The sequence below is a fragment of the Deefgea chitinilytica genome, assembly GCF_016881405.1.
GTDB lineage: Bacteria > Pseudomonadota > Gammaproteobacteria > Burkholderiales > Chitinibacteraceae > Deefgea > Deefgea chitinilytica.
In genome coordinates this window covers 1,153,432-1,250,856 of record NZ_WOFE01000001.1, presented here as the reverse complement: position 1 = coordinate 1,250,856, position 97,425 = coordinate 1,153,432, and the positions used below count along the sequence as shown (strand labels likewise).

The following is a 97,425-nucleotide window of genomic DNA, read 5'->3' as shown; positions in this document are numbered from 1 at the left end:
GTGGAAATGGGAACGTGGGTATTGCTTGCTAAGTATTGATTGAAAAAGGCTTTGTGGAAATACTTTGTAGGATTCGAATAGAGCTAGCGGCGCAATTCCGCTTTAAGGCGTAGCAAATCTTGCCATGTTTTAGCTTTGTCGTGCAGATTGCGCTGTAAATAGCTGGGGTGATAGCTCACGACGGTTGGAATGGATTGGTGCGTTTGTACTGCGCTACGCAATTCACGAATCGGTGCCGTGGTGTTGAGTGTGGCTTCCGCTGCGAATTGACCAGCAGCCAAAATTGCTTTCGGTTGGATTAATGCAATTTGGCGTTGCAGGAACGGTCTGCAAGCGTTCAGTTCTTGTGTTGTTGGGTTACGTGACCCGCTACATTTGACTGCGTTGCTGATAAAAATTGCGGTTTGTGCACCAAGACTGATTAGCATTTGATTCAACATGCGCTGTGCGGGGCCGACAATGGCGAGATTGGCTTGTTCTTCAGCCTTGCTGGGAGCGTCACTGACGATGACCAGTTGCGCATCCTGCTGCCCCGTGCCGAATAGCGCCTGTTCACGTTGCTGGTGTCGTGGGCAAGCGGTGCAGCTGGCGATTTCTACGCGGAGTTCTTCCCAGTTCATTTGCAAAATTCGCTGACTGCGAACGTCACTGAGTTTGATTTCTTCTGAGGTGAGTGTTTTTTCTACGCCCGCGCTGGTTTTGTTCAGTAGTTGATGAGCTGCTGCGGCTTTGCTCGAGGTGGATTTTTGCTCAGAACGATGAATCTGTTCTTCGATCCGGTGATGTGCCGCATTGGCAATAGCGCTGAGTGGTGAGGCATGGCTTTCGACTGGCTGCGTGATGCTATGCTCGATCGACGCTGCGCTGTTAGTTTCTTCTAATTCAATGGCGGCTAATACTTCATGTCGCACCCACTGCGGATTTAAACCTAGCTCTTGAAGAATTAATGCGCGACGATTCATGCTACATCCATTGTGGCGTGGGTATAGAGTAGAGCATCTTCTCTGCTAGTGGTTGTCGGGTAATACCCCTTACGTCGACCGCTTTGGGTGAACAGGTGGCGGCGATAAAATTCGCAGGCTGCGGTGTTTGATTCACGTACTTCTAAAAATAATTGCTGCACGCCTTGGACGCGGAGTTCCTGCAGCACGGCTTGTAATAATTGGCTGCCTAGTCTTTTGCGCTGTAATGAAGGGCTGATGGCAATCAGTAAGAGCTCGGCTTCGTCTAAAGTAATCATGCAAACGGCAAACCCTACCAAAGATCCGCCTTGCCACCATCCATAGCAGGTGTGATTTTCTAATGAGTCCACCCATTGTTTACCAGTCCATGGGTGGGGATTGGTTGCTTCATCCAGTTCAATTAGATCGCTGAGGTGATGGGTGGTGAGCGGTTTGAGCATTACTTTTGCATCCGTTCGTGTGTTTTGAGGGCGACCTTGTCGCGCAAATAAACTAATTCAGCGGCGTGAGCAGGCTGACCTAGCCCAGCAGCAAATTGTGGCAACGCCAAACTTAATAATTGTGCCGCATGCGGATAAAGTGTTGAATCTATTTCGCTAATTTGTGGCCCAATTCGCGCTTCTAATGCGGTTGCGTAGCTGCTAAAACCGTTACCTGCAGCAAACCAGCCTGTTCCTAGCGGTGGTGGTACATCTTCTGGATTGCACACTTGTGCTGGGATAGTGGTTTGCCATTCGCCAGCGATTTTTTCAAAACAGGCGTAATACACTTGATTCATTCGTGCATCAATACAGCTGACTACCCGTATAGCTTTGGATGCCTCTGCAATCGCTGCCAGCGTAGAGATACCCAGTAGTGGAATATTTTTAGCAAATGCTAATCCTTGCGCGATGCCACAGCCGATTCGCAAACCTGTAAATGAGCCGGGGCCGCTTGGGTAAGCGATGCCTTGAATGTCGTTCATGGTTAAACCGTGCTCATCTAAAAACGTCTGTAAATAAGGCAATGTCACCTCGCTCTGTTTTTGTCCGACTAGCCAGTCGCGGGCGACGATGCCGCTTGGTGTATCGATGGCAAAAGACAGATATTCAGATGAGGTTTCAATGGCTAAAAAAGGCATGGTAATCAACTCGACTTGGCATGAATCCGATTGGCAGCAGATGCGTCGATTTCAAAATTAATTTGAAACAACATGAGGTGTGATTCTAACACGCCACCAAGGCGACGTTTGCAGCCGTTTTGGTCTGAATGCCTTATCATGAGCAGATGAAACTTATTCTCTCGATTTTATGCTACTTGCTGATGTCGCCAGCGATGGCGGCACACGCGATTGCCCTAGGCGCAGCGCCTAAATATCCCGCGAACTTCACCTCTTTTGCTTATGCAAATCCACAGGCGAAAAAAGGCGGCGAGATTGTGCTGCCCAATCCTGACCGGCGTACCAGCTTTGATTCATTTAATCCTTTTATCATTAAAGGCACATCCGCTGTAGGTTTGGGCTCGCTGATGTTTGAATCGCTCGGAACGATGAGCATGGATGAAACCGCGACGATGTATGGTTTACTGGCCAAAGACATTGCCATCGCAGCGGATGGGCTCTCTGTTACTTTTAGTTTAAATCCCGCTGCCAGATTTAATAATGGTGACCCCGTCACAGCGAGCGATGTAAAACATAGTTTTACACTACTCAATAGCAAATTAGCTTCACCGCAATATGCCTCGCAATTGATTGATGTACTCGGCGTAGATGTCATTGATCCGCAAACAGTCCGATTTCGTTTTCGCACCCCCAATCGTGAATTGCCGCAAATCGTAGGCACATTGCCGATTTTCTCTAAAAAATGGGGGGGCGGTTTGGCGCTGGATAAAATTGCCCTGCAAAAGCCAATTACCTCCGGCCCTTACCAAATTAGTGATTACAAGCTGGGTAAACACATCACCTATCAGCGCCGCGATGATTATTGGGCCAAAAATCATCCCACCCGGATTGGACTGTATAACTTTGATCGCATTACCTATCGGTATTACCAAGACGATACTGCCAAGCTAGAAGCGTTCAAAGCTGGCGATTTTGATTTTATTACCGAATACAGCGCGCGTAACTGGGCACGCCAATACCAAGGCCCCAAATTTCGGAGCGGGGAAATCATTAAGCGTGAATTACGGCATCACAATAGCAGCGGCATGCAAGGCTTTGTGATGAATCTGCGGCGACCTTTGTTTGCTGATATTCGCGTTCGGCAGGCTTTGGGCTTGGCGCTTGATTTTGAATGGATGAATCGGCAGCTGTTTTATGGTCAATATCAGCGCCTGAATAGCTTTTATGCCAATAGTGAATTAGCGGCACAAGGCGCGCCATCAGACGCCGAATTGGCTTTGCTTAATCCTTTGAAAAAACAATTACCTACCGCTGTTTTTGGTGAGCTAGCTAAGCAGCCGAGCACCAATCCACCTCATTCTTTACGTGATAACTTGCGGCAAGCTCGTGAGTTACTCAAGCAAGCGGGTTGGGAATATCGCGATGGTGCATTACGAAATCAAAAAGGTGAGCCCTTTGAATTTGAGATGCTCGATGACGGTGGCGCAATGGGGCGTATTTTCCCGTCAAAAACGCGGAATTTGGCCAAGTTGGGCATCACCATGCATGTGAGGAATATTGACTTTGCCTTGTATCAACGGCGCTTGGAAGCCTTTGACTTTGATGTGATTGTGTTGCGTTTCCCCGATGTGCAAAGCCCGGGTCAAGAACTGCTGGATTATTACGGCAGCAAGGCGGCGGACGTGAAGGGCAGTAGTAATGTGATTGGCCTGAAAGCCCCGGCGATTGATGCCTTGATTGAGCATGTGCTCAAGGCCAAAAATCGCCAAGAGCAAATCACCGCCGTTCACGCGTTGGATCGCGCCTTACTCGCTGGCCACTACATTATTCCGCATTGGTATAGCGCCAATCACCGAATTGCATGGCGGGATCGATTTGGCATGCCAACAACGTTACCACTGTATTATCAGGCGGGCGATTGGATGTTGGCGACGTGGTGGGTGAGATAGTTTTTGGGCAATTGCCTAGAGGTGTCTCTATGTCATTAGGATGTGGTGCTTATTCAAAAGCTGACTATAAACCACCGAAGTGGATTTGGATCTTGTTGGTTTTGTTTCTTATCGCAGTATTTGTTTTACTAATGGTTAAATAAAAAATTAGCCTCAATACGATGTTAATCCGAGGAGTATTTGAAACTCATGATTGAGGTAACGTTTTCATATCTTGAATCCATATTCGTGCTCACTAAGGCTGGTGATATTCAAGGCATTGCTTTTTGGGCGGTGGCTTATAGCTGGTTAATTGCTTGGGGGACGTTGCATATTTACTGGCGAGTGCGCCATTGGCCGTCAGTAATTGGGAGAATTGAGCAGCTTGAGGTAAGGGCATTTGGCGCGGCGGAGTGGGTGCAGAGTGAACAGGACTATATTGCTGATTCTTGTTATCTATATGAGGTGAAAGGTGTTGAGTATTCTGGTTCACGAATTGCGCCGTGGCAGCTCAGTGCATCGCATAATTTGCGTGGAATTGTGCAAGGGCAGGTGAGCGCAGTGCCAGTGCAACCAGATGGAAAAGTGCGAGTTTACTACTCGCCAAAGCGACCGAATAAAAGCTATTTAGTGCGCCCCGGCTGGCTTAGCTTACTGATCGCGCATCTAATTTATATTGTACCCACGTATTGGTATCTGCAGCGGTTTGTCTTTTGAAATCATGATTGTCTTAAACGGCTAGCCTGTAATGGGATTCATCTTCGTGTTAAACACGAATAATTTGAATCAAATTTAAAATGATCAATGATTCAGTATTTAAGGCCAGTTTTATATGTCGAAAATCAGTCGAAATGACCCCTGTCCTTGTGGTAGCGGCAAAAAATATAAGCAATGTTGTTTAGCCATACAGCAAAATCAATCGGCGACGCATCAGTTGGAGCAAGACCGTCAGCAAACAAGTCTGCCGAGTTTGATTGCAGAGGGGATTCGCTGTTATCAAACTGGTGATGTCGCACAGTCAAAGCAAATTTTTCAGCAGGTATTACAAATTAACCCTGAAGATCCCGATGCTTTGCATTTATTGGGAGTTATGGCTCGTGATGAGGGGCATTATCAGCAAGGTATCGATTTAATTACACGGGCAATCAAGGTCTTACCCAGAGAAGCTAATTTTTATAACAATATTGGTATTTGCTTTCGTAAAGCGGGTAATTTACTGAAGGCGTGCGAGAGTTATGAAAAAGCAATTGCACTCAAACCCGATCATGTGCAAGCGCTAAATAATTTGGGGAATGTGTATTCTGAGCGAGGCTTGCTTGCAAAAGCCAAGCAGAGTCTTAAGCGGGCGATTGCGCTGAGTCCGACGTTTGCCGAGGCGCATTTTAATTTAGGCTCAGTATGGCAAACCGAGAAGGCACTGGATGAGGCGCTGCAGTGTTATCAAAAGGCTTTGGCGATTCGCGCAGACTATGTAGAAGCACTGAGCAATTGCGGAATGGTGTTGCATCAATTGGATCGCGAAGACGACGCATTGGGCTGCTTTGAATTGGCTATCCAGCATCAAGCCGATTTTGCGCCGGCCTATGCGAATTTGGGTGCATTAGCTATTAAGAAACAGTTGAGTGCGGAAGCCTTGCCGTTTTTATTGCACGCGAATGGTCTCGAACCCGATAACGCCAATACGCTGAATAATCTGGCGCAGGCTGAAAAAAATCTGGGCATGCTTGCTGAAGCGATACGGCATTCTCAGCAAGCGTTCAGTGTGTCGCCTAAATCTATTTCTGGATTAGAGTCAGCGATTCGTTTGGCTATTCTCGGTTTTTTACAGTACGACTTCGCCGCGGCGCGCCAGTGGTTAACGCAATCGTCGGCGATTACGCAGTCAGGTGAGCGTTCGTCGCGTGCTTACTGGACGGTGCTGGGCTTATTGCTGTCGTGGCAGGAGCGCCACCCTGAGTTGTTCGCACTGCAAGATCAAAACACAGTTGAACCGCCGCTGTATGTGATCGGCGAAAGTCATGCTCTGTCATTGCACGGCTTGCGACTGGCATACCGCGGTCAAATTCATCGTGGTCAGGCTTTGTGGATTGAAGGTTGCAAACAATGGCATCTGGGGCAGCAGGAGACCAATCATTTTCAGCAACAGTTTGAGGCATTGATCAGCACGATTGCGCCGCATCAGGCGGTGCTGGTGTGTGTCGGGGAAATCGATTGTCGATTTGATGAAGGCATTTTTAAAGTCTGGCAAGCTGATCCTAGCCGTCCGTTGTCGGATTTGATCGCTGACACGATTGCCGCGTTTGTGGCTTATGTGGCGCGTCTGCAAGCTCAGTATCAGCTTGAAGTGACGTTGTGCGGTGTGCCTGCTGTGAATCATCCACAGCTTGATGAACTTGAACCCGATACAGTGGCGAGTTTCTTGAGCATGCTAGATCAATTTAATCGGCAATTATGCGCGGCAGCGCAGAATGTTGGCTTGGGATTTCTAGATGTGTTCGCGCTAACGAATAGCACCAATATTGGTAAAGCGGATGGTGGCTGGCATCTGGATCGGATTCATTTGCGTCCAGATGCCTACGTGGCGGCATTTGCGCGGCATCATGTGATTGGAGCTGTGATTTAAATGCTGCAATATATTTTAAAACGCTTGTTATTAATGATCCCCACCTTGCTCGGTGTGTTGCTTGTGAGTTTTGTGGTGATTCAGTTTGTACCGGGTGGGCCGGTCGAGCAGATGGTGTATCAGCTCAAAGGCCTTGGGGCAGGCGAATCTGCTGGCAATACCTCAGCTGGAGCTTATCAGGCCGCGCGCGGTTTGAGTGAGGAACAACTCAGCCAAATTAAAGCGCAATATGGCTTCGATCAGCCAGCGCCAGTGCGTTTTTGGCAAATGCTGAAAAACTATGCGACGTTTAATCTCGGTGAGAGTTGGTTTCGTCATGCGAGTGTGACGCAATTGATTTGGGAAAAATTGCCGGTGTCGATGAGCTTGGGGATTAGCAGTTTATTGCTGACTTATTTAATTGCCGTACCGCTCGGGGTTGCCAAAGCGGTGCGGCATGGCACGCGCTTTGATGCCGCGACGACGCTGGTTTTGCTGGTCGCCTATTCAATTCCGTCCTTTGTGCTGGGCGTGGTGCTGTTGGTGCTGTTTGGCGGTGGCTCATTTTGGCAATGGTTTCCACTGCGTGGACTGACTTCTGATGATTGGGAGTCGCTCTCGTTGATGGGTAAGGTGATGGATTATCTGTGGCATTTGGTGTTGCCAGTCACCGCGATGGTCGCTGGCGGTTTTGCGGCGCTCACCATGCTGACCAAAAATAGTTTTCTGGAAGAAATCAACAAGCAATATGTGACGACAGCCAGAGCGAAAGGGCTGAGTGAACGGCGGATTTTTTGGAAACATATCTTCCGCAATGCGGCCTTGCCGCTGGTGGTGGGTTTACCCGAGGCGATTATTGCGGCATTTTTTACGGGTAGTTTATTGATTGAAACGCTGTTTTCGCTGGATGGTTTAGGTTTGCTCTCGTACGAGTCGGTGATGCGGCGTGATTATCCGGTCGTGCTTGGCACGCTGTATTTCTTTACGCTATTGGGTTTAGTGGGGCGTTTAATTTCTGATCTTGGTTATGTCTTACTTGATCCACGGGTGCAGTTTGGTGCGGTGGGTGAGGGTGCGCAATGAGTACTATCGCGCAAGGATATTGGCCGCGTGCATGGGCGCGCTTTAAGGCCCAGCGCCGTGCTTGGATTAGTCTGTGGCTGTTTTTGTTTTGCTTTGTTTTAAGTCTCGGTGCCGAGCTAATTTCCAACGATAAACCTTATGTTGTGAGCTACCACGGCAAGCTATATTTCCCCTTACTCAAAGATTATCCCGAAACCATTTTTGGTGGCGATTTTCCGACGCCAACCGATTTTCTCGATCCATTTATTGAGCAGCAGTTCAAACAGGATGGCAATTGGGCGATTTTTCCGCCGAATCGCTATGGTGCGAAAACCTTAAATTATTTTGCTGCGCAACCGAACCCTGCTGCACCGTCGCGTGACAATTGGCTGGGTACAGATGATAAAGGCCGTGATTTGCTGGCACGCTTAATTTATGGCTTTCGGACTTCGGCGCTGTTTGCCTTGGCGCTGACCTTGACCGGTTCGCTATTGGGCGTATTCATCGGCGGCCTACAAGGCTATTTTGGCGGCCGTGTTGACTTATTTGGCCAGCGGATTTCGGAAATCTGGGCGTCTTTACCTGAGCTTTATTTACTGATTATTTTTACCGCGATTTTTGAGCCTAGCTTGGCTTTGTTATTGATCTTGATGACGCTGTTTGGCTGGATGGGTTTGGCTGATTACACTCGTGCTGAATTCTTACGTAATCGCAGCCAAGAATATGTGTTAGCGGCGCGCAGTATGGGTTTGAGCGATTGGCAGATTATTCGTCGCCATGTGCTGCCCAATAGCTTAACGCCGGTCTTGGCCTTTTTGCCATTCCGGATGGGCGCGGCGATTTTGGCGCTAACCAGTTTGGATTTTCTCGGGCTTGGTGTGGGGCAGCAAACGGCGTCGCTCGGTGAATTGCTGGCGCAAGGCAAAGCCAATCTGGATGCGTGGTGGATTTCTTTATCAACGTTTGTCGTTTTGCTGGGGTTGATGTTGATGCTGGTATTGATTGGCGAAGGCTTGCGCGCGGCGCTGGATCCTCGATCCAAGTAATGGGTATTGCTCTGTAGCTATTTTTTATTAATGCTTTTATTGAAATACCTATTGATTAAATGCTGAATGCCGCTGTATTGTATTGAAAGATTACCAATCTCGCCTGAGCGAGAGCTATAACGGTATAAACCGTTTGGCGAGATGGTGTCATGGCTGATATTTGGTTCATTTTGTTTGCAAGTTCTTGGCACGATAGCGGTGGCCTGATTGGCTTATCGCTATTGCTGACGCTGATTTTATATCTACGCCATCCTTCGTTGCGGCGCACAGTTTTGGTTTGGTTGTTTTGGCTGGGATTCGCCGCGATTGTTGCGATATTGCCATTTGCTCCAGGCTCGGCGCTAGCCAATATCCGCAATGCCGCGCTCCCTTTTGTGGCTGGCCTTGTCGTGATTCGGCTGCTGGGTTTGGTGTTTTTTCGGCTGTTTTTACCCCCATTTCATTTGCGTCCACCGCGGATTCTGCAAGATATTCTGGTGACCGTTGTCTTTGTGATTTGGGGTATGTATCAACTGCGGCAAGCGGGGCTCGATTTGTCGCAAATTGTCGTGACATCGACAGTGCTGACTGCAATGGTGGCATTTGCCATGCAAGACACCATTGGTAATGTGCTGGCGGGGCTGACTTTGCAATGGGATGCCAGTATCGAGACGGGCGACTGGATTAAAGTCGATGATGTGGTCGGCAAAGTGGTTGATGTGACGTGGCGCGCTACTTATCTCGAAACCCGGAATGGCGAAACGGTGGTCTTGCCCAATAGTTTGCTAACGCGCAATCGATTTGCGATTTTAGGCAAGCGCCAAGGCAAACCGCTAATGTGGCGGCGCTGGGTGTATTTTGATGTTTCGTTAGAAACGCTGCCGACGCAAATTATCAGTATGGTTGAAGTGGCTTTGCTGCAGGGTATGCTCAGCAACGTCTCGGTTAATCCTGCTCCGCAGTGCATACTAATGGAGGCAGATAAAGGAGTTGGGCGTTTTGCCGTTCGTTATTGGTTAACCGATTTAATGCACGATGACGCGACTGATTCCTTAGTGCGTACTGCCATTGATGCCGCTTTGCGCCGCAATGGGCGGCGTTTTTCTCCGCCACAATACAATCTATTGCTTTCATTAGATAATAAAAAATACTCGGAAGTTCGGCATAAACGCCATACCGAAGAACGATTGGCGGTGTTGCGTGGTTTGGAATTACTTGCGCCATTAAATGAAGATGAGTTGCTGGCTTTGTCGGATCGGCTCAAATTTACGCCGTTTGTGCGCGGCGATACCGTATTGGCGCAAGGGGCGGATGTCGATTGGCTGTATATTTTAATTAAGGGCGAGATGGAGCAAACGCTGAAAACACCGGATGGTGAGACGCATTCATTGGGTGTGTTGAGTGCAGGTAGTTTTTTTGGTGAAATTGCCTTAATGACGGGCGAGCGATTTCCGATTCAGATTACGGCGCTGGGTAATGCAGAGTGTTACCGTTTGGATCGAGCGACTTTCCAAGCCTTACTGTTGATGCGACATGAACTCGCCGAAGCCTTTTCATTGGTCTTGGCACGGCGGCAGGCTCAATATCAGCAACTCTTCTCAGCGCACGCCAATAATGGAATAGCCAGCCCGCAGCCACGCGAAATGTTGGCACGGCTGCGGGATTTGTTTGGCTTACCGTCATAATGCTTAAAATAAATCGAACACCAATACTTCGGCCTGTTTGCCATGCTGGATCGTCAGTTGGCTTTCATGCGTTAACATTACGGCGTCACCTGCTTGCAGTGCAAGGCCGTTGATTTCGGCTTCGCCCCGCGCCAGATGTACATATAGCTTACGACCCGTTTGAATTGGCATAACTGCGCTTTCTGCACCGTCAAACAGTCCGGCATAGAGTTTCACGTCTTGGTTAATGGTCACTGATGCTTGTGCGCCATCTGGGCTGGCAACCAGGCGCAACTGACCACGTTTTTCGGCATCGCTAAATTCTTTCTCTTCGTACGAAGGCGCATCACCTTTACGGGCAGGCAAAATCCAAATCTGCAGCAAATGAGTTTGCTCGGTGCTGCTTGGGTTAAACTCGCTGTGGCGTACGCCCGTACCGGCGCTCATTCTTTGCACATTGCCAGGGCGAATCACCGAGCCGTTACCCATGCTGTCTTTGTGCTCAATCGCGCCGGCCAAAACGTAGGTAATGATTTCCATATCTTGGTGTGGATGCATGCCAAAGCCCATCCCCGCGGCGATGCGGTCGTCATTAATGACGCGCAGCGCGCCAAAGTGCATATGCGCTGGATCGTAATATTCTGCAAATGAAAAACTAAAATTCGAATCGAGCCAACCATGATTGGCGTGGCCGCGTTCATTGGATTTTCTGATCGTGATCATAATGGCTTCCTTCAATGTTTTTGAATGATGTGATCGCAAATCAACTGAGGTCTTTTTAACATAGCTGACTTACTGAAACTACTTAATGCTTAATGGTTTGCCGTCTTAATATAATCTGTCAGGCCGTGTTTTCAAAAGTAGTTGTGCCATAATAAACCGTTCTTTGCTGCGTTGATAGCGAAGAAAAACCAATGTCTTGTTCAAAAAATTGGAATGATCATGTTGCGACTCTCCTTGGAAGCCTTAGAGATTCTGGATGCAATTGCACGGCGCGGTAGTTTTGCCGCCGCGGCGGCTGAAGTGCACCGCGTGCCATCCGCAGTAACGTATATGGTGCGCAAGTTAGAAGATGATCTTGGCGTTGAAATTTTTGATCGCAGCGGGCATCGCGCGCAATTGACTTCGGCTGGGGTGGCGTTGCTCAACGAAGGACGGCATTTATTGCTGGCTGCCAATGAGTTGGAATGCCGAATTAAACGGGTTGCGACTGGCTGGGAAACTGAGCTGGTGATTGCGGTGGATACGGTGTTGCCGATGGAATTGCTCTTTCCGATGATCGCTGAGTTTGATGCGCTGCAATCGGGAACGCGTTTGCGCTTTATTCAGGAGTCGCTCGGTGGCTCTTGGGAAGCATTGCAAGAGCGGCGTGCTGATTTGATTATTGGTGCGATTAGTCATTTGGGGGGCAATGCATCGACGCAATCGAGCCAGATATTGGGTGAATTACACAGTGTATTTGCCGTAGCGCCAACTCATCCTTTAGCCCAAGCCCCTGAGCCATTAGCCGCACCATTAATTCAGCAACATCGCGCGATTGTGGTGCCCGATTCTTCACGCAATTTATTACCGTATACGATTGGTTTATTGTCGGGGCAAGAAACGCTGCGGGTACCGGATATGCAGCACAAAGTCGCAGCGCAGATTGCGGGTTTAGGCTGTGGTTATTTGCCATTGGCACTGGCTGCAGAGGCGTTGGCTGATGGTCGCTTGCTTGCCAAGGCCGTTGCTGAAGTGAATGCGCCAATTCGGATGTGTTTTGCGTGGCGAAATAACGGCGTTGGTCATGCATTGAAATGGTGGCTAGATTTCTTGGCGCAAGAACAGAGCATCAAACAATGGCTGGCGGTTGGGACGGCTGGCGCTGATAACTCATAATTCAATTCGATTGCGGCCGAGGTGTTTGGCGCGATAGAGCGCTTGGTCGGCGCGCTCGATTAGACTGATTAAATTGTCGCCCGCCTGCGCTTGCGCCACGCCGATGCTAATGGTGATGTTGCGGCCTTGGATGCTGTTTGGCCATTCGTGTTCGGCCACTTGGCTGCGAATCCGTTCCGCGACTTTGGCCGCAGAAAATAAGTTTAAGCCTTTCAGTACTAATAAAAATTCTTCGCCGCCATAACGAACTGGCGTGTCATTATCGCGGCAGGCTTGTTGCAAAATTTGCCCAAGATCGCGCAACACTTCATCGCCTGCTAAGTGCGAAAAATCGTCGTTAATTTGTTTAAAGTGATCCAAGTCGAGTAATAAAATCGAGAGTTGTTCTTCTGCATGCAATTTGGCGATTTGTGGTGCTAAATGCGTGTCTAGCCAACGGCGGTTGGCCAGTTTGGTCAGCGCATCTTGTTCTACTTCGGTGAGTAGCTGATTTAATTTTTGGATTTGCTGCGCTTGCTGCTCTAAGAGCTGCCGATTTTCTTGGCGGCTGATTTCTAAGCTAAAGCGGGTTTCGAGTGCGGCTAAGCGCTGCAAAATGCGCGGTTCAATTTCTAAAATCGGTGCACTTTTCGCGAGCTGGTGTTCAAAACTATGGGCAGACTGTAGAGCAAAATAAGCTTGTTGTGCTTGCCCCATTGCTTCATAAAGCGCAGATAAGGCAAGCCAGCAATCACGTAACAGTTGCATGAACTCGTTATCACTGGCAATAGCCAGCGCTTCGAGTAGGGCTTGCTCGGCTTCTGCGTGGCGATGTTGTTGGGTCAAAATGAGACCGAGATGATAGGCGCATTTTATTTGCCCCCAGTAGTGATGGTGTTGGATGGCACAGGCTAAACCTTGTTGCAGGTGCGTGATCGCTTCGGAAAAACGCCCAAGTTGAAACAGCGCGAGTGCGCGCCATAAATGGGATTCGGCTTGCCCTTCAAAAAATTGATGCTGTTTGATGACGTGGTCGGCTTCGTCAAGGACTCTTAGGGTATCTTCTGGAAGGTGAAGCCACATATAGTCTGCAGCTAGATACAGTCTGAGTGTGTAATATATGTGCGGATTGTCGAGGTTGCGACTGTAGTGAAATGCTTGTTGGTGTAATTTAAATGCGCGTTCGTGTTGTTCGGCGGCGTTGAAAATGCCGCCAATTGAAATAAATGCCAAAATCGCGCTGCTAATGTCGCCCAGTTCTAGCCCTAACTCGATGGAATTCATCCAGAGTTGAATCGATTTTCGATAGTCGCCCATCGTGTAAATTTGGTCGGCCAGTTGATTTAAAATCTGCAAGCGTTCACTGGCAAATTCAGCGCTTTGCGATAAGCTGAGTGCTTCGTTGAGCGTGGTAACTAAAGCGTGCCCTTGGCCTAATGTCATTTCTGCCTGCGCTTTGTGCATCAGCAAGGCAATTCGTTGTTTTGGGGTGGTAAATTGATAGGTGCTATTACTAATTTCATCAATCAAAGCCAATGCTTGCAGCGGAGCTTGCCGCTCTAACTGGCTAGAGATTTCAGCTAACTGCTTGGTAAATACGCTAAGCGAATTAGGCATTTTTCACTGACCTTCGGGGTAAAGCAGAGCGGCAATGCGGCTGAGTATTTGTGCTAGCTGGTCATCGGCTTGCCGTAAGGTGGCTGCAATTGCTGTTGTACCAGTCTCTAAAGGTAGTAATTGTAAAATATCGCCAATATTACGTTGCGAGCGATTGAATTCATCTTCGGCCACATTAGCTAGGTAAATGGCGAATATTCCTTTGGCGTACTGACAAAATCGACCATTTTCGACACAAATGGTCGCCATCAGATAGAGTATTCGTTGTAATGGAAACCGCGCGTTATCGCTAGGCAGGCGGATAAATACCAAGCCAAAATGTGCGGATTCGATGAGTTGCTGGGTCAGTTGTTGTAGCCATAGATAGCGTGGCAAGTAGTTGTGAGGCAAGCGAATGGCTTTGCCGGAGTCGGAAGTCGGCGGATGGACTGTTTGGCGAGAGAGGTCAATTTGCTGCACTAAGCGTAAAAATTCAACCGAACTAAAATCGCGGGCGCCTTGTTGCTGGTGCTGAGCAATTTCGCCAAGATCAAGTTGGCGATAGCGTTTAAAGCTGGCGAGTGCTTCTTCCCATTGTGCTTGTTGCTCGGCGTACTGTGAGCGGATTAATGCGATTTGGCTTTGAAATGAATGTAGTTGATAGCGGTCAGCCAATTGATTGGCTCGATTGAGGTTGGGTAATGGGTCGTGTTGACGAGCTAAATCAACCTGCGCCAGTGTGATCAAGGTGAGGCACTGCGCCCAGACTAAATGGGGCTCAGCGGCAATCGTTTGCAAGGCGATTTGGCATTCTGTATGCGCGCGGTCTGCTTGACCGAGCGCCAGCCAAGTACGTGCACGATAATTACAGATTTCGGCAAACCAAGTTGGGTTATTTAGTGATTTTAAATGGCGCTCACCTTGTTCAAGGCTTGCGAGAGCTTCTTCGAAATGCCCTAGTCGTAGTCGTTCGCGGCTGAGGCAAATGGCGGCCTTGGCTGCGTGTGAAGGACTTTGGATGGCTTGTGCTTGTGCAAACGCTTGGCTTAACTCTTCTAATGCTTTGTTGTTTTGTTGATCAATCGCCCACAGATTGCCTAGGCCAATTCGGATATCAATTGCAAGAGTGGGGTGCTGTACTGTTTGCATGAGTTTGAGGCATTTGAGCCATTGCGCTAATGCTAGGGTATATCGACCTTTGGCAACGTAGATAAGGGCTGAAAGATGATACGCTTCGGCTAGTAAGTTTTTGGCTCCGTCTGCTTTGGCAAACTGGATCGCATCCTTGATGATGCTACTGGCATCGATAAACGACATGTCTGCCCATAATAATTGGGCCAGAAAAAGTTTAGCCTCGGCGATGCCGTGTTGATAATTGATTTGTTCCGCATGACTTAGTATCGATTCAACGTGTATTCGCATTTCCGCTGACGAGCGACCCTGCTGGCTTTTTAATTCCAGCAGTTGCAGGTCGATAGACAAAATATTTTGGGTCATAGCGGCGCTTGGGAAACGATGCAAAAGCTGCTGTTGTTCGCTTGGGGTGGACTTGATTGGTGTTTGTAGTGTAACTGATTTTGACTACTTTGCCGCTGTGCATGGCTGAATTTTCAGCGATGCGTGCGCGGCAAAACAAAAAGCCAATCCGCGTTGAATTGGCTTTTTGTGCTTTGAAGCAATGTTAGTGGTGCTGTTGATTATTTGCTGGCTTCAATTTGAATACGCAAGGTCACTTCGTCGCTAACCGCTGGAACATAGGCCGCCATGCCAAAATCACTGCGTTTGATGGTGGTCGTTGCGTCCGCGCCGCACGCTGGTTTTTTGCTCATTGGGTGTGGGCTGCATTTAAAGTTGCTGACTTGCAGCGTGACGGGTTTGCTTACTCCCAGCAAAGTCAGATCGCCAGCAACACTGACTAATTTGTCGCCGTTGAATTTAAAGTCTTTGCCTTTGAACGTCATGCTTGGGAATTTAGCAGTATTAAAGAAATCTTCGCCTTTCAAATGCACGTCACGTTTTTCCCAACCTGTGCGCAAACTATTGGTATCGATCGTGATATCCGCTGCGCCAGTTTTCTTTTCCATATCTAGCGTTACTGTACCGCTTGTTTTTTCAAATGAGCCACGTTGGGTTGAGTAACCTAAGTGATTGACTTCAAATGTTGGGTAAGTGTGTGATGGATCGATGGTGTACACCTCAGGTGCGGCAAATGCACCTGCTGCGAACGCATAGAATAGGGCGGCAGTGATGATTTTTTTCATAATGTGAACTCCAGTGTGGTTTTGTTTAAATTAATCTGCTTTGCCAGTCAGTAGCAGTTTGTATTTCACAGTGACTTCGTCGGCCACGGTGCCTGTGTCGGCCCAAGCGCCGTCACCAATCTTAAATTGCAAGCGCAGTAGTGGTACTGAGCCTTCCAGCAATAAATCATTGCCTACCGGTTTGGCCGTCATGGTGCCGACGACTTCCCGAGTCAGGCCCTTCATCGTGAGTTTGCCTTTGGTCTCAAATTTACCCGCGCCCAATGCTTTGACGCTGGTCGCGACAAAAGTTGCTTTTGGCGTATTGGCAATATCAAACCAAGCTTTTTTCTTCGCTTCGCTATTACCGTCAGGACCGCCGACATCAATGCTGGCTAAATCAACAATGATTTCTGCTTTCGCTGTGGCAGGCTTGGCAGGGTCAAAGTTCACTTTGCCAGTGAAATTTTTGAAACTACCTTCAACCGGTGTATTCATTTGACTGAATGCAAAATTGAGCTGACTTTTTTGTGGCACGATGCTTTGTGCAGCGATGGCATGACTGCCAATCAGAATAAGACTAGACGCAAGTAAAGTTCGTAACATGGGTTCTCCAAAGAAAGAGTGAATTATTTTTTGGCTAAAAAGGGCAGCATGCGTGCCAAAGTACCGTCTTTATCGATGATGTGGTGTTTTAATGCTCCGGCGATGTGCAAACCAATTAGAAGCAGTAGCCCATATGCGAGTAATTCATGCATTTCGCCTAATAATTTACCGAGTTCTGCGTTTTTACTAATCAAATCCGGCAAGGGCAGTACCCCCCAAAACACCACCGGAAAACCTTTGGCTGAGCTCATCAGCCAACCAACGAGCGGCAATAAAAACATCAACACATACAGCAGATGATGAACGCTGATGGCAAGTTTTCTTTGCAGTGAAGGCAAATTAGGGTCAACTACAGGAGTACCCCGTAGGAGTTTATAAGCGAAGCGCAGTATAAATAAGGCCATAACGGTGATACCCGTCCATTTATGCCAGTTGATCATTTTGAATTTATCGGGCGATAAAGGCATGTCATCAAAAATCCAGGCAAAAACAAATGCACAGCAGATCAACACGGCAACGAGCCAATGCAAAGCAATTTGTAGTGCATCGTAATGAGTGGGTGCTATTTTTTTCATCGAATGAATTCCTTATTCAGTTAATCCGAATCATTATCAGCATCATAAATGTAGAACATGTTTACTGATAGCGTAAATACTTGTGTATATCATTCAAAAAAATTGATTAAGTACCGAATTAGCTCGACTTTGGCCTTGGTTTTAGCTGCTGATTTAGCAGTCTATTGGCTCTGGTGTGCACTCAGTAGGGCAAAGTGCGCAGAAAACTAGTAGAATTGCGCAAAAAAATGAAAGAACAAACAGGGGTATTCCAGTGGAAGAGATTGAAAAGTTTATCGGTGGGTTTCGCCGCTTCCAGCATAAATATTTTGGCGAGCATCGCGATTTATTCGCCGAGTTGCAATCAGGACAAAATCCTAAAACTTTGCTGATTGGCTGCTCTGATTCGCGCGTTGATCCTGCAATTCTGACCGATTGCAATCCAGGCGATTTGTTTGTGGTACGTAATGTTGCTAATTTGGTGCCACCTTATGAAATTGACGGCGCATTTCACGGTGTGTCCTCCGCGATTGAATACGCCGTTGTGCATCTTGAAGTCAGTAAAATTATTGTGTTGGGGCATTCTGGTTGCGGTGGTATTCGCGCCTTGATGGACAATAGTTCACCGAAGACGGATGCTAATTTCATTGGGCGTTGGGTCAGAATTGCCGATGCTGCGCGTGAACAAGTGAAGCGTGAGTTATCGCATAAAACGCCAGAAGGTCAAATCCGTGCCTGTGAAATGGCGGCGATTATTGTGTCTTTGGATAACTTGATGAGTTTTCCGTTTATCGCAGAACGCGTGCAAAACGGCACTCTAAGTTTGATCGGTTGGTATTTTGATATTTTGCGCGGCGCTTTGTACGATTTTGACCAAGACAAAAATGCCTTTCATGCCTTGGTCACTTCATTAAAAGAGTAATAGTCTTTACGAAGTAGCGGCTTGAGCCGCTACTCGGTTTACTTCTTTGCTAACCAAGTATCAATCTGCCCTGCAATGGCTGGATCATTAGGTTCGGTGATTGAACTAAATGCGGTCACTGTTTTGCCATCGGGCGCAATCAAGTATTTATAAAAATTCCACTTTGGCATCGTTCCCGATGCTGTCCTGAGTTGTTGGTAAAACGGGTTGGCATTTTTGCCGACAACGCTACTTTTGCTCATCATTGGAAATTCGACAAAATAAGTGAGTTTGCAAAAATCACCGATGGCTTTGTCGTCTTCTAGTTCTTGCCGGAAGTCATTCGATGGGAAACCAATCACGACTAAGCCGCGTGATTTATATTTGGCGTATAGCTGCTCAAGCTGCGTAAATTGCGGCGTAAAACCACATTTACTTGCCGTATTGACAACTAAAATGGGTTTGCCTGCGTGTTGGCATAAATCGAACGTTTCGCCTTGCAAGGTTTTGAATTGATGCTGCAGCAACGGAGGGCAAGTTTGGGCAAACAGCGCCGAACTCATACTCAGTAACGTAGCAGCAAGAAAAAAACGCATGATAACCACCTAGTGTTAAATATAACTGATGGCTTTATCATGCGTTATTTTGCTGTTGAAGGCTAGATTGAAAATATTTTCCTGAGTTGTTCAGCGACGCCATGCTCATTATTGCTGCCAATGACCGGAGCGTTTGGATGGGCGGCTTTTAGTTTTGGGCTGGCATTGCTCATAACAAACGGATTTCCTGCGACCGATAACATTTGAATATCGTTTTGTCCGTCACCGAAAGCGTAGCAGTGTTCGGCATCAATGCGTAAGCGCCCCAGCACTTCGGTGAGGGCGTGACCTTTCGAAACGGTGGGCGCCATGACTTCAAGGCAATCATCTGCCGAGAACGTGATGTACACTTCATCGCCATACTGCTCAATAATTTTTGCTTCGACTGTGGTGAGTGTCGCGTGGTCTGCAATGTATAAAATCTTGGCAATCCCTTCACCAGAATGCGCTTTCAGGTCGACGACTTGATAGTTAAACCCCGAGTCTTTGTAATACACGCCAACCAACTCTGGGCAGTCTCGTTCGACCAACCAGCCTTCATCCACATAGACATTCAGTAAAGTGCCTGCAGAAATCGTTGGTTGCAGCAAAGCTTGCGCTAATTGTGGTTCAATATTCTCGGCAAAAATCTCATTATTATCAGGGTCGTGCACACGCGCCCCGTTAGAGGTAATCAGATGCGCCGATACGCCGAGACTTTCACGAATGCCTTTGACATCTAAAAAATGTCGTCCGGTAGCAATCGTGATTTGCACCCCTTGTGCTGCCAAAGCTTGAAATGTTGCTGCGGTAAAAGCATCTACTTTATGTTCAGCATCGAGAAGAGTGCCGTCTAAATCAGAAACAATCATTTTTTGCATTGGTGCAATCCTTGCGGGTGAATAAATTGTTGTAACCATTTTACGCCGCAATCGAAATTAAATCGTCAGTATTAATGCCATTGGGGTTGAGCTTTAGCTAAATATAGAGCAACAAAAAGGTACAATATGGCCTCGTAGAGGAATGATTTGAATGCTAAAGACGGATGTGGTGATTATTGGTGCTGGGGCCGCTGGTTTAATGTGCGCAGCGACGGCAGGGCAACGTGGTCGTAGCGTGGTGTTGATTGACCACAGTAAAAAACTCGCAGAGAAAATTCGGATTTCGGGTGGTGGTCGCTGTAACTTTACTAATCTGAATGTGCGGCCTGAGTGTTATATCTCGAACAATCCGCATTTTGTGAAGTCGGCGCTCAAGCAGTATACGCAGCACGACTTTATCGCTCTTGTTGAAAGGCATGGCCTTACTTATCACGAGAAAACCTTAGGGCAATTATTCTGTGATCAAAATTCGCAGGGCATCATTGATATGCTCAAAGCGGAGGTGGATTTAGGCGAAGTAACTTGGCGTATGGGTACCTCAGTGCTACAGATTAAGCAAATTGAGGGCGGCTTTGTAGTCACTACGCCAACTGAAGTGTGGCAGTGTGAATCGTTGGTGATTGCCAGCGGAGGTTTGTCGATACCGCAAATTGGTGCCACGGCATTGGGTTATGAAATTGCTAAGCAGTTTGGTTTGAAAATTGTGCCTCTGGCGGCTGCTTTAGTGCCATTGACGTTTCAAGCAGAAGATTTATGGACGGAATTAGCGGGTGTTGCGCTCGAAAACGTGGTCGTCAGTTGTGAAAATACTGCATTTCGCGAAGATATTTTGTTAACGCATAAAGGTGTTTCTGGTCCTGCTATTTTGCAAATCTCCAGTTTCTGGGACGCAGGGAAAGTCATTGAGATTGATTTGTTGCCCGACGTCGATTTAGAAGACTTTTTCCGTGCAGCGAATCGCGATAGTTTGTTGAGTAATGTACTGGCGGAGATTTTACCTAAGCGCTTCTTGCAGGTATGGCTTGCTAAATATGGTGAAATAAGACCTTTGAAGCAATACTCTTTGAAAGAGTTGCAACTCGTCGCTGCGGACTTGCATCATTGGCAAATCAAACCATCGGGTACAGTAGGTTATAAAAAAGCCGAAGTCACTCGCGGTGGAGTCGATACAGATCAACTGCTTTCGAAGACGATGATGGTGCGCAGTGTACCTGGGCTTTATTTCATCGGCGAGGTTGTTGATGTCACTGGTTGGTTGGGCGGTTACAATTTTCAATGGGCTTGGTCGTCGGGATATGTTGCAGGATTGAATATTTAGGACTAGAGTAACGCTATGGCAACACAAAGCTGCTAGCAACTCAGGCGATGTGGGCTGATCTCAACTGAAGCAGAACAGAAGGAGCAATATTTGATTGATTCTGATGTGATGTATTTAGTGTCTGGCATTCTTGCTACTTAAGATCAATCATTTGATCTCGATCCGAAAGTGTTCGGAATATGATGACCCGAGTGGTGATCATCGCGGTAAATGCAATAATCGAAATAAATTTTTATTTCGCCGCTCTTTATTAGGAAGTACTGGGTTTTATTTTGTTAAACCGTAGCAAAGGAGGTCATATTGATTGATTCCAATGTCTTGTGTTTACTCGTAGCCGGCAGTACTTGCCAATAATGATCATTTTAATGATCAATTTTCTGGATTAGCAATTGCGTATTAAATGAACGCTCAAGTTAATGAGCTAATTCAGCCAAGCGGGGTGTCGATCTGGCGCCCCGTTGCCAAGAAACTGGTTTCAAAGTCGGTTTTTACTTTGTTTTGTTAATATGAGGGTTTTTAAAAGTAGCTTTGCTTAATTTTATTGCTTTTATTTGTAATCCTTATGAAGTGTGTTTTCAAATAATTTGGCTGTTGAGTAAATTTAAATTTAACTCTTTTTAGCAGTAGCAGTGTTTCAGTAGTTACGATGTAGCAAGTACAGTTTGTCGTAGTTGGATGTTACTTCGCTGTTTTTTAGTGCTTTTCCGTATTACTGTTTCAGTAGTTGTAAAAAAAACGAGGCTGAATTAGCCTCGTTTTTTTTTAACTAGAGATGGGATTTATTTTAGACCTAGTACTTCTTGCATGTCGTAGTGACCCGTTTCATGTTTTGCCAAAAAGCGTGCGGCACGTAAACTGCCTTGCGCGTAAATGGTACGGTTACTTGCTTTGTGTGTGACTTCAATTCGCTCACCTGCACCCGCGAATACGACCGTGTGATCGCCAATCACATCGCCACCGCGCAGTGTTGCAAATCCAATCGTGCCATTTTCACGAGGACCTGTGATGCCTTCTCGTGACCAAGTAGCAATATCTTTTAATGACTTATCCCACGCTTTAGCGACAGCTTCGCCCATTGCGATCGCAGTGCCTGAAGGCGCATCGACTTTGTGTTTATGGTGCATTTCTACAATTTCTGCGTCGTAGCCTTGATTAAGTACGCCGGCGGCAATTTCGAGTAATTTAAAAACTAAATTGACGCCAACACTCATATTGTAGGCCGAGACAATCGCAATTTTTTCACTGGCTGCGCTTATCTGAGCACGGCCTGCTTCATCGAAACCGGTGGTGCCAATAATCATTTTGACGCCGAGCTCTTGGCAGGCCTGCAAATGAATGAGGGTTCCTTCTGGGCGCGTAAAATCAATCAAAACGTCGGCATTTTGAAGCGCAGATAGTTGATCGGTGATTAAAACCCCGCTGTCTTTACCCATAAATGCACATGCATCACGACCAATCGCGTCACTACCAGTGCGATCAAGTGCAACTGTTAATTGTGTATCAGGTGCGTTGGTGACGGCCTCAATCAGCATCTGCCCCATTCGACCACTGCTACCCGCAATAGCAATTTTAAGTGTCATGATTAAGAGCCTTCTTTCAATAATGGTTTAACTTCAACATCTTTCGAGTTTGGATCGCCCGGATTGATTGGCATTGACATCAAATTACTCTCAGGCGGGAGCGGTTTGGTTTTCTCGACTTGATTGGTCTTGGGGGCAGGGAAGTAACTGCCTTCCCAGCGAACTAGACTGTTGTCATTAAAAAAAACTTTAAAGTCATGTGACTCTCTAACGACACCCGCACGGCTGTCGCGGAAGATGTAATCCCAGCGGTCTTTATGGAATGGATCTGTCAATAGCGGAGTACCCAAGACAAATCGAACTTGGGCTCGAGTCATGCCCACCCGCAGCAATTCAACTTGATTTGCCGTAATTTCATTGCCCTGTGGAATATCTAATTTATGAGGTGTTAAGAAATTAACAACACTGCAGCCGGTTAATAATAGGCTGCTGGTCATAAAAACAGTAAGTAGTCTGGCCTTCATCTTGGTTCGATTCGCTCGTGGATGTCGGTGCGCGTCACCGGGAAACGCTATATCATAACCGTATTGTGCAAGCACTGCACCTTGGGAAATAAAGAAGAGAACAACAATGAGCAAAGCTGCAGAATTAAAAGGCATGGGATTGAAGGCGACTGGGCCTCGTTTGAAGATTTTGAATCTATTTGAAACCAGTGAAGAACGACATCTGACCGCTGAGGATGTGTACCGGATGCTGTTGGTTGAGGAGATTGATGTCGGTTTAGCGACGGTGTATCGCGTCCTTACTCAATTTGAGCAAGCTGGGATTTTGGAGCGTCATCATTTCGAAACGGGCAAAGCGGTGTTCGAGTTGAAACAAGATGAACATCATGATCATTTGGTATGCGTAAAATGTGGCGCAGTGGAAGAGTTTTTCGATCCAGAAATTGAAGCGCGGCAAGATGCGATTGCAGCTAAGCACGGCTTCGATATTCAAGATCATGAGATGTATATCTACGGTATTTGTAAAGTGTGCCAAGCAAAAGCCAAGAAATAAATCGAGTAACGATTGATGATTCCTTGGTTAGATCATCGGCATGTATTTCCGCCGCTAACGCAAGCGCTTAAAGAGCCGAATGGTCTCTTGGTGGCAGGGGGAGATTTGTCGCCCCAGCGCATTCTGGCGGCTTATCGGCAAGGTATTTTCCCTTGGTTTATGCCTGGAGAGCCGATTCTGTGGTGGAGCCCAAGTCCACGGATGGTGCTGTATGTCGATGAATTTAAAGTTCCCAAATCATTAGTCAAAGTTGTGCGCCATCGCCGATACCAAATTACGTTTGATACTGCGTTTGAGCAAGTGATGCAGGGCTGTGCTGCCCCGCGCGGCACTGAAGCAGGAACGTGGATTAGTGATGAGATGTTAGCCGCGTATACCGCTTTGCATGAAGCTGGTTTTGCGCATAGTTTTGAATGTTGGATGGATGGGGAATTAGTCGGTGGACTGTATGGAATGGCGCTAGGCAAAATGTTTTATGGCGAGTCCATGTTTGCCCGCCGTTCTGATGCTTCCAAAATTGCTTTTGTCCATGCCGTACAATGGTTGCGAGCAAACGGTTTTGCGATGATTGATTGCCAAATGTACACCGATCATTTAGCACGCTTTGGCGCGCGCGAGATTGATCGAGATGAATTTGTTGCTAAGCTGAAAGTTCTTCTGGATGAGCCTGAGCAGTTAGGCCCTTGGCAATATTGCCATATCAATGAGTGAATTTGAGTAGGTGTCGCATGAACGATACATTTCGCAAGCACACAGTTCAGTTGCAATTTTATGCCACCGCGCCATACCCCTGCAGTTATTTAGAAGCGCAAGAGGCGCGCTCGCAAGTGGCCGTGCCATCAGAGTTAATTTCATCAGGTGCCTATAGTCAATTGGTGCTCCAAGGCTTTCGTCGCAGCGGCGCTTTTGTGTATCGCCCGTGGTGTGATCATTGTCAGGCCTGTGTTGCGGTCCGTTTACCGGTGGCTGTGTTTGAACCAAATCGCACACAGCGGCGAACTTTAAAACGCAATGAATCGCTCAAAATTCGGATTATGGAATTGGAATATCGTGATGAGCACTTTGAGCTGTATCAGCGCTATCAGCAGTCTCGGCATAGCGGCGGTGGTATGGATCAAGATGGTCGTGAGCAATATGAAGGTTTTATTCTAAAAAGTCAGGTTGCCAGTTTTTTGGCCGAATTCAGTGAAAATGGCATCGTGCGGATGGTGAGTTTAATCGATCAACTCGACGATGGAATTTCCTCGGTATACACCTTTTTTGATCCTGATTTTGCGGCGCGCAGTTTTGGTGTTTTTAACGTGCTGTGGCAAGTTGGGCTCGCCAAGCAATTGGGCTTGCAGTATGTCTATTTAGGCTACTGGATTAAGAATTGCCGCAAGATGGAATACAAAACGCAATATCAGCCCATTGAAGGTTTATTGAATGGTAAATGGCAAATGCTTAAAGGTATGTAGTTGAAGTCATTATTTTGCAATGCTTTTTGAGATATACCTCGATTAAATTGAACTAAATTCTGGAAAGCAAATCCATTTAAATTCCATTCTTCAAGCAAAGAGTTTTTCATGCGCACGATGACCTTGGCCGAAATTGAACAAATCCGTACTGAATGCCGTGAGCTGGTCGCCAAGCGAGCGATGGCATCGGGCGCATTGGCGGTGGTGCCAATTCCTGGCTTGGATGTTGCTGCCGATGTGGCCATCATGAAGCAAATGATTGAAATGATTAATGAGAAGTTTGCTTTGACACCCAGCAGCATTCAGCAACTCGACCCGAAAATTAAACAGCGTATCTTTGTAATTGCGACTTCATTGGGTAGTACGCTGGTTGGCAAGTACATGACTAAAGAGTTGTTGGTGCTGGCATTCAAGCGCGTTGGCGTGCGGATGGCGAGTAAGCAAGCAGCCAAATTTGTGCCCTTGTTGGGTTCTGCGATTGCTGCTGGTATTAGCTATGGCGCGATGCGGATGTTGGGCAATGCGCATATCGAAGATTGTTATCAAGTCTTGAAAGCGATGCAGACTGATGGTCGTACCTTTGAGCATGAAACTGCGGCCACTGATACGCAGTAAGTGCATTCAATGGGATAATGCCGTATCTGTTTTTAAGGTCGCGGCATGTCAAACACTCCTAATACCATTCAAAATCTGATTATTCATCAACTGCACAAAGAGCCCAACGGCCCCGCGCGTGTAGCGCTGAGCACCGCTGAAATGCCGATCAATAGCGCAGCGCAGCGCTTAGTCGATCATCTGTGCCAGCTCTATGGCACGCGCAATGGCAAAGGTTTTGGCAAATTTGAAGAAAATGAGCAAGAATATCCAATGCCGGCCTTGGTGCGCCGTTATCTCGATGACGCTAATTTTCTGAGTTTTTCCCAACAATTAATGGCGCAATTACAAGTGCGCGCCGAGCAAGAGCCCGAAGCCAATGGCGGCTATGTGTTGATCGCGCGCGTGCAAAATGCGGCGATGGATTTTGTGTTTGTTGCTTTGGTCAGCGAAATCATTGGCACTACGGTCAATGGCGACCTGCACGTCGAAGATAGTATTCATCTGGATATGGATCATTTGCGCGTCGCTGGGCGGATTGATTTGGGCGTGTGGCAAGCGGGCGGTGAGCGCTATGTGAGCTTTTTGCGTGGGCGCGGTGATGTAGCGGCTTACTTTAAATTATTTCTCGGCTGCAACGATATGGTCACGCCGCTCAAAGAAACACAAAAGCTGGTTAAAGGTTTGGAGCAATTTGTTGAGCAACAAGCATTGAGCGCACCAGAGCGCGATGAAGTGTTTCAGCGTGCGCACAGTTTGCTCGATGAAATGGGCAACGAGCAAGGCGAGGTCAATCTCGCTGAAGTTGCTGGCCAAATCTTCCCCGACGCACCGCAAGTTTTGCAAGACGTGTTGCAGCACGAAGATTTAGGCTTGGTCGATGGCTTTGTCCCTGATCGCCGTGCGATCAAACCCTTGATGCGCTTTAAAGCCGCGGCACCAGAATGGAAACTCGAATTTGATCGCGCCAGCCTGCGTTCCGGTGCCGTGATTTACGACAAACACACCGATACGCTGGTGTTGTCGAATATTCCTGATAAGCTCAAAAAAGCATTGTTAGAGCAATAGTATTGATTTTAATGGGTATATTGTTATTGCCATTTTTAATACTGGCTTTTGTGTATATACCCAAGCAAAGCGCTGGCAGCAACACAGGCGACTAGGTCGCCTTTGTTGTTTTTGCAGAACAAACGTTCTAAATGGGCTTGCGAAGCCGGTGCGGCTCTTGTATTGTGAACGCACGTTCTATAAAGAGATGCCGCCATGACTATTCGCTTTCGTTTATCAGATCAAGCCTTTTTACAGCAACAAACGCTCAAAGTGCCAATGAGCTTAATCGAACAATTGGTACAGCCAACTTGGCGGGGCGCTGGCGTATTGTTATCCGCACGTCGCCTTCAGCAACTACCCGCTCAATTGCAAGCTATAGCACGTCCTTTCATCGGTTTATCTATCGTCGCAAACGGTGCAGGCCTGATTACGCAAATCACAGTCATGCAGCATCGCTTAAGTGTTGCTGAGCAGGATATCCAGTTTGGGCTTGGGCACGGCGAGAAGCGCGTAGCCTACGTCACAGAAACGGCCCCAGCATACTCATTAACTGTCGCTTCTTAATGCAATTGCGCTAACATCATTGCTTCAGATAGAGCCAAGCCTTTGAGCTGAGCCGATGGAGGAGCGTTCAATGTTAACAAAATTAAGTAAGCTGGTGCTGGCATTTAGTGGTTTAGTAGTATCGACTTGTGTTTGGAGTTCAGGCTCGCACCATGCCCATGATCCGATGGGGGAGCCAGCTAAAACCACGACGCGTACGATTTCGATCCGTATGAGTGACACAATGCGATACACGCCAAATGTAATTCAGATTAAGCGGGGAGAAGCGGTTACTTTAGCGTTTAAAAATGAGGGTCAGCTTAAGCATGAAGCGGTACTGGGCCAGCTGGATGAATTAAAAAAACATGCTGAGCTGATGAAAATGCATCCAGACATGGAGCATGATGACCCTAAATCGATTAGCGCCAAAGCTGGTGAAACGGCATTGATGAAGTGGAAATTTACCAAAGCTGGGACGTTCTATATCGCTTGCTTAAAACCCGGGCATTTTGAAGCCGGCATGCGGGCGCAGATCGTTGTAAAATAAAATCTCAATCATTCTTCTGGGTATAAGCCTCAATGCCATTAATTATAATTGATTGATGGTGATACCTAGAAGATTGTCTTCGTTTACTCAACGGCTTCCATTTAGGGAAAGATGGCGCGTTGACGGTGTCGCCTGTTACACTCTTGCCTATCTATTTCCACTGTTTCTAAGGGTTTTCAATGGCACAGTATGTGATGTCTATGCTCCGCGTGAGCAAAATTGTTCCGCCAAAACGTCAGATTATTAAAGACATTTCTTTGTCTTTCTTCCCTGGCGCAAAAATTGGCTTACTGGGTTTAAACGGCTCAGGTAAATCCACCGTACTGAAAATCATGGCGGGCGTGGAAAAAGAATTTGAAGGTGAAGTTCAACACCTGCCCAACATTAAAATCGGTTATTTGCCACAAGAGCCAGAGTTGACTGCAACAAACACGGTACGCCAAGAAGTGGAAAGCGGCTTGGGTGAGGTATTTGAAGCGCAAGCCAAGCTTGAAGCTGTCTATGCCGCTTATGCGGAAGAGGGCGCAGATTTTGATGCTTTGGCCGAAGAGCAAGCTCGCCTAGAGGCGATTATTTCTGCTGGTTCTGGCGACAACCTTGAACTGCAATTAGAAATCGCTGCCGATGCGCTGCGTTTACCTGAATGGGATGCCATCATTGGCAACTTATCTGGCGGTGAAAAACGCCGTGTTGCTTTGTGCAAATTATTGTTATCCAAGCCAGATATGCTGTTGCTCGACGAGCCAACCAACCACTTGGATGCTGAATCAGTGGAGTGGTTGGAGCAGTTCTTGGTGCGCTTCCCTGGCACCGTAGTTGCGGTAACGCACGATCGATATTTCCTTGATAACGCTGCCGAATGGATTTTAGAGCTGGATCGTGGTCATGGCATTCCTTGGGAAGGCAATTATTCAACTTGGTTGCAAAAGAAAGAAGAGCGCTTAAAAGTGGAAGAGGCGCAAGAGTCGGCTCGCCAAAAAGCACTGAATAAAGAGTTGGAGTGGGTGCGTCAAAATCCAAAAGGCCGTCAGGCGAAATCGAAGGCACGTATCGCGCGTTTTGAAGAGCTAAGCAGCTTTGAGCATCAAAAACGTAATGAAACTCAAGAGATCTTTATTCCGGTTGCTGAGCGTTTGGGCGATAAAGTGATTGAGTTTAAAAACGTGACGAAAGCATTTGGCGATCGCTTATTGATTGATGATTTGAGCTTTAATGTGCCTGCTGGGGCGATTGTTGGGATTATTGGTCCGAACGGTGCCGGTAAATCGACCTTATTTAAAATGATTGCCGGTAAAGAGGCACCCGATAGTGGTACTGTTGAAATTGGTCAAACGGTGCAAATGGCCTTTGTAGAGCAAAGCCGCGAAGGTTTGGAAAACGATAAAACCGTCTTCCAAGACGTTTCGAATGGCCATGATGTGATTAATGTGGGTAAATTTGAAATGAGCAGCCGCGCCTATCTGGGGCGCTTCAATTTTAAAGGTGCTGATCAAGCGAAAATCGTTGGCAACTTATCAGGCGGTGAGCGTGGGCGTTTGCATTTGGCAAAAACCCTGCTGAAAGGTGGCAACGTATTGCTGCTCGACGAGCCATCGAATGACTTAGACGTAGAAACCTTGCGCGCCTTAGAAGACGCATTGCTCGAGTTTGCGGGTACTGTGTTTGTTATTTCCCACGATCGCTGGTTCCTTGACCGTATTGCTACACATATTCTGGCTGCTGAAGGCAATTCACAATGGACATTCTTTGACGGCAATTATCAAGAGTATGAAGCAGATAAGAAAAAACGCTTGGGTGAAGAGGGAGCGAAGCCAAAACGGATTCGTTACAAACCGATTTCTCGTTAAGTTTGTTCTCGTTCAGGATAACGCCCGCTTTTGCGGGCGTTTTTTGTGAGTAGCTGGTGCGCAAACCGAAGTCGAAAGTTAGTTGCCAGTAAAACGCACTCAAGCAAGGATCGATAAGTGCAGGCGCGATATTGAGTGCCAGTAATTTACTCAAGCTCTGCGTGATAGTTGGGTGTTTCCAATCAGCTTAAAAAAGCTAGGTCGAGAGCTTGTCGAATTAAATATCAGAAGCGAGAGCTGGAAAAGTTGTAGAAATAACGAGACCGTCAATAGTGGCGGTTTTTTGATGTATGTCTTGTAGCTACTACTAGCAGGCAACATATTTGTGTAAATGCAATTCTGAATGCAAAACCATTTTTAGAGGCGGAAAACAAAAAGGGCTACAAGCTTGGAACTTGCAACCCCTTGATTTTATTGGCGCACCCGACAGGAATCGAACCTGTGACCCTCAGTTTCGGAAACTGATACTCTATCCAACTGAGCTACGGGTGCATTTGACTAGGTGTGCGATGATAGCCGCTTATGACTCACTCGTCTAGTCAGTCTGTGAATTGTGTTTTGTTGTTGCGTTGTTGTCGGTATAATTGCCAAGGATAAGGGCTGTTTGTGGCTCATTTTAATAATACGCATAATTTCAAAAGGGATGACAGCATGGGCGGTTCCAGCGCATCGGCGTTTAAAAGCGCAATCGGCATTATTCTGACAGCATTGATTGGTGTGCCTTTATTTGCATATCTGGCGATTAAGTTGGCGACTTCAGGTATGTCGACAGATTTAACGAGTTCGACAATGACGAAAGAAGCTGTGGCAGCTCGTCTACAGCCGGTTGGTGTGGTTAAAATAGTCGAAGGTGGCCCTCCTGGTTCTAAATCTGGGAAAGTGGTTTACGAGTCGGTTTGTATTTCCTGTCATGGCGCAGGGCTTGCTGGCGCACCGAAGTTTGCAGATGCTGGTGCTTGGGCTGGTCGTATTGGACAAGGTTTTGATACTTTGGTGAAACATGCCTTGGGTGGCTTTAATGCGATGCCAGCAAAAGGTGGCGCTGCTGATTTAACGGATGATGAAGTAAAACGCGCGGTTGCTTATATGGGTAACGCTGCGGGTGCGAAATTTGAAGAGCCTAAAGTGGCTGGTGCAGCAGGTGGTGCAATTGATCCAGCGGTGAAGGGTAAAGAAATTTATGCAAGTGTCTGCATGGCCTGTCACGATTCAGGTGCTGCTGGCGCGCCTAAATTTGGTGATAAAGCGGCTTGGGCTCCACGCTTGAAAGATGGTGTTGATAATGCGATTGCAATTGCGATTAAAGGCATCAACGCAATGCCACCTAAAGGCGGCTACAGCGGTTCGGATGAAGAATTCAAAGCTGCCGCACTTTATATGATTAACGCTTCAAAATAGAAAGCGATTATTTAGAAAAAGCCACATCATCGGATGTGGCTTTTTCTATGCGGGCGTTAAGTTGAGTGTCTTATTCGGTTGTTACGGTTTTGCTGATATTTCTCGGGGTATCAATCGTGTTGCCACGATGGATTGCAGTGTAATACGCCAGCAGCTGCAATGCGACGACGTACAATATTGGATTCAGATGCGGTAGTTTGGCTGGCATTCGAATGGCGTTAAAACCTGCTATTTGCGGTAGTGCGATATCGCTGAGTACGAAAATTTCTCCGTGTTTATTCCGAACATCATGCAAATTGGCTAGCAGTTGATCTGCCAACAAATCCCAGGGCAAACATGCAATCACAGGTAAATTATTACCAACTAGCGCTAGTGTGCCGTGTTTTAGTTCGCCGCTAGGGCAGGCTTCTGCGTGTAAATAGGCAACTTCTTTTAGTTTGAGCGCGCCTTCTTGTGCGATTGGGTAATAACTTTGTCTGGCCGTGACTAATAAGTTCGGTTTTTTGCTTAGATAAAGTCCCCATTCTTTGAGTTTAGGTGTTAGCGCCAGAGTAGCCGCAATCGCAGATGGTAGTTTGCACAGTTCGGCTTCTAGCGGTGAGGGTAAGTCGATCTGTCTTGCTCTGGCGAGGGTATGGGCTAGTAAAAATAAGCACACTAATTGTGCTGTAAATGTTTTTGTCGAAGTGGCACCAAACTCTTCGCCGGCACGCAGTTGAAATTGCAAATCAGCTTGACGCATCAAGGCACTATTGGCTTGATTGCTGATCGCGAGCGTGACTTGTGCGCCTCTTTGTTTGGCGTGCTGCAGTGAGGCTACGGTGTCGACCGTCTCACCAGATTGGGAGATCACCACCACAAGTGTATTGGGGGTAATCGTTCGATCTTGGTAACGAAATTCACTGGCTAATTCGACTTGGCTAGGTAATCGAGCAATTGATTCTAGCCAAAAGCGAGCTGTTTGCGCGGCGTGATGACTAGAGCCACTTGCAATCAGTAAAGTGTTGTCAATATGGCTGAATAGCTCGGGGGTGTTGAGCCAATTTTCTAGCCGATTTTCTTGTGCATGATGAATAAAGTCAGCGGCATTGCTGGCTTGGGCATGAATTTCTCGCGCCATAAAATGCGGTAACTGACCAGCATGATGCGCTGGAGTTGGGTCGCGATGAGCGATTGTGCCGTTGGTATCAAACAGGTAAATTTTATTCTCGGTGAGTTCTGCAACATCGCCATTGTGTAGCTGAGTAATCAGCGCTGCGCGTTCTTGGAGCAGATTGGGGTCTGACGAGAAAACGCTTGTTCCCGCGCCGTGAGCAACAAACAATGCGCGCCCGACTGTTGTGCAATAAATTGCATCGGGTTTTTCAGTGCTAAACACGCTGAGTGAATAATAACCAACGAGTGTTTTGCAAACCAGTTGAATCGCGCGCAATAAATCGTGGTGCTGCTGCCAGTGCCAATCAATTAAGCAGGCGATTTGGTGCTCAAGTTGTTTCTCATATTTACTGTATTCGGGCTGGGTGATTCGCTCGGATATTTGCTCAATATTTTCAATAACGCCTGAAAGGATAATGCACAGGTGATCTTTATATAGATAAGGGGCTGCTGCGGTAGCGCCAAATTCACTACTGCGTAGCATGGCGAGATTACATTCCGGCGTGTCAGTCGCATCAGGAATGATTTTCCCTTGCCATCGTTTGCAATTTTGCTCGCTGCTAAACGCCATTGCCAGATCATGCTGTTGCAGTGGGTTGCGCTGCAGTGCCCGCATCAGTTGCGGGCCAAGATTGTGATTTGAAATCCCGCCGAGCAAAGTGTCCATGAGTATTTTATCGATAGCGTGATTGATAAGTCATCCTAGACCGCTCTAGGGTGCGCTTAAAGGTCGCTGCTGTTTTTTTGTTGTTGATGCAACACCTTAAGTGCGATTTGTGTGGCCGCATCAACGTCAAATTTACGTGCAAATAATTCGGGTCGCTTACCCAGCGCAGCGATTTCATCGGGAGCAAAGGTTTTTGGTGACCACGCGCCTGCGCTCCATTCCAAATAGCGCATCGCTGTGGGTTTGAGTTGTGGCGCTAAATCGGTATGCATCAATACGGTCTGAAAAAACATTTCGTCAGGAACTAGGGTGCGCTTAAAAAAATCAATCACATGGGGATGACGCTCTAGCCAGTCGATGAGCGTGGTGCAGGCTTGTTCGCTGAGCATCCACCATTGTGAACCAGCATAAATCGCCGTTAAAGGGGTAGGTAGCGAGCGCTTGATGCCAATCGCATTGCCCCAGCGTTGAATTTTCTGTAGCGCTTTACCACTGGCCTTACCATTTAGAGACTCGAAATGCCAGGCTCGGTAGCGATAGGCGACATCAAATTCGGCCGCGGATTTGATGTCAATTAAGCCTAGTGATTGTTCTGTGCTTAAAAAATGGCCGATGTATTCATTACTGTGAATTGGATAATCTTGCCCTGATAGCAATACCCCCCAATCAAATCCATCGCGCAGTGCGGTTTGTATCAGCCTTAAGCTGGCCGCCACCAAAGAAAAACCGCCCCAGCGACACGGTTGCCGAGTAATAAAAGTGCTTTTACTGTTGGTATTGTGGATTGCATTCTGTATCGCGGCAAATGTTTCGTCTGACGTATTGGCATCGATATGAATATAAAAATGCGCGTTGGGCGTACTGAGTTGGGTGACAAGCCGCGCTAACTGCTCAGCTTGAGCGTGCGCAAGAATAAAATAAGCGATGCGTAGCATGATGGGCCAAAAGAAGGCGTTTAAAGGTAGCGCTATTCTAACAGTCAGCCCAATTGCCACGTAGTTTAGATAGTCAAGACAACAGAATTGCTGCTCTCGAGGGTGTGGCAAGGTACAATAGCTTCCTTTTTATCCCCTACTGCTGGCTTGACGGCTTGGCAGTGGGTCGTTATCGTTCCACGACTTTATATTTTAGGCTCAGGATAATGGCGAAAGCAGCAAAATCAGTGGCGTTGCCAGAGAATTTCGAACAAGGCTTGGCCGAGTTAGAGGGCTTGATTGCACAAATGGAAAGCGGCAATCAGCCACTGGAAGCGAGTTTGCTCGCTTTTCAGCGCGGTACTGAGTTGCTACGCTTCTGTGAAGGTAAATTGTCGGCTGCCGAGCAGCAAGTTCGTGTATTGGAAGCGGGTGAATTGCAAGCTTTACCGAGCGCTGGAGCCGCGTAATGTCAATTGAAAACAGTAATTTCAAAGCTTGGATGAGTGAAGTCCAAGCGCAAATGGAAACCACGCTGTCTAGCGTACTGCCTTCGAGCACGCATTTGCCAGAGCGTTTACACGACGCCATGCGATATAGCGTGTTGGACGGTGGTAAGCGAGTGCGGCCTTTGCTCGCTTTTGCTGCTGGCGCTGTGGTTGATGCGCCGATTGAGCGATTGCAATATGCAGGCTGTGCGGTGGAATTAATTCATGCGTATTCGCTGGTGCACGATGATATGCCAGCGATGGATAATGATGTATTGCGTCGTGGCAAACCCACGGTGCATGTCGCCTACGGTGAAGCCACTGCCTTGCTCGCAGGGGACGCTTTGCAAACCGCCGCTTTTGAAGTGTTGTCGAATCGCATTTTGGCGGATCACGCACAAGATCAATTGCAAATGATTCGGATTTTGGCGAATGCCTCGGGTAGCTTGGGTATGTGCGGCGGTCAGGGTATTGATTTGTATAGTGTTGGACAAGAACTAACGCTGCCGCAGTTGGAAATGATGCATATCTTAAAAACGGGTGCGCTGATTCGCGCCTCGGTTTTATTGGGCTCGTACTGTGGTACGCAGCTGGCCGCAGAGCAGCGCGAAGCGCTCGATCATTACGCCAAATGCATTGGCCTCGCGTTTCAAGTGGTGGATGATATCCTCGATTGCGAAGCCGATTCGGCAACACTCGGTAAAACTGCGGGCAAAGATGCGGCCAATAATAAGCCGACCTATGTGGCGTTGCTGGGCATGAAAGGCGCCAAAGAAAAAGCCGCTGAACTTAAAGCATCAGCGTTGGCTTCGCTCGCACCGTTTGGTGAAAAAGCAAATATGCTTAATGCCCTTGCTGGGTATATTGTTGATAGAAAATATTAATAAGGCTTGTAGGGATATACCCATGCAAGGCAAGGTAGACATGAAATACCCATTGCTTGATACCATCCAATTTCCTGCTGATTTACGCCAAATTGAGCGTAAAGATTTGCCTGCGGTTGCGCAGCAATTACGCAGTTATTTACTCGATTCTGTTAGCCAAACCGGTGGCCACTTCGCGTCGAACTTAGGCGCGGTCGAGCTGACTGTTGCGCTGCATTATGTGTTTGATACGCCGCATGATCGCTTGGTATGGGATGTGGGGCATCAAAGCTATCCGCACAAAATTCTGACTGGTCGTAAAGATCGGATGGGCACGATGCGGCAAAAAGGCGGCTTGGCGGGGTTTCCTAAGCGGGAAGAATCAGAATACGACACCTTTGGCGTCGGCCACTCTTCGACGTCGATTGGCGCTGCGCTGGGCATGGCCGAAGCGGCGCTGATCAAGGGCGAGGCGCGCAAGGCAATTGCAGTGATTGGTGATGGCTCGATGACGGCAGGGCAGGCGATTGAAGCCTTGTTTAATGCGGGGCATCGCGATGACATCGATTTATTGGTGATTTTGAACGACAACGAAATGTCGATTTCGCCGAATGTTGGCGCGTTTAATAATTACCTCGCCAAACTCTTGTCGGGTAAGTTTTACAACGGCATCCGCAATGCATCGGGCAAAGTGCTCGATGCGGTGCCGCCACTGAAAGAGTTGGCGAAAAAAGGCGAAGAAAGCGTCAAAGGCTTTTTAACGCCGGGTACGCTGTTTGAAGAAATTGGCTTTAACTATATCGGCCCCATCGATGGGCACGATATGGAAACCTTGGTGGCGACTTTATCGAATATTAAAGAGCTCAAAGGCCCGCAGTTTTTGCATGTGGTCACCAAAAAAGGCAATGGGTATAAGCTCGCAGTCGCCGATCCTGTTAAGTATCATGCAGTTACCCCCTTTAATCAAGAGGCGGGAGTCTGCGGTACTAAAGGTGGTAAACCGAGTTTTACGCAAGTTTTTGGTGAGTGGCTCTGTGATATGGCTGCGCGTGACGAAAAACTCGTCGGCATTACACCGGCGATGCGCGAAGGCTCAGGCATGGTACGGTTTCATGCCGAATATCCAAACCGCTATTTTGACGTGGGCATCGCCGAGCAGCATGCGGTGACGTTTGCTGGTGGCCTGGCCTGCGAGGGTTTAAAACCCGTCGTTGCGATTTATTCGACCTTCTTGCAGCGCGCGTATGACCAATTGGTGCACGATGTGGCGTTGCAAAATCTGGATGTGACCTTTGCGATTGATCGCGCCGGTTTGGTCGGTGCCGATGGTCCAACACATGCCGGCAGCTTTGATCTCTCGTTTATGCGCTGCATTCCCAATTTGGCGATTTTGGCGCCGGGCGACGAAAACGAATGTCGTCAAATGCTCTACACCGCCTACCAATACAATGGCCCCGCCGCCGTGCGTTATCCACGCGGCTGTGGTTTGGGTGCGGTGGTACAAAGTGAAATGAGCTTGTTACCTTGGGGTAAAGGTGAAATTCGTCGCCAAGGTGACTCATATAATGGTAAGAAAGTTGCCATCTTAGCCTTCGGCACCGTGCTAGAGCCTGCTTTAGCTGCGGCTGAAAACTGTCATGCGACGGTGGCGAATATGCGCTTCATTAAGCCGCTGGATACTGAGCTAGTGCGGCAATTGGCTGCGACGCACGATTTGCTGGTGACGGTGGAGGACAACGCGATCATGGGCGGCGCAGGTAGCGCAGTGCTGGAAGCGTTGATGCTGGCGGATGTGATGAAACCGGTCTTGCAATTGGGCTTGCCTGATAGCTACGTTGAGCATGGCGAACAAAAGCAAATCTTGGCCGACTGTGGACTGGATGCAGCGGGGATTATGGCGAGTATTCAGGCCAAGCTTGCGTTGTTATAGTGCGCATTTCTGTTTTAAGGAATAAGCCCTGCGATGCAGGGCTTTTTTATTGTTTAAGCAAAGTGGTAATGCTTGCGCAGATTCTGCGTGATGTGCCATGTGCAACTCATGCCTGCTGGAAATATCGCTAAATCACCTGCAGTAATCGTTACCGGTTCGCCGCCGTCGGGCGTTACAGTGACTTCGCCTGCGATCAGAAAACACGTTTCGCTTGAATCATAGGTCCAGGCAAAGGTGGAAGTGTTTTTTTCCCAGATTGGCCAGTAGGTAATTTTGAGTTCGGCTTGGCGGGCGGTGGAAATTTGGCGTTCGACATGAATTTGCTGCATGGTACTTTCCCAATCAATTGAAGATCTACATTTTACGCCCGCCGTTTATCGCGGCTGTGAAAAATCCACTTGGCAAAACTGATTAATTTTATGATAATGAGAATAGTTGCTAATAAGGTTCTCATTATGATTGTTTGTGTTTGTAATAATGTCAGCGATAAAGCCATCCGCAAAGCCGTCGAGCAGTCCGGCGTACGCACCTATATTCAATTGCAGCGTGTAACGAGTGCGGGTACTTGCTGCGGTAAGTGCGGTAGTTGCGCTAAACAAGTACTAAATGAATCTGTAGAGCAATACGAGGCCGCCATGCTGGCTGATTTGCAGGATGTGGCCTTCGCTTAAATACTGAATCGCTACCTTAAGAATTAAACAAAACCGAGCCTTTGCGCTCGGTTTTTTCTTATCCACTGCGTGCTTTGTCGTTTTCCCCATTCGCTTTGCTTAAGTCTGTGAGCGAGCTGTGAGTAAGTAAGCTAGCACTTTGTTTCAATTCAATAAAATGTCCATGATTAAGTTTTAGGCAAGCGCAAGCACTAATTCACACGCAAAATGGATAGCCGTGTGAGTAGGCTGTGGATAGCTCATTTAAACTGCTGTTTTGATATGCTTTTTGTGGCTTGATTAAAATATAGGCGATGAACGGTCGATTTTGTCTTGAAATCTGCAATTGAATGCTCTAGGGCTGTGCTTGGGATAACAACTTCCTTTATCCCAGAAAAAATCAGTTTTGATGTGAGTTGCTTGTGGGTAAACGAATCAAGCTGCTGATTTATATCATTATTTATTAATTGACTGTTTTTTGGGCAGGCTTGTGCGGTATAATCGTCGCCTTTCCTGTTTTCAGTATGCGATACACCATGACCTTAAAAGCCCCTGAACTCTTATTGCCTGCGGGTACACTCGAAAAAATGAGCGCCGCTTATGATTTTGGCGCCGATGCCGTTTACGCCGGTCAACCGCGTTACAGCCTGCGCGCGCGCAATAATGAGTTCAAGCTAGAGCAAATTGGTCAAGGGATCGAAGAAGCCCATGCGCGTGGCAAGAAGTTCTTTGTCGCCAGCAATATCTTGCCGCACAACGCCAAAGTGAAAACCTATCTGGCCGATATGGAGCCAGTGATTGCGATGAAGCCGGACGCGCTGATTATGGCTGACCCTGGCCTGATTATGATGGTGCGTGAAAAATGGCCAGAGCAAGTGATTCACTTGTCGGTGCAGGCTAATACGGTGAATTACGCCGGCGTTAAATTCTGGAAATCATTGGGATTAGAGCGGGTGATTTTGTCGCGCGAATTGTCGCTCGATGAAATCGAAGAAATTCGTCAATTGTGTCCAGATATGGAGCTCGAAGTCTTCGTGCACGGCGCGCTGTGTATTGCGTACTCTGGGCGTTGCCTATTGTCGGGGTATTTCAATCACCGCGACCCAAATCAAGGTACCTGCACCAATGCCTGCCGTTGGGATTACAAAACACACGATACCGTCGAAGATGACGCGGGCGATGTGCAGCAAAAAGCGCAAGTGATTCAATTTGACTTTAATAAAGCGATGAATGAAGCCAATCAAGCTTTTTCAGCTTGCGGAGGTCAAGAGCGCCATCCATTAGCCGACAAAACCTATTTGATCGAAGAAGCCAATCGCCCGGGCGAGTTAATGCCGATTATCGAAGACGAGCACGGCACTTATATCATGAACAGTAAAGACCTGCGCGCGGTACAGCACATCGAGCGTTTGGTCAAAATGGGCGTGGATTCGCTGAAAATCGAAGGCCGTACTAAATCGTTGTACTACGTGGCGCGTACCGCACAAGTCTATCGCCAAGCGATTGACGATGCCGTTGCCGGCCGTCCTTTCAATCCAGCCTTGCTTGCTGATTTGGATGGCTTGGCTAATCGCGGTTATACCGACGGTTTCTACCAACGCCACACCACGCACGAAGCGCAAAACTACCTCGATGGTCATTCGAAAGCCAAACGCAGTCAATACGTCGGCGAAGTGCTCAATATTCAAGACGGCTGGGCTGAAATTGACGTGAAAAACAAATTTTCAGTCGGCGATTCGTTGGAAATCATCCATCCAAGTGGCAATATCATTGTGAAGTTGGAGCAAATTCGCGGAAAAAATGGTGCGCCAGTTGATGCCGCATTGGGCAGCGGCGCAAAAGCCGCCATCCCGCTCGATGCGAAATACGAAAATGCTTTGCTAGCGCGTTTGTTTTAATTTGTTGTGATTTTGATTGCTAAAAAGCCGCTGAGAAGCGGCTTTTTTATCAGGCTTGTTTTAAGTTCAGCTCTCGACCCACTACAGACACTCTGTCGTAGGCGCAATGAGTGGCAGGTAACATGGTTAAGCTGTCGTTCGCAATCAGAAGCGGACTATTGCTTATTGCAAAAACCATCGTTTGTGTAGATATATAGCAGCCAACAAGGTTAGTTTAGGTGGTGCGATAGCACATCGGAATACGCATAAATTCTTTTAGGCTGACCAGTGACTTTTGCAACCACTTATGGATTATTTTATTTCCGTTGAATCGCGATTGCTTGCCTTTCGATGCCAAAACTCTGCTCGCTCTTTATCTATGGGTACGCCCAGCCCAATTACATAGAGCATGCTGAGCATAACTTGAGCTTCAACGTCACCTTGCTCTGCTGATTTGATAAACCAATTAGCAGCGTTGGTATCATTTGGTGATGCGCCACGCCCTTTCATATACATAGTACCAAGTTTAAATTGCGCTTTTGCATGCCCTTGTTCAGCTGCTTTTCGATACCATATCATTGCCTGAGTATCATTCTGAGCAAGCACTTCGCCTGTATCATATAAAGTAGCTAGATTGAATTGTGCAACTGGATTGCCTTGCTCAGCCTCTTTGATGTATGGCAGCTCTTGCTTGGAAGATGTGCTAGCCAAGGAGCTAGCTATTTCTTTGAGTTTGAGCGAAGCCTCATTACCTCCTTGAGTAACCGCTTTGCTATGCAAGCTCTTAGCTTGAGTAAAATTCTGCGGCACCCCGTGCCCTTCTTTATACAAATCGCTAAGTTTAGATTGAGCTTCAAGACAACTAGCAGCAACGCAACTTGTGCCAGCGGCTTTTCGGTACCAAGCAATAGCTTGCTCGAGGTTTTTTTCTACTCCCCGCCCATTCATATACATATCAGCCAAAATTAACTGAACCCTGCTCGAATCCATCCGAGTAGCAACTTGCTGATACCAGTATGCCGCTTGAACTTCGTCTTTAGTTACGCCTTTACCCTTCATATACTTGTCGGCCAGCATAAGTTGTGCGGAGCTATTATTTTGGGTCGCCGATTTTTTTAGCCAATATATGGCCAAAGTATCATCTTTCGGCACTCCGCGACCAAGCATATACATGGCTCCAATCTTTGCTTGAGCTTCATCATCACCTTGTTCTGCGGCTTTACGAAACCAATATTCTGCTTGAGCATTCTCATCAGGCAAATCGCCCCTTGTATATATAATGCCTAGCTGATTTTGCGCTTCAATATAATTTTGCATGGCCGCTTTTTTATACCAATGAACGGCTTGCACTAAATCGTCTGGCTCCTTCAATTTTTCTGGGGATAACATGGCGTTTGCCCACTTAGAGTGGTAGCTACTACCTAGTTTAAATTGCCCCTCTGCATCCCCTTGTTCAGCGGCCTTTCGATACCAAAACATGGCTTTAACTTGATTACTAGGTACCTCTGAGTCATTCTCATAAATCAGACCTAGCTTCACTTGTGCTGCGGCATTACCTTGCTCAGCAGCTTTCTGATACCAAGCTAGAGCTTGCCCGTCGTCACTTCGGATGCCTTCTGCGCGGCGAGGCCCATCACCCAGCGTGTATAAGTCTCCCATCTCTATTTGCGCGGTAATGCTGCCTTGCTCGGCAATTTGACGATACCAAGTCACAACTTGTTTTTTGTCTTGTGCATTACCTACAAATGCATAAGGTATTTTTTTTAGTTGAATGAGTGCGGGCACATGGCCTTTATCGGCGGCCTTACGGTACCAAATCGCTGCATAGCGTTCATCTTGTGGCACGCCGTGGCCGAGTCTGTAAAGTTCAGCAAGCCTAAATTGAGCTTCAATATCTTCGTTGTCAGCTGCTTTGCGATACCAACTGGCTGCAAGCGCTGCATTCTCGATTACCCCTTTGCCATCTTCATGCATCAAACCAAGATAACGTTGCGCTACTGGGTTGCCAGTTCTCGCGAACTTCTTAAACTCAACAAGTGCCTGTTCATAGTTTTTGTTGTTGTATGCAGTGATAACATCAGCCATCTGAGCGGCATTTGCCGAAAATATGGATAAGGACAAAGTAGAAATAAAAATGAATTTATTTATTTTCACAATTGAACACCAAAGCTGATTTGGTCGGATTTTGACGAGGAGCTGGCGCTCGCGACAAAATTTGAGTGCCTGCAATTGGAGTCATTGCAGATGCTCATTTACCTCAAAATTATTGAGTGTCAGAGTCTGTTGTTGGCCGAACTCAGTCACTGTAAGATCTATAACAAAGTACACAAGCTTACTGGATAAGTTTAGTCGCGCAAATAGAGCTTGCGCCTGTTGGCTGAATTTACAACTCACAAAAATGAGTTAGCGTTACCATTTGACTTGCCCGTTTTCAAAAAATCTTTATCCCTCAGTCGCTTATCCTGCTCTAGCTCAGGTAAAATCCGCTCCCACAATAAAAAATCCGGTCCGCCCTTTACGCGGGCGACCACTTGGAGAATTCATGTCAAATCAAACCGAAGGCGCGATTGTTGTTGCTGCGCTGTACCAATTTGTTACGCTCGATGATTACGTTGCATTGCGCGAACCATTGCTGCAAACCATGCTCGATTTAGAAGTGCGCGGCACCTTGTTGCTGGCAAACGAAGGGATTAATGGCACGGTGGCGGGAACGCGGGCAGGGATTGATGGCTTGCTGGCGTGGTTGCGCTCTGATCCGCGCTTGGTGAATGTGGATCACAAAGAATCCTATTGCGACGAGCAGCCGTTTTTGCGCACCAAAGTCAAACTGAAAAAAGAAATCGTCACTTTGGGCGTGCCCGGCGTTGATCCGAATAAAAAAGTTGGCACCTACATCGAGCCCAAAGACTGGAATGCGATTATTTCCGATCCCGAAGTATTAGTCATCGACACACGGAATGATTATGAAGTGGCGATTGGTACGTTTGAGCGCGCGATTGATCCGCAGACCGAAACGTTCCGCGAGTTTCCTGACTACGTAAAAGCGCATTTCGACCCCGCAGTTCACAAAAAAGTGGCGATGTTTTGCACTGGCGGCATTCGCTGCGAGAAAGCATCGAGCTATATGCTCGGTGAAGGGTTTGAAGAGGTCTACCACTTGAAAGGTGGGATTTTGAAATACCTGGAAGAAGTGCCGCAGGAAGAGACGCTATGGAAGGGTGATTGCTTTGTGTTCGATAATCGCGTCACGGTGCGTCACGATTTAAGCGAAGGTGATTATGAGTTATGTCATGCTTGCCGCCAGCCTGTTTCCGCCGAGGAGCGCCAATCGCCGCAGTATGTGGCCGGTATTAGCTGCCCGCATTGCTATGACAATTTAAGCGAAAAAACGCGTCAAGGCGCGATAGAGCGCCAAAAACAAATCGAGTTGGCAAAAAAGCGCAAACAGCCTAGCCCTTTGGGGCGCAAGTTGGGTAAGTCAGAAAAGTAAACTCGTCACAAAATCCAAAAAAAGCCCAAAGTTACTTTGGGCTTTTTTGTGGTGGGTATATGACTATAGTCCATTTCAATTAATGCTTGGGATAGTATACCTAGATGGTTGTGTTGAAAGTGTCACATTGTCCAGCATCGCCGCTGTCCATGCCGCGTTTAAACCATTTCATCCTTTGTTCTGATGTGCCGTGCGTGAACGAGTCGGGCATCACGCTGTGGCCTGCGTTTCTTTGCAGGGTGTCGTCGCCAATCGCGTTGGCGGCGGTGAGTGCCTCTTCTAGGTCGCCCGCCTCTAGTAGCCCTTTTTTCGCGGCGTAATGCCCCCACACGCCGGCATAACAATCGGCTTGTAGCTCCAAACGCACCGACAAAGCATTGCCTTTGGCTTTGGAGAGTTGCTGTTGTTTTTGATGAACTTGGCTGGAAATGCCAGTGAGGTTTTGGATGTGGTGGCCGACTTCATGGGCAATCACATAAGCTTGCGCAAAGTCACCGGGCGCGCCGAGTTTTTTGTGCATTTCATCAAAAAACCCTAAATCGAGATAGACTTTGCTGTCGGCTGGGCAATAAAAAGGACCAACGGCCGAGGTGGCATTGCCGCAGGCGGTGTCGACGCGATTGCGAAACAGCACCATTTTTGGCTCTTGATAGCTTTGACCCGATTGCTGAAAAATAGCATGCCAGGTGTCTTGGGTGTCGGTCAGTGTTTTAACCGCTTGCGATTTGACTTGATCATTGTCGGTGGCGGTATTGACTGGCCCTGCTTGCTGAGTCGGTGCGCCATTATTTGATGATTGCATCACCATGCCGAGTATTTCGACTGGGTTTTTACCCATTAATAGGCCAATAACGACGACGATGGCGATGCCTGCCAGACTGAGTTTGCCGCCACGTCCGCCTGAACCGCCACTAGCGCGGCGGTCTTCGACGTTACTGTTGTCCTCCGACATTTTGTCCCAACGCATGTTTAGCTCCTGAATTTATTTTGGCGAGAGTGCGTGTAGTAGCTCATTTTCTAATTGATTGATGACTTTGTCATCATTGAGCACCCGCCCAGAAATTAAGAAATTATCCTCAGCACGCTCGCCCAAGGTCATGATTTTGGCTGATTGAATTTCAATACGATTGGCCGCTAAGATGCGGGCAATCGTTGATAACAAGCCGGGGCGATCGCCAGCGACAACCGATAAGACATGGTATTTGCCTTTTTCATCGGCGCGAATTTGCACATGCGTTTTGACAGGGAAGTGCTTTTGCTGCCGAGAAAGCCGCCCGCTTGGCGCGGCTTGAATCGGTATTTTTTTATTGATGCGCTCGCCCAACTCAAACTCAACGTAATTAATCAGATCACGGTAGGACGTATGCAGACTATCAGGGATATAGACGTAAAAGGTATCCAGTGCATAACCGTGGTTGGTGGTATGAATTTGTGCATCAAAAATGGAGTAACCCGCGCGCTCAAAAAAACTGCAGATTTGTACGAATAAATCAGTTTGGTCTGGGCCGTACACCAATACTTGCAGCCCTTCGCCGGATTCGGAAATTTTAGCGCGAACGAGGGTTTCTTCGGCGTGAGTGCGACCGAACAGCATCCGAGTATGCCAAGCAATATCGCGAGCGTCATGCCTGAGGAAATACACACCGTCTAATAGTTTCCAAAAGGCTTCGTGTGCGTCACTGCGTAGGCCATATAGGCGCAGCAAGCGTAGCGCCTCAGTTTGGCGTTCGCTCAGCCATGAATGATTCGCTTCTCGATTTAAAAAGCGTTGGGTTGCTTTAAACAGATCTTCGAGCAACTTGGCTTTCCATGCATTCCATACTTTGGGGCTAGTGCCACGAATATCGGCTACGGTGAGTAAGTACAAGGCATTGAGGCGGCGCTGCGTGCCGACTAACGCTGCAAATTCGGTGATGACCTCAGGGTCATACACGTCTTGCTTTTGGGCGATGGATGACATCGTTAAATGGTGGCGCACCAGCCAGACAATGAGGTCGGCGTCTTCACTCGGTAAGGGGTGTTGAGCGCACCAAGTGCGGGTGATGTCTTCGCCAATTTGCGAATGATCGCCGCCGCGTCCCTTGCCGATGTCGTGAAACAGCGCCGCTAAATACAGCACTTCAGGATGCTCAAATTCTTCGATCAGCTTTGAGCAGAGTGGATATTCATGCGTAAATGCGGGTACGGCAAAGCGGCGCATATTACGCAGTACCATCAGGATGTGTTCATCGACGGTGTAAACATGGAATAAATCATGCTGCATGCGGCCGACAATATCGCCAAATTCTGGAATATAGCGGCCGAGTACGCCGTATTGATTCATGCGGCGCAAAATGCGCGTCAGGCCACGTGGCTCGCGAAAGAGTGCGATAAAAAGCTGCCGATTGTGTGGATTTTCTAGGAATGTGTCATCAATCAATTCGCGAGCGTGCCACAGCGCGCGCAAGGTCTCTGGCGCAATATCGCTGGCTTCAAGGCGTTGCTCAAGGTGCAAAAACAGCGCCAAAATCGCCGATGGATTTTTATGAAATAGCTGCGGATCATTGATGGCTAAATGACCATCACGAATATAAAAATCCGCGTTAATTGGCGTGGTATTGCTTAAATATGAGTAAATCCGCTGGCGCAGTGCATGCAGCAAGATGGGTACGAGCTGCGTAATGATGCGCGCAGCGAGATAATATTCCGCCATCAGCGCTTCACTGGCGCGCTGTGAAATCCGACCCGCAGTCGAGATGTCGTCAAAGCCAAAATCTTTGGCGAGTACATGTTGGTAATCAAATAAAATTCGGTCTTCGCGACGTTTGGCGCGCCAATGCAGTGCGATGCGATAAGTACGCAGTACGCGTTCCGCTTCGCGAAGTTTACGATTTTCTTCAAATGTCAGCATGCCCAGTGCCGCGAGCGAATGCCAATCACGACCGAGTCTTTGGCTGGCAGCAATCCAGCCGATTAGATGTAAATCCCGCAGGCCTCCCGGCGCTTCTTTGATATTCGGTTCCAGTTTGTAGGTTGCGTTTTTAAAACGACCATAGCGCGCTTGTTGTTCAATCAGCTTGGCTTCAAAAAACGCTTTCGGATCGATGTGGCGATGCACGGTGTCCATAAAGACCGTAAAGCGCTCTTTGTCACCAGTGAGTACGCGGGTTTCGAGTAGGGCGGTTTGGACGGTAATGTCCTTTTCGGCTTCAGCCAAGCAGTCGGTGGTCGTGCGGACTGAGTGGCCAACTTCAATGCCAATATCCCAGAGCTCGCCGACTAAGACTTCGAGCTTTTCCAGTAGTGCAGGGCTAGGTTGATCGGGTAATAAAATCAGTAAGTCAATGTCGGAGTAAGGGTATAGCTCACCACGCCCGTAACCGCCTACAGCACAGAGTAATACATCATTGCTAAATTCATGGCGGCTCCAGAGTTCGACCAATGTTTTATCGGTTAAATGAGCCAAGGCATTCAATAATGGCGCTGCCTTTGCTGGCACAGAAAAGCGTTCTTGGATCGCCTTTTTCGCCGTGGCGTAGGATTCACGAATAGCACTAACCGAGCGCATGACAAACTCCGGAGGCAAGGGCAAGAAAACGCCCTCAAATGAGGGCGTAGGGTAAAGATTAAGCGAGTAGGTATTTCTCTGGGCGCGGCGGAGTGCCTGCCGAAACGGTCAATACCTCGTAACCTGTTTCGGTGACAAGAATCGTGTGTTCCCATTGCGCTGACAGGCTGCGGTCTTTGGTGACGATGGTCCAGCCGTCGTTCATTTGTTTGATTTCACGTTTGCCGGCATTAATCATCGGCTCGATGGTGAAAATCATGCCCGGTTTGAGCTCAACGCCAGTGCCCGCCTTGCCGTAATGCAGTACTTGTGGCTCTTCGTGAAACACTGCGCCGATGCCGTGGCCGCAAAATTCACGAACTACAGAGTAGCCCGCTTTTTCAGCGTATTTTTGGATCGCGGCGCCGATATCACCCAAACGTGCGCCCGGCTTCACTTGATCGATGCCAATCCACATGCAATCAAAGGTGACTTGTGAGAGGCGTTTGGCGTGGGTGGCCACATTGTCGCCGACCAAAAACATCCGGCTGTTGTCGCCGTGGTAGCCGTCTTTGATGACAGTGATGTCCAAATTCACCACGTCGCCATTTTTAAGTGGTTTGTCATTCGGAATCCCGTGACAAATCACATTGTTGACTGAGGTGCAAATTGATTTTGGGTAGGGTATATAGCCAGGAGGGCAGTAATTTAATGGTGCTGGAATAGTACCCTGCACGTTTACCATGTAGTCATGACATAGGCGGTCGATTTCTTCGGTGGTCACACCGGGTTTGATAAATGGCGTGATGTAGTCGAGCACTTCGCTGCCGAGGCGGCCAGCCACGCGCATTTTTTCAATTTCTTCGGCCGTTTTAATTTTGATCGTCATACAAACCTTAAATGCAATAGAGGGGCAAACGCCCGCTCAATGATGTTGATTTTTCTCAAGTATATCATTGCATGGGCTGACTAGTCCGTTCTTGCGGCGGTGGTGTATTTGCGAATAAAAAAAGCTCAGCACTTGGCTGAGCTTTCTGATTGTGTTTTTTGCTGCAATTAACGTTTGTGATGCTCGGGCAAAACGATGTTCAGTTCTAATACTTCGAAATCATCTTTGCGTTCTAATTGAACTTTGATGTCATCAGGATTGATGGCGACGTACTTTGAAATCACTTCGAGCAGTTCACGTTGCAGTTGGGGTAAGTAGTCCGGTGCCGTGTTTTGGCCTGCGCGCTCGTGCGCCAAAATGATTTGCAAGCGTTCACGCGCGACATTGGCGGTTTTTTTCTTTTCGCCAAAAAAATAACTCAAAATCGACATGCTTAACCTCCAAACAACCGTTTCCAGAACGGTGTCTTAGGTACTTCAATAAAACGCATTGGTTTTTCTTCGCCTAAGAAACGCGCAACGACGTCTTTATACGCCTCGGAAACATCGGAGCCCGTGTTATGAATAGCGGGCGTACCTGCATTAGAGGCCTGCAAGACGGCTTCTGATTCAGGAATAATCCCAATCAATGAAATACGCAGCAAGTGCTGTACGTCATCGAGCGAGAGCATTTCACCTGATTCAACACGCGCAGGGCTGTAGCGGGTAATTAGCAAATGCGTTTTGACTGAGCCACCGTCTTCGGCGCGTTTAGATTTGGCGTCTAAAATGCCGATGATGCGGTCAGAATCGCGCACGGATGAGACTTCGGGATTGGTGACGACAATCGCTTCGTCAGCAAAGTAAAGTGCCAAGAATGCACCCGTTTCAATGCCGGCTGGGCTGTCGCAGATGATGTAATCAAAGCCATCGTGCTCAAGTTCTTTGAGGACTTTCTCGACACCTTCTTTTGAAAGGGCATCTTTGTCGCGCGTTTGTGATGCGGGCAAGACAAATAGATTGTCGCAGTTTTTGTCTTTGATCAGCGCTTGGCGCAATGTGGCTTCGCCTTGGATGACATTCACAAAGTCATATACCACGCGGCGCTCGCAACCCATGATTAAGTCAAGATTGCGTAGGCCCACGTCAAAGTCGATCACTGCGGTTTTGAATCCGCGTAAGGCCAAGCCCGAAGCAAAGCTGGCGCTGGTGGTCGTTTTGCCAACGCCGCCTTTACCTGATGTTACTACTACGATTTTTGCCACAGAGTTCCCCTGGGATAAGATGAATTAGTTTGGGTTTAATTGATTTGGTTCAGTGCTTCGATCACGAGTTTTTCTTGATCGAGATAAATCTGGCTTGGCTTACCGGCAATCGATGCAGGTAAGTCTTCATCAAGCGAGCGATACACGCCGGCAATAGAGACCAATTCCGCTTCCATGCAGGTGGTGAAAATACGCGCTTTGGTGTCGCCTCGCGCACCCGCGAGCGCACGACCACGGAGCGGCGCGTAAACATGGATATTGCCGTCAGCAATCACTTCTGCACCGTGCGATACCAAAGCGAGGACGATTAAATCGCTGCCTTTGGCATACACTTGCTGCCCAGTACGTACAGGGCGGTCGATAATCATCGCGCTTGGCGCGGCGATTGTTTCAACTATGGGGGCTGTTGCTGGTGTAATACCGCTATCGAGTAATACGACTAAGCCAGCTTCTTTGGCTGCGACTTGCTGATCAGTATTGCCGCCTTGTGCAACAACGGGGTAAAGCTGAAATTGGCGGAGCAGATTGACGAGCGCAACGATTTCAATCGCCGATGGAATGCTGTTGAGCTGGCTAAAATCAATCGCGATTTGCTCATCAGACAGAAAATGTTCGCCATCACCTAGCTGTTGCTGTAGCGCTAGGATGAGTTTTTCGGGCTCGAGCGTATTAGGAACAAAAGCCGTGAGTTTGGTTGTCGTGCTTTTGAACTCAAAGGCAGTTGTCGATTCATCAGGATAGGCAAAGCTGGTCATAGATTACAGGTGTCACAACAGCGAAAGAACGCAGTTTACCGTTTCACAGCTAGGCTAGGAAGCTGTGTTTATCTGTAAGCGGGTTTTTTGCCGCAAAAACATCGTAAAACACGGCAAGAACGATGCTTTTGCGTATTTTTAGAAGGTGCGGCGCTTGATGCCGGTGCGGTGCATGATGGTAGTAGATAATTCTTCAATCGACATTTTGGTCGTATTCAAATAAGGCACACCCACATGGCGTAGCAAGGCTTCGGCTTCGGCAACTTCAAATTGGCAGGTTTCCAATGAGCAATAGCGGCTGTCTGGTTTGCGTTCTTCGCGAATTTGTTGCAAACGAACAGGGTCAATTGTTAAGCCAAATAATTTGTTGCGATACGGTAGTAATAAACGAGGTAGCGTGTGTTGACCAAAATCTTCCGGGGTCAGTGGATAGTTGGCGGCCTTGATGCCGAACTGTAAGGCTAGATAAAGGCAAGTGGGGGTTTTGCCTGAGCGCGATACACCAACCAAAATCAAGTCCGCTTCGGCCAAATCCCGCGGCATGATGCCGTCGTCGTGATTGATCGAAAAATTCACTGCGTCGATGCGATTTTTGTACTCTTCAAAATTACCAATTGAATGTGAACGTCCTACGGTGTGGGTCGATTCGACGCCTAGTTCTTCTTCGAGTGGGCCAATAAATTTTTCTAAAAAATCAATCGTTAATGCGTCTTCGACGAGGATTTTTTTGCGTAAAACCGGATCGACTATGGTGCTAAAAACCAGCGGGCGACAGCCATCAATGACCGCATGACGGCGAATATCGAGCGCGACTTCCTCGGCTTTTTGTACGGTATCGACAAACGGTAAAGTAATGCGGTTGAAGTTAACATCTTCAAATTGTGAGAGTAAGGAATGCCCAAGAATTTCGGCGGTAATCCCGGTTCGGTCAGATACAAAAAAGGCAGTGCGTCGCATAGTTCCCCCTGTCTAATCAGAATACCGTGCAATCCTCAGGAAAACCAGTAAAGGTAATTCCTGACTTGGCAATTAATGTTTAAAAGCTAAACTGAATCAGTTATTTTTGCAATGCAGCATTCTAAGGGCCTTCGCACATGACCGAAAAATATGTACTCGATTTTGCTCAGCTACGCATGCACGACGTAGAGAAAGTGGGTGGGAAAAATGCCTCTTTAGGCGAGATGATTTCGCAGCTCACCGAAAAAGGAGTGCGAGTGCCGGGTGGTTTTGCAACGACTGCAGAAGCCTATCGTGTTTTTCTGGCGCATGAAGGCTTGGCCGATCGAATCGATGGCGTTTTGGCGACGTTGGACGTGGACGATGTCAAACAATTAGCCGTCGTCGGCAAACAAATCCGTGACTGGATTATGGCAACGCCATTGCCCGCGCAGCTGGAAGCTGAAATGGCTGAGCATTACGCCAAATTAGGCGATAACGTCACCGTCGCAGTGCGCTCCTCGGCCACAGCTGAAGATTTGCCCGATGCTTCATTTGCAGGCCAGCAAGAAACTTTCCTTAATATCGTCGGTTACCAAAACGTTGTTGATGCGATGAAGCATGTGTTTGCATCGCTGTATAACGATCGAGCGATTGCTTATCGCGTACATAAAGGCTTTGATCATAAAGTAGTTGCGCTATCGGCAGGTATACAGCGGATGGTCAGGTCTGACAAGGGCGCTGCGGGGGTACTCTTTACTATTGATACTGAATCTGGTTTTGATCAAGTGGTGTTTGTGACCGCTTCGTATGGTCTTGGTGAAACGGTTGTGCAGGGTGCGGTCAATCCCGATGAGTTTTTTGTGCACAAACCGACATTGGCAGCAGGTCGCCCTGCGATTGTGCGCCGTCACTTAGGCGGCAAAGCATTAAAAATGGAATTTGATACCGAATCAGTAGCCGGTAAGTCGGTACGTACTGTGGCAGTGAGTAAAGCAGAGCGCCATCAGTTTTCAATTTCGGATGCTGAAGTTGAAGAGTTGGCACGCTACGCAGTCATTATTGAGCAACACTACCAACGGGCTATGGATGTCGAATGGGGTCGGGATGGGATTGATGGCAAGCTGTATATCTTGCAAGCGCGCCCTGAAACGGTGAAGTCGCAAGAGTCAGGCTCTGACAAACTCACTAAATTTAGAATGTTGGAAACCAGTCGCGTCATTACTGAGGGCCGCGCGATTGGTCAAAAAATCGGTCAAGGCAAGGTGCGAATTATTCGCCATGTGTCGGAAATGGAACGGGTGCAAGAGGGTGATATTTTGGTGTCGGATATGACTGATCCCGATTGGGAGCCAGTGATGAAGCGCGCTGCGGCAATTGTGACCAATCGCGGTGGCCGTACTTGCCATGCGGCGATTATCGCACGCGAACTTGGTATTCCGGCTGTGGTTGGCTGTGGGGATGCGACTGACATGCTGTGTGAGGGCGATGAGGTGACAGTGTCCTGCGCGGAGGGCGATGCAGGCTTTATTTATGAAGGCTTGCTCAAATTCGAGCGGATGGATGTCGCCTTACAAACGCTGCCAACGCCGCCTGTGAAAATTATGATGAATGTGGGCAACCCTGAGCTGGCGTTTGATTTTTGCCAGATTCCGAATGAAGGTGTCGGTTTAGCACGACTAGAATTTATCATTAATCGTATGATTGGTATTCACCCGAAAGCTTTGCTAGCGTATCCAAATCTAGCGGAACCACTCAAAACGCAAGTGGAAGAGCGTATTGCCGGTTATCGCTCAGCGATTGATTTTTATATCGATAAGATTGCCGAAGGAATTGCGACCTTGGGCGCAGCGTTTTATCCGAAAAAGGTCATCGTGCGATTGTCCGATTTCAAATCGAATGAATACGCTAACTTGCTGGGCGGTACTGAGTACGAGCCGCATGAAGAAAACCCAATGATTGGTTTCCGCGGCGCGGCACGCTATGTTGATAAATCATTCCGTGATTGTTTCGAGCTCGAATGTCGCGCGGTGAAGAAAGTGCGCGATGTAATGGGCTTGACCAATATTGAAGTGATGATTCCTTTTGTACGCACTTTGAAAGAAGCTGAGTGCGTGATTGAATTGCTAGAACGGAATGGTTTAAAACGCGGTGAAAATGGTTTGCGCGTCATTATGATGTGTGAAATTCCTGCGAATGCGGTGCTCGCCGAGCAGTTCTTGCAATATTTCGATGGTTTCTCGATTGGTTCGAATGATATGACCCAACTCACGCTGGGGATTGACCGCGATTCGGGGGGGCCGGTTTCGACTAGTTTTGATGAGCGTGATGCAGCGGTAAAAGCCATGCTGGCGATGTCGATCAAGGCCTGCCGTAAACTCGGCAAATACGTCGGTATCTGTGGCCAAGGCCCGTCGGATCATCCTGATTTTGCGCAGTGGTTGGTGGAAGAGGGGATCGAAACGATTTCATTGAACCCAGATACGGTCATCGAAACTTGGCTATTTTTAGCACGCGGCGGTAAGAGTGAGTAACTAGCCCAGTTTCAAAACTACAATTTCGACGATAAAAGCCCAATTTGCATTGGGCTTTTATTATTGGTGCTATCCCTGCTTGCGCGTATTGTTCATCACAAAGAACATTGTTTTTGAGAAAAGGCGCTCTTTCGCTGTGTTAGCGGCGATGTACTTGGTTTATCATCAAGCCATTGCATTTATTACTAGTTATAGGAACTCGTTATGCCATTAAGCCGTGCTGCTTTTGACCAATATATGGTACCTAATTATGCTCCCGCTGCTTTCGTTCCGGTGCGGGGCGAAGGTAGCCGAGTTTGGGATCAAGAAGGTAAAGAATACATTGATTTTGCGGGCGGAATCGCGGTGAACTCGCTAGGGCATTGCCATCCCGCTTTGGTGGGAGCTTTGATGGCACAGGCGAATAAACTGTGGCATGTGTCCAATGTGTTTACCAATGAGCCAGCGCTGGAATTGGCGCAAAAATTAGTTGCAGCAACGTTTGCCGACAAAGTGTTTTTTTGTAACTCAGGCGCTGAAGCGAATGAAGCTGCGCTGAAATTAGCGCGCCGCGCTGCGATTGAGCGCTTTGGCGAACAAAAACACAAAGTGCTGTCGACTCTCAATAGTTTCCATGGTCGCACCTTTTTTACGGTGACCGTCGGTGGTCAGCCGAAGTATTCCGACGGTTTTGGCCCGAAACCAACGGGGATTGAATACTTTGAATATAACAATCTGGATGCGCTCAAGGCGCTGATTGATGATGACACTGCGTGCGTGATTATCGAGCCGATTCAAGGTGAGGGCGGTGTGCTGCCAGCAGACGCGGCTTTCTTGCAAGGCGTACGTGATTTATGCACTCAGCACAATGCGTTTTTGATTTTCGATGAAGTGCAAACCGGTATGGGGCGTTCGGGTAGTCTGTTTGCTTACCAAGAATACGGCGTTGTTCCGGATATTTTGACTAGCGCGAAGAGTTTAGGTGGGGGCTTTCCGATTGGGGCAATGTTGACGACCGCCGATATCGCCAAGCATCTGGTCGCAGGTACACATGGCACAACCTACGGTGGCAATGCCTTGGCGTGTGCAGTCGCTTCTGCTGTTTTGGATGTGATTAATACGCCGGAGACGCTGGCTGGAGTAAAAGCAAAGCACGCCCTTTTTATTGAGGGTATTGCTGCAATCAACGCGAAGTACAAGGTATTCAGTCAGGTACGGGGTATGGGCTTGTTGATGGGGGCAGTGTTGGCTGAGCAGTATAAAGATCGGGCGAAAGATATTTTGGGCTTGGCCGCGCAAAATGGCTTGATGGTGCTGATGGCCGGGCCTAATGTGGTGCGTTTTGCACCTTCATTGGTGATTGCAGAAGAAGAAATCAGTATCGGTTTAGCGCGCTTTGAGGCGGCGATTGCCCAATTTGTCGCATAAATTTCTTTGTGTTTGTTTATCAAACCCGCCCTTGTTGGCGGGTTTTTTTATGTCTTGCTGAGGCAGATGAATCAGGCTCTATTAATTTGCTTGTGTGTATCTTCTTATAGGCTTTGAATAATATTGATTATATGGAAATACCTAATATTTTTTTATATGAACTAGCTCTGTTGTGGCGTTTGATACTGGATTAATTGAATCGTAATAGCTTGTAAGAAAAGTGCGTTAGGGAAAGGCACAGTATTCCACGCCACAGCAAACAGGTAATTTTCACCTTATCCAAACTGTTACGGTAATATTGGGTACAAACTGCTATGCAGTGACGCTATCTGGTTTGGATCAATAAAACGGCGCTCCTTTTGGTGCGTTGTACGAATAGTCTTACAAGGACGGAGTCTCAAGTGGATATTTTTCTGCAACAAATTATTAATGGTCTGGTGATTGGTAGCATTTATGCGCTGATCGCGCTGGGCTATACGATGGTGTACGGCATTATGCAGCTGATCAACTTTGCGCATGGCGAAGTGGTAATGATTGGCGCGATGGTGACGATTACGTGTATCAATCTTTTGCTAGGGCACAACGTACATTTATCAGGACCAGCATTGTTGTTGGTGGGGCTGATGATGGCAATTCCTGTATCGATGCTCTTGGGGTATACGATTGAGAAAGTCGCTTATCGTCCATTGCGTCGTGCGCCACGTTTGGCACCGTTGATTACCGCAATTGGTGTATCTATTGTGCTGCAACAATTGGCGATGTTGATCTGGGGCCGGAACTACCGACCATTTCCAGCGATTTTGCCATCTGAAGTGCATAGCATTGGTGGTGCGTCGATTACCGATGTGCAAATCGCGATTGTTGCGTTGACCTTTTTGCTGATGGCTGGGATGTATTTCTTGATTGAGAAAACCAAGATGGGGCGCGCAATGCGTGCCACGGCACAGAATCAAGATGTGGCTAAGTTGATGGGTGTGAACGTAAATCACATTATTTCAATGACCTTTGTGATTGGCTCAGCGCTGGGCGCGGTGGCGGGGGTGATGGTGGCCGCCAATTACGATCAAGCCCACGCGTATATGGGCTTTATGATCGGCTTGAAAGCCTTTACTGCAGCGGTATTAGGTGGGATTGGTAATCTGGGCGGCGCAGTATTGGGCGGTTTATTGCTGGGGGTTATTGAGAGTTTGGGGGCTGGTTATCTGGGTGATTTGACTGGCGGCGTGCTGGGTAGTCATTACAAAGATATCTTGGCTTTTGTGGTACTGATTTTAGTGCTGGTATTCCGTCCATCTGGCTTGATGGGTGAACGCGTTGCTGAACGCGCTTAAACCAAGGTGACATGATGACGAATACGATCAATCGCGCTGAGTTTCGCGCCAATAATTTAAAAACCACGCTGGTGCTGGCAGGCATTGCCGTTGTGTTAGCTGCTTTGCCTTGGGTTTTGGGGCATTTTTTCGAAAGTGGTAATTCGTGGCTACGAGCCGTTGATTTTGCTTTGCTCTACATTATGTTGGCCTTGGGGCTCAATATTGTGGTGGGTTATGCCGGTCTATTGGATTTGGGTTATATCGCCTTTTATGCGGTAGGGGCTTATACCTTTGCTTTGCTCAATTCTCCGCATTTACAGGAATTGATTCCCGTCTGGTTATTTAGGCCGAATTTTTTTGTGATGATGCTGATTGCCGCATTTGTGGCAGGGATTTTTGGGGTGCTGCTAGGCTCGCCAACCTTGAAGCTACGCGGCGATTATTTGGCGATTGTCACTTTGGGTTTTGGTGAAATTGTTCGTATTTTTATGAACAATATGGATCGTCCAATTAATATCACCAATGGCCCACAAGGGATTAACCATATTCCTGCGGTGCAAATTGCTGGTTTTGATTTGGGGCGTCCGATTGAGTTTTTTGGTATTAGCTTCGAAAAAATTCATTTGTATTACTACCTCATCTTGGCAATGTGCTTTTTCATTATTTTTGTGTCGAAACGTTTGCAAAGTTCACGAATTGGTCGTGCTTGGGTGGCGATTCGTGAGGATGAAATTGCCGCGAATGCAATGGGTATCGATACCCGTAATATGAAGTTATTGGCGTTTGCAATGGGCGCTAGTTTTGGTGGTATTTCGGGTGCATTGTTTGCCAGCTTCCAAGGCTTTGTTTCTCCTGAGTCGTTTACCTTGATGGAGTCGATTATGGTGTTGGCCATGGTCGTGCTTGGCGGTATGGGTAATATTCCGGGTGTTATTTTGGGAGCGGTGTTGGTGTCGATTACGCCGGAAATTTTGCGTGATGTGATTAATCCGGTGCAAATGGCGATTGCGGGTCGTAAAGTCGTTGACCCAGAAAACTTGCGGATGCTGATTTTTGGTTTGGCAATGATTATTGTGATGTTGGTGCGGCCTGCGGGTATTTGGCCATCGAAACAGCGTCGAGCCGAGTTGAAACCGAAAACGAAGACGATTTCGCTACAAGAAAAAGATAGTTTGCAAGATGCGGAGCGTAATCATGACTGAGGCATTGCTAAGTATTGAAGGGATTAACAAGCGATTTGGTGGCTTGCATGCCTTATCGGGTGTCGCTTTGTCGATCAATAAAGGCGAGATTTACGGTTTAATTGGCCCCAATGGTGCGGGTAAAACCACCTTGTTTAATGTATTGACGGGTCTGTATCAGCCAGATGAAGGTAAGTTTACCTTTAATGGCAAAGATCTGTTCCGTAAAAAACCCAATGTCGTGGTTGAGGCGGGGATTGCACGGACATTCCAGAATATTCGCTTATTTGCCAATATGACTTCTCTGGAAAATGTGATGGTTGGTCAGCATGTGAGAACTAAAACCGGCGTGATTGGTGCCGTGTTTCGCCCACCCAAGGCGCAGGCTGAAGAAGCGGCAATTAAGCTGAAAGCAGAAACTTTACTCGAGTATGTTGGTATCGCAGATCGTGCCGATGAATTGGCGCGTAATTTGTCTTATGGTGATCAACGTCGATTAGAGATTGCGCGTGCTTTGGCGACTAATCCGCAATTGTTGGCGCTTGATGAGCCTGCAGCGGGGATGAATCCAAAAGAAACCGATGATTTGAAGCGCCTAATGGAAAAAATCCGCAATGATGGCGTGACGATTTTGTTGATTGAGCATGATGTGAAGTTGATGATGGGCTTGTGTGATCGAATTGCGGTGCTCGATTACGGTAAGAAAATTGCAGAGGGCATTCCTGAGCAAGTGAAAAACGATCCAAAAGTGATTGAAGCGTATTTGGGAGTGGCACCAGAATGACAAGTACATCAACAAGTAAAGCGCTATTGCAGGTGAAAGATTTGAAAGTCGCCTATGGCGGCATTCATGCGGTCAAAGGCATCGATCTGGAAGTGAAAGAAGGTGAGTTGGTTGCACTGATTGGAGCCAATGGCGCAGGTAAAACTACGACACTGAAAACCTTGATGGGGATGGTGAAACCCGCAGGCGGTGAAATTCTATTTAAAGATCAAGCCACCGCCAAGCTTGAGCCGCATGATTATGTGCGCCAAGGCTTAGTTATGGTGCCTGAAGGTCGTGGGATTTTTGGCCGATTGACGGTGGAAGAAAACCTACTGATGGGTGCCTATTGGCGCAATGATAAGGCTGAAATTGCTAATGATTTGGCGCGTGTTTATCAGTTGTTTCCTCGTGTGAAAGAGCGCTATAAGCAATTGGCTGGCACCTTATCGGGTGGCGAGCAGCAGATGGTAGCGATGGGGCGGGCTTTGATGAGCCGGCCTCAGTTGTTGCTGCTAGATGAGCCATCGATGGGCTTAGCACCGATTATTGTGCAAAAGATCTTTGAAATTATCCGGATGGTAGCCGCCGAAGGCGTGACAATGCTGTTGGTCGAGCAAAATGCAAAGTTAGCTTTGCAAACTGCTCATCGTGGCTATGTGATGGAGTCAGGCAAAGTCACATTTAGTGATGATGCCGCGGTGTTGCTTGCGAATGAAAAAGTACAGCAGGCTTATTTAGGTGAATAATTGGCTTCGCTGAAAAGAAAACCCAAGCCTAGGCTTGGGTTTTTTATTGGGTATTGCTTTAAAACCATTGCTAAATAAGCGTTTTGTGTTTATACGTCAGGTTTGCAAAGCAGTTCTAGATCGCCGCCTGTAGCTGCCGTATTGATCGTGATTGTGTATTCGCTGACTAAACGAAATAAAGGCCACATACCATTTGCAATTGGCGTAATAACGGGGCACAGTGGATTTTTGATGTTCAAAGTGCTGTTTTTTTGTTTGCACAGCACTCCATCGACCAGATTGAAATCGATCTCTTCAGAGACTTCAATTGTCTCGTTTGCGAGTGCTTTACGCCACGAGCCTGGTAAATAGCGAATCACTGGAATATTGCCGGTGAGTAAAGCAAGTGCAATTAATTCGAAAAGTGGCGCTGCTTCATCATCAATGCAGGCTATGCGGCCTAATCCGCGGTAATGTAACGTATTGCTTTCGCCTGTAATATTCGGTAGTTGGCGTTGCATTCCGATTGGCGTTCGACTGGCAATGCCATTGATGAGCATCGATAGATGAAGCGCTTCACTTGGCTCTTTCCATTCATGAATGATTTGCTGTAAAGCTTTTAAAGTACCGGTTTCTTGAATTGCATGCGGTTCACATGGGTCGGCATTTTTGCAGCAGGCCCAAATTGACCATGGCCCGCCAACTTTGGGGCCCGAGCCGGCTTTCCCTGTTCCGCCAAATGGCTGGCAACCTACGATGGCGCCAATTTGATTTCGATTGATATAAAAATTGCCGACGCGCGCATGCTGCACAATGTAATCTTGTGTGGCGCGTAGTCGTGAGTGAATGCTTAAAGTGAGCCCTGATTGCTGCTGGTTAATCTGCTGCACGACTTGTTTGAGTTGTTGAATTTTAAATCGTTTGATGAATAAAACGGGGCCAAAAATTTCATCAGGAAATGCCGCCTCATCGTCTAGTTCAATTAATGTGGGGGCGATATAGCTACCGTGATGGGTTTCGGGGGGTAAATGAGTTTGATAAATCGGGCAATGATGATATTGCTCGATTGCTGTTTTAATCTTGCGCTGTGCGGCTGAGCTGATAACAGGCCCGATGTCATTTGCTAACTGAACTGGATTGCCAATATTTAATTCAGCCATCGCCTGCTTAATTCTGGCTACAGTGTTCGTTGCAATCTCTTCTTGTAAATATAAAACGCGTAAGGCGGAGCAGCGTTGCCCCGCGCTATCAAATGCGGAGCTTATAACATCTTTGCAGGCATGATCGATATGAGCCGTGCTATCTACAACCATGCAATTGACACTGCTGGTTTCGCTGATCAGGGGTTTGGTTTGACCCGATTGATTGATCTCGGTGGCAATTTTTACAGCACTTGCGTGGGAGCCCGTAAATAAAACGCCATCACAGCGTCGATCTAGCACTAGAGCTGCCCCTGCTGCAGAGCCTCCCGGAATGAATTGTAAAATTTGACGTGAAATGCCAGCCTCATAAAAACAGCGCGTTGCTAGCATGGCAATCAGGGGTGTTTCTTCTGCGGGTTTGGCGATGACACGATTGCCCGCAATCAGCGCGCAGGCAATTTGCCCAACAAAGATGGCGAGCGGAAAATTCCAAGGGCTAATGGTGACGATAACGCCAATCGGCTCTGGTAGATCGTGCTGCCATTGTATTTGTGCTTCTTGTGCGTAATAGCGGCAAAAGTCGATTGCTTCGTGCATTTCATTTTGGGCATTGGTAAAGCTTTTGCCTGCTTCGCTCATTAAGGTTGAAATGAGCTCTACGCGGCGTGCGGCAAATATATCTGCGGTTTTTTCTAATAGTTGAGCCCGGTGATTGATGCAGTTGCGTTCCCATTGCGTGTGCGCCGCACAGCTGAGCGCCTTTTCGATGTCTGCTAAACCAGCCTCATTGATTAGGCCAATATTGAGCCGAGTGTCAGCTGGATTTTGGGCTGTACGATGCTTGTATAGTTCTGGAAGACCATGCCCAATCATTGGCATGGCGATGATTGAATGATGAGCAAATTCTGCGTGCTTTTCTTGAAAGTGCTTCAGATCGGGGGTGTGCGAGACATCTAAGCATGCAGTATTGTTACGAGGGGCAAATAACTTGTGTGGTTTGGCTAGTCTTGCACTTTGGTGTGTTTCTGGCCACGCAAATTGGGTGATTTTATGGCGTTGATGTAATAAATGAATAAAAGAACTATTCGCCCCATTTTCTAAGAAACGGCGAATTAGATAGGGTAGCAGCTGTGTTTTTTCACCAATTGGTGCATAAATTCGACAAGGACGATTTAAGCTCAGTTGATTGGCTAGACGATAAAGCGACTCTCCCATACCAAATAAAGCCTGAAATTCAATATTTCTCTCACCCGCTAATTGATGAATTAAACAAATTGTGAATGGATTGTGTGTGGCAAATTGCGGGTAAATACGGTGTTCGGAATGCAGAAGTACCTGAGCGCAGGCGATATAACTTAAATCGGTATGGCTTTTGTGAGTAAATACTGGGTAATCGACTAGATTTTGTTGCTGTGCTGTTTTTATTTCAGAGTCCCAGTACGCTCCTTTGACGAGTCGAACCATTAAAGGCCGATGCTGGCTCATTTGTGCAAGCCACTGCACGACAGCTAGGGCTCTTTTCTGATAGGCCTGTACCGCAATTCCCAAACCAGCCCAATCTCCTAATTTTGGTTCGAAGGCAAGTTGTGCAAAAAGTTTAAGCGTGATTTCGAGTCGATCAGATTCTTCGGCATCAATTGTTAGGCCAATATCATATTGCTTGGCGAGTTGTGCTAATTCAAGTAACCGTGGGTAGAGTTCTTTTTCGATTCTTGCTGCTTGGAGTGGCGAAAACCGCGGGTGTAAGGCCGATAGTTTGACCGAAACGCTAGCGCCAAAGCGAGGACCCGCTCCATTGTTATGTTGTCCAACATCGTGAATCGCTTCGAGGTACTTGGCGAAATAGTCATCACTTTCCGCTTGAGTGAGCGCTGCTTCACCAAGCATATCGTATGAGTATAAGAACTCAGCTTGAGCTCGCTCGTTGGCCCCTTTGAGATTTTCAGCAATTACAAAATAATTTGCCAGCCATTCAATTGCATGTTTAATCACTTCCCGAGCGATGGGCTTCCCCGCTGACTCGCTCATGGTTTCGGCAACACTTAACCCCCAGGTTGCGAGGTTGACGAGCCAAGAAGGACTGTGACCGCGATGACCTTGCCAGTGTGCAGTGTGCAGTTGTTCGCGAATTAATTGATTGGCGTTATTTTTATCCGGGATGCGAAGTAAGGCTTCACATAAATTAAGGAGTGCTTTACCTTCCGGGCTGCTGAGCGGAAATTCGGCCAAAACAGTGTCAAGTCCAGATTGATTGAGCCGCTCTAGGCGAAAGCGTTCTGTGATGAGACGCGCTAGTGCATCTGCACGAAGCTGATCTTCGCTGTTAAGTTGAACTGATTGTGATAATTCTCGCGCCAATTCAGTTTCATTACGATAGCGCTGAGAAAAAATCCGCTCCAAACTTGGGGCGGATTGCGTATTGATTGATCGATTCATAGTCTGCTTCGTGTGCAAATCAATAACGAAAACGCGGGAAAAACTGCAAGCTAGTGCAGTTCATGCCTTAAATTTTAAATGTTTGAATCGTGGTATCTAAGCGACCTGCAAGCGCATTGAGCCGGTCTGAAAGTTCACATGCACTTTTCGCAGCACTGCTATTTTCTTCACCTGCCTGTGCGATACGCTCAACATTTTTGGCAATTTCTTGGCTGGCACTACTTTGTTCATGAATGGCACCGGTGATGCTGCTAATGTGCTCTACATTCCGATGCGCTAATTCTTTGATTTGAGCGAGGGCTTCGGCCATTTCATGGGTGCTTCGCACGCCCGTTTCAACCAAACTGCTGGCCTCATACATGCCTTTGGCGGCCACACTGGTGTCGTTTTGCACTGCCTGAATTTTATTGGTGATTTCGAGCGTAGCTTGTGTTGTGCGTTCGGCTAATTTACGAACTTCATCAGCAACAACGGCAAACCCTCGACCTAAATCACCAGCTCGCGCCGCTTCAATTGCGGCGTTCAGTGCCAGTAAGTTGGTTTGGTCGGCAATGTCTTTAATCACTAAAACAATACTGCCAATTTCGTCTGAACGATGATTCAGTTGGCCAATTAACTCATTTGATTTGTTGATTGAATTAGCAATTTGCTGAATTTGACCTGTAGTTTTTCCCGCGACAGCGGAGCCTTCCTCTGCTGTTTTAGCTACCAACCGTGTTTCTTCTTCTAGTTGACTGGAATTATCTGCGATCAAGTGCACGCTGACTGACATTTCTTCGATTGCAGCAGCCGTTGCAGAAGAGGCCTCAGATTGTAGCCCGGATGCATTGCTGACTTGATTGGCTGCGTGAGTGAGCTCTCTTGCTGATTGTACTAAATCATGTGAGCAGCGATTTGCTGTACCGATTACGTTGCACATATTGCCCAATAGCTGATTCATCGCCGTAGAAGTTTGACCAATCTCATCGTTATTTTCGACGGGCATATGCATACTGATACGGCCAGTGCGGTCAATTTCAGCAATCGTAGCCTGCATTGATGCCAGCGGCTTGCGAATGCTTTGATAGATGATAAAAGCGCAAGTCACGCCTAAGCCAATCGCGATCACGATCAGCGTAATTAAAGTACTCGTTACTGTGCTTTTAATGGCGTCCACTTGATTGTCGATTGATTGCACGTCTTTAAGCGCGGCATCGGTTAATTCCGTCAGGATGTCTGACATTAAGCGAATTGGATCTTTGAATTGGGAAAAAGCTTTGTTGATTTCTTGTGCGGTACTAAATTTGCCAGCTTTAATATCGCTCATGATGCTAGATTCACCCTTGCCATAGGCTTCGCTATGGCCAAGCAGAGCTTCAATTTTACTGGCTTGTTCGGGGGTGGCGAGTTTTTTGGCTTCTGCGAGTTCAGTCTGCAAATTGGCAAATGATTTTTGCCATTTTTCGTGATATTCAGCGATTTTCTCTGGGGAATCGAAATTTAAAAACAGATCTTTTTCGAAGCGGCGCAGATCGCCCACCTGTTTGCGTGCTTCAATTAAGTGCATGCCATACTGTAAATTAGTATGTAGCAGTTGACTGGTTACCGAATGCTGCTGGTTTAAACCGATCGTGCCGACAATACCGACGAAAACTAATAGTGTCAGTGAAATTGCGAAGCCCAGTATAATTTTGGCACCAACACTCATATTTTTTAGCATGGCACAATTCCCTTATCTAAAAAAATTATTGATTTAAACTAGTTTGCAAATGGTGAAATAGCAAGTGATCGATGATTGTGTTTAGTTAATTGATTTTGAATGACTTTAAACTTGTCTGAAAAGGTGATCCCTAATGAAAATTGGTACCCCATTGAGTCGCTCGGCGACCAAAGTAATGCTCTTAGGCGCAGGTGAATTGGGTAAGGAAGTCATTATTGCGTTACAGCGTTTTGGTGTAGAAGTGATTGCGGTTGATCGCTATCCAAATGCCCCGGGTATGCAAGTGGCTCATCGGAGTTATGTGTTGAATATGACCGATGCGCAAGCGCTGCGTGCTTTAGTTGAGGTTGAGAAGCCTCATCTAATCGTGCCAGAGATTGAGGCGATCGCGACAGAGGCTTTGCTGTCGATTGAAACCGATGGTTTGGCTGAAGTGATTCCGACTGCACGCGCCACCAACTTGACCATGAATCGCGAGGGAATACGTCGTTTAGCGGCCGAAGAACTGGGCTTGCCAACGTCGAGTTATCGGTTTGCTGATAGCTTGGCTGAGTTGCAAGCTGCGATTGCTGATATCGGTTTTCCTTGTCTGGTAAAGCCTGTGATGTCGTCAAGTGGGAAAGGTCAGTCGCTCTTAAAGAGTGAGCAAGACGTGCAGCCTGCTTGGGATTACGCCGCTAGCGGTGGGCGTGTGCAGCAGGGGCGGATCATTGTGGAAGGTTTTGTCGATTTTGATTATGAAATTACCTTACTGACAGTACGAGCGATAGGCCAAAGTGGCCAAGTAGAAACGCAATTTTGCGAGCCAATTGGGCATGTCCAGGTGAAGGGCGATTATGTTGAAAGCTGGCAACCGCAAAGAATGAATCCACTGGCGCTACAGCGAGCCCAAGATATTGCAGAAAAAGTCACCGCCGCATTGGGTGGGCGAGGAATATTCGGCGTTGAGCTGTTTGTTAAAGGGGATGCAGTGTGGTTTAGTGAGGTGAGTCCACGTCCACATGATACCGGATTGGTGACCTTAAAAAGTCAGCAGTATTCTGAGTTTGAATTACATGCCAGAGCGATTTTAGGTTTACCAGTTGATGTGGGTATGCGGAGCAATGCTGCTAGTGCAGTGATTTACGGCGCAATAGATGGCGTAGGTATTGCGTTTGAAGGAGTGGATCAAGCACTGGCTGTGCCGACAGCGGATGTCCGCTTATTTGGTAAGCCTGAATCGTTCGAGCGGCGTCGGATGGGGGTTGTTGTTGCGGCAGGTGATGATACCGAGCAGGCGCGCAGTCGTGCTAAATTGGCTGCCAGTTTAGTTAAACCTATAGAGGTAAAATAATGAGTGATGTAGTAGAAGTTACACCGTACGAATTGTTAGGTGGGGCTTCGGTTTTACGGCAGTTGGTGGATCGATTTTATGACATCATGGCGAGTGATTCACGTGCCGCCGGTATTCACGCCATGCACGGGCAAGACACCACGTTGATTCGCGAAAAATTGTTCGAGTTTTTGTCGGGATGGCTAGGTGGTCCGCAATTGTTTATTGAAAAATATGGACATCCTCGTTTACGCAGTCGGCACATGCCGTTTGCGATTGGCGAGTCTGAGCGTGATCAATGGATGTTGTGCATGTTGCAGGCAATGGCAGAAATCCCAATGAGCGATGATTTACGAAGTCATTTAGAAGAGGCTTTTATGAAAACTGCCGACTTTATGCGTAATCATTGATAAGGAAGCGGATGGAGCGTTAGAGGGTAGTTGCTATTTGGGGTGGGTATATTGTTGTAGGTTTTGCAATGTTTTGCCTTTGGCAATATACCCTGGTTTTTGAAGGTGTTGGCTTAGATTTACATGCCACCGAGGAAATCGTTTTGGCGCCAGGCTTCATAAATAGTAATCGCAACGCTGTTTGATAAATTCAGGCTTCGATTGTCGGGTTGCATCGGTAGGCGGATTCGTCGATTTGCATCAAAGGTTTGTAGAATATCTGCTGGCAAGCCTCGTGTTTCTGGACCAAATACAAACACATCACCTGCTTCATATTGCAATAAATCAAAACGTTGAGCGCCTTTGGTCGTCGCGGCAAAAAAGCGTTTTCCGGCAAGAGATGCTTTGCAAGCATCCCAGTTCTCATGAACGAGCATATTGGCAAATTCGTGGTAATCCAGCCCCGCCCGTTTCATCTTGGTATCATCGAGTGGAAATCCTAATGGTTTGACTAAGTGTAGTTTGCAGCCAGTATTGGCAGCTAAACGGATAATGTTGCCTGTATTTGGCGGGATTTCAGGCTGAAATAGAACAATATTAAACATAACGTAAGCTGATGGGCGGATGTATAAAAGAATTGCACTTGGGCGATTCCAAACTAAGCTAAAAAACCTAGATTTGGAATGATGGTCGTGCACAAATGGATATCGTACCGCAAGAAATGCTGATTGCAGTAGCTAAAACTGCAAAACTAGATGGTTTATCGCCCGAAGAAACGATGACCTTGGTTTTTCGGGCATTGGATCACGAAATGCGTGGGCCAGGTGGTCAGCGATTTAATCCGGCTCGTACTGATGGGATTGGTCGGGCAATCTATGCCGCGTTGTTCAATTATCCGCTGTCGCTCAAGGTAGATACAAAGGCAAGTAACGGTTTTCGTTGGGAAGTCGCTATTCCTGCGTATGGTTATTCAGCGCCTTTCGAGCAAATGTTTGTTGATGCTTTATTACGTGTAGAGCAGCAACGCTCAGCTCGAACCAAGGTGGTGTACGCCTAAACGCTGATTAAAAGCAAGACAAATGGCCGCTTTACTGTTGCGGCGAGAACGGTGGTGATAGAATTTGGTATAACTTGATAGAAGATGATGCCGAATGACACATACCGCAACCCTCCTAATTAGTTGCCCAGATCGAAAAGGTCTCTCTGCGGCAATTGCTAATTTTTTGTACACCTATAATGCAAATATCGTACATTCTGATCAGCATCAGGATAACGCCGATAATCTATTCTTAATGCGAATTGAGTGGGATTTAGCTGATTTTACATTAGATATGAATGCGTTTTCCGCGGCATTTCAGCCGATTGCTGATCGCTTTCAAATGACGTGGAAAGTATCTTTATCGAATCGCCCGCAAAAAGTCGCTATTTTTGTTTCAAAATATGATCATTGCTTGGTTGATTTGTTGCATCGCCATAAGAGTGGTGAGCTGAAATGTGAAATTCCACTTATTATTTCTAATCATGAAGATTGTCGAGCCTTGGCTGAGTTCTATGGTATTGAATACCATGTAATTAGCGTAAACAAAGATAATAAAGTAGCTGCCGAGGCAGCACAAATGGCGCTAGTGCGGGAAAAAGAAATCGATTTAATTGTTTTGGCACGCTATATGCAGGTGCTGAGTCATGACTTTACAGCCCAATTTCCACAGCGAATTATTAATATTCATCACAGTTTCTTGCCTGCATTTGATGGTGCAAAGCCTTATCATCGTGCTTTTGCGAGAGGCGTTAAATTGATTGGTGCGACGAGCCATTATGTAACAGAGGTGCTTGATGATGGCCCAATTATTGAGCAAGATGTAAATCGAATTTCGCATCGTGATGATGTTGAAGCATTAATTCAGCAGGGGCGTGATTTAGAGCGAGTTGTTTTATCGCGTGCGGTACGTTGGCATTTGGAGCACCGAGTTTTGGTGTATTCAAATAAGACGGTTATTTTTGACTAAGTAGACTGACTATTTTGTGACTGCTGATATTGGCGGAAAATGCAGCTAAATAGTTCAATCATTGTTGTTAAAAAAGCTGAATTCTGTATGTGGCAGGATTCAGCTTTTTTTTACTCAAGATTCGTACGGTGTCTTATTGAGTTTTTAAAATTGGCTCAATACCGAGTTGTTTTAATTTTTTTACCGCCGCTTCTGCTTCGGATTTGGTTTTAAACGGACCAATCTGCACTCGTGTTTCTAAGTAGGCTGGGATACCTGCAGCCTGTATTTGTGCGAGTAATTTTTCTGCATTGTGTGCGTGCAAAAATACTCCAGCTTGTACGCTATAGCCCAGTTGAGTGTTGCTGGCGGCTGGGAATGCTGGCCGTGGTGTGGCTGATAAACCAGACTCTGTGGTGTTTAATTTAAGCTTGGGTGCCACTGCAAGGGTCGGGCTAGTTGTTGCTGTTGGGCTTGCGGTAACAGTCACTTCCGTGACTCGCTTTGGAATATTGCTAATCGCTTCCGTTTTGGTTTGATTTGGGGGTGTGGTGCTGGTAGGTTGCGGGGCGGTGGGAGTGGGGGTGCTGATTTGAGTCGCAAGAACTTCACTTGCTACTTCTGGGCTTGCTTCGGCAGCGACAGGTGTTGGCTGAGCCACACTACTAGCGATGCGACTCGTAGGTGCGATTTGCGGGGTTTGAATTTCTGGGGCCGGATTTTTTTCTTCGTGGTCTATCCAGCTGATGGCACCTAAAACGCCAGCGATCAGTGTACCAGCGATGCCAAGTCGCCATAGTAATTGTTTTTTCAGTTGTTGCTGTTCTTTCTGCTGCAAGATGGGGTCGGGTTTATCACTCATCTGTCAGGTGCTCGCTATGGTGGTATACTATTAGACTATTTGCCTCGTATTTTGGCGAAATAGGTCGGATGGGATTTATAAATTCGCATCAGGCTAGCTGAAATTACACTGCGCTGTAAAGTTTCTTGTATGAAAATAACGCCTCACCCTGGAGATTATAAAATGGCTGTTGAAACTACCCTGTCGATTATTAAACCTGATGCTGTTGCTAAAAACGTAGTGGGTAAAATTTACGATCGTTTTGAAACTGCGGGTTTAAAAATTGTCGCTGCGAAACTTAAGCACTTAACACGTGCCGAAGCAGAAGGCTTCTATGCGGTACACAAAGATCGTCCTTTCTTTAATGCTTTGGTTGAATTCATGATTTCTGGTCCTGTGATGATTCAAGCTTTGCAGGGCGAAAACGCAATGCAATTGAATCGTGATTTGATGGGCGCTACTAATCCAAAAGAAGCAGCGCCAGGTACAATTCGCGCTGATTTTGCTGAAAGCATTGATGCCAATGCCGTGCACGGTTCTGATAGCTTGGAAAACGCAGCGATTGAAATTGCGTACTTCTTTGATGCATCAGAAATCTACGCGGCCTAAAATTTGTAGAGTAGTTTAAGTTGTATGAACTTCCCCTTTGATTAAAAGGGGAAGTTGCACGATGAAGAAAATGGCGCAAGCCTTGGTGGATATAAAAATGGCGATGAATTTGTTGGATTACGATGCGGAGCGTCTAGGCCAATTAATGGTGCAGCTCGGTGAAAAACCGTTTCGTGCCAAACAACTGATGAAGTGGATTCATCAGCGTGGTGTAGCGGACTTCGATGCGATGAGTGATATCGCGAAATCGTTTCGACAAAAATTAGCTGCCGATGCCAAGATCGCGCCACCTGAAATGATGGCTGAGCAATTGGCCAAAGACGGCACCCGTAAATGGTTGCTTGATGTTGGAACCGGTAACGGTGTGGAAGCGGTATTTATTCCCGAAGATGATCGAGGAACTTTATGCATTTCGAGTCAAGTTGGCTGTGCGTTAGACTGTTCGTTTTGTTCGACGGGGCGACAAGGATTTAACCGTAATTTGAGTACTGCAGAGATTATTGGCCAGCTTTGGTGGGCGAATAAACGCTTGTCGTTCGACGCTGCTCGAATCGGTGAGGCAAAAAATGAAGATACTCGGATTGTATCGAACGTGGTTATGATGGGGATGGGTGAGCCACTGGCGAATTACGACAATGTTGTGGCAGCAATGCGTTTGATGTTGGACGACAACGCGTATGGCTTGTCACGTCGCCGTGTCACCTTGTCTACATCTGGGCTCGTGCCGCAGTTGGATCGATTGCGTGAGGATTGTCCAGTTGCTTTGGCGGTTAGCTTGCATGCGCCAAATGATGCAATTCGTGATGATATTGTGCCGATTAATCAGAAGTACCCACTCAAAGAACTCTTAGATGCGTGTAATCGCTATCTTGAAAAAGCGCCGCGCGATTTTATTACTTATGAATATGTGATGCTCGATGGTGTGAATGATCTACCGGAGCATGCACGACAAGTTGCGGCGATGTTACGATCTACTTCCGCTAAAATTAACTTAATTCCATTTAATCCTTTCCCGAATTCAAGTTTTAAGCGTTCTAGTCGAGATGCTATTGTGCGTTTTCGTGATATTTTGCAGCAAGCGGGTTATATCGTAACGGTGCGAAAAACTCGTGGTGATGATATTGATGCCGCTTGTGGGCAGTTAGCAGGACAGGTGCAGGATAAAACCCGCCGCCTAGAGCGGATGGCTGAAACACGACCTATTTTGTTTAAAAATGGAGGCAGTGCGTGAAACAATATTTAGTTGTCCTGATAGCGTGTCTTAGTTTAACTCCGTTTTCATGGGCTAATAATGATGGCGAGTCGCGTGCTTCTGTGCGTACTCGTTTGGCTTCTGAGTATTACAAGTTAGGTCAATACACTATTGCGGTGTCTGAGGCGCAAAAAGCGCTTGATTCTGATTCAAAGTTTGTTTTGGCTTACAATGTGATGGCTTTGTCGTATTGGGCATTAAAAGACAATGGGATGGCGACTAAATTATTTCAAGACGCATTAAAAATTGAGCCAAGTAATTCAGATGTAAATCATAACTATGCTAATTTTTTGTGCACCAACGGTGATGTAAAGAAGGCTCAAGAGCATTTTGCTATTGCATTAAGTAATCCACTTTACCCTACGCCTGATCAAACCATGCTCGCTGCGGCCAACTGCGCTATTTCGAATAAAGATATTCCTTTGGCTGTGGAGTGGTATAAAAAAGTACTCGCGATTCGGCCTAACAATATGCAGGCTAAATTCCAACTGAGTAATTTATTGCTCAAGTCTGGTGATTTGCCTGAGGCCAAGCGCTACTTTATTGAAATGCTAAAATCCTCAAAAAATCCTCAATCTGAATTGCTATGGTTGGGAGTTAGAATTGAGCGTGCGATTGGCAATAAAACCGCAGAACAACGCTATGCAGCTGAATTAATGGCGCAATTTCCTGATTCAGTAGAGGCAACTAAGTTACAGATTGGAAAATATGACTGATCCGTTTTCAGACTCTTCAGCACCTTCATCCGTTTCCTCGTTATTACCTGCCGGTCGTCAATTACGAAATGCGCGTGAAGCTCTTGAATTGACTCCAGAGCAAGTGGCTCAGCAGCTCAAACTGTCTGTCCGTCAAATTAATGCGATTGAACAAGAGGCTTTTGACGAGCTGCCTAGTAATTTGTTTATTCGGGGATTTGTGCGTAATTACGCGCGTTTGTTGCGAATCGATGTGGAACCATTATTGGCTTACTTGGCTGAGGTTTTGCCAAGCGAACAGCCAGCAACACCACAAACTGACTCGTCGGTGTCACAAGGACTCATTCTCGCTGAGCCGTATTCAGCAAAGCAACGTCATTTCTCACCGACTGTTCTGATGGCTTTGCTGGGCATGGCGATTGGTACTGCGGCTGCTTTTTGGTTCTTGCAGCAACCATCGAATCCCGAACTCGCGCTGGCAGAAGTTGACTCACCACCTGTGATTGATGTTCCCGTTGCTTCTGCTGCAGTTGAGCAAGCGGTGGAGCCTGCAGTTACACCGGCCAGTGTGGCCAGTGCGATTGGTGTCGCAAGCCGAGTTCAGATTGCCAGTGCAATAGAAGCTACAGCTAGTGTAGCGAGCGCGCCATCTGTCGCAGTAACTCAAGCTTCGATGGTCGCGGTTGCGCCAGTCGGGGAGATTAGAGTTGTTTCAACAACGGATAGTTGGGTGCAGATTATTGATGCGAACGGAGCTAAAGTGTTGTCGGAAATTGTTCGTCCAGGCATAGAACGGACGGTTGATGGTAAGCCGCCTTTTGCTGTAAAGATTGGCAATGCACCAAAAACTCAATTGTATTTTCATGGGCAGAATGTCGATTTGAGTCCTTATCTCAAATCAGGTTCTGACGTGGTTAATTTGGAATTGAAATAAACGTATGTCGAATCTAATTCCCCGCCGTAAAACGCGACAAGTGCAAGTTGGAAATGTTTGGGTTGGTAGTGATCATCCTATCGTGGTGCAATCGATGACCAATACCGATACGGCTGATGCCGAGGGCACCGCGCGACAAATTTTTGAATTGTGGCGTGCAGGTTCTGAGGTCGTGCGTCTTACAGTAAATAGCCCTGAAGCCGCGGCGCAAGTGGCGACGATCAAAACCAAATTAGAAAATTGGGGTTGCAAAGTACCATTGGTTGGCGACTTTCATTACAACGGCGATCGCCTGCTCAGAGATTATCCTGAATGTGCTGAAGCGCTTGCGAAATATCGTATTAACCCCGGTAACGTCGGAAAGGGCAGTAAGCGCGATGAGAAATTCGCTTTGATGATTGAAAAAGCGATTGAATACAATAAAGCCGTGCGTATTGGCGTGAACTGGGGTTCGCTCGATCAAAGTATCGCAGCGCGGATGATGGATGAAAATAGTAAGCGCTCGCAGCCCTTGAGTGCTGATGCGGTGATGCGTGAGGCGTTGATTGTTTCAGCCTTAGAGTCCGCCGAGCAAGCGGTAAAATGGGGTTTGTCGCCCGATAAAATTTTGTTGTCGTGCAAAGTGTCTCATGTGCAAGATTTGATCGCGGTTTACCGCGATTTGGGCGCACGCTGCGATTATCCACTGCATTTGGGTTTGACTGAGGCGGGGATGGGGAGCAAGGGTATCGTCGCCTCAAGCGCTGCTTTGGCGATCCTTATGCAAGAGGGGATCGGCGATACGATTCGTATTTCGTTGACGCCAGAACCTGGCGGCGACCGCACCAAAGAGGTGGTTGTTGCGCAAGAGTTGCTGCAAACCATGGGTTTGCGAAGTTTTACGCCTCTAGTGACTGCATGCCCTGGGTGTGGCCGTACTACGTCGACGGTGTTTCAAGAATTAGCGCAAGATATTCAGTCGTTTTTACGGGAGAAAATGCCGGTATGGCGCAAGGATTATCCTGGAGTGGAGGATATGAAAGTTGCCGTTATGGGCTGTGTGGTTAATGGTCCGGGCGAGTCAAAATTGGCTGATATTGGCATTAGTTTGCCGGGTACTGGCGAGGTGCCAGTGTGTCCAGTGTATGTTGACGGTGAAAAAGACGTGACGCTCAAAGGTGAGCATGTTGCCGTTGAGTTTCAAGCGATTGTTGAGAATTATGTTGTGAGTCGTTATGGTGTTGGTGGTGCTAAACGCCGTGAGACTATAGCGAAAGTGATTCCTTTAAGGTCAGTTTCCTGATGTATCGGAGCGTAGATATTGTAAAGTAAGCTCCACATTGCAATACCCTAATTAATTCAATGAAAGAATAAAAGATGGCAGAAACGATTCAAGCAATTCGTGGAATGAATGACATTTTGCCCGCGGAAGGCGCGCGCTGGCAGTTTTTTGAAAAAGTAACGCGTGAGTGGCTGTCCGCTTACGGTTATCAGCAAATCCGGATGCCCATTGTTGAATCAACGCATTTATTTATTCGCGGTGTTGGTGAGCATACCGATATTGTTGAAAAAGAAATGTACGCGTTTGAAGATAGCCTCAACGGGGAAAAACTAACTCTGCGCCCAGAAGGAACTGCAGGCTGCGTTCGTGCGTGTATTGAGCATGGCTTGCTGTATAACCAAACGCAGCGTCTATGGTACACCGGCCCAATGTTTCGTCATGAGCGCCCGCAAAAAGGGCGTTATCGTCAGTTTCACCAACTAGGTGTTGAAGCGTTTGGTTTTGCCACGCCGGACGTCGATGCTGAAATGATTGTGATGCTGGCTGATCTGTGGCCGCGTTTGGGCTTAAGTGGCATGAGTTTGGAATTGAACTCATTAGGCAATTTGGATGAGCGTGCGGCACATCGAGCTGAGTTGATTAAGTATCTTGAGGGGTATATCGATATACTCGATGAAGACGGCAAGCGTCGTCTATATACCAACCCATTGCGCGTGCTTGATACCAAAAATCCAGCTTTACAAGCGATGGCTGAAAATGCGCCGCAGCTGATCGACTTTTTGGGTGAAGAATCAAAAGCGCATTTTGATGCGGTTAAAGCGCTGCTCGATGATGCTGGGATTAGTTACAAATTGAATTCACGCCTAGTGCGTGGTTTAGATTACTACAATCGTACTGTGTTTGAATGGACAACGACACAGTTGGGCGCACAAGGTACTGTTGCGGCCGGTGGGCGTTATGATGGCTTGGTGGAGCAACTCGGTGGGAAACCATGCCCAGCGGTTGGTTTTGCGATTGGGATTGAGCGTTTGATGTTGTTGTTGGAAGCCAACGAAGTGGCGATCCCAACACAGCAGGCTGATGTGTATGTGGTGCATCAAGGGGAAGCGGCGGCGAGAAATGCGTTTGCGGTGGCAAGACAATTGCGAGCCGCAGGGTTGAATGTCATTTATCACGCTGGTGCCGGAAGTTTTAAATCACAATTTAAAAAAGCAGATCAGTCAGGTGCTCGCTTTGCCGTTGTGATTGGTGAAGGTGAAGTACAAACGCAAACTGCAAATTTGAAAACACTCACAGGCGAGCAGCAAGGTACACAACAAACTTTGGCGCAAGATCAGTTAGCGCAAGCAATCGCTCGTTATTAATTTATTCAGGGGATCAGCATGGCCGCATTTGATTTACAAGAGCAAGAACAAATCGCCACTTTAAAAGCGTGGTGGCAAAGCTGGGGGCAATGGCTGGCGTTAGCAATTGCTGCATTTTTGATTGGTTTTGCGGCATGGACAGGTTGGCAAAAATATCAGCACGGCCAAATTGTAAAAGCTGCCGAAGTGTATGCTCAAATTGAGGCGAACTTAGCTGAGGATGGTAAGTTTAAGGCTGGTGTTGCGTTATTGAAGTCAGACTATTCAGCAACCCCGTATGCCGCTCGCGCGGCGCTTATTGCGGCCAAATTGAGCTATTTAAAAGGTGATGCTGCAACTGCGCGCTCTGAATTGCAATGGGTGATTGATCATAGCAAAGAGGGTGCTTTGCGTGATTCTGCTCGCTTGCGGATGGCCAGTATTTTGCAAGAAGATAAAAAATACACCGAAGCTTTGGCTTTGATGAAGGCGCCTGAAGAAGAAGGGTTTTCTCCGTTATTTGCTGAGTTGCGTGGAGATATTTATCAGGCAAAAGGTGAATTAGCGGCGGCAGCGGATGCATATCGCCAAGCAATCACAAAGTTGCCTAAAGATGCACCTAATTACAAATTGGTTGAAATCAAACTTGATGTTTTAGGGGGCAAGTAATAATGAACGGCTTGCAACCACTTCTACTTTTAAGTGTGCTGGGTTTGAGTGCGTGCGGTACAACTAGTAATGCGCCAGAGCCATCGCCTCTGCCGGTTGTTGTGTCTAAAGTTAAACCAACAATACAGTGGAGAAACTCTGTTGGTGGTGCTACCGATTATCGATTCCAGCCTGCAGCTAGTGGTGATTTGATTGCCGCAGTGGGTGGTAGTAATGAACTGAGTTTGATTGAGCGAGCCAGTGGTTCAAAGCGCTGGCAAATCAAATTAGATAAAGAAGTCGCTGGTGGTGTTGGCATTTCTGGTGGTGTTATTGCGGTCGGAACAATTAGCGGCGAAGTGATTGTTTTTGATTTAGCGGGTAAAAAAACATGGTCGGCACAAGTTACTAGTGAAATCATTTCGGCACCCGTGGTCAGTGACGATTTTGTTGTGGTTCGGTCGGGCGATGGGAAAATATCGACTTTTTCAGCTGCGACTGGCGAATTGAAGTGGATTTATCAGCGACCACAACCAGCCTTGTTATTACGAAATTACGCGCCTCCAGTTGTTGCTGATGGCGTGGTTTATTTGGGGCAAGCAGCCGGACGTTTAACTGCCATTTCAATTGCCGATGGTCGTGTGTTATGGGAAGCTCCCGTTTCGCTACCGCGCGGAGCGAGTGAGTTGGAGCGTGTTACGGACATCGTTTCTCCACCAGTCGTACGTGGTGATGTGGTATGTGCTGTCGCATTTCAAGGGCGGGTGGCTTGTCTAGGTGCAAAGCAAGGGAACTTGCTGTGGACACGTGAAATTTCAAGTTGGTCTGGCTTAGCGATTGATGAGCAACAAGTTTACATCACGGATAGCAAAGGTCAGGTCAATGCTTTTGAAAAGTCGACAGGTCGTAGCTTATGGCGGCAAGAGGCATTGGCGCATCGCTCTGTCAGTGCTCCTGCAATTTTAGGTGGTAATGTTGTGGTGGGCGATTATGCTGGTTATTTGCATGTGCTTGCTGCGGACGATGGTCGTTTGTTAGGTCTGCTTGCAACTGACGGTGGCCGTATTTATGTGGCTCCGCAATCGGATGGTACGCAAGCGATTGTGCAGACTGCAAAAGGTAGCATTTTGCTATTAAGTGCACAGTAATACCCATTTGGTTTGAGCTCATACACTGCACGGTGTGGTGTAGGGCTACCAGTGGAATAAGGAATTGAAGTGAAACCAACTATTGCCCTCGTAGGGCGCCCCAATGTGGGCAAATCGACATTGTTTAATCGTTTAACGAAAACGCGTGATGCATTGGTCGCCGATCAGCCTGGTCTTACACGTGATCGCCATTATGGTCATGGTAAAGTCGGTGAAAAGCCATATCTAGTTATCGATACAGGTGGTTTCGAGCCCGTTATTGATGAAGGCATTATGTTTGAAATGGCCAAACAAACGCTGCAAGCGATTGACGAAGCCGATGCGATTATTTTTATTGTTGATGGTCGTAATGGTTTAACACCTCAAGATAAAATGATTGCCAACCGCTTGCGTCAGGGAGATCGTCCTGTTTGGGTTGCGGTTAATAAAATTGAAGGCATGAATAGTGCCATCATGACTGCTGAATTTCATGAGTTTGGTCTAGGTGATCCAGTTGCAATCTCTGCATCACATGGGGAAGGTGTACGTCATTTAATTAATGAAATCCTTGATGGTTTTCCTGATCAAGAGCCAGAAGAAGAGCCAACTCATCCTAAATTTGCTATCGTGGGACGCCCGAATGTAGGTAAGTCAACGTTGGTGAATGCGATCTTGGGTGAAGAGCGCGTTATTGCGTTTGATCAACCTGGCACTACTCGTGATTCTGTTGCTATTGATTTTGAGCGCAATGGCTCCAACTACACAGTAATAGATACTGCAGGTGTGCGTCGTCGCGGTAAAGTTACCGATATGATTGAGAAGTTCTCGGTCATTAAGACGATGCAAGCGATTGAAGATTGTAACGTTGTGATTTTGGTGTTGGATGCGACGCAAGATGTGTCGGATCAAGATGGTAAGATTGCGGGTTTTGTGCTTGAGTCTGGCCGTGCTTTGGTTGTTGCGATTAATAAGTGGGAAGCTGCGGATTTAGAGCAAAGAGAAACCATTAAGCGTGACATTGCACGTAAGTTGGCTTTCCTTGATTTTGCTAAATTTCATAATATTTCTGCTTTACAAGGTAGTGGCGTTGCAGATTTGTTTGGCTCGATTAATCAAGCGTACGATGCGGCGATGATTAAGATTCCAACGCCAAAACTGACTCGAGCGCTGCAGTTGGCGATGGAGCGCCAGCAGCCTCCGTTAGCAGGTAAGATTCGTCCTAAAATGCGTTATGCGCACCAAGGGGGGACTAATCCGCCTGTCGTAATTATTCACGGCAATGCTTTAGAGGCAGTCCATGCCTCATATTGGCGCTACCTAGAACATTTCTTTATCAAAACATTTAAATTGCAGGGCACACCACTGCGAGTGCAATTTAAAAAACATGAGAATCCGTTCGAGGGTAAAGAAGCACCGCAGCGTGGCCGCCGTGGTCCACAATCTGCTAAAAATGCATTGCGGAAACGCTAGACTGGCAGGTTTCGTATCGTTTGTGTAAGATGTTTTAAGCCCATACCCGTAAAGACGGAAAACTAATAACAAGTCGGAGAATAATAATGAGTGCTAAGGGGCAAATGCTGCAAGATCCATTTTTGAACATCTTGCGAAAAGAACATGTACCCGTTTCGATTTACCTTGTAAACGGTATTAAATTGCAAGGGCAAATTGAATCGTTCGATCAGTACGTTGTTTTGTTACGCAATACTGTGACTCAGATGGTCTATAAACATGCAATTTCAACGGTGGTTCCTTCGCGCGCAGTGAATGTACCGCACGAAAATCCTGCCGCAGCCAGTACAGAAGGTTAATTGTTTGAGTTTTAATCAACCCCGAAGGCTTGTACTTTCGGGGTTTTCTCTTGCATGAAAGTTATTGGAAGTAAGAGGTTTGCATGTTTGAACGCCATCAGGGCGGTGATGACGCGATCTTGGTCTGTCTCGATTTTGGTGAGATCGATTTTGAAGATGCGCGTGAAGAATTTGTTGAATTAGTAAAATCAGCGGGTTTAAATCCACTGCAGGTTATTGAAGGTAAACGCCAACGTCCAGATCCTGCCTATTTTTCGGGTAGTGGTAAAGCGGATGAAATTGCTGAGGCCGTCGTAGCACATCAAGCGACGATCGTGATTTTTAATCATCAACTATCGCCAAGCCAAGAGCGGAATATTGAGAAAAAAGTGCAGTGTCGCGTGATTGATCGCACGACGCTGATTTTGGATATTTTTGCGCAGCGTGCAAGAACCTCGGAAGGCAAGTTGCAGGTTGAGTTGGCGCAGTTGGCGCATTTACAAACCCGCCTGATTCGCGGATGGACTCACTTGGAGCGACAGAAAGGCGGGGTGGGGCTGCGAGGACCCGGGGAAACCCAGCTGGAAACCGATCGACAATTGATCGGTATTCGGGTGAAACGCTTGAAAGAGCAGCTGGCTATTGTTCAAAAGCAGCGAGCTACGCAAAGAAAGCAGCGTGGACGAACTGGGCAGTTTACTGTTTCAATTGTTGGGTACACTAATGCAGGAAAGTCGACCTTATTTAATGCATTAACCAAAGCAAAGATATATGTTGCTGACCAGTTGTTTGCCACACTGGATACCACCAGTAGGAAGTTATATATCGATGCCGATCATTCGGTGGTGATTTCCGATACAGTCGGATTTATTCGTGATTTACCACATTCTTTGGTGGCCGCATTTCGGGCGACATTAGAGGAAACTATCGAAGCGGATGTGCTGTTGCATGTGGTTGATATTAATCATCCGATGCGTGATTCACAGATTATTGAAGTGAATAAAGTGCTGGCTGAGATTGGTGCGGAACATATTCCACAACTGATGGTCTTTAATAAGATTGATCAGCGTGAGCTAGCTGCTGAAATAGAACGTGATGAGCTAGATCGAATCTACAGCATAAAATTAAGCGCCTTGCGTGGCGAGGGTTTGAATTTACTACGTGAAGCCCTGATTGAAGCAATGAATCAAACCGTTAAGGAAGATAAATGAGTCAAAATGATCCGCAATGGGGTGGTGGTCGGAACAAAAATAGCGGTCCACCAAATTTGGATGAGATTTTTCGCAATGTCATCAAGAAAATCAATAGCTTGTTAGGAAATAAAATCCCTCAGGGCAATCCATCGAGTGCAGACTCTTCTGGTGGCGCGACCGGTTTAGTGATTGTTTTAACTACGTTAGCGGTATTGTGGCTCGCGTCAGGTTTTTACATTGTTGATGAGCGTGAAGACGCAGTGATTACGCGTTTTGGTCGTTATATGCAAACGGTTGAAGACTCTGGTCTGCATTGGCATTTGCCGTATCCGATTGAGTCACGCGAAATTGTCAATATGACGGAGATTCGCAGTCTCGACGTAGGTGTCCGCGCCGAAGCAGGTTCTACCAACGCTGAGTCTTTGATGTTGACTGGTGATCAAAATATCATCCAAGTTCAGCTTGAAATTCAATACACATTAAATTCAGCAAAGGATTTTTTGTTTAATAATCGTTTTGCTGATGCAGATGCAAAAGATATGGTGCAACAAGCCGCAGAAACAGCGATCCGTGAAGTAGTAGGCAAGAATAATGTTGACTATGTGTTGAATGAAGGTCGTGGAGTTATTTCTGAAGATAGTCGCGAGATTATGCAGAATTTGCTCAACCGTTATGGCTTAGGGATTGTGATCTCTCGGGTAAATATCTCGGATATGCAGCCGCCAGAACAAGTTCAGGCCGCTTTTTCTGACGCAGTCAAAGCGCGACAAGATAAAGCACGTTTGATTAACGAAGGCCGAGCCTACGCCAACGACATTATTCCTCGCACCACGGGTATGGCTGCTCGACTCAATGAAGAAGCAGAGGGTTATCGCCAGCAAGTAGTTGCAACAGCTGAAGGTGATGCATCGCGCTTTAAGCAAATTGCGGTTGAATATGCAAAAGCACCGCAAGTAACTCGTGACCGGATGTATTTGGATGCGATGCAAACCGTATTTCAAAACACCACTAAAGTGCTAGTTGATCAAAAAGCTGGTGGCAGTTTACTTTACCTTCCATTGGATAAATTAATGCAAATGAATGGTGTTGCGCCTGCCCAGGGTGCTGATTCAACGCAAAAACCAGCTGTGGCGGTGGCCTCTCCAGTTGCCGCAATCAATGATAATCCTGTGAATCGCGCTTTGCGCGGTGAACGTGACGGTCGATAAGGGAGAATATAATGAATCGAATTCTTCCTGTACTTTCAGTGTTATTGGTGATTTTGTTTGTATTGTCGATGTCGATGTTTACTGTCGATCAGCGTCAGTATGCTGTTGTGTTCCAATTTTCAGAAGCTAAACGAGTGATCAAAGATCCGGGGTTGTACTTCAAAATTCCAATGCTGCAAGATGTACGCTTTTTTGATAAGCGCATTTTAACGATTGATGAGGATTCTCCTGCTCGAATCCAAACCATTGAGAAAATGAATGTTAAAGCCAATAGCTTCATCAAGTATCAGATTGTTGATGTTGAGCGCTTTTATAAAGCCGTTGGTGTTGATCAAGGTAAGGCAGTCGTGCGTTTGCGTAATACAGTGAATAATATGCTGCGTGACGAGTTCGGTAAGCGTACTGTGCAAGACATCATTTACGGAAAACGAAATGAAGTGATGGAGCATGTTCGTAAGGTGGCGGATGAAGATGCGGCACGGATTGGTATTCGCGTTATTGACGTTCGCATCAAGCGCGTGGAGTTAGAGGATAGTACTTTGGTGTCTGTGTATGAGCGGATGCAATCAGAACGTAAAGCAGTTGCCAATCAATTGCGCGCTGAAGGTAGTGCTGAAGGTGAAAAAATCAAGGCGGATGCTGACAGACAACGTGTCGTAATGATGGCAGACGCGTATAATAAAGCGCAACAGCTCAAAGGTGAGGGCGATGCCAAAGCGGCCGCGATTTACTCGGAAGCTTTTGGTAAAAATCCAGAGTTCTACTCTTTCTATAAGAGTTTAGATGCTTACAAACAAAGTTTCGCCAAGAAGAGCGATCTGATGGTGGTTGATCCGAGCGCTGATTTTTTCAAATATATGAAGAACCCACGCGCTGGCGCAGCAAAGTAAGGCCTGATTAGTGACTGATGTTGTTTTGTTGGGCATCGGACTGATGCTGATTTTGGAAGGTATTATGCCCTTTGCCTTACCTGCTGTTTGGCGTGCAACCTTGTTGAAAATTGCCAGTATGACGGATCGTCAAATTCGGATTTTCGGATTTTGTTCGCTAATGGCTGGATTGTTTATTTCGTTGGTGGTGTAGGTATTGCCATCAATCTATTGTTTTACGCCCGCACCGTGGGTATACCCATGGGCGGGCATTTGATTTGTCTGGACTATGCGCAACTGGATCCTACCTGAATATATTTCTGATGTACTCCCGCTGGAGTCGCGTCAACTTGAAACTATGCGTCGTGCGATGCTTGATTTGTATGAGCGTTATGGCTACGAGCAAGTTGAGCCCCCACTGGTTGAGTATGTTGAATCGCTACTCACCCAAGATGACAGTGCTTTGGACTTAAAAACCTTTAAATTGGTTGATGAGTTAACTGGCCGACAAATGGGTTTGCGTGCTGACATTACGCCGCAAGTGGCTCGTATTGATGCACATATTTTAAATCGCCAAGGCGTGACTCGCTTGAGTTATGCCGGTTCGGTAGTGACAACGCGCCCTGATGGTTTATTGGCAAATCGGCAACCTCGCCAAATCGGTGCAGAAATTTATGGCTGCGCGGATATTGGTGCTGATGTTGAAGCGATTGAGTTGATGTTGGCAAGCTTGGAGCTAGCTGGCGTAAAAGATGTACGTTTGGAAATTGGTCACATTGGTTTGTTCAATGCCATGGCTGATGCGGCGCAATGGCAAAGTGAAATTCGCCAGCTTGCGTTTAATGCGCTACAGCAAAAAGATTTGGCCGTACTTCAGCAATTGACGCAAAGCCTGCCTGATTCATTGCGCGATGGCTTTTTAGCTTTGCCGCTCTGCTATGGCGGCGCAGAAGTGCTTGATCGCGCCCGTACTAAATTGCCTGCCTTGCCTGCTGTTTCTGAAGCGCTTGATGTGTTGAATAAATTGTCTGCAGCTTTAATTACGCGCGGTATTCAAATGCGCTTTGATTTGGCTGAATTGCCTGGTAGTTATTATCACACAGGCTTGGTGTTTAATGCGTATGCCACGGGTTTTGTCAGTGCTGTTGCGCGTGGTGGTCGTTATGATCGCGTCGGCGAAAAATTCGGCCGTTCACGCCCAGCAACTGGCTTTAGTTTGGATTTACGCTCTCTGACAGCAATTCCGTTCCCTGCGCATCGTGCGGCTATTTTGGCTCCGCAAGGCGACGATGCTGCGCTACTTAGCGCGATTAGTGCTTTGCGCGCCTCAGGTCAGACTGTGATTGTGGATCTCGGTGTAGACGTTACCGAGGTGCATATCAATCGCTCATTGCAGTTGATCAGTGGGCAATGGCAAGTTGTGCCATTGCAATAGCTTGGCAGATCTTGTCTGATACGTAGTTTCAATCGGGCATTGTGCTTGATGGAGAACTACTTTTCAGCTACTGCATAATTAGGTTACACCGATATTTATTTTCAGTTAGCCGCTTAAAGGGCTGGCTGAATTTGTATTTTGAAGTTAAAGTTCGGGCGCATTTCGTTGCGGTAGCGACGATGGCCATTGTTTTGAATCGCATTGAGGTTTTAGAAATGAGCAAAAATGTCGTCGTAATCGGCACACAATGGGGTGACGAGGGTAAAGGTAAGATTGTTGACTGGCTAACGGATCACGCCCAAGGCGTCGTTCGCTTCCAAGGCGGTCACAATGCCGGTCACACCTTGTGGGTTGGCGGTAAAAAAACCGTATTACGTCTGATTCCGTCGGGTATTTTGCACGCGGGCAAGGCCTGCTTTATCGGCAACGGCGTGGTCATTTCTCCTGCTGCTCTGTTGCAAGAAATTGATGAGTTGACCGCTGCTGGAGTGAATGTGGCGAGCCGCTTGACGATTTCTGAAGCTTGCCCATTGATCTTGCCGTATCACATTGCGATTGACCAAGCGCGCGAAGCCGCCAAAGGCGAGAAAAAAATCGGTACCACTGGTCGCGGTATTGGCCCAGCTTATGAAGACAAAGTGGCGCGCCGCTCGATCCGTATTCAAGACTTGTATCATCCAGAGCGTTTTGCCGCTAAATTGCTGGAAAACCTCGATTGGTACAACTTTGCATTGAAGAACTACTTCAATGCACAAACACTCGATTTCCAGACCGTGTACGACGAAACCATGGCTTACGCTGAGCGTATTCGCCCAATGGTTGGTGATGTGTCGCGCACTTTGTACGACATGAATAAAGCGGGTGAGCCTTTATTGTTTGAAGGTGCGCAAGGCACTCTGCTCGACGTTGATCACGGTACTTACCCGTTTGTTACTTCAAGTAACTGCGTAGCGGGTGCCGCAGCACCAGGCGCAGGCGTTGCACCGCAAATGTTGCAATACGTACTCGGTATCGTGAAAGCCTACACCACGCGCGTTGGTTCTGGCCCATTCCCAACTGAATTGTTCTGTGATGTGGGTGCTGGTTTGGCAAAACGCGGTCATGAGTTTGGTTCGGTAACAGGTCGTGCGCGGCGTTGCGGTTGGTTTGATGCGGCAGCACTTAAACGCTCAATTCAAATCAACGGCGTTTCTGGTCTGTGCGTTACCAAATTGGATGTGATGGACAGCATCGAAACGATCAAATTGTGCACTGGCTATATGCTGGATGGCAAAGCGATTGATATTCTGCCAATCGGCGCAGAAAATATCGCTAACTGCGAACCAATTTACGAAGAAATGCCAGGTTGGTCTGAATCGACTTACGGCGTGAAAAACTTCGACGATTTGCCTGTTAATGCACAAAATTATTTGAAACGCATTGCTGAGATTTGCGAGGCACCGATTGCGATTGTGTCGACCGGTCCAGATCGTGACGAAACCATCGTGCTGCAACATCCATACGCAAACTAATTGTTGGTTTGTAATAAAAAACCGCTGCGCTGCAGCGGTTTTTTTACGCCCAAATCTGCGCGCGGTGAAATGAACTATATTCGAATTTGTCGAAGATGTCCCCAAATTGGCGTTAAATAATTCGGTCTCAGTTTGGTCGCTTTAGACCCTGTAGTTAATTTTGTGACCTTATGGCAATTGGATTGCCGCAGAGGAGCGCAGAAATGGCGTAGAATGTCGCCTTTCTTTGGGTCTCTTGACAGTAAATCAATGGCTGCTTTGACTATTCGTACGAAATTAATGGCTTTGCTCGCGGCATGGGATGCTTATCGCCAGGTTCCTAATGAAGAGCATTTCGTCGAATTTGCCTTGGGGGTCAATACTTTAGCAGAGCTGTTGCGCTCTGGTGTGAGCTTGGGTTTGGCACGGATGAGTTACGATTTAGAGCAAGATGCCTTGGCTCTATTTAATACACCAGATTGCCATCCTCTCTCAGCCGAAGTTCAGGCACGCTTGGCCGCGCAGATTGATAACTTGTCACAATTGCTGCAAGTTGATGTGCAACCAATTCAGCCAGAACGTCGCCAGCACGCCGATGCCAGTAGTTATGAAGCGAAAAGACCATCGATTATTTTGCTGTCTGATCAGCCAGAGCAATGGCAGAATCTGATTGCGCAGCTCGGTTATTTTGGTTTATCGATCGCAGTTCTTGCTTGGGATGCTGCGTTGCAGCAGTCTCAGTCCTTATTGTTACTGGACTTAAAGTTTAGCCACGATTGGCCTGCGCGGGTGAAAGCATTGCGCGCAGCGAATCCAGCCAGCCAAATGATTGCCTTAGGATTGAGTTCCGAATTTACTTTGTTGCACCAAGCATTGCAATTAGGCTGTGATCATTGTTTTGTACAAGATATGAGCTTGCCCGCGATGGTGGCGCATATTCTGGAGTTGCAAAGTAGTCAAAACGAAGAGCCGTATCGGGTGTTGATTGTCGATGATTCGCTGACTGCACATGCGATGATTCGCCGCGCTTTGGTCGAGCAAGGGATACAGACCCAAGCGATTAGCGATCCCCGATTAGTGATCGAGCGCATGCATGAATTTCAGCCTGATTTACTGCTGCTGGATATGTATATGCCCGATTGTACTGGCGTTGAAGCGGCTCGCATTATTCGCCAGCATCCAGAGTTTTTATCGATTCCGATTGTGTATTTATCCGGTGAAACGGACTTGGGTTTACAGGTGGAGGCCTTGCGTTTAGGTGGCGATCACTTTTTGACTAAGCCATTTAATCCGGTGATTTTAAATGCCATCGTGAATAGCAAAATTGAGCGTTATCGCACCTTGCGGCGTTCGATGTATCACGATAGCTTGACCGGATTGCTCAATCACACAACCAGCAAATCACACTTGGATTTAATGCTGGAGCAATGTCGAACGCAGCAACGTCCGCTCTGCGTCGCGATGCTTGATTTGGATCATTTTAAGCAGGTGAATGATAGTTATGGTCATCCAATTGGCGACCAAATTATTCGCAGCTTGGCTTGGCTGCTTAAGCAGCGTGTGCGGCAGGGCGATATTCTGGGGCGCTACGGTGGTGAAGAATTTATTTTAGCTTTGCCCGGTGCTAGCCTAGCTGCGGGACACGCTATTTTGGAAAAAATTCGCCAAGACTTTGCCGCCATCCGTCATCCGTATGGAAGCGGTCATTTTCAATTATCATTTTCATGCGGAATAGCAGCTTATCCAGCGATTGAGACGAGCGATCAATTGATTGAAGCCGCGGATCAGGCTTTGTATCGTGCGAAGCGAGCTGGTCGCAATCGAATTGAGTGTGCTTAAGGGTATTGTCGTTTAACCAATGTATTTATTGGTTTTTATGAGAATACCCTTTGCTTTGTTATTCTTTTTTTTGTTTAAGACTCCCTATGCCCACCTTAATGATTCAAGGCTGCACGTCAGATGCGGGTAAATCGACGTTGACGGCCGCTTTGTGTCGCTTGCTCTATCGACGTGGCATTTCGGTTGCGCCATTTAAACCGCAAAACATGGCACTCAATTCGGCGGTGACGGCGGACGGTGGCGAAATCGGTCGCGCGCAAGCGGTCCAAGCCTTTGCATGTGGGCTTGCACCGCACACGGATATGAATCCAGTCTTGCTCAAACCATCGAGTGATTGCCGCGCACAGGTGATTATTCAAGGTAAATCGATCGGTAATCTCGATGCGGTTGATTATCACGCATATAAAAAAACCGCCCGAGCTGCGGTGTTTGAGTCATGGCAGCGCTTAGCAAGCCAGTACGAATGGGTATTGGTAGAAGGGGCGGGCAGTCCCGCTGAAGTCAATCTACGCGCTGGCGATATCGCCAATATGGGTTTTGCTGAAGAGGCCGATTGCCCAGTGTGGTTGGTCGCCGATATTGATCGTGGCGGCGTGTTTGCGCATTTCGTTGGCACACTGGCTTGTTTGAGCGAGTCAGAGCAGGCGCGAATTAAGGGCTTCATTATTAATCGCTTTCGCGGCGATATTGCATTGTTGCAGCCGGGCTGCGATTGGCTAGAGGCGAAAACCGGCAAACCCGTACTGGCCGTTGTGCCATATTTGCATGGCTTGGATATTGCCGCCGAGGATGCGGTGCCGCGCAATGCCAGTGGTAAGGAAGGCGACTTTACCATTGTGATTGCCACGCTACCGCATATTTCGAATCACACTGATTTTGACCCGCTGCGCCGGATTGCGGGTGTGAATTGCCAGTTTGCTAATCCGCATCAGCCATTGCCCAAATGTGATTTATTAATTCTGCCCGGTACTAAAAACACCCAAGGCGATTTGGCGTGGTTACGTCAGCAGGGATGGGATGTGCAGATTGCGCAGCATTTGCGCTACGGTGGTAAGTTACTCGGCGTTTGTGGTGGTTATCAAATGCTGGGCGAAGAAATTATAGATAATCAGGGTATTGAGTCGCAGCAATTATCGAGCAAAGGTTTGGCATATATACCTATGGTGACGAATTTGGAGCCAGAAAAACAGTTGCGTAATGTAGTCGGGCATTTTGTTAGTGGTGGTGCGCCAGTGGCAGGGTATGAAATTCATTTGGGGCAAAGCGAAATTCATAGCGCCGAATTTGCGCCCTTACTGCAATTGGATGATGGCCGTTGCGACGGGGTAGTGTCGCCTGATGGGCAAATTATCGGTACCTATCTGCACGGCTTGTTTGATCAGCCCGAAGCTTTGGCGCATTTTATGCAATGGGCGGGTTGGCAAGGGGCTAGTGCAAGCTTGCCAGATGCAGATGTAATACTGAATCGCGAAATAGATCGTCTAAGCGATGCGCTGGATGCCGCAATCGATTGGCAAAAAACTGCCACAGCAGGTCTGATTTAAAGTTCTGTATGTGCGGTTTACGCAAGACTGCTCAGTTGAGTCGAAGCTAGAAAATAAATTTCTTTGTAATCAATGCTCAACTTAGTTCTTCAATAAAAATGATAAGATTTTTACAAAAAACGCTTGCAAGCCGCAGAAACGCTAGGTATTATGCACGCCTGTTGCCGATGTAGCTCAGTTGGTAGAGCACCTGACTTGTAATCAGGGGGTCGCGAGTTCGATTCCTGCCGTCGGCACCACTTATTATGCAAAAAGCCCTGATTATTCAGGGCTTTTTGCTATTCAGATTTTATTTTTCAACTGAGCTGTAGTTGTAAATTACTGTCAAACTGATCGGTTGTTTGATGCGCTTTCGCTTGGCCTCTGTGGATGTCAGTCAAACTCGTTTATTGAAAATCAGCGTGCAGTAAAAATGCCGAGCACTACATCGCAGTGAACGGCATTTGTTGGATAACTTAGGCTGCGAGGCGGGTCGTTGTTTCGCGAGGAACCAGATATACCGTTTCAGCAACTTGCCAGCCGCCTTCAAGTTGGCGTTCGCGCGTTAGCTCAACTTCAACCACATCATGCGCTGTTGCACCTGTTTCAACTTCGACTTCCAAGCGCACCGTAGCGCCCAACAGTCGAATGTGGGTGATCGTGCCGCTCACTGCCCCAGCGACCGCAATACGACTGAGGTCGATTTCATGGGGGCGCACATAAACGACAGCCGCTTCGTCTTGTGGACTCGCAAATTTCCCGCTGCCGATTTTGGCCCAGCTATCGTGAACCCGTGAATGGAATAAATTCACATCGCCCAAGAATTGATACACAAAGGGCGTTGCAGGGGTGTCGTAGACTTCGGTCGGTGTACCGATTTGCTCGATTTGACCGGAATTCATCACCACCACACGATCAGCGACTTCGAGTGCTTCTTCTTGATCATGGGTTACAAAAACGGAGGTCACATGAATTTCATCATGCAAGCGGCGCAACCAGCGGCGCAGCTCTTTGCGCACCTTGGTGTCGAGCGCACCAAATGGCTCATCCAGCAGTAAGACTTTAGGTTCAACCGCGAGCGCACGGGCCAGTGCAATCCGCTGGCGTTGGCCACCAGAGAGTTGCGCTGGATAGCGATCAGCCAACCAATCCAGTTGTACCAGTTGCAATAAATCATGCACTTTGCGTTTGATTTCAGCATCACTTGGCCGTGTTGATTTCGGGCGTACGCGCAAACCAAAGGCGACGTTCTCAAACACCGTCATGTGGCGGAATAGGGCATAGTGCTGAAACACAAAGCCCACTTGGCGTTCACGCACATGCGTATCGGTAGTATCTTCACCGTGAAATAAAATTTGCCCTGAATCAGGTGTTTCCAAGCCGGCAATGACGCGTAGCAAAGACGTTTTTCCGCAACCCGATGGGCCAAGCAATGCAATTAATTCACCCGACTCCACATTCAAGCTTAAATCATTCAGTGCTTTAAACTCGCCAAATGTTTTGACGATATTGCGAATTTCGATACTCATGCTTTATTCCTCATTAGCCTGTTTTTTGTCTGCAATAGCTTGCTGTTCAGTACGCCATTCGATGTAGCTTTTGAGCGCTAAGGTCAGTAGCGCCAGCAAGGCCAGAATCGAGGCGACGGCAAAAGCGCCGACAAAGTTGTATTCGTTGTACAAAATTTCTACATGCAGCGGGATCGTATTGGTCATGCCGCGGATGTGGCCGGAAACGACGGAGACCGCACCAAATTCACCCATCGCCCGCGCATTGGACAAAATCACGCCATAGAGCAAACCCCACTTAATATTGGGCAAAGTCACATGCCAAAAGGTTTGCCAGCCGCTGGCACCCAGCACGAGTGCGGCTTGTTCTTCATCGGTGCCTTGCGCTTCCATTAAGGGAATGAGTTCACGCGCCACAAAAGGGAAGGTGACAAACACCGTCGCCAACACAATGCCAGGTACCGCAAAAATGATTTTGATATCGTGCTCTGCCAACCAGCTACCCCACCAACCGTGCGCGCCGAAGAGCAGTACAAAGACCAGACCCGCGACTACCGGTGAAACGGCAAAGGGCAAATCAATCAGCGTGATTAAAATGCTTTTTCCTCGGAAATTAAACTTGGCAATCGCCCAAGCGGCGGCGACACCAAACACGAGATTGAGCGGCAAAGAAATCGCGGCGACCAATAAAGTGAGTTTGATCGCAGATAGCGCATCGCTTTCAGTGAGCGAGGCTTGATATAGCCCCCAGCCTTGGCGCAGTGCTTCATAAAACACCGATAGCAACGGAATAATCAGTAATACGCCAATCAGTAGCAATGCCAGCGAAATGAGGCTGTAGCGTATCCATGGCGCTTCTGTCGTCACGATGCGTTGTTGTGCGGTAGTGGCCATTATTTTGTTCTCCCTAGGCGTTTCGCCATCCACCATTGCAGACCATTAATCAATAGCAACAAGCCAAATGACACGACCAACATCACGACGGCAATCGCTGTGGCGCCCATGTAATCGTATTGCTCGAGCTTAGAAATAATCATCAGCGGAGTGATTTCAGATTTGAATGGCATATTGCCAGCTATAAAAATCACCGAGCCAAATTCGCCAATCGCGCGGGCAAACGCCAAGGTAAAGCCGGTTAGTAATGCCGGAAAAATCGTAGGGAAGATGACTTTAGTAAACACTTGCCAACGCGTTGCCCCTAAACTCGATGCAGCTTCTTCGAGTTCTTTTTCTAAGTCTTCGAGTACCGGCTGCACGGTACGGACAACAAACGGCAGCGTAATAAAGGTCAGCGCCAACACAATCCCCAGCGGGGTAAAGGCCGCCTTGATACCGATTCTCTCTAATGGTTCACCCAGCACCCCATTCGGTGCATATAAGGTGGCGAGTGCAATACCCGCCACCGCAGTGGGTAGAGCAAAAGGAAGATCTACCAAGGCATCAATAAAGCGTTTGCCAGCAAAGTGGTAGCGCACCAACACCCATGCAATCAGCAAGCCAACAAATAGGTTGACGATGGCTGCGATGAGCGACGCGCCAAACGTAACCCGGTAGGAGGCCATCACGCGGGGCTCAGTCACAATCGACCAAAAAGTAGCCCAATCCAGCCCCATGGTTTTGGTAAACAGCGCTGCTAAAGGTAGCAATACAATCAGTGATAAGTACAGTACGCTATACCCGAGCGATAAATTAAAGCCGGGTAGCACACTGCTTTGTTTCAATTTCATACAGATTCCTTTTTGCGACTCAATCTAGTCGGTGCAGTTTGGTGTATGTTGCTGTAGATAATGAAAATGAATAGCTGCAGCAATATACCTATTTTTTGTATTGCACTTAAACGACTACGAGTTATTTTTTCTTCGCAATTTCAGCGGCGATTTGATCGTAAATCGCACCATCATCGAAGAATTTTTTCTGTGCAGCGGGCAAGCCGCCGAATAGGTCGACGCCGAATAATTTCACGGCAGGGAATTGTTTGGCATATTTTGCTGCCACTGTGGCATTACGTGGGCGTAGATAGTTTTGCGCTGCAATTTCTTGACCTTCTGGGCTCCACAAGTAGCGCAAATATTCGGTCGCTGGCGCACGAGTACCACGTTTATCAACGACTTTATCCACGACTGCGACGGGTAAATCAGCATCGATTGAAATCGATGGATAGACCACTTCAAAATTGCCACGGCCAAACTCGCGCGCAATCATTTCGGCTTCATTCTCGAACGTCACCAGCACATCACCGATTTGGCGCTGCATAAATGTAGTGGTTGCTGCACGGCCACCCGCGTCCAGTACCGGTACATTGGCAAAAATAGCACTAGTGAATTCACGCGCTTTGGCTTCGTTGCCGCCATTTTGTTTCAAGGCTGCGCCCCAAGCGGCAAGGAAGGTATAGCGGCCATTGCCACTGGTTTTTGGATTGGGTACCACAACAGCCACGCCTGGCTTGGTCAAATCATTCCAATCTTTGATGCCTTTTGGATTGCCTTTACGCACAATCAATACTTGCAAACTAGAAAAAGGCGCGGCTTCATTTGGGAACTTCTTTTCCCAGCCAGGGCTGATTTGCTTGCCTTTTTCGACAATCGCATCGATGTCGGTCGACATATTCATCGTCACCACATCCGCTTCAAGTCCATCAATCACCGAACGTGCTTGTTTGCTGGAGCCGCCGTGCGATTGCTGAATCGTTAGGTTGTCTTTACTGGCGTAATATTTTTTGAACGCAGGGTTATAGTCTTTATAAAAATCACGCATCACGTCATACGACACGTTCAGAATGGTCGTATCGGCAACAGCCAAAGTGGCGAAGCTGCTGAGCGTTAGGGCGAGTGTCAACTGGCGAATGGAGAACATCGGGCTATTTCCAATTTATTGAGATGAGGTTGACTTTAACAATTTAGGTATAGATCTACAAAGAATATAAAATTATTTTTATATAATTAAATGTTTTTTTGCTGAGTCTAGGGTGACTGCTGTGTTGTTGAGTAGGGATCAGAAAAAAACAGCCCTTTATTGAGTGAAGGACTGTTGTCTGTCTGGGTTTAAATCACAAGCAATTTCCCAAAGTGAGAGGCCTGCGGGGATCCATGCCTGATCTGCTAGATAAACAAGACGTCCATCCTATCCTGGAGCATAAGTTGAATCTCCAGTAGGAAATGAGAGTAAATGCGGAGAGTGTTCATCAAAGCAAAACGTCATTTAATCAATGCTCTCATTGATATTCAGCGTGAGAGCAATCAGTCGCCTTAAAAATTGCAAGCCCTCAGGCCAATCTCCGTGCCCTGATTCCACATTAATATGCCTGGCATCAGGCAAAATAGTTAGCTTGCTTTGCCAGGTGCTGGCTAGTTGGCTGGCACGTTCTTCGGTGCAGCTGTGATCGTTATTGCTTCCCACGACCCAGCTCAAGAAACGCAAAGGAATATAGGGGAGCGGGGCAAAGCCGCGAAAATTGTCGGGTGCTTCAGGCCGCATCACATCGGCCGGAGCGACCAGTAGTGCGCCTTGCACGCAGCGATCTTGGCCGTATAAAGCGCTCCAGTGAGCGAGCGTCGCGCACGCCAAGCTATGCGCCACAATCACAGTGGGGACATCGCGCTCGGCAATTTTTTGTTCAAATTGGCGTACCCAGGCACTGGCTTGCGGATGTTGCCAGTCTATTTGGTTGATTCGCTCAAATTGTGGGTAGCGTGCTTGCCAGCGTGATTGCCAGTGAGCCTCGCCCGAGTTATTCCAACCGGGGGCAATCAGCACGCGATTGCCAGCCTCTAACCATTGATCTATAGGATCCATTTTTTATGTTCTTTTGCTGAGGTTGTTGATGCAAAAATCAATTGCAGCATTTAAATCGGCCTAAATTTTGGATGCGCGAGTAAGAAACCTTGCAATCCGTCGACGCCACTGTCCAAAGCAATTGCTTTTTGCTCCAGCGTTTCTACGCCTTCGGCAATGACGGTGCTGCCTGCATCGTGTAATAAAGACACTAATTTGGCATAGCCGTTTCTGGCTTTATCTTGCTGGCTGGCCACCATCAGAATATGGCGATCGAGCTTGACGAAATCAGGCTCGAGTAGCCATAAACGGTCTAAATTAGCTAGGCCATGACCAAAGTCATCTAATGCAATTCGATAGCCCTTGGCTCGATAGTTCTTCACCGCACGACCAATCGCACTAGCGTCAATTGCCGCGGCATCATTTTCTAATAGTTCGAGCACCACCTGATTTGGGCTAAAACCCAAACTATTTAGAATGCGTTCAAAGTAAGCACCGTGGTCATTGATTTGCACTAAAAGCTCAGGGTGCACATTCAGAAAGAGCAATCGATCTTGCGGTGCATAGCTGGCAAAATTCATCACATGCAGTGTTCGGCATAAGCGATCAAAGGCAATTAATTTGTCGCCTTGTCGTGCCGCATCGAAAGCTTGTTGTGGCGAGATGGCCTTGTGTCTGACAGTGGCGCGTAATAAGGCTTCGTCACCAAACCGTACACCTTGTCGATCAAAAATGGGTTGAAAGGCAGATGACAGCGTTGAGCCCAGCGCTTTGACCATGACGCCATGAAAAGAATCAATATGAAATAAACTATCTGGCCATTCTTTGGCAATTTCAGGCGGTACTGGAATTCGTATATCTGGATGGGTAAAAGGCCAATTCATGGCATATTCCTTCAAAAGCACATGAACGTCATCGCAGCAATAGAGCGGTAACGACGATGGCGAACGGCGATCTTTGAGTGCTAAGCTAATAATGGAGTGCTGATAAAAGTGAATGTATTGCTCTCTAGGTATTGAATTTCAATAAGTAGAGAGCAATACATAATGCTTTAGGCATGCAGCACAGCTCGTTCTTTACTGCGCAGCGGTGTTTGTTGTATGCGCGTGCCTTAAGTTGAACGAATTATTTTTTAGTATTGGCATTGATAATTTGGTCGAAAATGCCGCCATCACTAAAGTGAATTTTTTGTGCGCTAGTCCATCCACCAAAGACATCATCAATATCGAACAGTTGCACTTTAGGGAATTGCTTGGCGTATTTGGCGGCAATGTCTTTATCAACAGGGCGATAGTAGTTTTGGGCGATGATTTCTTGGCCTTCTTTCGAATACAAATAGCTTAAGTATTCGGCAGCTACTTTACGCGTACCTTTTTTGTCGACGTTTTTATCAACGACAGCCACTGGCGGCTCAGCTTTAATTGAGTAAGCGGGGGCAACGACTTCGAATTTATCGCGACCCACTTCACGGAAAACCAGCTCTGCTTCGTTTTCCCAAGTGACCAAGACATCACCAATGCCACGTTGGGTGAAGGTTACGGTCGAACCACGCGCGCCGGTGTCTAAGACTGGGACGTTTTTAAATAGCTTTTGGACAAACTCACGGGCTTTTTCATCGGAGCCGTAGGTTTTTTTCGCCCAACCCCAAGCCGCCAAGTAATTCCAGCGCGCGCCACCGGAGGTTTTTGGATTCGGTGTGATTACCTGCACATCGGGGCGAATCAAATCATTCCAGTCTTTAATCCCTTTTGGATTGCCTTTTTTCACCAAGAACAAAATCGTCGAGGTGTACGGTGAAGAATTGTCAGGAAATTGTTTTTGCCAATTCGGTTTGAGTAACTTGGCTTGTTCTGTAGCGAGTACATCAATGTCATAAGCTAGCGCTAAAGTCACTACATCAGCTTCAAGGCCATCGAGAACTGAGCGCGCTTGCTTGCCCGAGCCGCCGTGCGATTGTTTAATCGTTACGTCATCGCCCGTTTTCTTTTTGTAATAGGCGCTAAACGCTTTGTTATAGTCCTGATACAGCTCGCGGGTTGGATCGTACGAAACATTGAGTAATTCAATATTGGCAGCAAAAGCGCTAGCACTAAAAATGGACAAAGAGAGTATGAGAGAGAAGGGCTTGAGTAACATATCATCGTTTCCTGTGAGTGAGTAGGATGATGATTGCATGCTTTGTTTATTCTTTTAAATACTTATAAATTAAAACTATATTCTTAAATGGTATATTAAGTGGCTGTATACCCCAGAGTTTTTGTCAGTAGTGAATGCGAGATTGTTCATCTCTGGCAAAGCCAGTCAAAAGAATGTAGAAGCTAAGTCCGTACTTTTTGCGTTGAAACAGCAGAAAATGCTAGATGTTTTCAAATGCGGTTTGAATCACGATAACACTGCGGCTTGTTGATGAGTTGCAGGCGATTGACTTTGCTGTTCTGCTTGTTATTGTCGAGCTAGTTTGATCGCTCACGATCAGTTAGCTAGCTGCATTGGCACAGACCATGATGGGAAAGTGCAAAGGCACTCGCCCACAATCGCTCGCATATGAGTTTTACCGCCAATACCAGGGGCGCTCAGAACGGCGTTGTGGGCGATTGATTTGACTTATAAACCGAGTATCAGCAAGACGCTGCTGGCTGCAAGACCCAAGCCCGTGCTGGTTTGGAAATAGGACCACGCACGATTTCGACCCCAATTGAGCCAGATTAATCCACTCAGATGCAGCACAATTGAGGCGACGAGCATGCCGATGATAAAGCTGCTCGATTGCGTGTTGTGAGGGATTTCAATCCCGTGCACGATGCCGTGGAGTAAGCCGCTAGCGATGATGATGCAGCTTATCGCTCGGTGCGATAATTTTTTGGCGAGCCATAATGAGATACCCAGCAAACCAACAGATAAAGATACTAGGTATTCTGCGGTTGGTATTAATTGATCTGGTATTGAGATATATACCCCCATTGCAAGACTGATTAAAAATGCCATCATCCAGAATAGTTGCTGCCGCAATTGGATCTGAGTGGCGGCTAGCATGCCGACCGCTAACATGGCCAGCAGGTGGTCCAGGCCAAGCCATGGATGGGCAAAGCCGCTGAGCATACTATCGGCGTGTCCTTGGGGGTGAGCCATGGCAAGCATGGGTAGCAGCAGTAAAATGCTAGGTAATACAACACGGTGAAGTTTCATCTCGATTCCTTGATTCCCAAAATGGCTGACTTGAATATGCATACGCGAATTAGGTATGCGATCGCTTTTTGTTAGGCACTGGCTGAGCTTGTCAACAGCATTTGCTGGAGTTTTTCTACTAAATTATCGATTTGTACCGGCTTACTGAGCATGCCACTGATTGGGGGGAGGTAAGTCTGCTTTTCGTTTAAGGAAAAGCGGAAATGAGTGACTTGTTCTATGCCGGTCAAAAGTAAAATTGGCGTACTGCGGATGGCTGCGTAGCGAGACTCGGCACGTTCATCGCGGATTTGGTAGATCAGCTCAAAGCCTGCAGTATCTGTTTCAAGCATCGCTTCAGTGATGATTGCATCAGGCTGTTGCGTCATTGCGAGTTTGCGGCCTTCGACGGACGAGTGGGCGCATTGGACTTCAAAACCATGCGCTGTCAATTGCGCAGCGAGGTTTTCACATGCTGCGGTATCTTTGTCGATAACTAGGATTTTTTTCATGGTCGATTTCGTCCTACTTTAGTAGCTCGTAAATGACATTACGTTTTTCCCATGCTTCATTGCGTTCATACATATCAATTGGGAATTCCATTTGCTTGAGCTCGACCGGAGCAGCTTGCTGGTCGACCATCCCGAGTGCGAGGGCAACGCCATACAGGATGGCTTCGGGGCGCGGAGGGCAGCCAGGGATGTAGTAATTCACGCCGAGCACTTTATCGACGCCGCCAGTGACGTTGTAGCTATCAAACCAAGCGCCACCACCTGTTGCACACGAGCCAATTGCGAAAACCAGTTTCGGATTGGGGATCGCTTCATAGGCGCGCTTGACGAGCGGTAGTGTCGGGCGAGTGACTGCGCCGGAAATCAGCATCGCATCGGCGTGACGTGGTGAGGCAACCAGCTTAATGCCGAAACGCTCCACGTCGTAAAACGGGGTCAGGATATTCAGAATCTCGATATCGCAACCGTTACAGGCACCGGTGTTGCAGTGATAAACCCAAATTGATTTCCCAAACATTTTCTTGCAGAGATTTTTCAGCATGGTTTATTCCTTGTTGCTTGGGCGTTGGTATTGGCTGGATGATTTCAGTAATGCAGGATCAAAGGTTTCGCTTGTCTTGCGGATGAGTGCGCGTTGTTCAAGGTTGTCGTAACGGAATCCCTTGAGGTTGATGCGGTCGATGGCGTTGGTTTTTTCCATTTCGTAACAGCGCCCACAGCGCTGGCAGGTCATCATAAATAGTTCCATCCGCGTGGTGATGTCGTCCTTGTCATCACACGCAATCTCAAAACTATTGCTCATCGTGATGGCTTTTTCGGGGCAAATGTCGGCACAGCGACCGCAGTAGGTGCAGCGTGAGCCTTCATACAACATGACGCGCAATTCTTGGCAGACATCTCGCACCAAAATACAGCGCGCAGGGCAGTGATCGGAGCAACCGCCGCAGCCGATGCATTTTTGATGGTCAAAAATAGGTTGTCCACGTAGATTGGCTGGGACGGGCGGGCGCTCATTGGGATAATCCAGCGTCACCACGCCGGGTTTCATCACCATTAGGAGTTGCTTGATTTTGCTAGTGAGCCACATGGCTTTCTCCTTAATCGGGTCAGAAAATCACAGCCGCACTGATGGCGGCCAGCGCGATGACAAACAGCACGCCGAAGTAACGAATCGCTTGGTCAATCCGATAGCGCGGGTGGGTTGCCGACAAAAGACCAATCAGCAGGAATACTAAGGCTGTTAGCACCAGCTGCAGTGCCA

Annotated in this window: 92 protein-coding genes and 2 tRNA genes (1 of these 94 only partly in view); 53 read left to right on the top strand and 41 right to left on the bottom strand. The window is 47.4% G+C overall.

The window, feature by feature from the left end; genetic code table 11:
• Positions 1-83 precede the first annotated feature (83 nt).
• From GM173_RS05620 to tsaB, 3 genes are read right to left on the bottom strand one after another with little or no spacing between them, the layout of a single operon-like run.
• Positions 84-962, bottom strand: coding sequence for a uracil-DNA glycosylase (locus tag GM173_RS05620; RefSeq protein WP_203570318.1), 879 nt, complete (start codon positions 960-962; stop codon positions 84-86).
• The gene (gene rimI / locus GM173_RS05615) at positions 959-1,402 is read right to left on the bottom strand and encodes a ribosomal protein S18-alanine N-acetyltransferase (RefSeq protein ID WP_203570317.1); all 444 of its coding nucleotides are present in this window, start codon (positions 1,400-1,402) and stop codon (positions 959-961) included. The genes GM173_RS05620 and rimI overlap by 4 nt, the downstream gene beginning before the upstream one ends.
• Positions 1,402-2,082 (bottom strand): tRNA (adenosine(37)-N6)-threonylcarbamoyltransferase complex dimerization subunit type 1 TsaB, encoded by a 681-nt coding sequence (tsaB, locus tag GM173_RS05610; RefSeq protein ID WP_203570316.1) that lies wholly within the window; start codon positions 2,080-2,082, stop codon positions 1,402-1,404. Before tsaB ends, rimI begins: the two co-directional genes overlap by 1 nt.
• Before the next feature lie 146 nt (positions 2,083-2,228).
• Between tsaB and GM173_RS05605 the strand changes: the two genes are divergently transcribed.
• The 6 genes from GM173_RS05605 (at position 2,229) to GM173_RS05580 (ending at position 10,363) form a co-directional block, all read left to right on the top strand.
• Positions 2,229-4,010, top strand: coding sequence for an extracellular solute-binding protein (locus GM173_RS05605; protein WP_239078266.1), 1,782 nt, complete (start codon positions 2,229-2,231; stop codon positions 4,008-4,010).
• A 189-nt stretch (positions 4,011-4,199) separates the two neighbouring features.
• On the top strand, positions 4,200-4,706 hold the full coding sequence (locus tag GM173_RS05600; RefSeq protein WP_239078388.1) for a DUF3592 domain-containing protein: 507 nt from the start codon (positions 4,200-4,202) through the stop codon (positions 4,704-4,706).
• Positions 4,707-4,821: 115 nt separating this feature from the next.
• Positions 4,822-6,612 carry a tetratricopeptide repeat protein gene (locus GM173_RS05595; RefSeq protein ID WP_203570313.1) on the top strand — a complete coding sequence of 597 codons (1,791 nt, stop codon included), beginning with the start codon at positions 4,822-4,824 and terminating at the stop codon, positions 6,610-6,612.
• Complete coding sequence (locus GM173_RS05590; RefSeq protein WP_203570312.1) at positions 6,613-7,674, top strand: microcin C ABC transporter permease YejB; 1,062 nt, start codon at positions 6,613-6,615, stop codon at positions 7,672-7,674.
• Positions 7,671-8,699, top strand: coding sequence for an ABC transporter permease (locus GM173_RS05585; RefSeq protein WP_203570311.1), 1,029 nt, complete (start codon positions 7,671-7,673; stop codon positions 8,697-8,699). The genes GM173_RS05590 and GM173_RS05585 overlap by 4 nt, the downstream gene beginning before the upstream one ends.
• Before the next feature lie 149 nt (positions 8,700-8,848).
• Positions 8,849-10,363 carry a mechanosensitive ion channel family protein gene (locus tag GM173_RS05580; RefSeq protein WP_203570310.1) on the top strand — a complete coding sequence of 505 codons (1,515 nt, stop codon included), beginning with the start codon at positions 8,849-8,851 and terminating at the stop codon, positions 10,361-10,363.
• A gap of 3 nt (positions 10,364-10,366) precedes the next feature.
• On the opposite strand, the gene GM173_RS05575 is transcribed toward GM173_RS05580, so the two are convergent.
• The gene (locus GM173_RS05575; protein ID WP_203570309.1) at positions 10,367-11,065 is read right to left on the bottom strand and encodes a pirin family protein; all 699 of its coding nucleotides are present in this window, start codon (positions 11,063-11,065) and stop codon (positions 10,367-10,369) included.
• A gap of 219 nt (positions 11,066-11,284) precedes the next feature.
• Here GM173_RS05575 and GM173_RS05570 point away from each other — a divergent pair, with 219 nt between their 5' ends.
• A complete protein-coding gene (locus GM173_RS05570) occupies positions 11,285-12,220 on the top strand; it encodes a LysR family transcriptional regulator (protein ID WP_203570308.1) in 936 nt (311 codons plus the stop codon).
• Here the strand turns inward: GM173_RS05570 and GM173_RS05565 are convergent.
• The 5 genes from GM173_RS05565 to GM173_RS05545 all read right to left on the bottom strand — a co-directional run bounded on the left by GM173_RS05565 (position 12,215) and on the right by GM173_RS05545 (position 17,216).
• Complete coding sequence (locus tag GM173_RS05565) at positions 12,215-13,816, bottom strand: tetratricopeptide repeat-containing diguanylate cyclase (RefSeq protein WP_203570307.1); 1,602 nt, start codon at positions 13,814-13,816, stop codon at positions 12,215-12,217. The two genes, GM173_RS05570 and GM173_RS05565, sit on opposite strands and share 6 nt — an antisense overlap.
• Before the next feature lie 3 nt (positions 13,817-13,819).
• Complete coding sequence (locus GM173_RS05560; RefSeq protein ID WP_203570306.1) at positions 13,820-15,292, bottom strand: tetratricopeptide repeat protein; 1,473 nt, start codon at positions 15,290-15,292, stop codon at positions 13,820-13,822.
• 200 nt (positions 15,293-15,492) lie between these two features.
• Entirely contained in the window at positions 15,493-16,056 is a 564-nt protein-coding gene (locus GM173_RS05555; protein ID WP_203570305.1) for a YceI family protein, read from the bottom strand.
• A gap of 30 nt (positions 16,057-16,086) precedes the next feature.
• Entirely contained in the window at positions 16,087-16,641 is a 555-nt protein-coding gene (locus GM173_RS05550) for a YceI family protein (RefSeq protein WP_203570304.1), read from the bottom strand.
• Between the two features lie 23 nt (positions 16,642-16,664).
• Entirely contained in the window at positions 16,665-17,216 is a 552-nt protein-coding gene (locus GM173_RS05545; RefSeq protein WP_239078264.1) for a cytochrome b, read from the bottom strand.
• A gap of 253 nt (positions 17,217-17,469) precedes the next feature.
• On the opposite strand from GM173_RS05545, the gene GM173_RS05540 reads away from it, so the two are divergent.
• Positions 17,470-18,117 carry a carbonic anhydrase gene (locus GM173_RS05540; RefSeq protein ID WP_203570303.1) on the top strand — a complete coding sequence of 216 codons (648 nt, stop codon included), beginning with the start codon at positions 17,470-17,472 and terminating at the stop codon, positions 18,115-18,117.
• A gap of 38 nt (positions 18,118-18,155) precedes the next feature.
• Here the strand turns inward: GM173_RS05540 and GM173_RS05535 are convergent, their stop codons facing one another.
• Both GM173_RS05535 and GM173_RS05530 read right to left on the bottom strand, forming a co-directional pair.
• Positions 18,156-18,692 (bottom strand): glutathione peroxidase, encoded by a 537-nt coding sequence (locus tag GM173_RS05535; protein ID WP_203570302.1) that lies wholly within the window; start codon positions 18,690-18,692, stop codon positions 18,156-18,158.
• A 62-nt stretch (positions 18,693-18,754) separates the two neighbouring features.
• Complete coding sequence (locus GM173_RS05530) at positions 18,755-19,552, bottom strand: Cof-type HAD-IIB family hydrolase (RefSeq protein ID WP_203570301.1); 798 nt, start codon at positions 19,550-19,552, stop codon at positions 18,755-18,757.
• A 151-nt stretch (positions 19,553-19,703) separates the two neighbouring features.
• Between GM173_RS05530 and GM173_RS05525 the strand changes: the two genes are divergently transcribed.
• Entirely contained in the window at positions 19,704-20,870 is a 1,167-nt protein-coding gene (locus GM173_RS05525; RefSeq protein ID WP_203570300.1) for a BaiN/RdsA family NAD(P)/FAD-dependent oxidoreductase, read from the top strand.
• A 779-nt stretch (positions 20,871-21,649) separates the two neighbouring features.
• Here the strand turns inward: GM173_RS05525 and dapB are convergent.
• Both dapB and GM173_RS05515 read right to left on the bottom strand, forming a co-directional pair.
• Positions 21,650-22,453, bottom strand: a complete 804-nt coding sequence (dapB, locus tag GM173_RS05520) for a 4-hydroxy-tetrahydrodipicolinate reductase (RefSeq protein ID WP_203570390.1) — start codon at positions 22,451-22,453, stop codon at positions 21,650-21,652.
• Positions 22,453-22,914, bottom strand: coding sequence for an outer membrane protein assembly factor BamE (locus GM173_RS05515; RefSeq protein ID WP_203570299.1), 462 nt, complete (start codon positions 22,912-22,914; stop codon positions 22,453-22,455). The genes dapB and GM173_RS05515 overlap by 1 nt, the downstream gene beginning before the upstream one ends.
• A gap of 106 nt (positions 22,915-23,020) precedes the next feature.
• Here GM173_RS05515 and fur point away from each other — a divergent pair, with 106 nt between their 5' ends.
• From fur to ettA, 8 genes are all read left to right on the top strand, one after another.
• A complete protein-coding gene (fur, locus tag GM173_RS05510) occupies positions 23,021-23,446 on the top strand; it encodes a ferric iron uptake transcriptional regulator (protein ID WP_203570298.1) in 426 nt (141 codons plus the stop codon).
• Between the two features lie 15 nt (positions 23,447-23,461).
• A complete protein-coding gene (aat, locus tag GM173_RS05505; protein ID WP_203570297.1) occupies positions 23,462-24,157 on the top strand; it encodes a leucyl/phenylalanyl-tRNA--protein transferase in 696 nt (231 codons plus the stop codon).
• A 17-nt stretch (positions 24,158-24,174) separates the two neighbouring features.
• Positions 24,175-24,903, top strand: a complete 729-nt coding sequence (locus GM173_RS05500; protein ID WP_203570296.1) for an arginyltransferase — start codon at positions 24,175-24,177, stop codon at positions 24,901-24,903.
• A 108-nt stretch (positions 24,904-25,011) separates the two neighbouring features.
• Entirely contained in the window at positions 25,012-25,518 is a 507-nt protein-coding gene (locus tag GM173_RS05495) for a DUF697 domain-containing protein (RefSeq protein WP_203570295.1), read from the top strand.
• A 45-nt stretch (positions 25,519-25,563) separates the two neighbouring features.
• Positions 25,564-26,565 (top strand): nucleoid-associated protein, encoded by a 1,002-nt coding sequence (locus GM173_RS05490; protein ID WP_203570294.1) that lies wholly within the window; start codon positions 25,564-25,566, stop codon positions 26,563-26,565.
• Between the two features lie 195 nt (positions 26,566-26,760).
• Positions 26,761-27,111 (top strand): hypothetical protein, encoded by a 351-nt coding sequence (locus tag GM173_RS05485; RefSeq protein WP_203570293.1) that lies wholly within the window; start codon positions 26,761-26,763, stop codon positions 27,109-27,111.
• A 70-nt stretch (positions 27,112-27,181) separates the two neighbouring features.
• Positions 27,182-27,637 carry a cupredoxin domain-containing protein gene (locus GM173_RS05480; RefSeq protein WP_203570292.1) on the top strand — a complete coding sequence of 152 codons (456 nt, stop codon included), beginning with the start codon at positions 27,182-27,184 and terminating at the stop codon, positions 27,635-27,637.
• Positions 27,638-27,816: 179 nt separating this feature from the next.
• Positions 27,817-29,484: an energy-dependent translational throttle protein EttA gene (ettA, locus tag GM173_RS05475; protein WP_203570291.1), complete on the top strand. Its 1,668-nt coding sequence runs from the start codon at positions 27,817-27,819 to the stop codon at positions 29,482-29,484.
• 415 nt (positions 29,485-29,899) lie between these two features.
• Here ettA and GM173_RS05470 read toward each other — a convergent pair.
• Positions 29,900-29,976 (bottom strand) — tRNA-Arg (locus GM173_RS05470).
• Positions 29,977-30,135: 159 nt separating this feature from the next.
• Between GM173_RS05470 and GM173_RS05465 the strand changes: the two genes are divergently transcribed.
• Positions 30,136-30,882, top strand: a complete 747-nt coding sequence (locus tag GM173_RS05465; protein WP_203570290.1) for a c-type cytochrome — start codon at positions 30,136-30,138, stop codon at positions 30,880-30,882.
• A 70-nt stretch (positions 30,883-30,952) separates the two neighbouring features.
• On the opposite strand, the gene GM173_RS05460 is transcribed toward GM173_RS05465, so the two are convergent.
• Both GM173_RS05460 and GM173_RS05455 read right to left on the bottom strand, forming a co-directional pair.
• The gene (locus tag GM173_RS05460) at positions 30,953-32,704 is read right to left on the bottom strand and encodes an isomerizing glutamine--fructose-6-phosphate transaminase (protein WP_203570289.1); all 1,752 of its coding nucleotides are present in this window, start codon (positions 32,702-32,704) and stop codon (positions 30,953-30,955) included.
• A gap of 56 nt (positions 32,705-32,760) precedes the next feature.
• Complete coding sequence (locus GM173_RS05455; RefSeq protein ID WP_203570288.1) at positions 32,761-33,639, bottom strand: beta-1,6-N-acetylglucosaminyltransferase; 879 nt, start codon at positions 33,637-33,639, stop codon at positions 32,761-32,763.
• Positions 33,640-33,845: 206 nt separating this feature from the next.
• On the opposite strand from GM173_RS05455, the gene GM173_RS05450 reads away from it, so the two are divergent.
• From GM173_RS05450 to dxs, 3 genes are read left to right on the top strand one after another with little or no spacing between them, the layout of a single operon-like run.
• The gene (locus GM173_RS05450) at positions 33,846-34,088 is read left to right on the top strand and encodes an exodeoxyribonuclease VII small subunit (RefSeq protein WP_203570287.1); all 243 of its coding nucleotides are present in this window, start codon (positions 33,846-33,848) and stop codon (positions 34,086-34,088) included.
• Positions 34,088-34,990 carry a polyprenyl synthetase family protein gene (locus GM173_RS05445; protein WP_203570286.1) on the top strand — a complete coding sequence of 301 codons (903 nt, stop codon included), beginning with the start codon at positions 34,088-34,090 and terminating at the stop codon, positions 34,988-34,990. The genes GM173_RS05450 and GM173_RS05445 overlap by 1 nt, the downstream gene beginning before the upstream one ends.
• Before the next feature lie 40 nt (positions 34,991-35,030).
• Positions 35,031-36,899, top strand: coding sequence for a 1-deoxy-D-xylulose-5-phosphate synthase (dxs, locus tag GM173_RS05440; RefSeq protein ID WP_203570285.1), 1,869 nt, complete (start codon positions 35,031-35,033; stop codon positions 36,897-36,899).
• Between the two features lie 53 nt (positions 36,900-36,952).
• On the opposite strand, the gene GM173_RS05435 is transcribed toward dxs, so the two are convergent.
• On the bottom strand, positions 36,953-37,228 hold the full coding sequence (locus GM173_RS05435; protein ID WP_203570284.1) for a cupin domain-containing protein: 276 nt from the start codon (positions 37,226-37,228) through the stop codon (positions 36,953-36,955).
• 126 nt (positions 37,229-37,354) lie between these two features.
• On the opposite strand from GM173_RS05435, the gene GM173_RS05430 reads away from it, so the two are divergent.
• Entirely contained in the window at positions 37,355-37,570 is a 216-nt protein-coding gene (locus GM173_RS05430; RefSeq protein ID WP_203570283.1) for a (2Fe-2S)-binding protein, read from the top strand.
• A 515-nt stretch (positions 37,571-38,085) separates the two neighbouring features.
• A complete protein-coding gene (gene trhP, locus GM173_RS05425; protein ID WP_203570282.1) occupies positions 38,086-39,447 on the top strand; it encodes a prephenate-dependent tRNA uridine(34) hydroxylase TrhP in 1,362 nt (453 codons plus the stop codon).
• A 291-nt stretch (positions 39,448-39,738) separates the two neighbouring features.
• Here trhP and GM173_RS05420 read toward each other — a convergent pair whose 3' ends face one another.
• On the bottom strand, positions 39,739-41,580 hold the full coding sequence (locus GM173_RS05420) for an SEL1-like repeat protein (protein WP_203570281.1): 1,842 nt from the start codon (positions 41,578-41,580) through the stop codon (positions 39,739-39,741).
• A gap of 388 nt (positions 41,581-41,968) precedes the next feature.
• Here GM173_RS05420 and trhO point away from each other — a divergent pair, with 388 nt between their 5' ends.
• Positions 41,969-42,916, top strand: coding sequence for an oxygen-dependent tRNA uridine(34) hydroxylase TrhO (gene trhO, locus GM173_RS05415; RefSeq protein WP_203570280.1), 948 nt, complete (start codon positions 41,969-41,971; stop codon positions 42,914-42,916).
• A gap of 100 nt (positions 42,917-43,016) precedes the next feature.
• Here the strand turns inward: trhO and ypfJ are convergent, their stop codons facing one another.
• The 7 genes from ypfJ to ppsR form a co-directional block, all read right to left on the bottom strand.
• Positions 43,017-43,883 (bottom strand): KPN_02809 family neutral zinc metallopeptidase, encoded by an 867-nt coding sequence (gene ypfJ / locus GM173_RS05410; RefSeq protein WP_203570279.1) that lies wholly within the window; start codon positions 43,881-43,883, stop codon positions 43,017-43,019.
• 15 nt (positions 43,884-43,898) lie between these two features.
• Positions 43,899-46,463, bottom strand: coding sequence for a [protein-PII] uridylyltransferase (locus GM173_RS05405; protein WP_203570278.1), 2,565 nt, complete (start codon positions 46,461-46,463; stop codon positions 43,899-43,901).
• Positions 46,464-46,521: 58 nt separating this feature from the next.
• Positions 46,522-47,331, bottom strand: coding sequence for a type I methionyl aminopeptidase (gene map / locus GM173_RS05400; protein ID WP_203570277.1), 810 nt, complete (start codon positions 47,329-47,331; stop codon positions 46,522-46,524).
• A 167-nt stretch (positions 47,332-47,498) separates the two neighbouring features.
• Complete coding sequence (gene minE, locus GM173_RS05395; RefSeq protein WP_203570276.1) at positions 47,499-47,762, bottom strand: cell division topological specificity factor MinE; 264 nt, start codon at positions 47,760-47,762, stop codon at positions 47,499-47,501.
• Positions 47,763-47,764: 2 nt separating this feature from the next.
• Entirely contained in the window at positions 47,765-48,574 is an 810-nt protein-coding gene (minD, locus tag GM173_RS05390) for a septum site-determining protein MinD (protein ID WP_203570275.1), read from the bottom strand.
• Positions 48,575-48,609: 35 nt separating this feature from the next.
• A complete protein-coding gene (gene minC / locus GM173_RS05385; protein WP_203570274.1) occupies positions 48,610-49,329 on the bottom strand; it encodes a septum site-determining protein MinC in 720 nt (239 codons plus the stop codon).
• A gap of 138 nt (positions 49,330-49,467) precedes the next feature.
• On the bottom strand, positions 49,468-50,286 hold the full coding sequence (gene ppsR / locus GM173_RS05380; RefSeq protein ID WP_203570273.1) for a posphoenolpyruvate synthetase regulatory kinase/phosphorylase PpsR: 819 nt from the start codon (positions 50,284-50,286) through the stop codon (positions 49,468-49,470).
• Positions 50,287-50,423: 137 nt separating this feature from the next.
• On the opposite strand from ppsR, the gene ppsA reads away from it, so the two are divergent.
• The 6 genes from ppsA (at position 50,424) to GM173_RS05350 (ending at position 58,212) form a co-directional block, all read left to right on the top strand.
• A complete protein-coding gene (gene ppsA, locus GM173_RS05375) occupies positions 50,424-52,799 on the top strand; it encodes a phosphoenolpyruvate synthase (RefSeq protein ID WP_203570272.1) in 2,376 nt (791 codons plus the stop codon).
• 204 nt (positions 52,800-53,003) lie between these two features.
• Positions 53,004-54,206, top strand: a complete 1,203-nt coding sequence (locus GM173_RS05370; protein WP_203570271.1) for an aspartate aminotransferase family protein — start codon at positions 53,004-53,006, stop codon at positions 54,204-54,206.
• A 401-nt stretch (positions 54,207-54,607) separates the two neighbouring features.
• Positions 54,608-55,537, top strand: a complete 930-nt coding sequence (locus GM173_RS05365) for a branched-chain amino acid ABC transporter permease (RefSeq protein WP_203570270.1) — start codon at positions 54,608-54,610, stop codon at positions 55,535-55,537.
• Positions 55,538-55,551: 14 nt separating this feature from the next.
• Positions 55,552-56,721: an ABC transporter permease subunit gene (locus GM173_RS05360; protein ID WP_203570269.1), complete on the top strand. Its 1,170-nt coding sequence runs from the start codon at positions 55,552-55,554 to the stop codon at positions 56,719-56,721.
• Positions 56,714-57,484 carry an ABC transporter ATP-binding protein gene (locus GM173_RS05355; RefSeq protein ID WP_203570268.1) on the top strand — a complete coding sequence of 257 codons (771 nt, stop codon included), beginning with the start codon at positions 56,714-56,716 and terminating at the stop codon, positions 57,482-57,484. The genes GM173_RS05360 and GM173_RS05355 overlap by 8 nt, the downstream gene beginning before the upstream one ends.
• A complete protein-coding gene (locus GM173_RS05350; protein ID WP_203570267.1) occupies positions 57,481-58,212 on the top strand; it encodes an ABC transporter ATP-binding protein in 732 nt (243 codons plus the stop codon). Before GM173_RS05355 ends, GM173_RS05350 begins: the two co-directional genes overlap by 4 nt.
• Before the next feature lie 89 nt (positions 58,213-58,301).
• On the opposite strand, the gene putA is transcribed toward GM173_RS05350, so the two are convergent.
• Positions 58,302-61,769 carry a bifunctional proline dehydrogenase/L-glutamate gamma-semialdehyde dehydrogenase PutA gene (gene putA, locus GM173_RS05345; protein ID WP_203570266.1) on the bottom strand — a complete coding sequence of 1,156 codons (3,468 nt, stop codon included), beginning with the start codon at positions 61,767-61,769 and terminating at the stop codon, positions 58,302-58,304.
• A gap of 67 nt (positions 61,770-61,836) precedes the next feature.
• Entirely contained in the window at positions 61,837-63,468 is a 1,632-nt protein-coding gene (locus tag GM173_RS05340; RefSeq protein WP_203570265.1) for a methyl-accepting chemotaxis protein, read from the bottom strand.
• 133 nt (positions 63,469-63,601) lie between these two features.
• Between GM173_RS05340 and purT the strand changes: the two genes are divergently transcribed.
• Together purT and GM173_RS05330 are read left to right on the top strand one after the other, a co-directional pair.
• Positions 63,602-64,801 carry a formate-dependent phosphoribosylglycinamide formyltransferase gene (gene purT / locus GM173_RS05335; protein ID WP_203570264.1) on the top strand — a complete coding sequence of 400 codons (1,200 nt, stop codon included), beginning with the start codon at positions 63,602-63,604 and terminating at the stop codon, positions 64,799-64,801.
• A complete protein-coding gene (locus GM173_RS05330) occupies positions 64,801-65,190 on the top strand; it encodes a group II truncated hemoglobin (RefSeq protein WP_203570263.1) in 390 nt (129 codons plus the stop codon). The genes purT and GM173_RS05330 overlap by 1 nt, the downstream gene beginning before the upstream one ends.
• A 119-nt stretch (positions 65,191-65,309) precedes the next feature.
• Here GM173_RS05330 and trmL read toward each other — a convergent pair whose 3' ends face one another.
• Positions 65,310-65,774, bottom strand: a complete 465-nt coding sequence (gene trmL, locus GM173_RS05325; RefSeq protein WP_203570262.1) for a tRNA (uridine(34)/cytosine(34)/5-carboxymethylaminomethyluridine(34)-2'-O)-methyltransferase TrmL — start codon at positions 65,772-65,774, stop codon at positions 65,310-65,312.
• 95 nt (positions 65,775-65,869) lie between these two features.
• Here trmL and GM173_RS05320 point away from each other — a divergent pair, with 95 nt between their 5' ends.
• Together GM173_RS05320 and purU are read left to right on the top strand one after the other, a co-directional pair.
• Positions 65,870-66,226: a hypothetical protein gene (locus GM173_RS05320; protein ID WP_203570261.1), complete on the top strand. Its 357-nt coding sequence runs from the start codon at positions 65,870-65,872 to the stop codon at positions 66,224-66,226.
• A gap of 94 nt (positions 66,227-66,320) precedes the next feature.
• On the top strand, positions 66,321-67,175 hold the full coding sequence (gene purU, locus GM173_RS05315; RefSeq protein ID WP_203570260.1) for a formyltetrahydrofolate deformylase: 855 nt from the start codon (positions 66,321-66,323) through the stop codon (positions 67,173-67,175).
• Between the two features lie 133 nt (positions 67,176-67,308).
• Here the strand turns inward: purU and GM173_RS05310 are convergent, their stop codons facing one another.
• Complete coding sequence (locus GM173_RS05310; RefSeq protein ID WP_203570259.1) at positions 67,309-68,016, bottom strand: SPOR domain-containing protein; 708 nt, start codon at positions 68,014-68,016, stop codon at positions 67,309-67,311.
• Between the two features lie 162 nt (positions 68,017-68,178).
• On the opposite strand from GM173_RS05310, the gene ndk reads away from it, so the two are divergent.
• The 19 genes from ndk (at position 68,179) to GM173_RS05215 (ending at position 87,468) form a co-directional block, all read left to right on the top strand.
• Positions 68,179-68,604, top strand: a complete 426-nt coding sequence (ndk, locus tag GM173_RS05305; RefSeq protein ID WP_203570258.1) for a nucleoside-diphosphate kinase — start codon at positions 68,179-68,181, stop codon at positions 68,602-68,604.
• A 97-nt stretch (positions 68,605-68,701) separates the two neighbouring features.
• Positions 68,702-69,835: a dual-specificity RNA methyltransferase RlmN gene (gene rlmN / locus GM173_RS05300; protein ID WP_203570389.1), complete on the top strand. Its 1,134-nt coding sequence runs from the start codon at positions 68,702-68,704 to the stop codon at positions 69,833-69,835.
• A complete protein-coding gene (gene pilW / locus GM173_RS05295; protein WP_203570257.1) occupies positions 69,832-70,572 on the top strand; it encodes a type IV pilus biogenesis/stability protein PilW in 741 nt (246 codons plus the stop codon). Before rlmN ends, pilW begins: the two co-directional genes overlap by 4 nt.
• The gene (locus tag GM173_RS05290; RefSeq protein WP_203570256.1) at positions 70,565-71,485 is read left to right on the top strand and encodes a RodZ domain-containing protein; all 921 of its coding nucleotides are present in this window, start codon (positions 70,565-70,567) and stop codon (positions 71,483-71,485) included. The genes pilW and GM173_RS05290 overlap by 8 nt, the downstream gene beginning before the upstream one ends.
• A gap of 4 nt (positions 71,486-71,489) precedes the next feature.
• Positions 71,490-72,767 carry a flavodoxin-dependent (E)-4-hydroxy-3-methylbut-2-enyl-diphosphate synthase gene (gene ispG, locus GM173_RS05285; RefSeq protein WP_203570255.1) on the top strand — a complete coding sequence of 426 codons (1,278 nt, stop codon included), beginning with the start codon at positions 71,490-71,492 and terminating at the stop codon, positions 72,765-72,767.
• A 74-nt stretch (positions 72,768-72,841) separates the two neighbouring features.
• A complete protein-coding gene (gene hisS, locus GM173_RS05280) occupies positions 72,842-74,110 on the top strand; it encodes a histidine--tRNA ligase (protein ID WP_203570254.1) in 1,269 nt (422 codons plus the stop codon).
• A gap of 18 nt (positions 74,111-74,128) precedes the next feature.
• Complete coding sequence (locus tag GM173_RS05275; protein ID WP_203570253.1) at positions 74,129-74,758, top strand: YfgM family protein; 630 nt, start codon at positions 74,129-74,131, stop codon at positions 74,756-74,758.
• A 2-nt stretch (positions 74,759-74,760) separates the two neighbouring features.
• Positions 74,761-75,885 (top strand): outer membrane protein assembly factor BamB, encoded by a 1,125-nt coding sequence (gene bamB / locus GM173_RS05270; RefSeq protein ID WP_203570252.1) that lies wholly within the window; start codon positions 74,761-74,763, stop codon positions 75,883-75,885.
• 69 nt (positions 75,886-75,954) lie between these two features.
• Positions 75,955-77,334: a ribosome biogenesis GTPase Der gene (gene der / locus GM173_RS05265; RefSeq protein ID WP_203570251.1), complete on the top strand. Its 1,380-nt coding sequence runs from the start codon at positions 75,955-75,957 to the stop codon at positions 77,332-77,334.
• Between the two features lie 86 nt (positions 77,335-77,420).
• Positions 77,421-77,672, top strand: a complete 252-nt coding sequence (hfq, locus tag GM173_RS05260) for an RNA chaperone Hfq (protein WP_203570250.1) — start codon at positions 77,421-77,423, stop codon at positions 77,670-77,672.
• An 83-nt stretch (positions 77,673-77,755) separates the two neighbouring features.
• Complete coding sequence (gene hflX / locus GM173_RS05255; RefSeq protein WP_203570249.1) at positions 77,756-78,862, top strand: GTPase HflX; 1,107 nt, start codon at positions 77,756-77,758, stop codon at positions 78,860-78,862.
• Positions 78,859-80,052 (top strand): FtsH protease activity modulator HflK, encoded by a 1,194-nt coding sequence (gene hflK, locus GM173_RS05250; RefSeq protein ID WP_203570248.1) that lies wholly within the window; start codon positions 78,859-78,861, stop codon positions 80,050-80,052. Before hflX ends, hflK begins: the two co-directional genes overlap by 4 nt.
• An 11-nt stretch (positions 80,053-80,063) precedes the next feature.
• Positions 80,064-80,942, top strand: a complete 879-nt coding sequence (hflC, locus tag GM173_RS05245) for a protease modulator HflC (RefSeq protein ID WP_203570247.1) — start codon at positions 80,064-80,066, stop codon at positions 80,940-80,942.
• Positions 80,943-80,952: 10 nt separating this feature from the next.
• Positions 80,953-81,135, top strand: a complete 183-nt coding sequence (locus GM173_RS05240) for a DUF2065 domain-containing protein (RefSeq protein WP_203570246.1) — start codon at positions 80,953-80,955, stop codon at positions 81,133-81,135.
• 75 nt (positions 81,136-81,210) lie between these two features.
• Positions 81,211-82,356 (top strand): ATP phosphoribosyltransferase regulatory subunit, encoded by a 1,146-nt coding sequence (locus GM173_RS05235; protein ID WP_203570245.1) that lies wholly within the window; start codon positions 81,211-81,213, stop codon positions 82,354-82,356.
• Between the two features lie 215 nt (positions 82,357-82,571).
• Positions 82,572-83,867 (top strand): adenylosuccinate synthase, encoded by a 1,296-nt coding sequence (locus GM173_RS05230; RefSeq protein WP_203570244.1) that lies wholly within the window; start codon positions 82,572-82,574, stop codon positions 83,865-83,867.
• Between the two features lie 249 nt (positions 83,868-84,116).
• Positions 84,117-85,685, top strand: a complete 1,569-nt coding sequence (locus GM173_RS05225; RefSeq protein WP_203570243.1) for a GGDEF domain-containing protein — start codon at positions 84,117-84,119, stop codon at positions 85,683-85,685.
• 86 nt (positions 85,686-85,771) lie between these two features.
• Complete coding sequence (locus GM173_RS05220; protein ID WP_239078259.1) at positions 85,772-87,229, top strand: cobyric acid synthase; 1,458 nt, start codon at positions 85,772-85,774, stop codon at positions 87,227-87,229.
• Positions 87,230-87,392: 163 nt separating this feature from the next.
• Positions 87,393-87,468, top strand: a tRNA-Thr gene (locus tag GM173_RS05215).
• 216 nt (positions 87,469-87,684) lie between these two features.
• Here the strand turns inward: GM173_RS05215 and GM173_RS05210 are convergent.
• From GM173_RS05210 to GM173_RS05155, 12 genes are all read right to left on the bottom strand, one after another.
• Positions 87,685-88,737: a sulfate/molybdate ABC transporter ATP-binding protein gene (locus tag GM173_RS05210; RefSeq protein WP_203570242.1), complete on the bottom strand. Its 1,053-nt coding sequence runs from the start codon at positions 88,735-88,737 to the stop codon at positions 87,685-87,687.
• Between the two features lie 3 nt (positions 88,738-88,740).
• Entirely contained in the window at positions 88,741-89,610 is an 870-nt protein-coding gene (cysW, locus tag GM173_RS05205) for a sulfate ABC transporter permease subunit CysW (protein WP_203570241.1), read from the bottom strand.
• Positions 89,610-90,443, bottom strand: a complete 834-nt coding sequence (gene cysT, locus GM173_RS05200) for a sulfate ABC transporter permease subunit CysT (protein ID WP_203570240.1) — start codon at positions 90,441-90,443, stop codon at positions 89,610-89,612. Before cysT ends, cysW begins: the two co-directional genes overlap by 1 nt.
• A gap of 121 nt (positions 90,444-90,564) precedes the next feature.
• Complete coding sequence (locus tag GM173_RS05195) at positions 90,565-91,569, bottom strand: sulfate ABC transporter substrate-binding protein (protein WP_203570239.1); 1,005 nt, start codon at positions 91,567-91,569, stop codon at positions 90,565-90,567.
• 345 nt (positions 91,570-91,914) lie between these two features.
• Positions 91,915-92,508 (bottom strand): RBBP9/YdeN family alpha/beta hydrolase, encoded by a 594-nt coding sequence (locus GM173_RS05190; protein ID WP_203570238.1) that lies wholly within the window; start codon positions 92,506-92,508, stop codon positions 91,915-91,917.
• A gap of 50 nt (positions 92,509-92,558) precedes the next feature.
• On the bottom strand, positions 92,559-93,371 hold the full coding sequence (locus GM173_RS05185) for an EAL domain-containing protein (protein ID WP_203570237.1): 813 nt from the start codon (positions 93,369-93,371) through the stop codon (positions 92,559-92,561).
• Positions 93,372-93,612: 241 nt separating this feature from the next.
• Complete coding sequence (locus GM173_RS05180; protein WP_203570387.1) at positions 93,613-94,623, bottom strand: sulfate ABC transporter substrate-binding protein; 1,011 nt, start codon at positions 94,621-94,623, stop codon at positions 93,613-93,615.
• A 468-nt stretch (positions 94,624-95,091) separates the two neighbouring features.
• Positions 95,092-95,673 (bottom strand): HupE/UreJ family protein, encoded by a 582-nt coding sequence (locus tag GM173_RS05175; RefSeq protein ID WP_203570236.1) that lies wholly within the window; start codon positions 95,671-95,673, stop codon positions 95,092-95,094.
• 71 nt (positions 95,674-95,744) lie between these two features.
• On the bottom strand, positions 95,745-96,164 hold the full coding sequence (locus GM173_RS05170; RefSeq protein WP_203570235.1) for a response regulator transcription factor: 420 nt from the start codon (positions 96,162-96,164) through the stop codon (positions 95,745-95,747).
• A 13-nt stretch (positions 96,165-96,177) separates the two neighbouring features.
• Positions 96,178-96,705: an NADH-quinone oxidoreductase subunit B family protein gene (locus GM173_RS05165; RefSeq protein WP_203570234.1), complete on the bottom strand. Its 528-nt coding sequence runs from the start codon at positions 96,703-96,705 to the stop codon at positions 96,178-96,180.
• A 3-nt stretch (positions 96,706-96,708) separates the two neighbouring features.
• Positions 96,709-97,251, bottom strand: a complete 543-nt coding sequence (locus GM173_RS05160; protein ID WP_203570233.1) for a 4Fe-4S binding protein — start codon at positions 97,249-97,251, stop codon at positions 96,709-96,711.
• A 19-nt stretch (positions 97,252-97,270) separates the two neighbouring features.
• Positions 97,271-97,425 carry the end of a respiratory chain complex I subunit 1 family protein gene (locus GM173_RS05155; RefSeq protein WP_203570232.1) on the bottom strand. Its footprint extends 769 nt past the window's final position, so 155 of the gene's 924 nt are visible here — the last part of the coding sequence; its start codon lies beyond the right edge, outside the window; the stop codon is at positions 97,271-97,273.

Coding starts and splice junctions, on each gene's coding strand:
- GM173_RS05235 (WP_203570245.1), top strand. CDS start 81,211: ATGCGCAACTGGATCCTACCTGAATATATTTCTGATGTACTCCCGCTG.
- GM173_RS05545 (WP_239078264.1), bottom strand. CDS start 17,216: ATGAAAAAAATAGCACCCACTCATTACGATGCACTACAAATTGCTTTG.
- GM173_RS05460 (WP_203570289.1), bottom strand. CDS start 32,704: ATGGACACTTTGCTCGGCGGGATTTCAAATCACAATCTTGGCCCGCAA.
- hflX (WP_203570249.1), top strand. CDS start 77,756: ATGTTTGAACGCCATCAGGGCGGTGATGACGCGATCTTGGTCTGTCTC.
- GM173_RS05490 (WP_203570294.1), top strand. CDS start 25,564: ATGTCAAACACTCCTAATACCATTCAAAATCTGATTATTCATCAACTG.
- hflC (WP_203570247.1), top strand. CDS start 80,064: ATGAATCGAATTCTTCCTGTACTTTCAGTGTTATTGGTGATTTTGTTT.
- rimI (WP_203570317.1), bottom strand. CDS start 1,402: ATGCTCAAACCGCTCACCACCCATCACCTCAGCGATCTAATTGAACTG.
- GM173_RS05465 (WP_203570290.1), top strand. CDS start 30,136: ATGGGCGGTTCCAGCGCATCGGCGTTTAAAAGCGCAATCGGCATTATT.
- tsaB (WP_203570316.1), bottom strand. CDS start 2,082: ATGCCTTTTTTAGCCATTGAAACCTCATCTGAATATCTGTCTTTTGCC.
- GM173_RS05485 (WP_203570293.1), top strand. CDS start 26,761: ATGACTATTCGCTTTCGTTTATCAGATCAAGCCTTTTTACAGCAACAA.
- GM173_RS05515 (WP_203570299.1), bottom strand. CDS start 22,914: ATGAAGGCCAGACTACTTACTGTTTTTATGACCAGCAGCCTATTATTA.
- GM173_RS05495 (WP_203570295.1), top strand. CDS start 25,012: ATGCGCACGATGACCTTGGCCGAAATTGAACAAATCCGTACTGAATGC.
- GM173_RS05435 (WP_203570284.1), bottom strand. CDS start 37,228: ATGCAGCAAATTCATGTCGAACGCCAAATTTCCACCGCCCGCCAAGCC.
- GM173_RS05500 (WP_203570296.1), top strand. CDS start 24,175: ATGAACGATACATTTCGCAAGCACACAGTTCAGTTGCAATTTTATGCC.
- GM173_RS05600 (WP_239078388.1), top strand. CDS start 4,200: ATGATTGAGGTAACGTTTTCATATCTTGAATCCATATTCGTGCTCACT.
- GM173_RS05310 (WP_203570259.1), bottom strand. CDS start 68,016: ATGAGTGATAAACCCGACCCCATCTTGCAGCAGAAAGAACAGCAACAA.
- GM173_RS05580 (WP_203570310.1), top strand. CDS start 8,849: ATGGCTGATATTTGGTTCATTTTGTTTGCAAGTTCTTGGCACGATAGC.
- trmL (WP_203570262.1), bottom strand. CDS start 65,774: ATGTTTAATATTGTTCTATTTCAGCCTGAAATCCCGCCAAATACAGGC.
- map (WP_203570277.1), bottom strand. CDS start 47,331: ATGACGATCAAAATTAAAACGGCCGAAGAAATTGAAAAAATGCGCGTG.
- GM173_RS05220 (WP_239078259.1), top strand. CDS start 85,772: ATGCCCACCTTAATGATTCAAGGCTGCACGTCAGATGCGGGTAAATCG.
- GM173_RS05565 (WP_203570307.1), bottom strand. CDS start 13,816: ATGCCTAATTCGCTTAGCGTATTTACCAAGCAGTTAGCTGAAATCTCT.
- GM173_RS05160 (WP_203570233.1), bottom strand. CDS start 97,251: ATGTGGCTCACTAGCAAAATCAAGCAACTCCTAATGGTGATGAAACCC.
- purU (WP_203570260.1), top strand. CDS start 66,321: ATGACACATACCGCAACCCTCCTAATTAGTTGCCCAGATCGAAAAGGT.
- GM173_RS05525 (WP_203570300.1), top strand. CDS start 19,704: ATGCTAAAGACGGATGTGGTGATTATTGGTGCTGGGGCCGCTGGTTTA.
- cysT (WP_203570240.1), bottom strand. CDS start 90,443: ATGAAATTGAAACAAAGCAGTGTGCTACCCGGCTTTAATTTATCGCTC.
- GM173_RS05340 (WP_203570265.1), bottom strand. CDS start 63,468: ATGCTAAAAAATATGAGTGTTGGTGCCAAAATTATACTGGGCTTCGCA.
- rlmN (WP_203570389.1), top strand. CDS start 68,702: ATGGCGATGAATTTGTTGGATTACGATGCGGAGCGTCTAGGCCAATTA.
- GM173_RS05165 (WP_203570234.1), bottom strand. CDS start 96,705: ATGCTGAAAAATCTCTGCAAGAAAATGTTTGGGAAATCAATTTGGGTT.
- GM173_RS05480 (WP_203570292.1), top strand. CDS start 27,182: ATGTTAACAAAATTAAGTAAGCTGGTGCTGGCATTTAGTGGTTTAGTA.
- dxs (WP_203570285.1), top strand. CDS start 35,031: ATGAAATACCCATTGCTTGATACCATCCAATTTCCTGCTGATTTACGC.
- GM173_RS05555 (WP_203570305.1), bottom strand. CDS start 16,056: ATGAAAAAAATCATCACTGCCGCCCTATTCTATGCGTTCGCAGCAGGT.
- GM173_RS05620 (WP_203570318.1), bottom strand. CDS start 962: ATGAATCGTCGCGCATTAATTCTTCAAGAGCTAGGTTTAAATCCGCAG.
- hisS (WP_203570254.1), top strand. CDS start 72,842: ATGGCAGAAACGATTCAAGCAATTCGTGGAATGAATGACATTTTGCCC.
- GM173_RS05570 (WP_203570308.1), top strand. CDS start 11,285: ATGTTGCGACTCTCCTTGGAAGCCTTAGAGATTCTGGATGCAATTGCA.
- GM173_RS05530 (WP_203570301.1), bottom strand. CDS start 19,552: ATGCAAAAAATGATTGTTTCTGATTTAGACGGCACTCTTCTCGATGCT.
- GM173_RS05445 (WP_203570286.1), top strand. CDS start 34,088: ATGTCAATTGAAAACAGTAATTTCAAAGCTTGGATGAGTGAAGTCCAA.
- trhP (WP_203570282.1), top strand. CDS start 38,086: ATGACCTTAAAAGCCCCTGAACTCTTATTGCCTGCGGGTACACTCGAA.
- trhO (WP_203570280.1), top strand. CDS start 41,969: ATGTCAAATCAAACCGAAGGCGCGATTGTTGTTGCTGCGCTGTACCAA.
- GM173_RS05560 (WP_203570306.1), bottom strand. CDS start 15,292: ATGACCCAAAATATTTTGTCTATCGACCTGCAACTGCTGGAATTAAAA.
- GM173_RS05350 (WP_203570267.1), top strand. CDS start 57,481: ATGACAAGTACATCAACAAGTAAAGCGCTATTGCAGGTGAAAGATTTG.
- GM173_RS05190 (WP_203570238.1), bottom strand. CDS start 92,508: ATGGATCCTATAGATCAATGGTTAGAGGCTGGCAATCGCGTGCTGATT.
- aat (WP_203570297.1), top strand. CDS start 23,462: ATGATTCCTTGGTTAGATCATCGGCATGTATTTCCGCCGCTAACGCAA.
- ettA (WP_203570291.1), top strand. CDS start 27,817: ATGGCACAGTATGTGATGTCTATGCTCCGCGTGAGCAAAATTGTTCCG.
- ypfJ (WP_203570279.1), bottom strand. CDS start 43,883: ATGCGTTGGGACAAAATGTCGGAGGACAACAGTAACGTCGAAGACCGC.
- hflK (WP_203570248.1), top strand. CDS start 78,859: ATGAGTCAAAATGATCCGCAATGGGGTGGTGGTCGGAACAAAAATAGC.
- GM173_RS05330 (WP_203570263.1), top strand. CDS start 64,801: ATGAGTGATGTAGTAGAAGTTACACCGTACGAATTGTTAGGTGGGGCT.
- GM173_RS05535 (WP_203570302.1), bottom strand. CDS start 18,692: ATGCGTTTTTTTCTTGCTGCTACGTTACTGAGTATGAGTTCGGCGCTG.
- ispG (WP_203570255.1), top strand. CDS start 71,490: ATGTCGAATCTAATTCCCCGCCGTAAAACGCGACAAGTGCAAGTTGGA.
- GM173_RS05450 (WP_203570287.1), top strand. CDS start 33,846: ATGGCGAAAGCAGCAAAATCAGTGGCGTTGCCAGAGAATTTCGAACAA.
- GM173_RS05185 (WP_203570237.1), bottom strand. CDS start 93,371: ATGAATTGGCCTTTTACCCATCCAGATATACGAATTCCAGTACCGCCT.
- minE (WP_203570276.1), bottom strand. CDS start 47,762: ATGTCGATTTTGAGTTATTTTTTTGGCGAAAAGAAAAAAACCGCCAAT.
- fur (WP_203570298.1), top strand. CDS start 23,021: ATGAGCAAAGCTGCAGAATTAAAAGGCATGGGATTGAAGGCGACTGGG.
- GM173_RS05595 (WP_203570313.1), top strand. CDS start 4,822: ATGTCGAAAATCAGTCGAAATGACCCCTGTCCTTGTGGTAGCGGCAAA.
- bamB (WP_203570252.1), top strand. CDS start 74,761: ATGAACGGCTTGCAACCACTTCTACTTTTAAGTGTGCTGGGTTTGAGT.
- GM173_RS05585 (WP_203570311.1), top strand. CDS start 7,671: ATGAGTACTATCGCGCAAGGATATTGGCCGCGTGCATGGGCGCGCTTT.
- GM173_RS05550 (WP_203570304.1), bottom strand. CDS start 16,641: ATGTTACGAACTTTACTTGCGTCTAGTCTTATTCTGATTGGCAGTCAT.
- GM173_RS05455 (WP_203570288.1), bottom strand. CDS start 33,639: ATGCTACGCATCGCTTATTTTATTCTTGCGCACGCTCAAGCTGAGCAG.
- ppsR (WP_203570273.1), bottom strand. CDS start 50,286: ATGCGACGCACTGCCTTTTTTGTATCTGACCGAACCGGGATTACCGCC.
- GM173_RS05405 (WP_203570278.1), bottom strand. CDS start 46,463: ATGCGCTCGGTTAGTGCTATTCGTGAATCCTACGCCACGGCGAAAAAG.
- GM173_RS05195 (WP_203570239.1), bottom strand. CDS start 91,569: ATGTTCTCCATTCGCCAGTTGACACTCGCCCTAACGCTCAGCAGCTTC.
- purT (WP_203570264.1), top strand. CDS start 63,602: ATGAAAATTGGTACCCCATTGAGTCGCTCGGCGACCAAAGTAATGCTC.
- GM173_RS05605 (WP_239078266.1), top strand. CDS start 2,229: ATGAAACTTATTCTCTCGATTTTATGCTACTTGCTGATGTCGCCAGCG.
- minC (WP_203570274.1), bottom strand. CDS start 49,329: ATGACCAGCTTTGCCTATCCTGATGAATCGACAACTGCCTTTGAGTTC.
- ndk (WP_203570258.1), top strand. CDS start 68,179: ATGGCTGTTGAAACTACCCTGTCGATTATTAAACCTGATGCTGTTGCT.
- cysW (WP_203570241.1), bottom strand. CDS start 89,610: ATGGCCACTACCGCACAACAACGCATCGTGACGACAGAAGCGCCATGG.
- GM173_RS05275 (WP_203570253.1), top strand. CDS start 74,129: ATGGCCGCATTTGATTTACAAGAGCAAGAACAAATCGCCACTTTAAAA.
- GM173_RS05360 (WP_203570269.1), top strand. CDS start 55,552: ATGACGAATACGATCAATCGCGCTGAGTTTCGCGCCAATAATTTAAAA.
- putA (WP_203570266.1), bottom strand. CDS start 61,769: ATGAATCGATCAATCAATACGCAATCCGCCCCAAGTTTGGAGCGGATT.
- GM173_RS05225 (WP_203570243.1), top strand. CDS start 84,117: ATGGCTGCTTTGACTATTCGTACGAAATTAATGGCTTTGCTCGCGGCA.
- GM173_RS05590 (WP_203570312.1), top strand. CDS start 6,613: ATGCTGCAATATATTTTAAAACGCTTGTTATTAATGATCCCCACCTTG.
- ppsA (WP_203570272.1), top strand. CDS start 50,424: ATGACCGAAAAATATGTACTCGATTTTGCTCAGCTACGCATGCACGAC.
- GM173_RS05320 (WP_203570261.1), top strand. CDS start 65,870: ATGGATATCGTACCGCAAGAAATGCTGATTGCAGTAGCTAAAACTGCA.
- GM173_RS05430 (WP_203570283.1), top strand. CDS start 37,355: ATGATTGTTTGTGTTTGTAATAATGTCAGCGATAAAGCCATCCGCAAA.
- GM173_RS05175 (WP_203570236.1), bottom strand. CDS start 95,673: ATGAAACTTCACCGTGTTGTATTACCTAGCATTTTACTGCTGCTACCC.
- GM173_RS05230 (WP_203570244.1), top strand. CDS start 82,572: ATGAGCAAAAATGTCGTCGTAATCGGCACACAATGGGGTGACGAGGGT.
- GM173_RS05180 (WP_203570387.1), bottom strand. CDS start 94,623: ATGTTACTCAAGCCCTTCTCTCTCATACTCTCTTTGTCCATTTTTAGT.
- GM173_RS05370 (WP_203570271.1), top strand. CDS start 53,004: ATGCCATTAAGCCGTGCTGCTTTTGACCAATATATGGTACCTAATTAT.
- GM173_RS05210 (WP_203570242.1), bottom strand. CDS start 88,737: ATGAGTATCGAAATTCGCAATATCGTCAAAACATTTGGCGAGTTTAAA.
- hfq (WP_203570250.1), top strand. CDS start 77,421: ATGAGTGCTAAGGGGCAAATGCTGCAAGATCCATTTTTGAACATCTTG.
- GM173_RS05290 (WP_203570256.1), top strand. CDS start 70,565: ATGACTGATCCGTTTTCAGACTCTTCAGCACCTTCATCCGTTTCCTCG.
- GM173_RS05170 (WP_203570235.1), bottom strand. CDS start 96,164: ATGAAAAAAATCCTAGTTATCGACAAAGATACCGCAGCATGTGAAAAC.
- GM173_RS05355 (WP_203570268.1), top strand. CDS start 56,714: ATGACTGAGGCATTGCTAAGTATTGAAGGGATTAACAAGCGATTTGGT.
- GM173_RS05575 (WP_203570309.1), bottom strand. CDS start 11,065: ATGATCACGATCAGAAAATCCAATGAACGCGGCCACGCCAATCATGGT.